Origin of the sequence: Streptomyces sp. NPDC059201, from assembly GCF_042754585.1 — a bacterium.
Taxonomy (GTDB): domain Bacteria; phylum Actinomycetota; class Actinomycetes; order Streptomycetales; family Streptomycetaceae; genus Streptomyces.
Genome location: NZ_JBHZBB010000001.1, coordinates 1 through 114085, shown reverse-complemented (window position 1 = coordinate 114085; position 114085 = coordinate 1). Strand labels below are relative to the sequence as shown.

The following is a 114085-nucleotide window of genomic DNA, read 5'->3' as shown; positions in this document are numbered from 1 at the left end:
GGTGCTGGTCAGCGGTTGTTTGCGGGGTGAGTCGGCTGCTGTCATGAGGTGAGAGGTTGATGGGTGGGATCGCTGTCGTGGGCTCTACGCATGGCAGCTGATGTTGTCGCAGGTCGAGAGAGCTTAGGCGCTGTGGCTGGCCCGACCGGAGTGATCGTGCGGTGGGTGAAGATGAACGGGTCGGCCGTGGGCCTGTGCTGTGATGCCCCGGGATTGGGGGTGCGTCGTCTGCTGGAGCGGCAGCGGGCGGGGGAGCCGGCCACGAGACACGTGCGTGCGGTTGCGGAGACGGTGGGTGTCTTGGAGCGTACGGTGTGGCGCTCGGTGGAGCAGGCCAAGACGACCGGGCAGTTGGAGGCATGGGGTCCGGCAGGGTATGCGGTGCCGGATGAGGTGGGGGCGCTGCTGGGCGAGGTCGGAGGGAACGTCGCTGAGCTGAGAGGCCGGCTGGCCGCCGCTGGCGGCGGGGTCGCGGTGCCGTCGGCGTCGACACTGCATCGGGTGATCCGCAGGGACCGCCGGCCGACACGGGCTTTGCTGGTCGAGCGGGAGCCCGTGGTGGCCGGGCCGAAGCAGACCGGATCCGCTCAGCGAGCTCGTTCTGAACGTCGAGACCGGCCAAGGCCCTGGCGGGCAGGTCCTCCTCCAGGAGCAGAAGCATCTGGCGCAGGTCCCAGTCCTGGTCCCGGGCGCCCAGGTGGTGCATACGGGTCAAACTTACAACGCGGCATGTGCGGCTGATGGCTCAGTCGTTGGAGGCGACGGAGCGCACCGTGTGGCGGTGGCTGGCCGCTGCCGAGCGGGACGAAGCCGTGGCTGAGGAGCCCGGGGCACGTGCCCAGACTCGGGACCGCTTCGCTGTCACGCCGGAAGTACGCTGCCTACTCGCGTTAGGGAAGGGCAACGTCGCGGCGGTGCATCGTGAGCTGGTCCTGCGTGCCGCTCGGCAGTCCCGGCCCGCGGCTCTGCCGCCGTCGCTGCCCACCTTGCACCGGGCGATCGAGCCGGATCTGTCGCCGGGAGAGCGGGCCGGCCGGGCCGGCGGTGAACGCGAGGCACGTCAGCGTGATGTGTTCCTGGCCCGGCCGCGGGTCGCCGTATCCAGGCATGGGAGACCGACCACGTTCAGCGCCGGTAATGGCCGACGCCGACGCCGACGCCGACGCCGACGCCGATGCCGATGCCGATGCCGATGCCGATGCCGATGCCGATGCCGATGCCGATGCCGACGGCAAGGCTCGCAGGCCGTGGATCACCAGGTTCACCGCCTGCGCCACCAACGAGATCACCTGCGTCGCCATTACCCCGGGGCATCCGTCGCAAGAGTCTTTGCATGCGGCGCTGCGCTCCGCCGTCTTACGCGAGCCCCCTACGGCCCCTTCGGCGGCCTGCCGGAGAGAGTACGTGTCGACCCGCGGCAAGGACTTCCTGTCCGGGGAGGACCTGCCCGCCTCCACCCCTCACCTCAAAGGCACCGTGGAGGGCCTGAACCGGCCAGTGGAGAGCGTGCTCCTGGCCGTCCTGCCCGCATGTAGGGCGACGCTGAGAATGCCGACACGCCCGACGCTGAGTGTGCCGATGAGTGAAAGCCTGATCGCCCTGCTGGGGTGGTTCCGGCAGGGCGATCATCGGCGCGGTGTCGCTTGGGTCGGCAAGGTGTCGGACAGTGACGCCGTCAAGGCGTCAAGATCATGCCAGCCTTGACCGGTTGAACGAGGGAGTTGGATTCAGCATGGCCCGGTGGATAGTGCTTGTCAGCCCTGTGGGAGGGGTTGGCGCTGAAGCGTCCAGCGTTCGTACTCTGGCCGAGTTTGAAGGCAGTGCGGAGGAGGCGTTGACGGAGTTCGCAAAGAGGGTGAACACCTATGGCCGTGACGTCACGAAGGTCAAGCGGCGCGAGGTGTTCAGGTGCTCGGACCGGGCCTACTTCGTTCGGGTCACCGGACACCTCTCTGAGTTCGAGTACTTCTTCGAGCTTGCCGAGGTGGTGGCCGACACGATGTCCCCTGACCTTCCTGACACGATCAGCTAGCAGCGGCGTGGACTCCTTCCGTGCTGGTGCTGGCGCCTTGGTGTGCTCCCCAACTGAGGAGCCTGAGACTTGCCTCTAAGCGGCTGGCGAGATCATGAGGGCGTGCCAGGGTTCGCGCGGCAAGCCGTCTTCCCGTTTCGGGGCGGTGGCCTTCGTCGTATCCGCCACGTGTACATGGGGGCGAAGCGGCGCCATCGACAAGATCGTCGCCGTCAATGGGCAGCGAGCCACCGCCGGAGACTGGGCCGTCTAGCAGCAGAGATCAGCCAACGCGCCACCCGCCACCCCAAAGGAGAAGACGTACATGCCCCTGGATGACCAGAGCACTTGGGCTCTGCTCCGACGACTCGATGACCCGCAGCACATGGAACGTCCCCGCGGCTACGACCACGACACCACCCGCGCCCGGTTTGAGCGGCTAGCGGCCCGGTTGGACGCGCGGTTCGAATGCAGCTGCACCGTCGACCGCGAGGTCCAGGACGCCAGCCACCACGGCACAGTTGTGATCCCGGCAACCGCCACTGACAGCGCCGAACACATCACGGTGACCATCAGCAACTTCGGGAATCTGGCTGTCGTGATCGCGGGGGATTTCGGCAGCTACAACGAGGTAGAGGAGCGTGAGCTCTTCCACGCCACCGACCGACTCCGTGTCAGGGAGGAACTCGAAGCCCTCGGCTACACCGTCATCTCAGAGCACCTGCTCTGGACGAGATACGACGGGATCAGCGACCTCGTATCCTACTACCCGCCCGGGCACCACCCGACGTGGTGGATCCGCTTCTTCGACTACTTGTGACCCACCTGGAGTGTCCTCGGCAGAGGCATGCCGAGTGTTCCGCGCCCTGTGTGAGCTTGTCGCGCAGCAGTCGGCTGCGGTCGGGTTCGGCGGCGAGTCCGGCCGTGATGAGCCCTGCGTCGGTGGCCCGCTCGATGAGGACGTGGGGTGGTTCGTTCGTGGCCAGACGGTCGGCGAGGACGTGCTCCAGGGCGAACAGGGGATGCGTGACGGCGATGGTGGCGAGCTCGTACCGGTAGGAGGAGTGCCGTATGAGGTCGCGAGAGGTTTCCATCGCGCCCACGACCTGACCGCGGCCCGCGCCCACGGCATCGTCCAAGCCTGCCTCACCCGGCGGATCCTCGTCCTGGCGGACCGTGCCTACCAGGGCACCGGTGCCACTTTCCGTACCCCGTATTGCCATCACCGCCAACAGCCGCCCCACTAGCAGCAGTTCAACCGCGACCACGCCCGACTGCGAGCGCCCGGCGAACGCGCCATCGCCCAACTCAAGTCCTGGTGGCTACTCCGGCGGGCGGGGGGTCGGCGCGTGGGGGACCGGATGGCGTCCTCGTCGGCGGGGTTTCGCGTCAGGCGGCGGCCGTGGCGGGGGCGGCTTCCAGGGCCACCACGACCATGACCGGGAGGTCGGTGTCGGGCTGGACCACGCCGGCGGTCAGGGTCCGGTCGTCGAGGTTCCACTTCTTCACCGCGATGAACTCGTCCTTGTCCTCCGTCGTCTGCTCGGCCTCCACGAGGTCGCCGGCGAGGGGGGACCGCTCGATCTCGGGGACGAAGTCGGCAAGGGCCCGCTCCCCTTCCTCGTAGACGGAGTCCAGGTCGTCGAAGTAGCCCCGGGCGTCCACTCCTGGGCCGAGAACCGCACCGCCGCACCTTCGGCGGTCAGCGGGGTGAGAGCCCTGAGCTGTTCCAACATCGCGATCACCGCAGCCATGAACTCACTCCACTCATGCCGTTGCCGGGCACGTGATATGCCCTCAGCTGCCCGCTCGCGTAAGCCTCGGGGAAGGCATTGGAGAGCACTTCGTTCACATGCGCGGCGCCTCATTCATTGGACACCATAGAGCGGACGCCCTTGCCTCCGAGGTCCTCGTTGAGGGCGAGGAGCTTGTCGGCCTGGGTGGTGATCCTGCTCTTGTCGTCGTACGTGAAATCGGGGTTCGACCCGTGCCACCGCCGAGTTCGCCGAGCCCGTCGATGACCGCTCCCACGTCCTGCGTGAACTTCGCCACCGACGCCTGGTCGAAGGAGGTCCGCCCCGTCACCACTCACGCCCGCTCCTGCCCTCGGCCGGCCCCGCCGGCCGGGTCGGCCCTGCCGGTCCGGTGGGATCCGTCAGGCCCGCGTCGACCGCGGCGCTGCGCGGGACGATTCCGGTGACCGGCGGGAAGAGCATCGCCCCGTCCGCGTCCGCGATGTCCACCGCGATCCCGGCGGGCTCGTCCAGGGCGGGCACGATCTCGTCCACGATCCGTGCCCGGAGGAGGGCGACGTAGTCCATCGGCCGGTCGCCCGGACCGTGGTGGACGGCGAAGCGGGCCAGCGTCGGCTCGTCCGTGAACGCACAGATCCAGCGGACACCGCCCGAACGCGCCGACCACAGGCCGGCCCGGCCGACGGGACCAGGAGGACCGTGCGCCGCATCTCGCCCGCGAGCGCCCGCAGGTCACCGGTTCCCGCCCGCTGCTCGGAAATCCGCCGAGCGAACGGCGATCTCGGCTGTGCCACGGCAGGAAACGGTTCGTCAGGGCCCGTCCGGGCCCGAAGCGTGCCCGCCCCGGGGCTCAGCTCCAAGCCGGCGGGTGCGGCCGACACAGTGCGGCGGGCTCGGGGGAGCGGTGCCGGTCGGAGCGGTCCGCAGGCGCCTCTGACCAAGGTGTCAGTGGCCTGCGGCATGATGCGGGGCAGGTGACGGCCGGTCCGACAGCGACTTCCGAGGCCGCCCGGACGAAGGGGTGTTGTATGCACAGGTCGGCCGACGCCGAGGAACGGGCCGCCGAGGAACGGCGACTGCACTACGAGACGTGGCAGTGGGGAGGAAGGCTGCCGAGCGCGACTCTCCGCGCCGTCCAAAAAAGCAATGTCCTCGGCCTTCTCGCCTACGACAGCGATCTGGTGCACGCCCTCGATGCCCTGGCGGCCGACGTCCAGCGTTCCGTGGCGCTGCTGGCCGCGCGTCGGGCATGCGAGACGGCCGGCCTGACCACCGTGTCGTGGGTCGCCGGGGCGCTCACCGCGCTGACGGAGGGGCGTCCGCTGCCGCCGCCCTTCGACGACACGGCCCGGATGTGGGAGACCCTGCGCTCCACCGCGCTCCCGCCGGGGCCGCCGGTTCGCGGTGCGATGCCCCCCGAACGACGGCCGTATTTTCCTCCGACACCCGCCGGGTGGACATGGGTCCCGAGCGGAGAGCCGGGAGACGACGGGGCGAGGCACTACCAACTCGGCCGGCTACCGGAAAGCGCCCGACCGGCGGTGTCCGACGCCAAGTCGTCGGCTCCCTCCGCGGCGGTCGTGAACATCCCGGCTTCCGTCACCCCCACGGCACTGACCCACCCCGCCCCCACACGGCACGTCATCGGCCCGATCTCGCAGCCGCACTTCGCGCTGCCGGCCGTACTCGCCGCCGCCGAGACCTCCCCGCTCCACGCGGCCCTGGACGCGGTGTCGCATGCGCTCGCGACGTATGGAGAGCACTACCCGGACTTGCTGGAGGAGATCCGGTCAGTCTGCGCCGAACGGTCGTTCCGCCCCGAACGGTCGTTCCGCCCCGAACGGTCGGTCTGCGCCGAACGGTCGGACAAGCAGGCGGACTCCTCTCCGCAGCGGCATGAGTGAGAATGCGCCGGTGAAGATCACCAAGAGCAAGCTCGGAACGGTCCTGTCCACACTGTCGGTCGGGGCCGCCCTGACCGTCGCCCCCTCGGCGTCGGCGTCGGCGTCGGCGTCGGCATCGGCCTCGGCGTCGGCCTCGGCGGCGGTGGAGCCGACCGTGACCACCGGCGCGATGTTCAACAACCCGAGCGGGGTCGCCGCGGGCACCGCCGAGAGCGCGCCCGACGACGCCGTCCGCCTCGCCGAGACGCGCATCAAGCGCCATCTGCTGGAGCTGATCAGCGGGGCGGCGGAGGGCTCGTACATACGGATCTCCGTCTACCTCCACTGGGACGCGGAGGTGACCAGGGCGCTGGTCGCAGCCCACGAGAGGGGAGTCAACGTCCAGGTGATCGTCGGCGACGATCGCTACTCGGCGGTCGCCAACCTCAAGGCCGGTCTCGCGAAGACCGCGGCCCCGTACTCCTGGATCCGCGCCTGCAAGACCGTCACGCGGCCCGATGCCACCGTCGTCCACGACGCCTGCCTCGCCAAGGACGCCGCCGTCCCCCGCGACAACGTCAACCACCAGAAGTTCTTCCTCTTCTCCCGTACCAAGGGGACGGGAGACGTGTACGTCGACGACGTCGTGGTGCAGTCGTCCGGCAACCTCACCAGCGCCGACTACACGAAGTGGTGGAACGACGCACTGACCGTCGTCGGCAACACCGCGCTGCACCAGGCGTACCAGACGTACTTCGACACCCAGGCGGCCGCCGCCGCGGGCGGGCCGCAGACCAGCAACGCCACTGACGCCTCGGCGGGCGCCGCGAAGGTCTACTTCTTCCCGAAGTCGGGCGACGACACGGTCGTCAACATCCTCAAGACGGTGATCCCGGCCGGCACGGCGACCCCGTGCGGCGGCAACACCGCGGTCGGCATCGGCACGAAGGACGGCCGGACGAAGATCCGTATCGCGCAGGGGCACATCACCCGGACCGAGGTGGCCAAGCAGCTGTGGGAGCTGGCCGAGGCAGGCTGCCACATCGAGATCGTCCACCGTTCGCTGGACAACTGGGACAAGGAGGGGAACCCGTACTCGCAGGTGTCCCCCTGGCTGACCAGACCGACCACGGGGAAGGGCCGCATCATCCTGCACGACCTCGCGAACGACGAGCGGGACGGCACCGACACCCATACCAAGTACCTGCTGATCGAGGGCACTTACTACAACGGGCCCAACAAGAGGATCGTCTTCACCGGCAGCCACACCTACACGGAGAACGCGCTCCGCTACAACGACGAGGCGCTCCTCAAGTACGAGGACCCGGCGGTCTTCGCGGCGTACCTCCAGAACTTCGAGGACCAGCGCGCGGCCTCCCTCGCGGAACGCGAGCTGTAAGGACTCCCACCCACACGGGGCCCGCGCCCTGGCCCCCGCGTACCGTCCTCGTGCAGAGAGACCCCACCCGGCCCCGATCGGGACTCCCGTTCGACGGGTGCGGCCGGCGGGGCCCGGGGAGGAGCTCCGCCGACGCAGGAGCCGGCGTGCGTCGACTGGTCGGTGGCCACGCTCGTGCATCGGCGAGATACGTGGGTTGCCGGCTGACCGCGGATGCACTGCACCGCGAGTACAGCCGGTGCGCCATCGCCCGACCGTCCTGCCCCGCGGCTCAGGATCGGTGCGGAGGTGCGCGCCTGTGCCCAGGCCGATGGGGTCGAGCTGCGACTGGGCGCCGCCGAGATCCAGGTCTCGGCTTGGGAGAGCAGGTCGGAGGCGGGGTGTGGTCTCCGTCAAGTACGGGGCGGCTCGGCCGGGTTGTGGCGCCGGTAGTGGCGGGCGACGCGGGTCCGGTTGCCGCAGCGGGTGGGGGAGCACCAGCGGCGGCGGGGGTGCGACGGCAGGAACATCATGATGCAGCCATTGGCCTCGCACTCCTTGAGCCTCTCGATCGCGGGGTCGCTGAGCAGCTCGGCGGCTGCCTCGGCCAGCAGCGCGGCGAGGCGGGTGCCGAAGGGGCCGCTGCGGCGGAGGACGGCCGTGACTGCGGCGCCGTCCCAGTGCAGTTCGCGTACGGGTGGTGCCGCACGCTGGGCCTCGGTGAGTCCGCGCAGGGCACCCACGGGTGGTTCCGTCTGGTCGAGCAACGCCCGGATGGCGGCTTCGGCGTGCGCTCGGACGGCGTGGACGGGGACGAGGTCGGCCAGGGTCGGTGCGATGTCCTGGACCTCTCCGTGGAGACGGCCTCGCTCCAGGATCAGCCAGTCGGACAACTGCTGCGGGGTGGCGAGCAGGTCCACGCGCCCGTGACCGCTCTCGGGGCGGGTGTTGATCAAATCCAGGGCCAGGGCCTCACCGGTCAGCGGTGCGCTGTCAGTCATGGCCTAATGCTACCCCGCACTCTTGACCCGTTAGCCATGGAAGGGTAAGACTAATGCCACTTCACGCCAAGGAGGCATGTGATCTGATGTCCGAGACGCCACCCCGCATCGCTGTTCCGGCCCGCACCGTCCACCGGCTCGTCGAGGTCGATGAGATGAAGGTCTTCTACCGGGAGTCCCTGCCCGAGCGCCCCGACGCCCCGGTGCTGCTGCTCCTGCACGGCTTCCCCTCCGCCTCGCACCAGTTCCGTCGCCTCATCGACACTCTTGGCCGCCACTACCGGCTCGTCGCCCCCGACTACCCGGGCTTCGGGCACACGCGCACCCCGGACGGGTTCGTCTACTCCTTCGAGCGGCTCGCAGATGTCGTGGAACGCTTCACCGAACGCCTGGGCCTGACCCGTTTCGTGATGTACCTGTTCGACTTCGGAGCCCCCGTCGGCTTCCGTCTGGCGTTGCGACACCCGCAGCGCGTCGCGGGCCTGATCGTCCAGAACGGCAACGCATACGCCGAGGGGATGTCGGAGGCCGCCCGTGAGTTCACCGCCCTCACCCCCGATACCCCGGGCGCCGAGCAGGCCGTTCTGGACCTGTTCACCCTGGACGCCACCCGATCCCAGTACGAGGGAGGCACCGCCGACCCCGAGATGATCGCCCCCGAAGGTTGGCTGCTCGACCAGCACTTTCTCGACCTGCCCGGCCGTAAGAACGCGCAGCGCGCGCTTGCCTACGACTACAAGAGCAACATCGCCGCCTACCCCGACTGGCAGGCATGGCTGCGCAGACACAGACCGCCGACTCTGATCACCTGGGGCAGCCGAGACCCGTTCTTCCCCGAACCCGGGGCCCACGCCTACCTTTCCGATCTGCCGGACGCCGAACTTCACCTCTTCGACACCGGTCACTTCGCTCTGGAAGACCACCTGCCCGAAATCGCCCCGCTGATCGCCGACTTCCTCACCCGCACCTGGGCAGAACCGACCCGATCGCACTCCTCTTCCGCGAGTACCTCCCGAACGAACCCGTGAACATCGGCCGGGCCGGGCCGGGCCGGCAGCCTGGCGCCATCTGAACTCATTGACGTACGACTCCCCGTTCTCACGGAGGGAGTTCCCCGGGTCCCGCGACCGCGGGGGTGTGATCGGTGGCGTCCTCGGCATGCGGCAGTAGGGGTTCGGACATCGCAAGTCCCGGTAGGGAAGAAGGGAAGTAAGGAAGGAGGGAAGTAGGGGAAGTGAGGTCAGGCTGCCTGGGGGGCACAGGGGCGGCAACGCGAAGGCGCCGGAAGGGCGGGGTGGTCGGGGCACAGCCCTCCATGTGCGCGCCGGGTCGGACCCTCGCGCCCTGTCGACAATGATCACGCCGACGTCATCGGGAGAGCGCACTGGGGGATCTGTTCGTGGCGTGCGCAGTTACTCGCAGCGGCCGTTGTCGACTGTCGCGTGGGAGACGTAGAAGGCGAGCATGTCCGGGCTGGTAGGCGGGAGTTCCGTGGCCTCGGGGAAGACGACGGGTGGTTCCTTGTCGAGGGTAAGGGTGAGGTGGGCGCAGTACTCGGTCGCGGTGTCCTCGGTGCTGACCGTGTACCTCCCGGCTCCTTCGTCACGGGTGTCGACGCCGTACCTCGGCCCGATGCCACTCTCGCGGATCGCCTCCGTGATCAGGAGACCGTGGTCGCTCTCCAGGCTCGTGTAATGGCGTCCCCCGTCCAGGCGTTGGATGCCCGCGTGGACGGCGTCGCGCAGCTCGCCCTCACTCCACGACGACTCGGCGCTCATACCGATCAGCACGCCGAGCGCGATGAGCGGCGTGAGGACGATGAGCGCGAGGCCGACGGGGTTGCGGTGGTTGTACACGTACCGGCTGGTTCCCCACCTGCTCCGGATGAGGACGGGCTCGTCATGCAACGTACTGTCTCCGTGTCGTCGTGTGCGTCGGCCGGCCACGTGGGCGCAGCTCTGGCCGGGGGAAGCGCGACGCTGGATTCGCGGCATCCCGGCCCCTGGCCGCCGATGCGAGCCGGCACCCCCATCGGCCGGCCACCCGCCCCGGATACGCCCTGCCCCCGTTCGCCCCAAGCCATGCTGCCGTCGTCCCCTTGCTGCGCTGCTGTGCGACGACCCAAGATCACCATACCTATGGCGATCCAGAACGGTCAGGCTGAGTACACGCGAAGGAGGCGTCCGTGGCCCAGCGCGGGGCATCGCGCCAGGCAGGGAACGAGCGCATGCTGGAAGCCCCTCAGTCACAGCGGAGCCGCCGAGGCACAACGAGCCGACAGCTCCGACCCGAGCCACGCCCCCGCCGCCTCCACCCGGGCCCGCGCCTCGCGCGCCTCAGGGTCGGACAGTACGAACGAGATGACGTCCTCCGCCTCCGCGAACGTGCTGGTACGGGCGTGTCACCGCGCGCTCTTCCGCCGGCAGCCCCTGACTTTGAGGCTGCGGCGTGCGCGACCGCGGTCGAACTCGCTGGCCTGAGCACGTAAGACGCACAGCGGGCCCCCGCCTGCCTGGACGCTCTCCAGGTCCTCGACAGGAAAGACCCCCGCCTGCGCCCGGAGCCGGTCCTGCACCGTGCCCAGGGCGTCCTCAGCGCCCAGGGCTGACGTGATGTGAGGGCCGAGATCACGGGGATCCGGCGCTCACTGTCGCGCCCACACCCCCGTCTGCGAGCTGTCCGCAGCAGCTGTCCCGCTCTGGGCGGCCCGTGTAGCGCGTGCCCTCCGAGTCGCCGATGGGGACGGCGGAGCCTCGACCACGCTGCGGCGGTCCGCGTCGGGCATCCCTCCCGCCGCACTCGTACTGCCGGGTCACTCGTGGAGCGGCACAGCTACGAGCGCCCTCGCGGGCGTCCCTCAGCACGGGATCCACCAAGGAACGCACGCCGCTTGTTGCTGGGATGACTCCGTTGTGGGGACCCGACGGCGGCGTGGATTACGGGGCGCTCTTGTCCGGTGCCGCCCTGTAGCCGGGGATGGACGGCCGACGCACAGCCATGACGACCGATTCCGATTTCGGCGTGCCAGGAGTGGTCGACCCCCGCGGTCCCAGACCACGTAGTCGCCCTGGTTCTGAAACAGGACGTCGCCGTCGCGGAACCGCATCCGGAACTTCCCGCAGATGAGGAAGAGAACGCTGACACGCTCCCCGCACGCGTGGGGATGATGCCCCTTGCCGGCCTGCTGGGTTCCGTGCCGTTAGGTGTTGCTGAAGCATGCCTGCTCATGCGCCTCGGCCGTCTCGGCTTTGGCCGCGCGCGGACCAGGGGCGGGTCTCACCCTGGTCTGGCTCACCCACGCTGGGATGCGGTGAGTGCAGCGGCGTGGTGCGGGTATGGCTCCCCCGAGAGTGGGGACGGCAGCACATTGTCCAACCTGGCGCACGGGAAGACAGGGCCCCAAGGGGGGTGCGCAATCAGGGTCTGCGTACGGTGACCGGCGATTTCACCGGATTCGGAGCCGTCGCCACGGGCGGGTACGCCGCGGCTGCGGGCGGCGAGCCGGTGCGACACGTGTATGGGAACTCTCGGCCGCTGAGGGCCGGCGGGGCGTTCTGTGCTGCGTCGCGAGGCAGCGGCAGGAGGGCTGACGGCTTGTCGTCGCGCGTGTCGCCTTTCTTAGCCTCGATGTTGGCAAGGAACAGAAGGACATTCAGTCGCGCAGGTCCGCAGATCTGGAAGGTGAGTGTGGACCGCACTGCGTGCCCGGGCGTCTCACCAGTGCGTGAAATCGTAGACGCCGGCGGGGGCGTAAACGTCCTGGGCGGGGGAGCGGTTGTCGTCGAGTTCGTCGGGGATGAGCGAGGGCAGTGCGGCCATGAGGGCGGCGTTGCCGACACGCACGCGACCGTTTTCGTCACGGAGGGATGTGTCCAGTCCGAGAGCGCCGACGATGCCGGGCGTGGTGACGTACAGGCGCGCGATGGCAGGGTCCTGCAGCAGGAAGCCGTCCAATCGCACATGGCCGTAGCCCTCCGGCTCGTCGGGGGGCTGGAGCATGGAGGTGGCGGCGTGGAGGGCGTCTCCGATATCGAACGTCGTGGCGTTGAGGGCTTCGAGGATTCGCTGCCGGGCGTCGGCGAGCGGGATGCCTGTGGGGTCGGTGCTGTTGGGTGCGGGGGGATGGATGAGGATCTGCCGGAAGGCTCCGATGAGGTGGGACCAGGGGATACTGTCGCCCTGGGGACGGGTCAGGGGGATGTCGTACGCCACGGAGTCGGAGTTCTCCAGCCCGTGACCGTCCCACAAGACGACCCGAGTGACACCTGGTCGTTCCGGTGGAGACACGCAGCCCCGAACGAGACGTGCGTCGGCCTCACCGGCGAGAGGTGGTGCGGTGAAGCGGATCAGCCGGCGTACCAGGACGCGGTGGAGGTCGGTCAGCCCTTCGTCGCCCCACTTTGCAGGCAGTTCGACGTTCACGCCTGGTTGACCCTGTCGGGGCAGCGGTTGCGGGCGACATCGCGGCAGTAGGCCGTGATGACCCCGATCTTCGCCTTCCTGTCGCTGAGCGAGTACTGCCCGTCCGCCGTCTGCCAGTGGAACTGGACGACGATGCGGATGCTGGCGATCTTGCGGGGGAGGACGAATGGATTGGTGCTGGTCTTGACGAGGGCGCCATCGTGGACGAGCCGGTGTGGCTGCTCCTTGTTCTCCGTGGGGCTGCCGGTGCCGCTGATGATCGTCTTGATGACATCAGGGTTGGTGATGTTGTGCCGACCGGAGAAGTGCTTCCAGCCCAGCGCGCCGCTTCCCACGCGAGTCGGCACGACCCTCCCGCTCTTGTCCTTGCTGCTGAACTTCAGCGTGGCCCAGCTCGGACCCAGAGCCGCGAGGGTGCTGTCGGCGGATCGAGGCGGCCGGTGCGGGCTGCAACCGACCCTTGTCGAGCATGTCCTGGTACTGCTCGTTCGACATGATGGTCAGTTTTTCTGGCCCGTCCGCAGCGTGTGCGGGAGTTCCGCAGAGCAGGAGGGCTGTGGTGACGGCGAGTGTGCTGAGACGAAGCAAGGGGAGCCTCTCGGCGGCGGCGACCTGTCGCCGCAGGCTAACTGTATGTAGTCGACCGGGCATGGATTGGTTTGGTATCGGCGCATCCGATTCCCCGAATGGATCCTTCTGCTCACTGCACCCCGGTAGACGCGCACCGAGGACGGCGGTTTGGACAGCCCCCGCGACCGCACCAGCCGCACCACCGGCCGTCCCGCAGTACACCTGCAACGGCACCACCGCCCAGCAGTTCCGCCCCATGCCCACCGACAGCGGCCACGTTTGCCTGGCCAACCGCAACATCCCCGACCAGGTCCTGGATGTCCGCGGCCGCTCGACGACCGACAACGCCCCCGTCCAACTCTGGGCCTACACAGGCGGCACCAGCCAGCAGCGGAAGGCCGTGCCCGAACCCGCCGGCACCCACCACTTCGCGAAACGGCCAAGGCCCGCGTACTCCGCCCCCTTACGTCAGCGAAGGATGCTGGCCGCCCCGCTACCCATAGGGGGAGCGAAAGGCAGCGGACCGCTACTCCCCCCCCCGCCGGATCGCCTGCGCGCCGTCGCCGAGGCCAGGTTCCGCGCCACGAAGGCGCTCGCGCGGAACGGGGCACGGTGGGCAGCCCTCCACCGCGCCCCCCGGCACATCGGCGGATCAGCAAGCCCACCTGTGGGAGCGCAGAAACACCCCGGCGCCGCCGTTCTCGGAGAAGTTGCCCTTGGCACCCCAGGCCGTTCACACCACACGCCCGCCGGTGTAGATCGCGCCGGGGAACGTGGCGACCGGGGCGCCGGTGATGTCGTTGTGGCAAATCGGTTCTGGCTCAAGTTCTGTGGTCCGTGACTGTGGGGCACCGATCAGATCTCGAAGAGGGCTTCCTCTTGTGGCGGGATCGGAGGGTCAAGGACATCGCGGAGGCGGGTGATGCCCTGGCGCCACTTCGACCAGTTCGCAGCTTCGGCCCACAGCTCGGCGAGTTCAGACTGGTTGGAGACCACTTGGTCCAGGGCGTCGACGGCGAGCATTCGAAGGTCTGCAGGCAACTCCGGCAGCGGCTCTGATGGGCCATAGTTCGAACATGCCGGATCGCCGTCAGGATGCTGGGCGACGACCAGGGCCGCTGCGGCCACTGCACGCTCACCGTCGTAGATACCCAGGAAGTCCGCAGGCCCGGCGGCACGCTTGAGCACGCCCCGGATCATGGCTTCGCGTTCTTCCAGTGCTGCCTCGTCCAGGTCACCGGCGAAGTCGGCGGCGGTGTCGTTGTCGAAGGGGCCGATGTCCCAGGTGCCCATATCTCTCCTCGCGTGGCCGTCTGGGGATCCTCGCACTGGCCACCGACAGCGAGGTCAGGAGGCAAGCAGTACCCGCTTGCGCAGAAGTTTGAAGCCAGATCGCCCATACATCTGCCGCTTGATCATTTTCATGCGGTTGACGTGGCCTTCGACGATGCACGAGCTCCAGGGCAGAGTCAGGCCAGCAGTGACGGACCGCAAGGTCCCGTTCGAGGCCGTTGATGCGGTAGGTCATCCGCAGTTGGCGGGCGACCGCCCGCCGTCTGTGCCCTTCGCCGAGCATTCCGTGCACGATGGCGTGTTTCTCGCGGGTTCGATCGGTGAAGCGGTGTCCCGTCAGCCACGGTTCCGAGCCCGAGCACATCGGCGATGAAGAGCTCTACTGTTCCCTGCGCCTGCGGGGATGGCCCCCACTCCAGGTCTACGTCGTAGGTGTCGGCCGTCTGTTCCCCGCGCGTGCGGGGAATGCCACTACTGGTATGTGGTGCTGCTCTGCACTTCACTCTCATGGGTGAAGGCGGGTATGTGATTCGTCAAAGGGCCTCCGAGATGGGTGGGATGGGGTCAGAGGGGTGGTGGCGGCGTCGGCGACCGCAGGGCAGATCCCCACGGGTCGGTAAGATCAGCGCCTTCCATGGGGGTGCGATGCGAACATCAGGGCGGGGCGGCGAGGGGCAGAAGTACGCGCTGACCTCGGACGAGGACGACAGCGACTTCTGGGGCTTCGCTCAGGAAGCGGAGGGGTTGTTCACACCGCTGCCGGATGACGAAGGAGCGCGCCGAGTGCACCTTGCGGGTTGCCTCCCGCAGGGTGGCCTACTGAGGTGCGTTGACAATGTCGGCAGTCTTCGTGCAGTGGCGGGGAACGCCTGCTTCGAGCTCCTAGACCGTGACGGTGCCACGATGGGGTCCTATTTCGTCAACGAGGTCACCGTCATCGACGTCAAGCCCTCCGCCAGTGGTGCCGGCCTCGTCGACCTCACGGTGACGCTCTGGTGCGAGAACGCCCTGCCCGGAGCGGAACGATCGTGGGAGCTGGTCCGCACCGGTCACCTGAACCACACCGGAATGTGGCACGAACTCGTACCCGAGGACCGACACGCGTGGTTGTCGGTGGCCCTGTGGTCCCGGGAGTACCAACGCCATGGGAAGCCCGATGCGCCCGCCGGCCAGGTGTTCACCTTGGATGGCCGACACATCGTTGACCGGGACACCTTCTACTGCGCGATCGGTGAGGCCATCAACGGACCCGGCGGATACTTCGGCTGGAACCTGGACGCTCTGGACGACTGCCTGAGAGGCGGCTGGGGCGCGACCGCTCCGTTCACCTTGTACTGGGACTTCTCTGCCGAGACTCGGACGCGGTTGGCGGAGCGAGTGCCCGCCGGTGATCGCGAGCTTGTGCTGTTCGACCTCCTCCTGGAGATCTTCGAGGAACGGGGTGTGAGCGTCATCCTTCGGTGACAGCTCGTTGCTTCGAGGCATCGGTCTAGGGAAGGTCATCCGGACTCTTGCGGACGGCGGCGTGTGCGGATGCCGAGGGGACAGCTGGTCGCTGGGCTCGGCGTTGGGTCTCGTCGCGCTTCGCGCGGAGGAGGGTGAGGGCGAGGTCGATGCCCTCGATCTCACCGATTCAGCCATCGGTCCCGGCTTGGGTCCTGCGTTGCAGAAGGTCGGCTTCGAGCTCGGAGAGCCGGGCGGGCATCTTGGGATTGGCGTGGAGCATCGGGCAGCGGATGCAAACGTGTGCGTGCTGGCAGGGGGGGTGCCGTGGGGGCGTCCGCAGGAGCCGAGCTCGACCTTGCGACGGTCGAAGTGCTCCTCGAGCTCGGTCCACTCCTGCTCGGTGGCGCCCCGGTACTCCTCCGAGTGCCGGAGCTGGCGCCTCTGGTGGAGGTGGGCCTGGTAGTGGCGGATCACGTCCTCGTCGAAGACGGCGAGTGGCCGCGGGTGGTCTGGATGCTGGGGTGACCCAGCAGCGCGGCGCCGATATGGATGGGCAGGCCACTGTTGACCAGCTCGGTGGCGAAGATCCTCCGGAAGTCGTGCGGAGTGAATTTCAGCCCGTGGAACCCGGGGTGGGTCTCGGCCAGATCCTCACAGCGTCGGCTGATTATCTTCTGGATGGTGCCGGGGTTGAAGATCTTCGATCCGATTGCTCCGTTCTGGCGCTGGAAGAGGAACGGCATCGGGGCACTTCAGACCTTGTCGTGCGGGTCGTAGCGGCTGACGAGCGGAATCGGGCTTTCTCGCCGGCCGTGGCGCCGAATGATCGAGGCGATGACATGGAACAGCTCGGCCGACATCGGGATGACGCGCTCGCGGTCCGTCTTGGACGCTTCGATGACGAGCAGGGCGATGACCTCGCCGTTCGCGCGCTGATACTGGCGGATGCTGAGGTGGGTCAGCTCGCACGGCTCCTCATCGCCTGCAGCCTCGACCTCAGCGGCAAGGACGCCATGCTCGTCCTGGCCGACGCCGACCTGGAACGCGCGGCCAACGCGGCCGTATGGGGCAGCATGTTCAATGCCGGCCAGGCTTGCATCTCGGTGGAGCGCCTCTACGTCGAGGCCTGCGTCTACGAGCACTTCCTCGCCCTCCTAGTCAGCAGAGCATCAGCCCTCACGCCAGCCGTCCCCGGCACCGACCCGGTTCAGGCCGCCCACGGTCTCGGTCCCCTTGCCACCGAGGCACAACTCACCATCGTCGAAGCGCACGTCCGTGACGCGGTCGCCCGGGGCGCCAAAATCGAAACCGGCGGCGCAAGGTGCGCTGGCACGGGCACGTTCTACGCCCCGACCGTCCTGACCGGAGTCGACCACTCGATGCTCTGCATGCGAGAGGAGACGTTCGGCCCCTCTTGCCGGTGATGAAAGTGGCTGACGCGGACGAAGCCATACGTCTCGCCAACGACAGCGACCTGGGCCTGTCCGCCTCCGTGTGGACCCGCGACCGTACCCGGGCAGACGCCATCGCCCGCCGCTTGCAAACCGGCGCCGTCAACATCAACGACGTCTTCACCAACCTGTTCACACTGCCCCTGCCCCACACCGGCTGGAAGAACTCCGGCCCCGGTAGCCGGTTCGGCGGCGCCACAGCCCTGCACAAGTACTGCCGGCCCCAAGCGATCACCAGCTCCCGCCTCATCCACCCCCGCCGTGAACTGTTCTGGTACCCGTACCGCCCCCGCACCCACCGCTCCCTCATGCGCGCCCTGCGCCTGATCACCGCCCGCGGTGCCCGTCGTATCAGCACAGGCGAAGGCGACAGGCACCAAGACGCTCTTTGACAGGGGCTTTCGTTCATGGCGTTGCAGCGCCGGGCCGCCTTCCGCGGCTGCGGCGTCCCAACCCTCGCCGCCCGGTGGCCGGCCGGTCGTGGGACACAGCGTCCACGGGGAAGCCGTGTCACCTACGGTCCCGATCCGCAGACCGTTCCGCCACGCCCGTGTCGTCACCCGCTGGATCCTCACCCACCCCGACGCCCTGGCCGAGAGGGACCGGCTCCAGCTCAACTGTCAAACTGCCCTGAACTGGACGCACTCGCCGGGCACGTGCGCTCCTTCGCCCGCATGCTGACCCAGCTGCAAGGCCACCAACTGCCGGCATGGATCGACGCGGCAACCGCCGCGGATCTGCCCAGCCTCCAGCGATTCGCCCGGCACCTGGAGCGCGACCTCGAGGCCATCGCCGCAGGGCTCTCGCAGCCGTGGAACTCCGAAGTCGTCGAAGGCCATGTCAACCGGATCAAGATGCTGAAGCGCCAGATGTTCGGCCGAGCCGGCTTCGAACTCCTCCGCAAGCGCGTGCTGCTCTACTCCTGAGCTTGCCGTTCAGCCTTCGGCGTCCGGCGAAGGTGGTTCGTTCTCGGCGGCGAGGGTGACTTGGGCGGTCCATGACCAAGGTTCCCGGGGCGGATCCCAGCTCACCTCCACGTCGTGTCGTGGAAGTCGCGCGCGAGTTCCGTCACCATCACCGCCGCCGCGGCCCGCGCGTCTTGAGGGTCGGTATTGATCGGCACGACCAGCCGCCCGCAGAGATTTCCGCTTTCGGTGAGGACGCTGGTGCGCCACCCCTCCGGCGTCGCAAACAGGAAAATCCCCTTCGGAACGCCCCAGACGGGCCGCTTCCTCTTCTCCTTCTTGCGTCTCACCATGCCGCCTATCCAACATTGTCCAGTGCGTGGCGATGAGTCTGGGGGGAGGATCAACCGCCGCAGCACGGTTTGGTGCCGGCCTTGCGCGGCAAACTGAAGTCCTAGGACAGAGATCGTCGATGAGCCCAAAGCCCACCGGGAACTCCTCCAGAAACTCACGGCGAGCGGGGTTGGTCTCGGCAGCTGCCATCTCCCCGAGCAGAGTGATCAGCTCCTGCTGCTGATCACTCGACAGCGTGCTGACCACATGCGCGACACCCTCCATCACCTTGACCGCGTCGTCCTGATCCGTCTGCTCGTCTTCGCTGCTGTCGATGAACCACAGGACATCGACCAAAGCTTCGGCCAAGGCACGAGTCAGGGACGGGTACGAGGACGTCACGACGGTCTCCCAGCAGATCAACGGCAGAGTCCGGCCATACCACCACACACCACTGACATCACGATCCGTGAGCCTCCACAGAAAGTGGACCAGAGCCGCCTCTCACCTACGCAGCCAGGGTGGTTCTGCCTGGCTTGCGAACTCGATTTCTCTCGCTGTGCGGAAGAGCTCAGCGGAGTTCATCCCTGGTGGGAAGCGATCGACGACGCGGTGGTGTACGTGCTGCCGGTAGACGACTTCGGCGAGCTTGCGGAAGACGTCCATGTCGAGTTGGTGCTGCGAGGCGAAGCACTTCAGAGCCTTTGCTTTGACGTTCAGGAGTTCTTCGGTGCCCACGAATATCTTGGTGGGCTCGAACCCGATGCTGTAGGGGGAGCGGAAGTAGGTCAGGTTGTTGGCCGCGCGCAGGGCGACCGTCGTGACCTCCTGCGCGGTGACGCGGTGATCGAGGTGCTGGTCGTCGGGGAAGTGCGTGTAGACGACGTCCGGGCGGGTCTCGTCGAAGAGTTTGAAGAGGTCGCTGTTGATCTCGCCGCGATTCTCGACGAACCGGGTGTCGAGGATGTTGGAGAAGCTGTAGTTCTCCACCCCCAGGATGGCGCCGGCGGCCAGGCACTCGTCCCTGCGCTCTGGGGTGCCGTCCGGTCCGGGGGCTCCGGTGGTGAGGCAGTGCACGTGGACTCGGGCGCCTTGGCGCGCGTACTCGTGGATGCGCATCCCCATGGCTATCTCGGCGTCGTCGGGATGTGCCACGACGATGAGGACGGTCGTCATCGGGCCGCTGCTATGCGTGTGTCAGGCGGCTGAGGACGAGGTGGCCGCGCTCGATGAGCACCGGGTTCTGCTTGGAGAGGCCGGTGGCGAGGTAGGAGACGCCGAGCCTCGCGGTGAGGAGGAGCAGTGTTCTCTCCTCGCCGTCCGACAGCGTGCGGCCGTAGCCGGTGAAGTATGCGGCCTTGAGGTCGGGGCGGGGTGCCCATACCGCTCCGCACAGCCATACGAACTCTTCGACGGCGATGCCGTGGGCGGACATCTCGAAGTCGATGACGCCGTAGCCGTGGTGGGGGTCCCACAGCCAGTTGCGGGTGGCGTAGTCGCCGTGCCGGTACACGACGGGCAGGTTCTCGGCGAGCTGCGGCAGCTCGTGGGCAACGTACTGGATCAGAGCACGCTGCTTGTCGTCGAGATGTCCGGCGGTGGTTTCCAGGCAGGCGGCGGCTTCGCGTGCCTGGTCGGCCATGGACGCGCGGATGAGGTCGCGGTCCTGCTGCGGGGCGGGAGTGGAGGCGTCGTGCCAGCGCCTGAGCAGGTTTCCCGCCCGTTCGTGCACCCGCAGCTCCTCCTTCCTGCCGAGGAGCAGCCCGCGTACGACGCGGCCCGGCTGGAGCGAGGTCATGATCGCCTGCAAGCCTGGGTCCGAGGCGAGGAGGCGGGGTGCCTCGTGCGGGGCGAGGGCGCGCGCCGCGTACGCGTAGCCGGCGACCTCCCGCTCGTACTCCTTCTGGCTCGGGCTGAGCTTCACGAAGACCTCGGTCTCGGCCGTGGGTACCCGCCAGACCCGTGAGTCGCCACGGTCCCAGGAGACGTCCTCGGCCGTGCCGCTGTCCCCGTCCGGCAGGTTCTCGGTGATCCATCGGCGCAGGTCGGGCGGGATGGGGGTGTTCCGCGTCATGTGGTGGTTTCTCCGAATCGCGTGCAAGCAGCGGGAGCCCGTAGGCGTGAAGGGTACTGCGGCGCCTGCCTCGGGGGCGTATGGGTCAGAAGTGGTCGGCGAGCCATGGTTCACGGTCGGTGGTGGCGGCCAGGAGCTGGGCGACGGTGCGCGGAGGGGCGGTCACTCCGGCCAGGGTGGCGGCGGCTGTGCTGCGGTACCCGCCGGCGTACCAGACGGCGAACTGCCCCCTGGTCAGGGTGATCTGTCCCGCGCGAGTGCTGGGTTCCAGAACGCCCTTCCCGGCGGTGACCCGGAGCGTGTAACGCTCGGTGGCCTCTCCGCTCTCGGTGACGATTTCGATCGGGAGGGCGAGGTCGACCTCATCGGGCCAGCCGCGCAGCCGTACCGCTTGGCGCAGATCCAGGATGCGGAGCATCCACGGGTGCCAGGACCGCGCGGTCGAAGAACGGCGAGTCGATGGCCGGGATGCCCGCTGCGGCGGCGCTGGTGACGAGCGCGGACCGGGCGTGCAGCATCGCGTCCCACCCCATGGCGCTTCCGGTGGCCGTCGCGTAGTCGGCCGTCCCGAACAGGACCCCGGCGATGCGACCGGCCCGCACGATCGACGCCAGCGCCTCCACGGCGCGCGGGGTCTCGATCAGTGCGTACAGCAGGGGCGTGTAGTCGGGGGTGTCGAGGACACCGGCGACGATCTCGACGTCGCGCGGCGATTCCACCTTGGGGATCAAGACGATCTGCGGCTTCACAGGGAGGGCCGCGAGGGCGGCGAGGTCGTGCACGCCGTCGAGGGTGGTGGGAGAGCTGATCCTGACACCGAGCGTGCTGTCGGTCATGGCGGAGGCGGCGAGGAAGCTGCGGGCGGCGGCCCGGGCGGACGGCTTGGCCGCAGAGGGCACGGAGTCCTCCAGATCCACCAGCGCGACGTCCGCGCCGCACCGGTACGCGGTCGGGAAGCGCTCGGACGCGTGGCCCGGGGTGATGAACCAGACCCCGGCCGGGGCCGTCGCGGCGGTCACCGGTCGGCTCCCCGCGACGCGAGGCTGCGAGCGGCCTCCGGGATCACGTCCTCCTGCCCGGCGATCACCTGACGGCGGCCGAGCTCCTGGAACAGGTCCCAGGGATGGACGCCCTCGCGCGCGGCGGCCTCCAGGACGGGCTTCTTGAACCCGGAGAACACGCCGGCGAGACCGGACGCAAGGCTGGTGGAGTCGATCGACGGCGGCGCGGGCATGAGGGTCTGCCCGGCGAGGTCGGCGGCATCGGCCAGGCGCCGGACGTCGATCCCGGTGGCGTGGCCGTAGCGCTCCAGCACGGGCACGAGGACTTCCAGTTGGGTGTTGCCCGCGCCCGCGCCGAACCCCCGGGCGCATGCGTCGAGGACGCGGGCACCGGCCTGGGCGGCGGCGAGGGAGTTGGCCACGGCCATGCCGAGGTTGTTGTGCCCGTGGAAGATCACGGGCACCTCCACGGCGGAGGCGATGGAGCCGATGCGGGCGGTGACGTCCTCGGGCAGGTAGAAACCGGCGCTGTCCATGATGCCGACGGCCTGGGCCCCGTATCCGACCAGGAGCGCGCTCTGCTCGGCGAGCTGCCCGGGGTCGGCCATGTGGCTCATCATCAGCACGGCCTGTGCTTCGGCGCCGAGCTCCCGGATCACTCCGAGATGGCGCTCGGCGGCGGTGGCCTCGGTGCAGTGCACCGCGATACGGGCCACGTCCGCGCCATGGCGTACGACGGCGTTGCGGAGGTCGGCGGAGGTGCCCCAGGCGGGCGCCATGAGGACGGCCATCTTGCTGTGCGTGAGGGCCTCGCGGGCGGTGGACAGCATCTCGTCATCGCTGATCCTGCTGTGCCCGACCTGGAAGGAGGACGCGCCCAGTCCGTTGCCGTGGCCGATCTCGACGACGGGGACGCGGGCCGCGTCGGCGGCGGTGGCGTAGGCGCGGATCTGATGGCGGTCGAGCTGGTGGCGCACGGCGTGCTGGCCGTCGCGCAGGGTCGGGTCGTGGACGATGAGGCGACCTTGATTGCTGGAGGTCATCGTGCGTTCTCCTTCACTGCCGAGATCCGGGCGAGGGCGTGCTGTTCGGCGGCGTGGATGGCGGCGGCGCTGATCACTTCGAGGTTCCCCGCGTGCACCGGCATGTCGGTGCGGGTGGCGGTGACCTCCACGGCCACGCGGATTGTGTCGTCGGCGACGGTGCACGAGGCCACGTGGAAGCCGGGGACGAAGGACCGCATGGTCTCGGCCGCGGAATCCACGATCGTGCGCACCGCCCCCGGTTCGGCGCCGGGGGCCAGGAGTGTCATCGCGCTGCGAAACCGTGGCGGCGGCGAGGCGGGGCTGATGTTCAGCATGGTCTTGACGGTGTCCGCCTCGGTGAACTGCTGGATCGCGGACTGGGTCGTCTCGATGTACTCGTCGAGGTTGAGGCGGCTGGCCCGGCCGACGCTCTTGGTGGCGGCCGTGGCCACCATCTCCAGGTGGAGGGTCGCGTAGTGCTGGGCGAGGGCGTGAAGGACGGGGATCGAGGTCTGGCCGCCGCACGAGGCGAGGCTGATGTGCTGGTGCGCGGCGGCCTGGTCGCCGTTGACGGCGGGAACGATCAGCGTCCCGGTGTGGGCGGGGGTCAGGTTGATGACGGCCGCTCCGGTGTCGGCGAGCCGGGCCGCGTGCTCGGGGTGGGCGAAGGCGTTGGTGACGTCGAAGACGATGTCGAACGTCTCGTCCGAGTCGGTCAGGGCGGCGATGCTGCCCGCCGCGGTGGCGCAGCCCATGTCGGCGGCCTTGCTCAGGCCGGTGCTGTCGGGGGTGCGGCCGACGACGAGGCCGCAGTGCAGGTGCGGGGAGTTCTGGATGCGCTCGACCAGGTCGAGGGCGAGAAGACCGGTACCGAGGACGGCCGTGTTCAGCACGTGTACTCCACTCATCGGAAGAAGCGGGTAGGACTCAGACGGCGTGCGTACGGATGGCGGGGAGCCGGGTCGACGTGGCCCGGATGTCCATGCCGGCGGTGAGCGGGATGCCGGCGTGCACGGAACCGGCCAGGACGATGTCGCCCGCGCGCAGCGTGGTCTTGAGGACGGGGAGGCGGTACGTCAGCCACATCAGTGCCTTGAACGGGTCGCCGAGGATGTCGCGTCCCTCCCCGGTCGCCACGGCCTTCTCGTTGACGCTCACCGTGATCCGCTCTGCGGAGACATCCCCGACATCGTCGATGGCGACCGGGGTGCCGGTGATGACACGGGCGCACGCGGCGTTGTCGGCGATACTGTCGACCAGCGTGATGTTCCAGTCGGTGAAGCAGGTGTCGAGGACCTCGAACGCGAGGAACACGTCCGCCACGGCGGCGCGGACTGTGCCCAGGTCCGCGGGGGCGTCCAGGTCGCGGCCGATACGGAAGGCGATCTCCGTCTCGATCCGGGGCGCCATGAAGTCCGCGATGCTCAAGCGGCTGCCACTGGGCGAGATCATGTCGTCGAGGACGCATCCGGAGTCGGGCTCGTGGATACCCATCTGCTGCTGCATGGCGAGCGAGGTCAGACCGATCTTGTGGCCGGCGACCCGGCTACCCGCCGAAATCCGACGCACCACGTTGAGCCGCTGAATGCGTTACGCGTCATCGAGGGTCAGGCCCGGGAACCGGCTGGCCAGCGGCGACACGGGGGTACGGGAGCGGCTTGCGTCCGCCAGCTCCTCGGCCAGGGCGGCGAGGGGCGCTCGCTTCTCGCCGTGGGGCACGTGGGAGTTCAGCAGCTTAGCCATCTGTGCTTCTCCTTAGCTGACTGTGGCGGAAGACTGCGGCTGGGGCGTTTCAGAAACTGGGCGTGCCGGCGATGGCCAGCCCGACTACGGCGAACGTGGTGACGACGACGAACGCGAGGACGGCGAGGTGCTGGCGCCAGCCGGGCCAGGGTCGTAACCGGGTCACAGGAGCTGGATGTTGTCCGCGGCCGTCGTCCACTCGATCCCACCCTTGGGACGGATGTGCGCGAGCCGCACGGTGCCGTGGCTGTGGAGTTCGTGCGTCACGGCGACGAGGACGCCCTCACCGCGCGAGGCGATGTCTCGGACGTTCTTGTTCAGGAGCGGGTGCTGTTCGTACCCGTCCGGATCGACCGGGTTCACGTCCCTACCTCCGGCCGGCTCTCGGTGCGGCGCATGAACTTCTCCCAGCCGTCGGCCGCTCGCAGACGCAGGGCCCGGCTCGGGGCACCCGGCTGGGGCTCCGGCGGCGTGTACCTCCGGCCGCTCGCACCGGGGGTTCTCCAGGGCAGTTCGGCGGTCGTCATGCGGTCGCTCCTCTCGTACGGGGCAGCAGCGGGCCGCAGGCCGACGGGGGCACCGCGACCCGCTGCTGCTTTCGGGGGAGCCGCCCGGAGGGTTCTTCAACCTCCGGGGGCGTGTGAACAGTGAACTCTCCTGCACGGAAAGTGAGTACCGTTGGCATGTCGCGAACTCGTTCAAGCCGTTCAAGATCGCCTTCGAGGAGCTGGAAGTGGCGGGGAGCCGGACACCGAACAGCCGGTTGGCGGACGTCATCGACGAGGCCGGGGTGACGTACTACGCGCTGGCCAGGGAGATTCGCATCGTGGCGGCCGAGGCCGGGGCGAAGTTGAGCACCGGGCCGTCCGCGGTCGCGTACTGGGTCGCCGGCGGTACACCATCCGGACAGACGCCGCTCTTCATCGCCGAGGCTCTCACTCGAAGGATGAAGCGGAAGGTGACGGTTGCCGAGATCGGTCTAGGCTGCCCAGCCAGCGGGGAGGCCCTGGGCGCTGATCTGCTGGCCACCGCTGCCGATCTCGGGAGATTCGTGATGCTCCGACGCAGGGATTTCCTGAACTCCGCCTTCGCCGCCGCTGCCGTCGCCCTTCCCCTCGGCTACGACCACGAAGCCGTCGCCGCCACGCTCAAGGCCGCGGAGACCGGCGGCAGCGTCGGCACAGAAGAGGTCGCGACGGTCCGGATGCTCACCGAGACGTTCCGAAGCTCGGACGAGAAGCTGGGCGGCGGCCACGGCCTGACCGCCGTCACCGCGTACCTGACCGACACCGTCACCCCCATGCTCGCGGCACGCTTTCCCTCTGACGCCGTACGCAGGCAGGCGTTCGGGGCGGCGGCCCAGTTGGCGACCCTCGTGGGCTGGAAGCACCACGATCTCGGCCGCGAAGGTGTCGCGCAGCGGTACTACCTGCTGGGGTATCAGCTCGCCTGCGAGGCCGACCCGTACGGGCACGCGGCGTGGATGATGCGGGCCATGACCCATCAGGCGCTCGACCTCGGCCATCCCGACGCCTGCGTGGAGTTGGCCGAGGAGGCCCTGCGCCGGGCGTCGGGGAAAGTCGACCGTCGGACCGAGGCGCTGCTGCTGGTCACCTGCGCCAGGGCGTACGGCACCAGCCGGGAGAGCGAGAAGGCGGCGCGGGCGCTGCTAGCTGCCGAGGACGCGGTATCGGACCTGCGGGAGCCGGTGTTGTCGTTCGCCGCCGCCTCCGGGCCCGTGACGGCCACGGTCGCCTCGCACACGGGCAAGACGCTGACCGCGATGAAGGACTACGCGGCGGCCGAGCGGCACTACCGCGCCGCGTTGACGGACCGCACGCCGGACACCTACCAGCGCGTTCACGGCCTGACCATGGTCAACCTGGGGAGATCGGTGGCCGCCCAGCACCGCCACGAGGAGGCCGTGGGCCTGTGGAGCCGGTCCCTGGACTTCATGGACGGCGTGGTCTCCGACCGCAACAGGCAGGAGATCAAGACGATCTATTCAACGGCGGCCGGATACCGCAAGCGCGGCGTGGCCGGCGCGAGAAGCCTGGAGCAGAAGGCGGCCGAGCTACTGCGGCCCGAGCACGAACGAACAGGAAGTGGACGCCATGAACGTGGGCGTGGTGGTGCTGACGATGGGCGACCGACCCCAGGAACTCCTGGCGCTCCTTGAGTCGGTGGCGCAGCAGGAAGGCGATCGTGCGACAGTCGTCGTACTGGGCCAGGGGGTGAAGCTCCCGCGGCTCCCGGAAGGCGTCTTGGGCGTCGAGCTGCCGGAGAACCTCGGCATCCCCGGCGGCCGGAACGAGGGCGTGCAGGCGCTGCGCGAGCACGGTGGTGTGGACGCCGTCGTGGTCCTGGACGACGACGGGATGCTGCCCCGCACCGACACCCTCCGCCTGGTACGGGAAGCGTTCGCCGAGAACCCGCGCCTGGGCATCGTGAGCTTCCGGATCGTGGACGAGGAAGGCGTCAGCCAGCGCAGGCACGTCCCGCGCCTCGGCGGCGCCGACCCGCACCTGTCCGGCCCGGTCACCACGTTCCCGGGCGGCGCCCACGCCATCCGCATGAGCGTGATCGACCAGGTCGGCGACTTTTCCGCGCAGTTCTTCTACGCCCACGAGGAAACCGACTTCGCCTGGCGCGCGCTCGACGCCGGATGGGAGATCGACTACCGGGCCGACATCCTCCTGCAACATCCGCGCACCGCAGCGTCCCGCCACGCCGTCTACTACCGCAACACCGGCCGCAACCGCGTCTGGCTGGCCAAGCGCCACCTGCCCGCCGTCCTCGTGCCCGTGTACCTCGCGACGTGGGCGGCGTACACGGTGGTGCAGCGGCCCCCGCTGGCCGGGCTCAAAGAGTGGTGGGCCGGATTCTTCGAAGGGGTACGCGTACCGTGCCCGCCGCGGCGTCCCATCCGGTGGCGGACCGTGTGGCGGATGACCCGGCTGGGTCGGCCGCCGGTGATCTGAGACGACGAAACCCCGCTGGTCCGGATCGCTCCGGGGCGGGGCCACGCGAGTCAGGAGTTCATTCTTTGTGCCGACCTTGATATCCATCGGCGTCGTTCCGCTGCTCAGCCGTTCGAACTGCTCGGCTGTGCCCTGCCTGTCCGGCGGCCACGTGAACTCGTCTTCCAGTGGCCATAGCGGGAGCAGCAACGCGTTCCCCGTGAACGGGAACACGTTGTGCTCGGCCGGCACCCGGGAGGAGTAGATCACCGCTGCCGGACCAAGCTCGACGACTTCAAGCCCTACCTGCATGAGCGATGGGACGAAGGGTGCACGAACGCCCGGATCCTCTGGGAAGCTCCATGCACCGCTGCGGCTGTCGACGTCTCTGGCGAGAGATGCAGCAAGATCGAGCCGTTGTGTCATGCCAGGGCGATATCCGTCCGGCTTAACCTGTCCTCGGATTGCCCCGACATGCCGACCAGGCGCTCTCGGAAGTCAGTAACATTCCTGGTCTGCTTGATCACCATCTGCTGCCCAGACTCGGCATCAAACGCTCTTGCCTTACACCGACGAAGCCAACCGTGCTCCCATCCTCATCTGGGCCCGGCGCTGAGTATGGAGTCCGCAGGGTTTGTCAGGCCGGCCTGTGGGCGACGAGCCGGTTCTGCTCGCCGTCGAAGATGCCGACCAGGGACTTGGCCTCCGGTCGGTGTCCGTCGAAGAGGCCCTGCTGGTCGACGTGAACGATCAGGATGTCGTGGCTGTCGATGACCTCAGAGATGCCCCGGGTCTCGATCGTGTCCGACCACGCGTCCAGGTTCCGACCGAACCACTCCGGCAGCCCGCACGCCTCGCTCACCGCGTCCCAGAAGTCGTTGAGTGTCTCGATCAGTCGGCCGCGCAGGTCGACGATCAGCTCGCTGTCCGTCATCGCAGCAGCCTAACCAGCCTCACCACGAGCCAATCACCGGCCCAAGAGCCAGGCTCTGGTCGGTCGTTCACCCAGGCGCTTGCTAACGTACATGCATGCATGTACGAAACCGATGGGACCGGTCAGCCGGGCGGGGCTCGGCCAGTCGTACCCGTTCCGGCCCGACCGAACGCAGCGCGCAGACCCGCGGCGCCCTGCTGGAGTCCGCCGCCCGGGGTTTGTCCCGGTACGGCTATGGCAACCTCGTGCTGGAGCAGGTGGCCAGGGACGCCGGGTACACCCGGGGTGCCCTCTACCACCAGTTCAAGGACAAGCAGGACCTGACCCTGGCCGCGCTCCAGTGGATCCTTGACAGCTGGGAGCAGGAGGTGGGCCGCCTCGTCGGCCAGGAATCGGAGCCCGTCGCGGCGCTGCTGGCCATGGCGCGCGGACACGCCGTCTTCTGCCGACGCGACTTCGCCCGCATGGCGATCGCGCTGCGGCTGGAGTTCACCGGGCAAGACCACCCCGTCGGGCGTGAGGTGGAGCGGAGCTACGACCAGCTGGTCACCCACTGCGTCCAGCTCATCGACGCCGGCCGCGAGGCAGGAACGATTCTTCCCGGCCCTCCGGCCCGAACTCTCGCGCTCGCCTTCGTCGGCGCCCTTGAAGGAACCGTCGTTGCCCTGGAGGGCCAGGCCCCGCATGACGAGCTGCTCGCCGACCGCGCTGTCGCCGGCGTGCTCGGGCTCGCCCCTGCTGCCCCCGACCGGACGCAGGACCACTGATGAGAATCCCGAAGAGCGCGCACACGTCCCGTCACTGGCGCATCCACGAGATCGCCCCGGACTTTCGCGTCGAGGACGTCTGGGTCCTTCCGACGCCCGGCGGCCCCGACGACTCTCCACTGCTGGTGGATTGGTTCGCGAAGGACGACGGCCCGAACCCGTTCTCCGGTGCCGCCCGTGTCCTGTTCGCGATCCGCTGGCACCTCGGGAAGCTGTTCGGCTGGGACAAGGCCGGTTCCGGCATCGGCTCCCGGGTGCCGACGCTGCGTACTCGGTTGCCGGAAGATCTGCGCAAGGGTCCGTACGGGCCGGATCTCCAGTCGGTGCCGTTCACCTCGGTCTACCTGACGGGCACCGAGTGGACTGCCGAGAGCGCCAACAAGACCGTGCATACCGTGATGCACATTGGCTGGGTCCCGGATGACGCCGGCGTCTACCGGGGTCAGATGGCTGTGCTCGTGAAACCGAACGGCCTGCTCGGCAGGATCTACATGGCCGCAATCGTGCCGTTCCGGTACCTGATCGTGTACCCGGCGCTGATGCGCATGATCGGACGGGGGTGGCGGGTCGGCACGCCGACCTGACTGCGGGCACCTCGGCAAGACCAAGACCGTCCCCGCCGGTCGATGAAGACGCCGCTACTCGGACTCGCCCGAGGCAAGTTCCCGAGAAGTTGAGGAGATGAAGGTGGAAGCAGGAAACAACCGTCCCGTCCACGACCGAGAGGGAGTGAACGGGGGTGATCGCGTGCTGACCGTCCGTCAACAGCACAACATTCCCTCGGCGATCCGCGCTCTCAGCCCGACCGACCCCGACTACATCGACGTCTTCACACTCATCACGAATGAAGCCTCACACAGGTCACCGGAGCAGTGGGCGCGCGCGGCGTTCGAAGACGTCGCGGGCATCCAAGGCCAATTCATCTGGCGGGTGCTTCTTGGCCTGCGTCTGAAGCGGCGGGCATCACCGGACCACGTGGCCGGATGGATGATCGCTGACCGCTGCGACGGAGGGATCCGGCTCGAAGCCCACTCCTGGATGCTGACCGGCCACCTCGTCGTCCACGTCGATGACGAGCAGGTGTCGCTGGCCACGATCCTCCGCTACGACCGGCCGATAGCGGCACGCATATGGTCGCCGCTGTCCGCAGTACACCGCCGAGTGGCACCCGACCTGCTGCGCGACGCGCACAAAGTACAGCAGCCGAGGCAACGCCGATGACGCCGTCCGCGAAGTACGACGAGATCGCGCGGACGGCACAGGTCCTCCTCGCTGGGGTGCCTGGACGGCGACGAGAGTGTTGTCCCGGTTCACCTCCCAGCCGATCCGTCCCGAACGGCGCGCCATACCGACGTATTCGCACATCCGCTTGCAGTCCCATTCGGTCTTCGCCAGTACGCCGTCGCTGAAGAGCACGTAGAACAGCTGGCGAAGGGAGACCGCCAGACGGGCCCGGTAGCGGTCGAGAACGACGTCGACCGCGGCCGGCACCTGCAGGGTCTCCCGCTCGGGCCGCCAGGCCGCCGGCTATCGGGCGCAGGGTCGGCGGGGCCTTGTGACGGCTACGTATACGGGATTGTCCGGATTCTGCGCAAGGCGGTGCGGAACCGGCGTCCATCTTCGGTGTCCGGGATTCCCCGCATGCGGTCCGGGTTCATGGAGGCGAAGGCGGCGATCGCGTGGGTGACTTGTCTCGGCCCGTTGCTTCGGTGTGCCGCCTCCAGCCGGTACAGCGCCTTGTAGAGCCTTGCGGACAGGGCCAGACCGCCGCTGAAGACGCGAGCCGCCTCCAGCAGCTAGGCGACCGGGTCCGGCGCTGCGGCGGCGGACCGGAGCCGATAGGCAGCCTGACGGCAGGCCGGTCGGCAATACCGGGAAGCCGCAACGGGCAGCCGTCACCGGCGTGCCGCAGTGCCCACAAGAAACCCCCGAGCCCCGGCCGCCGTGACGGCTACGTGTGAGGGAGGTCCGGCACGCCGCGGAGCACGTGACCCTCCGCAGCAGCGGCTCCGCACGCCGGACGACCGTCAGCCCGCAGGCCGCGCACAGGGTGGGAGGCAGAAGCTCGCCTCGGCCCGCCAGGCTCCACCAGAGCGACTTCGGCGTCCTTCGCTCGGAAACGGGACGGGAGAGGCCGGTGACCGGGTCGGCGCGGCCCTTCTCGTAGCACTGGGTACAGATCAGGAAGACCGAGGCGGTCGCTCGGCGGTCGTGGCGGAGCGCGCCGTTCACGAGGTATGTGGGGCCGGGGGCGAGAGCGGCGGAGCAGAGGGTGCATCTGCGGCGGGGGAGAGTCACGCCGGACTCAACGACCGCACGTGTAGCTGTCACTGGCCTGAACGCTCTTGGTGGCGGACGTGGCGGACGTGGCGGACGTGGCGGTGACAGGTCCGGGAACCCGCACGCAGAGCCGTCGTAGCCGCAGGTGCTTCCCGGCGAGGTGGCAGTGCGAGCGCTGGCTCGCTTCAGTGGCTGCCTCCGTGCTTGGGAAGTGGTCGATCGCGCTTACCACCACGCTGACCACCGGGAGTTATGGCCTTGTGACGGCGGGAGATTGCTGGCGGTCAGCACGGCGGTGAGGATGCGGACGAAGCGTGCGGTGACCTCGTACGACGCCCCTTCCTCGGGCGCTGCAACGCACCCCCGCCCCTGGTGGGGTGGAAGGAAGGCCGGCTGCGCCCAGCCACGACCACGACACCCCCTCGCCGACGTCCCGCCGCGTGAGCAGAGGCGGCCTCAGATCGTCGAGCTGTACCCGCCGGTCGACGACGACGGCTGGTACGCCTCGCAGGTGCGGGACTGGGTCGTGGTCTGCCCGGAGCTGGGCGATCCTGCGGTCCGCCTTTACCTGATCCTGCGGTCACTGGTGATCGACAAGCACGGGCCGGTGCGCAAGCTGACGCTCGCGGAGCTGTGCCACCTGCTGCCACGCAAGGCGGTGCCGGCGGGGGAGCGTGCCGAGCCGTCGAGTATCTCGCGGATCCAGGGCCTGCTCGACCAGCTCACCCGGGTCGGGCTGGTCACCACGCCGGAGGGGCGCAGGCTCACCACGTCCTCGCGGGCGCTGGCGGCCGGGCGGGGTGCGCATGCGTATCAACCTGATGCCGCGCCGGTCGTATGTCGGTCCGCGCCCGGGAGCTGGCCCAGGCCCGCCGCGAGGCCCGGAAGGAAGGGACGGGAGAGGTGCCGGAGGCGGGGTCGGCGGGGACGGGTCAGACCTCCGGCTCGGGGTCGGCGGGTCAGAATTCTGACCCGGATTCGGGGGCTGACCTGCAAGATCGCGAGTCCCCGCTCAGTCATACCGCTCAGACACCGACTCGTCCGTCCGTCCCCTCACGTAGTAGAGGCGACCGGCGGTGGAGAGGAAGGGACGGAGGGACGGACCGACGAGGAGCTGCGGTGAGTGGGGGAGGAGAGCCGACCTCGGGCCGCGGGCGCGGCCATGGAGCCGACGGCGGGCGGCGCGGGTGGGTACGGGCAGGTGCCGGGTGTGCGGGCGGAGATGACGCCCGGCCTCGACATCCTCTACCAAATCGGCACCCAGGTCCCGGTCCTTGCGCTCGGCCGCCGTCCCCTCGCCGACCAGGCTGCCTGCCTCGACGCCCTCATGTCACACACGCCCTGGACTGCCGATACCCTCCTGGCCGCGCTCGCCGCCCCGTTCGAAGGCCCCGTCCGCACCAGCGCCGGCGCGGTCGTCTCAGCCCGCATCAACGCCCTGCCCTCCACCCCATAGCCCGGGGAGATCCGGCACACGCTCGTCGAGGAGGCGGCCCGCCGAGTCATGGCTGAGTGCACCCGGTGCGGCCGCCCGCCCGAGGCCGGCACGGACCTGTGCACCGAGTGCGCAGGCTGCCCGACCTGCCCGACCTGCCCGCGCCGGACCCCCACCGGCGAGTCATGCCGCCACTGCGCCGCAGCCGGCCTCACCGCGGCCACGCTGGCCGCACGGTGCGAAGGCCACGACGGCACCGGCTGCGGAGCGCCGCTGCTCGAGAACGGCCCGCTCGGGCCCCTGTGCGGACCGTGCGAGACCATGGCCCGGACGGAGCGCGACCGGCAGTGGGAGGAAACCGTCCTCGCCGCGAGCGCGGCCGCGGTCGCCGACCACGCCTGTAGAGCAGGCTCTGCGCACAGCCGAAAGCCTGTCCTGGTGGAAAACCGGGGCAGGCCTCGTCATTTGATGGGTCAGCTCCGGCCAGGGCCAGCCGTCAGGCCCCACCCGATGTCACCCTGCGCACCCCATTCAGGGTCGAGCAGCCCCCATCCGGCGTCGCATAGCATCCCCTTCCTGTGCAGTGGCCCCATGATCAGAGGCTGGGCCGACGCTAACCCTGACCGGCCGCGACACGGAACATGTGCACGGGGGTGTTTCAGGATGCGCGGCGGTGAATGCGGTCGGCTCGACGAGCGGTGCTCCAGCGACATGCGTAGGACGTCCCCGCCCGGCCAGACAGACGACGAGAAGGGCCGGACCGAGCCGGAGGGACTGCGCTGGTGGAGGTGGGCAAGGGCAGTGCGCGGGCCCCACGGGCGTCATCAGCGCTGGTGCTCAGATTCGGTCGAGGTCGGCGGCCTTCGCGATCCGACTCCAGCAGCGTGAGCGCCCGCTCGATCTCCTCCTCCGCGAGGTCCACCGCCGGGGCGCAAGCTCGGCGGGGGAGCGGATCTCGTCGCCCCAGTGCAGCCCCTGGATCAGCAGGGCGTCGCCGTGCGGGCGCAGGATGCCGAGACGCTCGCGCTCTGTTGACTGAACTAGTGCCGTCGTTTTCGCAGGTCAGAGGCTCTTCCTGCTAGCTTTCGCGCATGGTTGATCCAAGGGGTCCCGGTCGGGATCTTGCGCTTCTTGTATTGCCCGAGGTCGGACGGTTGGACGAGACCGGCGACTTCTGGGAGCCCTACAGGCTGCTTGACCCTGCGGGTGAGGTCGTGGCGCCGGTCTCGGCGTATTTCGCCGAGCTTCAGGCAGCGAACAGTTCTGGGGCGACGGTCCGTTCGTACGGTATGGATCTGCTGCGGTGGTTTCGCTTCTTATGGGTGCGGGACGTGGCGTGGGATCGGGCGGAGCGGTCGGATGCCCGGGACTTCGCCCGGTGGATGCGGTTGGCCGACAAGCCTGTGCGGGTTCACTGGCGCCGCCGTGGTGAGGCTGCGGCAGCAGCGCTGGCCGCTGGTCGGCCGGAGACAGGGGTGCCGAATCTTGTGACGGGGAAGTCTGCGCCGGGGGCGAAGTATGCGGCGTCGACGCGTGCTCACTGCGAGACGGTGCTGCGCTCGTTCTACGACTTCCACCTCGACACGGGCACGGGGCCGGTCGTCAATCCGTTCCCGTTGGACCGTTCGCGGAGGGTGCAGCGCGCGCACGCGCACCACAATCCGATGGAGGTGTACCAGCGCGAGAAGAGCGGACGGTACCGTCCGGTGGTGCCCCGGCGCATTCCACGGCGGATCCCGGACGGGAAGTTCGACGAGCTGTTCGCCGGTCTGCGGTACCACCGCGACCGTGCGCTGCTGGCGTTCTGGGTGTCGACGGGGGCGCGGGCGGAGGAGCTGCTGACCGGCTGTCAGGCCGGGGCCGACCCCGGGCGTCAGGTGATTGAGGTGCGGCGTAAGGGGACCGGGGAGGTCCAGTTGCTGCCGGCATCGCCGGACGCGTTCGTGTGGCTGCGGCTGTATCAGGAGGAGTTGCGGCGTATGGGGGCGCCGCGCGGTGGTGGGCTGCCGCTGTGGTGGACATTGCGGCGGCCGTGGCGGCCGTTGAACTACCCGGCGGCGCGGGCGATGTGTTTCAGCGCGCCAATGCGGTGCTCGGATCGAACTGGTCGCTGCACGATCTGCGGCACACCGCGGCGTACCGGATGGCCCGCGATCCGCAGCTGCCGCTGACCGATGTCCAGTGGGTGCTGGGGCACCGGCGGATCACCACGACGCAGATCTACCTGGCCCCCGACACGGCCGAGGTCACCGAGCATGTCCTGGCCCATCATGCCCGGCGGGGCCAGGCGCGGCCCGCGGGGCCGGTGCCGCGGGAGGGCTACCACCCGGCCAGTCTCGCGGTGATGTTCGGCGGATCGCGGTGAGCCGCGAGACCCACCCTGTTCCGGCCGCGCGGCGTGCGGTGGTCGTTCCCGTCGCGCCTAAGGCCGTCGGGCGCAGCGAGGCCGTGGTGCAGTTGCGGGAACGCTTTCCGCCACGGCCTGCGCCGGTCGACTGGCCTGCGACGCGCTGGGCCCGCGAGGAGATCTGTCGCGGCATCCCTGGCATGGTGCAGGGCCGCGTGAGCGTGCGAGAGGTGGTCCGCGGCGCCGACCGCCTGCTGGCGTGGCTGGAGCAGTGGCCGGGCGAGACCTGGCAGGCCCGGTGGCTGGCCAGCGGTGCCCAGGACTGCCCCGCCGATCGGTGGCGAGCCGGTCGGCTGCCGCCGTTCTTCGCGGGGCTCACGCCACGTCAGACGGCCGACCTCTCCTACGGGCTGAGGGCGTTGATCTGCGCCGATGTCCTGCGTCCAGATGTCCGCTGGATGGTGACGCGCAAGTGGCCGAACCTGCTCGACGGGCTGCACGGGCGCGACCCGGAGGGCATCACTGAGCTGCGGGCGCGGGCTGCCGCGGCGGGCAGCGAGGTGCGGCCCCAGGGCGTGAACGAGGCGTTGGGAAAGATCGCGGTGATCCTCGCGTGCAAGGGCGGCCTGGTTGCGGACATCACCGTCGGGGACTGCGTCGAGTACAACGAGGCCAAGGATCAGGCGAGCGGGCCGAGCGGCGGCAGCGACAAGAGCCTTTTCTACGTCCTGCTGCACTCCATGGGGGTCTTCCCGCCGGACGCACCCACAACGATCAGGGTGTTCGGACGCGCCCGCGGGCAGCTGAGCGTCGAACAGCTCGTCGACCGCTACGGGCTGGTCTGCCGTCCGGTGCGGGACGTGATCGTCGACTACCTGCGCGAGCGGCAGCCGCGTCTGGACTACACCACCCTCAATCAGCTCTCCTCGATCCTGGCCAAACTCTTCTGGGCCGATCTGGAGGCCCATCATCCTGGCATCGACTCGCTGCGCCTGGACCCGTCCGTGGCTGTGGCGTGGAAGTCGCGGATGCAGACGAAGACCCGCCGGATCCGCCTGCCTGACGGCACTGTCGGCGAGGTGCGCAGCCCGCGACTGGCCGCACCGGAGGACCTGGGCCGGGTGCGTGCCTTCTACCTGGACATCGCCCAGTGGGCGGTCGACGACCCCGCCCGCTGGGCGGCGTGGGCGGTGCCGTGCCCGATCAGCGCGGGCGAGGCGAACTTCGCCAAACAGGTGCGGCGCCGCAAGGCGCGTATGGACCAGCGCACCCGTGAGCGCCTGCCAGTCCTGCCGCAGCTGGCCGCTGCCGTCGCCGCAGAACACCGGCGCGCCGCCGAACTCCTGGAAACCGCGCGGGCCACCGTGCCGGGCACGTCCTTCACCGCCGCCGGCCAGGTGTGGCAGTGCTCCGTGCGCCCCTACGCGCACGGAGTGTGGGCCGACGACCCGCAGCAGGCGCGACGGAATCTGGAGACCGAGGAGAAGGATGCGTTCTGGGCCTGGGCGGCGGTGGAGGTCCTACGGCATACCGGCATCCGGATCGAGGAACTTCTGGAGCTGAGCCACCACGCCATCGTCCAATACCACCTGCCCTCGACCGGGGAAGTGGTACCGCTGCTGCAGATCGTCCCGTCCAAGACGGACGAGGAGCGGCTGCTGCTGGTCACCCCGGAACTCGCCGACGTACTGAGCCACGTGGTGCGCCGGGTCCGCGACGCGACCGGGGCGGTGCCCGTAGTACCGGCCTACGACACCCACGAGAAGGTGTGGCTGCCGCCGATGCCCTGGCTGTTCCAGTACCCGCGCGGCGGGGAACGGCGACGGATGACCCCCGGAAGCATCCGGAGGATCCTCACACGCGCGCTCAGCACCCTCGGCCTGGCCGGCGCCGACGGCACACCTTTGCAGTGGACGCCGCACGACTTCCGCCGGATGTTCGTGACCGACGCCGTAGTGAACGGCCTGCCCCCGCACATTGCGCAGATCATCTGCGGACACAAGGACATCACCACGACGATGGGCTACAAGGCCGTCTACCCCGGCGAAGCGATCGAGGCGCACCGCGCGTTCGTCGCCTGCCGCCGAGCGCTGCGCCCGGGCGAGGAGTACCGCACCCCGTCGGAGGAGGAATGGGAGGAATTCCTTGGCCACTTCGAACGGCGCAAACTCTCCGTGGGCACCTGCGGACGCGCGTTCGGCACCGCGTGCGTCCACGAGCACGCCTGCGTGCGGTGCGCGACCCTGCGCCCCGATCCCGCGCAACGGACGAGGCTGCAGGAGACCCGGGACAACCTCGTGGTGCGCATTGCGGAGGCTGAACGCGAGGGCTGGCTCGGCGAGATCGAGGGCCTGCGCGTCAGCCTGGCCGGCGCCGAGCACAAGCTGAGCCAACTCGACGACCACGAACACCGTCCCGGCCGCACGGTCGATCTGGGCATGCCCGGATTCGGGGACGTCATCGGCCGGTCCGTCAGGGCCGGCACCGGCACCTGACAGCGCGCTCGGCCTTGCACGCACGGGTGGCATGTCGTAGCGGTGGCCGCCGGCTCGGGCAGGCAGGCCAACACCAACGGCTTGGGCACGCCGGCTGTCACGTGGCCGACGTGGCACCTTCGTGTCGGCCAACCTCTGGCCTGGAAAGGAAGATCCGGCGGGCTGGCAGCTCGATTTCCGTGACGACGACGGCGATCTCCTCTCCGGCCTCGAATTCTTCCACTGGGCTCACCGCCGGCGGAACCTTCTAAATCGCGCTGCCAGCTTGGTGTGGCGGGTGCTGAACCGGTCCATCAGCCTGATCGCCGTGTCGTGGCGGAGGTTGCGGGCCCAGTCGTAGGCAGTTTCGCCGTTGACCGCGAGATGTGGATCAGCACCGTATGCCAGGAGGATCGCGGTTAGTGCGCTGTCGCTCGGTTCCCCCGACTGGTTCGCGACATCGACCTCTGTGTCGATGGCGTGCATCAGCAGGGTCATCTGGCAGCAGACTTCATCAGCGTCGGCTCCCTCATCGAGAATGCGCGTGAGCGTGGCGTGGTCGCTGGACTCCACCGCTTGATGAGCGGGCGTCCAGGGGCTCTCCATCTTGAGGGCATCCTCAATCGTCAGGGCATCCACGCAGGGCATTCTGCCCGATGGAACGCGACCTTGATCGGCCGGACAGGTCCTAGTTCAGAGAAGGCCGCGCAGGGCGTACTTCGCGACGGCGACCATGTCGGTGCGGTCGAGGGCGCGACGCAGGAGGACGTACGGCTTGGCTGCGACTGTGGGCTGCTTCGGCACGACAGCCTGGCGCCGGCTGCGGGAGTGGACCGAGGCCGGTGTCTGGCCGCGTCTGCACGCCGTCCTGCCGACCGAACTACACCGCGCTGACCTGCTCGGCCTGGACGACTGCGCCGTGGACGGTTCTCACGTCCGGGCCCTCAAAGGGGGATCACGTCGGCCCCTCGCCCGTTGACCGTGCCCAGCTCCTGCCGCTGCTGGACGCAGTCCCAGCGATTCGGGGTCTACGAGGCCGTCCCCGCCGCAAGCCCCGGCGCCTGGGCCGGTATCCTCGGCTGCCGGGGCAGCGGGGAGATCGGACGCGGAGGTACGGGTGGAGTTCCGGCTGCTCGGGTCCGTCGCGGTCGCGACGTACGGCGGCGACGTCGCCCCGGGGCCGGCGAAGCGGGCCAGCCTGCTGGCCGCGCTGCTGCTGCGCCCCAACACGTCCGTGCACGTGACGGCGCTGATGGACGCGCTGTGGGAGGACGAGCCCCCGACGCACGCCAAAGCGGTGCTCCAGGGGCACGTTCTGGCACCCACAGCCCGCGCCACCACCACGGCGATGTTCCTCGGCGGCCACCGAGGATCCGGCCCCGCAGCGGGTCGTTCCGGCTGGGCCGGTGAAGACGCGGGAGAGCGCGTCGCCCGGCTATCGCCGTGCTCTCGCCGTTCACCGCGCGGTCGCCCCGCCCCGCCAGGAGGACCCGGCCCTGACCGCCGCCGTCGTACGGCAGGAGCAGATCCGCCGCGAGTTCGCCGCCACCGCTTTCCCAGACGTCGAGCAGCACCAGGAGAGCGAGGTGCCGATGTCGCTCGAAGGCGTCCGTGCCCAGCAGCGTCGGACCGCCGAAGCCGGCCGCACCAAACGGATCCGCAACACCGCCAGGAGCAGCCTCAACCACCGTGGCGAGAGCTGAAGTCAGCTCACCCGCAACTCTTGACCATTACTCCTCGTCCTCTGCCGCTGTGTGTTCGATGCCTGCACTGGAGCCGACCGGTTCAACACCGCTGATGAGACTGCAGCCTGCGGGACCGTCCTGTCGCTGCTCTTCTCCGCCGGTAACTGCGAAGTGGGCGCCTAACTCTTCGGTGACGACCAGGGCTGCTCGACGCGGCCCAAAAGTGGACCCAGCCCGGTCGACCGAGCGCGGCCGGGCAGCAAGCACCACGTCCTCGTCGACGGGCAGGGCAACCGCTCGCCGTGTCTTTGACCGGCGGAAACCGCAACGACGTCACCCAGTTGCTGCCCCTGCTCGCCAAGGTCCCGTCCGTCGCCGGCCTGGTCGGCCGGCCCAGGCGACGACCGGACACACTGCTGGCCGACCGCGGCTACGACCACGACAAATACCGCCGTCTCCTCTGGGCCCAGGGCATCAGACCGGTCATCGCCCGCCGCGGCGTCCCCCACGGCTCCGGACTCGGCGTCCACCGCTGGGTCGTCGAACGCACCATCGCCTGGCTCCACGGCTTCCGCCGCCTATGCGTCCGCCGGGAACGACGCGACGACATCCACGAAGCCTTCCTCGGCCTGCCACCTGCCCCATCACCCACCGACACGTCCGACGCCCTTGTTAGGACCTGTTAACGAGTTCGTGCACGGTAGGCGGTGAGACGTCGAGCCTTGGATGATCGATCATGGTCGGGTGGTGGGGAACACGTCTCGTGCAGTGATCATCAGCAACCGTCGGGTCACGGGCATGTCGGCCGAGGTGATTGCTGAGCTCATCGCCGAGGTGGATCCGTTGTGGCATGAGTGTCATCAGCGACAGGCTTGCCGCTCGGCCGCGGAAGCGGGCCGTGGGCGCCGGTGCCCGGCATCGGCTGGTGTTCGTCGACCGGCTCTTGGCAACCCTCGTTCATCTCCGTCACGGCGCCACGCGCGATGCGTTGGCCTGCTGGTTCGGTGTGGACCGTTCCACCATCACCCGCGCCATCGGCGAGGTGCGGCCCCTGTTCGCCGAGCGGGGATGCACCGTCAGTTCCGGCGTGCGGCTGCGTTCCCTGGCCGTGGTTGTCGAGCACCTCGGTGCGGTGGGAAGACCGGCATCATCGACGGCACCGAAATCCGGGTCCGGCGGCCCGCCGCCGGCCGAAAGGACCGAGACCGGTTCATCTCCGGGAAGAACAAGCAGAACGCCGTCAAGTCCATGGTGGTCACGGACGGCGAAGGCCGCGTGTTGTGGTGCAGCCCGGCCGAGCCCGGAAGCTGTGCGGACATCACTCATGCCCGCCAGTTGGGCCTGGTCAAGCTCTTGGCCGACGGACCCGCGGCGGAGATCCTTGCTGATGCCGGCTACCAGGGCCTCGGCGCCGAGACTGGCGGACGCGTGGTGACACCACCGCACCGCAAGTTCAAGAAGGACGCTCCTGACTGGTACGAGGAGATGTACGAGCGACAGCGGTAAGCGCACTCCTCACGCCGCATCCGGGTCGAGCACGGCATCGCCCACCTCAAGAACTGGCGGGCCCTGACCCGCCACCTCGGCCGCCGCGAGCACATGTGCGACACCGTCCAGGCTGTCGCCGGCCTGCTCTCTCATCAGCAGACCGCGGACCTGATCCCGGCATGGCAGATGTGAACACCGAGCCCCGCAGGAATCCTTGACGTCGCGTCGCCTACCGTGCACGAACTCGTATGGGCTGTCCCGTAAACGATCTTCAGAAGGCAAGGCTCGGTTCAGGCACGCAGCTTCCTCGGAGGCTCTGCTCGTGTGCTGCTTCAGCCGCGGGCGGGGAAGTCGGGGTGGTCGGCGTAGGGTGAAGCAAGGTCGCGCAAGTTGTGGCACGGCCAGGGGTCGCGGGCGTGGCGGGCCAGGATGCGCCGCTTGGCCTCGATCTCGCGCAGGACGCGGGCCGGGTCGTGGAGGGCCACGTGCAAGGCAATCGTGGGGTGGAAGCCGGAGAGGTCGACCTGGCAGAAGTCGACCGTGTGCCCGTGGGCAGACCACTCACCACATCCGTCACCGTCGCAGCGTCGGGCCAAGTCGGCCTCCTCATCCAGTCGCGCCTCAAGGAACCTCACCAGCTCTTCAGTCATAGGGGCATTCTCGCGTTGTGCGGGGCGCCATGAAACGATCTTGTGGTGGTAGGTGTGATCACGGCGTCGGAGCCGTCCTGGATAGTTCCGTTCACGGGGCTGAGCCCGCGACAGTTCGGGAAGCTGGTGACGGTGCTGCGACGCGAGGGTGCGGACGCGGTCCGCAAGGGCCGGCCGTGGAGTCTTCCGTTGGCGGACCGGCCCTGCTGGTCGCGGCGTACTGGCGCACGAACCTGACCATGCGGCAGCTCGCTCCGCTGTTCGGGGTCAGGTCGTCATCGACGCTGACACCCGCCTGGTGGTCGTGGTGGGCCGGCCGCTCGCCGGGAACCGCAGCGACGTAAGGCGTGGGAGGAATCCGGTGCCAAGGCCGCCGTTGGAAGAACACTGACGATTGCCGACGGCGGCTATCCCGGCACCGGGTTCGTCGTGCCGCACCGCCGGCGCAAGGGCGAAGAGCTTTCGGACTGGAAGCAGGCGCACAACGCGTCCCACAAGCAGGTCCGTGCTGTGTCGAGCAGGTCTTCGTCCGGATGAAGACCTGGAAGATACTCCGCGATTGCCGCTTCAAGGGCGACGGGGTCCACCACGCCATGCTCGGCATCGCCCGGCATGCACAATCTCACCCTCGCCGGATAGGCGAGCGGAGCGCACCATGGCCGCCCCTGCCCCGGCGACTCAAAGGTCATTCACGGGACAGCCCTTAGAGGTCCTAACAAGGGCGTCGGACGTGTCGGTGGGTGATGGGGCAGGTGGCAGGCCGAGGAAGGCTTCGTGGATGTCGTCGCGTCGTTCCCGGCGGACGCATAGGCGGCGAAGCCGTGGAGCCAGGCGATGGTGCGTTCGACGACCCAGCGGTGGACGCCGAGTCCGGAGCCGTGGGGGACGCCGCGTCGGGCGATGACCGGTCTGATGCCCTGGGCCCAGAGGAGACGGCGGTATTTGTCGTGGTCGTAGCCGCGGTCGGCCAGCAGTGTGTCCGGTCGTCGCCTGGGCCGGCCGACCAGGCCGGCGACGGACGGGACCTTGGCGAGCAGGGGCAGCAACTGGGTGACGTCGTTGCGGTTTCCGCCGGTCAAAGACACGGCGAGCGGTTGCCCTGCCCGTCGACGAGGACGTGGTGCTTGCTGCCCGGCCGCGCTCGGTCGACCGGGCTGGGTCCACTTTTGGGCCCCTGCGGGCGGCCCGGACATGGCTGGAGTCGATCACCGCCCGCGACGCTGAGCAGATTCCCGGCTGCTACCGGCGACGTGATCGACTTCGAGTCCATTCCGTTCGAAGACCGCCTGTGGTGGGACGATGAGGAGCACTGGACGAGGATGGCGGCGGAGTTGCTCTCCTCGTACGTACAGCGGGGTGAGCGGATCGCCGTCATCTGGGGCAACTATCTGATGCCGACCGTGACCATGCCTGCGGATGTTGCGGTCCGACATGCGCGGGACATCCTGGACGCAGGGCCGCACTTCTGGATCCACCCGCTTGGCGGTTCGGTGCTCATCGAATGCCTAATGGATGGACAAGTGACGGTCGTGACGATTCCGTCAAGCTAAGTACAGACCATCGAGAATGCCCCGCCGAGGAATCGGCGGGGCATTCTCGATGGTCTCCAATCGATGTTCGCGGACAAGCGGCAAGATTCTGAATTGTCTGAGCAGGTAAGGCGGAGGCGAATGCGGTCCGAGAATCACGATCGGGAACCTATCTGAGAGATCTCGTGACACTGAGCCTCTTTGATCCTGAATAGCTGCAGGTCAGCAATGTGGGTACGGCTTGGACGATGGTGCCGATGCGGCGGGTGGAGCATCTGGCTCGTCGGAGGATCCGCCAGGACTTCAACTGCGGGAAAGCCCGCTCTCCCGGTGCCCGGAGCCTGGCATGGTCGCGGTTGAACTGCTGGTAGTGCTCGGGCTGTTCGCGGTGGTGGTAGTACGGGGTGCAGACCGTGGCGCCGGCGCCCTGATAGGCACGGCCCGCGAGCACGAGGACCTGCCTGGTCAGGCATGCCTGGACGATGCCGTGGGCCCGGGCCGCGGTCAGATCGTGGGTCCGGCCCGGCGTTGTGCGGGAGAACCACAGCGGTGTGCCGTCAGCGCGGGCGATGACCTGCACGTTCATCCCATGCTTGTGGTGCTTCATCGAGTAGTACGGCGCGTCCGCACGGATCCGGTCGGATGGGATCAGAGTGCCGTCAACGATGACGAAGTCGCCTTCACCGAGACCGGTGAGCGCTTCGTGGAGGTTGGGTGCCCAGCAGGCCAGGACATCCAGCGTCTCGTCCACGTACCGCCAAGCCGTGGCCTGGGATATCCAGAAGCCCGCTCCGAGCTGCGAGAACGTCTCGTTCTTCCGCAGATGGGTGAGAAGCGCCTGCTTGAAGCAGCCGAGCCTGCGCCAACGTGTGTTGCGGGCTCGGCGGTGTTCATGCAGCAGCCAGGAAAAATACTCGACCAGCTCGTACGGGACGTCGAGCATGGCAGGTTACGGAACCACCAGGGCCCCTTCGTCACCGGCGTGTTGAGTGAGATCACCACGCCAACGATCAGGGGCCCTGCCTCGTCACCACACCAGCTGACCAGCCCATTTCGCCCTCCGGCACAGGATGAAAGAGGCTCACTGATCACCCCATAGCCCACTGCGATAACAACAGTCCTGACCCGTGATCGCTCTCGTCGGCGCGGATGGATAGGCACCACAGCGCAGCGGATCGCGGTTCCTCAACTCGGCTCTTCTGGCGCGGCCACAGTGCCGTCGAGCCGTAAGCCGTACTCCGTGAGGGCGCGCAGCCCCGGCGCGGCCTCCGGTTCCCGGTCGGCCAGGTACGGCAGGACGTGCGTGGCGCTGCCGCTGCCCGCGACGGCTCGGCGGCACAACTCGTCGACGTGGCCGTTTTCCGCGAGACGGTTGACCACTTGTGTATCCGAGTAGTCGTCACCCGCCGCCGCTCGGTCCGCCAATTCGGCGAGACGGCCGGTCTTGGCCAGTAGATTGGCGAGCCGCCGGGCGTCGTACTTGTTCAGGCCCGGGGATCCTCCCGGAGCAGCGCTAGCAACCCCACGTCCCTGCTATGTCGTTCCAGTACGATGACCAGCCGCCCCCTGCCGTCGTATTCCCCTGTATCCATGGCATGGTGCCAGAGGGCGATCGCCTCGTCTACGCGGCCGCTCTGCTCCAGGTAATCGGGGACAGGTACGAGCGGGGAGGCAGATCGCCGCAGGCCGCGCGCTCTTCGATCTCGGCGATCCGTCCCTGCTCGGCAAGGGTACGCGCCACCTGATCTTGGGCACGCCAGTTCCCCGCTCCCGCGCGGGCGATCAGTTCGTCCCACCGGCCGGAATCCACGAGCATCGACGCAACGACAGCGTCGAGGTCGTCGTTGTCGCCGTGGTCGCGCTCAAAGGCGAGCGCGACCTCAAGCACCGCCTCTATCATGCCCAGTTCCTTGTACAGGTTCATCTCTGGCCACGGTCCGTATGGCGACGGCTGCCAGGCCGCACACACGGTCTTCGCGTGGGCGACGACCCCCGAGTCCTCAGCGGCGCGTTCCCGCCAGTGACTGGTCAGGGAGCGCTTGGCTGCCTCCGAGCCGTCGACCGCCATGACATCCAACTCGTCGAGGCGGCTCGCCGCGACGAGCAGTCCACCAGCAGTTGCTCGCAGGTGAAGTCGTCGGGGTTCTCGGCCGACCAGGCCCGCAGAACTCGGCTGTAGACAGGTCTTTGTTCTTGCCGGCCGTGTTTGCCCGGGGGTTGGCGCCGCGTGGTCCCCGTTCGGTCACGACCGTGAACGGTCTTCCTGTTACCGGTAGTTCAACCGAGAGTGCATTTACGTCGAAGTGTCCGGTGATGGCGCTTTTGCTGGGTTGAGGTTTTGGCGATTCCTGTGTCGAGGCAGGTGCTCTACTCGCCGTAAATGTGCACCGTCATCCAGGCCGTTTGCCACGCTGTCGGCCTGCGGCTATCCAGGATGGAAGGGGTTATTGGGTTCTTGGTGTGATGTGGTGGTGTGGGTGACGGCGGCGATGGCGTTGTGGCTGTGGATGCTTTCGAGGTTTTTTGCGGTGATGTGGTGGGTGAGGTTTCGGTCGCGGCAGGCGAGGCTGATGTTTCGGATGACGTCTTCTACGAAGAGGGGGCGGTCGTAGGCGTCCATGGTGACGATGCGTTCGTCGGGGCGTTTGATGAGGGGGATGACGGGGGCTGAGCCGGCGTTTCGCAGGAGTTGGATGATGGTGTGGACGGGGAGGGGGTAGGGGGTGTCTGGGGTTCCGGTGATGCGGAGAGCGACGTGGCTGCGTTGGTTGTGGGCGCCGTAGTCGGAGATGGTTTTCGAGCACGGGCACAGGGTGGTGACGTGTGTGGTTACCGATGTGGAGACGGTGCAGTGGTCGCGTGTGATGCGGCCGGCGATGGTGATGTCGTGGGTTTGCCAGGACGTCATCTTGCTGGCGGGGGCGGTGACGGCGGTAGCCAGGGGCAGGGTGAGGGTAAGGGTGAGGCTCGGTGCGTCCAGGAGGGTGAGTCCGCGTTTGAGGGTACGGGGCAGTTCCTGGGGGGTGAGGGTGTTGATCTCGTCGTGGACGAGGGCGACCATGCGGCTCATGTGGGTGCCGCGCCTGTCGGCCTGAAGGCCGACAGTGACGGTGATGTCGGCGATGGCCTGCTGGCGGATGTAACCGTCGTCGAAGAGGAGAGGGTAGCGAAGGTCGCTGATTCCGACTTCATCGATGGGGATTCCGCGGTCGTCGCGTTCGTTCTGGACGTCGTGCACGGGTTCTATTCGCCTCGGTAGGTGCATCCGGAGGTGCATGTTTCACGGACAGTGATGGCGGAGAGGCCGGGCAGGGTGAGGGCGAGGCGGTCCCAGATCCAGCGGGCGAGGTTCTCGCTGGTCGGGTTTTCGAGCCCGTCGATGTCGTTGAGGTAGTAGTGGTCGAGTTGTGTGTCGATGGGCTTGAATGCGCGCTTGATGTCGCCGAAGTCCATGACCCAGCCGGTGTCAGGGTCGATGGGGGCCTCGACGTGGACGGTGATTTTGTAGGAGTGGCCGTGCAGGCGGGCGCACTTGTGGCCTTCGGGTACGCGGGGGAGTCGGTGCGCAGCCTCGAAGGTGAATTCTCGGTAGATTTCCATTACTGAATCCCCAGGTATTTATGTGTTTGAAGGGAAAGTGTCCAGCGGGGGTTTTTCATGCAGTACTCGACTGCTGCCCGTGTGTGGGCTTCCCGGTGGGGGTCGTCGAGGGGCTGCAGTCTGAAGGTGCGAAATTCGAGGTCTTCGAACTGGTCGGGGTCACCGCCGGGCTGGGGGTAGACGAGTTTGAGTTCGTCACCCTGCATGAGGACGAGTTCGGAGCCGATTTTGGGGCTGACGCAGAGCCAGTCGATACCACGGGGGGCAGGGCGGGTTCCGTTGGTCTCGACCGCGATCTCGAAGCCGCGGTCGTGGAGGGCGTCGACGGCGTCCTCGTCGAGCTGCAGGAGGGGTTCTCCTCCTGTGCACACCACGAACCTGTGACCGCGGTCGGTGGAGGGCCAGGCGGCCTCGACGGCGTCGGCGAGGGCACTGGCGGTGGCGAACCGGCCGCCTCCCTCACCGTCGGTGCCGACGAAGTCGGTGTCGCAGAACTGGCAGACAGCCCGGGAACGGTCGCTTTCACGGCCGGTCCACAGATTGCACAGGGAGAAGCGGCAAAAGACAGCAGGGCGGCCGGCATGGGTTCCCTCGCCCTGGAGGGTGTAGAAGATCTCCTTGATCAGATAGGTCATGCTCAGGCGCTCTGGTACTGGATCGGGTCGGTCGCACCGGCCTCGGCGAAACCCTTCAGCCGCAGCAGGCAGGTGTCGCAGCGACCGCAGGCACGGCCCTGCTCGTCGGGGTCGTAGCAGGAGGAAGTCAGCGAGTAATCGACACCCAGACGCAGCCCTTCACGGACGATGCCTGCCTTGGACAGCGCGATCAGAGGGGAGTGGAGTGTGATCCGGGAGGTCCCTTCCACTCCGGCACGCGTGGCGAGGTTGGCCATGGTGGCAAAAGCGTCCATGTACTCGGGACGGCAGTCGGGGTAACCGCTGTAGTCGACAGCGGTGACACCGGTGAAGATGTCACTCGCACCCACCGTCTCAGCGAAGGCGAGCGCAAAGGACAGGAAGATCGTGTTCCGGGCCGGGACGTAGGTGATCGGCACACCACTGTCCTGGTTGTCCGCAAGCGTCTCGTACTTGGGCACCTCGATGTCCGCAGTCAGCGCGGAGCCGCCGAAGACCCGCAGATCGATGTCGGCAATCACATGCCGGGCCACCCCCTGCGCCTCGGCCACGCGCCGAGCTGCTTCCAACTCGACGCTGTGACGCTGACCGTAGCGGAAGCTGAGCGCATAAGGGGTGAACCCCTGCTCCCTGGCGATGGCCAGCACCGTCGTCGAGTCCAGGCCGCCGCTCAGCAGAACGATCGCGGGACGGTCCATAACGTCACTCCCTTGTCAAAGGTCCGGTTGCCTGCCCTGAGGCATGCGAAGCCTACCCCCCTAACCAGCCGCTACAGTAATCACAACTAGAGGCGAGTTACTGAAGGCGGGGTTCGAACCGGAGTGAACGAGTTGCCCATCGTGGTCACGTGCACGGACCGGAAGACCCATCCGCCCGACCCACTCCTGCAAGCACGCAACCTGCCCGACAGCGACACCGCCGCCCGTGTAAAACACTGGACCGACTGCCTGTCCGCAGCCCAAGGGCCCCGCCGGCCACTGGCAGATCTCTACCAGGGAGACCAGTGGCACCGGGCACAAGCCCTCGCCGGCGCAGCCGCCCGGGCAGGATTCATCCCACGGCTCCACGTAGCCTCCGCCGGCCTGGGACTGTCTCCAGTCTCCCGCCCCGCCCCCTCCTATTCGGCGACCTTCTCGCCGCGGCACTGCGATTCCGTGGCTTCCTCCAGCACAGGAACCGCCGACTGGTGGGATCATCTGCAGCACCGGCAAGGAACCACGGACCTCTCCCGCATCGCCGCACAGCACGGCGGCAGGATCCTGCTGGTCCTGTCGGAAACCTACGCCCAGGCTATGCACCGCGAACTCGCCGCTCTGACAACAGGCGGATACGACAGCGTCCTCATCGGCGGCGCCCGCGACATCGACGGGATCACCCGCATCCCGGCCAACAGCGGCCTGCGCCGCGCCCTAGGCGGCACGCTGACCAGCCTCAACACCCGAACCGCCGCCGCCTGGCTCGAAAACTGCACGCCCGGAACCCTTTTCACCCCCTCAGCCATGAACCGGTGGAACACCTGGGTGGAACAGACAGCGGTTCCGGAGACCTACGCCCGGACACCGATGACCGACGGCGAAGTGGTCGCCTTCATCAGAGAACAGTGCGCATCTGTCCACCCAGCCCCCTCCCGCACCCGCCTACTGCGCATGCTCCGGGCGGACGGCAAAGCATGCGAGCAGAAGCGTTTCGCAGACCTCTACACCAAGACAATGGAATGCAGATGACCTCCATCGTGCTCAAACGCCGGGCTCTGCGGATCGAGCAGCACCCCACGATCCCGCTGTATGTGTTCACCCTCGCGGCAGAAGAGGTGCACCAGGTCGCCGACGTCGCGCGGATCTCCCGGGACGAGGCAGGCAAGCTCATCGGCTACCAGCGTCCGGAGAAGAAGCAGCACGTCAAACAAATCCTCGAATACCTGGACGGTGACGAGGTCCTCTTTCCCAACGGGCTGATCCTGGCACTGCCCGCCAGCGTCCGGTTCAAGTCAAGCCCCGGCCCCGGCAGCAGCGACGGCCTGTGCACCTCCGGCACACTCGAGATCCCCCTGCCCGACTCTCCCGATGCCCCCCGGCCTGCCTGGATCGTCGACGGGCAGCAGCGCAGCCTGGCCCTGGCCAGGACCCGTAACACCCGGTTGGCCGTCACCATCGCCGGATTCGTCACCGAAGACCTCGAAACCCAGCGGGACCAGTTCCTGAGGGTCAACACCGTCTCCCCCCTGCCGACCAACCTGGTTACCGAACTCCTGCCGGAGGTCGGCACTCAACTGCCGACCAAACTGTCCGCCCGTAAACTCCCCTCCGTCCTGGTCGAGGCCCTCAACCACGACAAGGACTCGCCTTTCCGGGGACTGGTACGACGCCCCTCCACCACGGCGGAACAAAAAGCCGACACGGTCGTCACCGACAACAGCCTGACCACTGCCATCCAGGAATCTCTCAACTCTCCCTCAGGCGTCTTCTTCCCCTACAAGAACCTTTCCAGCGGAACCGTCGACACCGCAAGCATCCGACAGATTCTCATCATCTACTGGACAGCTGTGCGTGACACCTTCCCCGACGCCTGGGGCCTGCCGGCCACCCGCAGCAGACTCATGCACGGCGTCGGGATCCGCTCCATGGGGCGCCTCATGGACCGCGTGATGATGGCGATAGACCCCGCCTCCCCCCACGCACTCGACCAGGCGAAAGCCGAACTGGCCTTCATCGCCCCGCACTGCCACTGGACACACGGCCGCTGGCCCGACCTGAACACCCCCTGGAACGAACTGCAGAACAACCCCCGTCACATCAGCACCCTGTCGAACTACCTTCTTCGCACCTATGTCCAGGAAAAGGCAAAGCCGCGTGAAATTCTACTTCCCTGACAGCCAGGATCAGGTGAGCCCCACCTACGACTTCATCAACGATGAATACCTGCCTCACCGGGTGCGCCAGCGGGACGACGTATACGCCCACCAGATCGTCACCCCCGTCCCTTATGATGGAATACTCGTCAGCAAGGCAGTGGTCGATGGTTCAATGAAAGGCGCCGGGAAATACTCGGCACCTCAGCGGGAACGCCTCTACCGCCTCGGTGTGAGGAAATTCCTCCGCCTTCCGCGAGAATGCTCCACCATCGGAGACTGCGGTGCCTTCAACTATATTGAAGAAGAACGACCCCCTTACAAAGTCCCCGAGGTCATCGATTTTTACGAGCAGTGTGGATTCGATGCCGGAATCAGCATAGACCATATCATCTTCGGATACATTCCCGAAGAATCCGACGAGCATCCGGAACCCGCATGGAAGAAGCGCCAGGAAATCTCCCTGGAACTCGCCGAAGAATTCATTAAATCCGTCAAAAGCTCAGGAACGCCGTTCGAACCCGTCGGCGCTGCGCAAGGATGGGGACCGGCCAGTTATGCCCACAGCGTCCAGGAACTGCAGAAAATGGGCTACCAGCGCATCGCTCTAGGCGGCATGGTCCCCCTCAAGTCACACGAGATCCTCGCCTGCCTCCGCGCCATCGACCCCATCCGCAACCTCCACACCCAGTTCCACCTCCTCGGCATCAACCGCGTCGATAGCATGGAACAGTTCGCCCGCCACGGCGTGACCAGCTTCGACAGCACCTCGGTTTTCCGCCAGGCATTCATGGACGACCGCCACAACTACCACACAGCAACCGACACCTACACCGCCATCCGCGTACCCCAGGTCGACGGAAACCCCGCCCTCAAACGCCTCATCCTCTCAGGAACCGTATCCCAGGCCGAAGCCATCACGGCAGAACGCAACTGCCTGCGCGCCCTCCGCGAATACGACCGCGAAGAAATCCCCATCGAAGAAGTCGTAGCAGCCCTCGAAGAATACGAAGCCCTCGTACTCGGGCCAAAAAAGAAGAGCTACATCCCCCACTACCGGCGCACACTCGCTGACGCACCATGGAAGAAATGTCCATGCGTGCTGTGCGAAAAGCATAAAATTGAGATCGCCGTATTCAGGGGAACCGAGCGAAATAAGCGTCGAGGATTCCATAATCTCACCGTCCTCGAAACGAAAATGCGCTCCCTCGCCTTCGGCTAAAATAGACCGCCACTCTTATAAAACATGTCAGGAAACCTCATGGCCGACCGATACGAACTCAGGCTGCCGGCACTCGAAGTCCACCAGGGCGACAAGAAGATCTACTGCTTCGCCGTAGACGGCAAGAAGATCCACAGCTTCGCCGCCGTCTCCCGCGTCCGACGCGACGACACCAGCAACCTCCAGGGCTACCAGCGCCCCGAAGTCCTCAGCCACATCCGAGGCATCCGCCGCTACCTCGAGTCCGAGGGCGCCATGCTCCCCAACGCCCTGGTACTGGCCTTCGACGAAAACGTCCGCTTCGAGAGCGCCACCCGCTCAAGCGTCGGCTACTCCGTCCCGGGCGAACTGATCATCCCGGTCGACGAATCCCTCCCCGACACCGAAAAGCCCGCCCTCATCGTCGACGGACAGCAGCGCAGCGCCGCCATCCGCGACGCAGACCTGGCCGAGTTCCCCGTCGCCGCCGTCGGCTTCATCGCCGACAATCAGGAAGACCAGCGCTCCCAGTTCATCCTGGTCAACTCCACCAAGCCGCTGCCCAAGGGCCTCATCCACGAACTCCTCCCGGAAACCAGCGGCCACCTCCCGCCCGCCTACGTCCGCAAGCGCCTCCCCGCCCAGTTGATGACCCGCCTCAACACCGACGGCGACGGCCCGTTCTTCGGCCGCATTGACAGCCCCACCTCACCCGACGGCAACATCAAGGACACCAGCATCCTGCGCATGCTGGAACACAGCCTCTTCGAAGGCGCCCTCTACCAGTACCGCAACCCCGAAGACGGCACCGGCGACGTCGACCGCATGCTCAAGCACCTGCGGTCCTTCTGGACCATCGTCAAGGAAACCTACAGCGACGCCTGGAAACTCGCGCCCCGCCAGTCCCGTCTCACCCACGGCGTCGGCATCCAGGCACTCGGCTTCGTCATGGACACCCTCACCGACGACATGCCCGCCGAAGAGGTCGACTGCGAAGAAGTCCGCAACGCCATCCTCGGCCTCATGCCCATCACCGCCTGGACCTCCGGCATGTGGCGCTTCCCCGACGGAGAACAGCGCCGCTGGAACGGCCTGCAGAACACCCCCAACGACGTCCGCCTCCTCACCAACCTCCTCGTCCGCGCCGTCCGGGGCTGACCTCTACGTACCACGCTCCTTCCCGGGGGAAGGCCCCCGGGCCTCAGGGGGCCTTCCGTACCGGACAGCCCCCGCTAAGGAAGCTCCGGCAGGGTGCCGAACGGCGCCCTGCGTACCCTGAGTCTCCTGCCGGCAGCACCTACCCTGCGACGGGCGAAGGGCCGCTGGCGGTCCTTCGGTCGGGCTTCATACGCAGCAGGCACGGCAACGCGGGCGCAGGGACCCGCCGGTGGGCGGCAGACCTGATGGCAGGTGCGGGAGCAATGCACTGTGCTCAAAACCTGCCTGCCCCCGCGGCAACATCCGAGGTGAGGATCCCCTGCCGTTGGCAGTTCAGCCGTACTACAGACAAGGACCGTCACCCGCCTCGGGCAGGAAGCCGCCTCCAGCCAGAACCCTGGTGAACCCGAAAGCCCGGACGGTGCACCCGCCGACAGCCAAACCAGGGCCCTGCGCCACGTCCACGAGATGCCGCCGCACCCTCCTTCCAGAATTGACGCGCTCATGTCATAGATGCGTCGAGCTGTCGCGCACCCGTTCGGCAATGACTGCTTACGTGTGGCGCGACGAGTTGACCGCGCTGACTGCATACAGTATGAACACACACAGTCATGATCCCTGGTGGCTCGCCCCAAGCGGTGTGCGCTCCAACTGTGCGATGTGACGAACTGGCGAAACGTCATCGAGGGGAATGGGGACGCGGAAGGGGAGCGATTCCCTGGCGGCGCAGCGGGGTTCGTACGCGATTGCTGCCGCGGGACTGCGCTGCAGCGGGCGTTGTCACAGGTGCCGTCTACGCTGCCGGTAGCTAGATGTGAACGCCTTGCGAAGGAAGAGCAATGTCAGGGCTGAGGGTGGGGGATTTTGTTCGTTTTTCTGGCTCCCCGGGGGTGGGGCGCGTCTCGACGGTCGAGGACACGACCGTCCAGGTCGACTTCTTTGAGTCGGTAGCAGAACCTGTCGCGCACACACAGCGCATCGCCGCACACCGGTGCACGCCGGTGGTCCTCGCGGAAGAGACCCGCGTCTACCGGCGTGACCCCAGCACGGGCGTGTGGCTCGTAGGGCGAGTTCGTGGCAACGGGCCGGGCGTGTACTACGTCCAGTTCCCCAACCACCCCGATGTGCACCTGCCGGTACGCGCATCGGAACTGTACGTCCGCCAGGACGGTCCAGTGAAAAACCCTGTGGCCACCCTGGGAGCCGGCGGGAACGAGTCCGGCTACTACCACGATGCTCGCCTGCCGATGCTGCACAGCCTCATCGCCCAGCGGGGCGCAAGCGCGAGCATCTCCAGCCTGCTGTCCTCGGCGGTAGAGATCTACCCACACCAGGTACAGGCGTCCCTGACTATCCTGTCTGACCCTGTCCAGCGCTATCTGCTCGCCGACGAGGTAGGACTCGGCAAGACCGTCCAAGCCGGCTACGTCATCCGCCAGACCCTCATCGACAACCCGCAGGCACGCGTCGTCGTCCTCGCGCCGCCGCCCCTGGTGAGGCAATGGCGCAGCGAAATGCTCGAGAAGTTCTTCATCGACGACTTCCCCGAAGCCCACATCACCTTCACTTCCCACGACGCTCCCCATAAATGGTCCGCTTACACCCACGCCGACCTGCTCGTCGTGGACGAAGCGCACCTCCTCGTCCACGACATCGACGACCCCATGCAGGCCCCCTACCGCGAACTGTCCACGGTCGCCCACACCGCCACTCGCCTGCTGCTGCTGTCCGCTACCCCGGTCACCTCCCACTACACCACCCACCTCGGACTGCTCCACCTCCTGGACAAGAACCTCTACCGGTGGGAGGACCGCGCCAGCTTCGAGGAGCGCTACCGAAAGCGGGCAGAACTCGCAGACGGCGTCTTCCAGCTTGACGCCTACTTTCCCAATCTGTTGCCCGGCAGCATGAACACCCTGCGCGGACTGCTGCCGCGCGATGAGCACTTCGAGAACCTGGCCGCCGGCGTCCTGGCACTGCTTACCGACGAAGACGAACTCGCAGACGAAGACCAGGCGGGCGAACTCGAACTACGCGTCGAAACACTCAGGGCTCACCTCAGCGAGACCTACCGCCTGCACCGCCGGGTCATCCGGCACCGCCGTGCCTCAGTGCTCCGCGACGACGAAGAGACCGAACTCGTCCCCTACGAGGTAAGAGGACGTGTTAGGCCCCGCCTGCTCGCAGTGGACAGCGAAGAACACCACCTGGGCCAGGACCTGCTCTTGCAGTGGCGCACGCTCATTGCCGACCACCTGCTGGACACCGAAGCAGACCCGGCCCAGTACACCGCCTACGCCATGGCTCTGGCCGTTCTTGTCTCCCGCGCCGGAGGCCTGGCGCAAGACCTGCTGTCCGCACTGCGCTGGCGCACTCACCACGACCAGGAGGCTGCCGACAAAGCCGGGCTCACTCAGCGCGAGCAAAATCTCCTCAGCGCCCCCCCGGTCCTTTCCCACGAGCACGCCCTGGGGGAGACCTACAGCAACCGCTGTGCCGAGCAGCCCCCCGACCAAGCCCCCCAGGCTCTGGCCCAGGCACTGCTGCCGCAGTTGCGCCCGGCAACCAGGGCAGTGATTTTCTGCGGCCCGGGAACTGCAGCTGCTGAGGTAGCCAAAGCGCTGAACCTTCAGGCACCCGCCGCTGTGGTGGGTCTACACACCACAGCAGTGGGACCGGATGCCTGCGAGCAGGCCGTGCGCAGTTGGCGTACCGCACCGGACGCTGCGCGCTGTCAGGTGCTCGTCACCGACGTTTCGGCTGAGGATGGGCTGAACCTGCAGATCGCCGACACCGTGGTGCACGTCCGGCTGCCCTGGTCGCCCAACCGTCTGGAGCAGCGCATCGGGCGAGTCGACCGCTACCGCGGAGTGGAATCGCTGCGCCAAAACCAGCCCGCCCGTCAGTTCCGTATCGGGGATAGGGAAGGAAACGAGGCGTACTGCGGAGCCTGGGCCGCCCTCCTTCATGACGGATACAGCCTGTTCACCGACTCGGTCTCCACGCTGCAGGACACGATCGACGAAGGCGTGAGCAGAGTGTGGCAGGCGGCATTGGTCGACGGCCCCGCTGGACTGACCTCCCTTGCCCCCATCGTGCAGGAGGAACTGCGCCGGGCCAAACGGGACATCGACACCATGGACATGCTGGAGTCCATCCACGCGACCTCCGAACATGCCCGCCAGACCACCGCCGCCCTCGACCGCCTGGAACAAGACTGGCGTTCCCTCCAATCAAGCCTGGTGCGCTACGCCGACGACAGCAACGGCGGCCTGCGCTTCCGCCACGCCTTGCACACCACGGCCGGCCACCAGCGTGACCAGTTCGATGTCGGTTCATCCAAACCGCTGATCGACCCGCGCCGCTATAAGGCAGCAGCCGAGCGCATCCACCCCCACATGTCCCAGGGCGTTTTCAACCGGTCTACTGCCCTGCGTGCGCAGGGAACTCGGCTTTTCCGCCAGGGAAATCCCTTCGTCGACATGCTTGCCGACATCGTCTTTGCTGACGAACGTGGCCAGGCAACTGCCTTTCGCCGGTTCGATCGGGCTTGCCAGGGAGACGACGAGGCATACTTCGGGTTCGAGTTCCTCGTAGAAGCCGACATCGCTGCCGCCCTGCGGCGCTTCGAAGACGCCCCCCAGACGAGGAACGCCCTGCGGCGCCAGGCCGACCGCCTGCTCGCACCGTTTACCCGTAAAGTCTGGGTTCCGGCCGGACGTCGTGAAGTCATCGTCGATCCCACGACCTGTTCTTGGCTGGACGCTCCCTATGGCAGGTCAGGGGACCAGAACTACAACTTCAAGAACCACAGCGAACTCATCGCTGTCTTCGGCGGTTGGTCCGACTACCGCCAGGCGGCAACGGACGCGGAGAAGACGGCCCGCTCCCACCTGGTGCAGGCCACTGACCTCACGGCCCGATGCAGCCAGGCCCAGCAGCAGGCACTACAGGAACTCGCCGTCGCCACAGCGCAAGCCCAGGCCCGGCGTGCCGCAGGCCACCTCCTGGGCGACGTGGAAAGTTACCTGACGGACGTGGCCGTGACACAGGACCTCACCCAGGCGCTGAGCCATCCGGCCGTGAGGGTCGTCGCTGCTACCTGCCTTGTCCGCGGCGGATTCAGGCAGGTGACCTCGTGATCGATCTATGGACCCGAACCCAAGCACTGTTCACGGCATGGCCACAGGTACCGGCAACCGGTGCGACAGCAACCCTGCGGCGCCTGGAAGATGCCCTGGCTGCGCAGGCGGCGGGCCACGCACAGGCAGCCGGCTGGCGCGACATCGCTGCCCTGACCCGCCAGGTGCTGCTGGAAGCAGCTGCCCGGGGCAACAACACCGGCCTTGAAGTTCCCCTGGACCCATTGCTGCCCAGCAGGCAGCAGTGGGAGTCGATGGCCTGCAGGACTCTGCCGACCTCACGCGGGCTGCGGATCTTTGCCCTGCCCTGGCATCCGAGGGCCCGCACGCCCCAGGCCATGGAAGCCGCCAGCAAAGACCTGGAACAGATCTTCCTCGGAGCAGACTCACCCCAGCGCCGCCACCTCGAACCACAGCCGGCCGACCCCTACTGGATCGAAGCCCTCGGATACCAGCAGTACGTCTCCGTCGGCCAGCAGCAGGCCGCCCGCACCGTTGCACTTGCCCCGCCCGGCAGCACAACGATCGTGTGTCTGCCCACCGGCCACGGCAAAACAGCCGTGGTCCAGGCATCAGCCCTGCTCGCCGGAGCCCGCGGGGGAGTGTCAGTAGTCGTCGTCCCCACCGTCATCCTCGCCCTGGACATGGAGGCCCGGACACAGCGCCTCCTCGCCAGCCAGGGACGCCACAGCCCCACCGGCCGCTACGCCTACACCGGAGGCATGGAGGAGGACACCAAAAAGAAGATCTGCGACGATATTCGCACCGGCCGCCAGCGCCTGTTGTTCACCTCCCCCGAAGCAGTGGTGACAGCTCTCAAAAAGCCCCTGGAAGATGCCGCAGAGGCAGGGCTGCTGCAGTACTTCGTCATCGACGAAGCCCACCTGGTCGAACATTGGGGCACCGGTTTTCGACCTGAGTTCCAGACCATGGCAAGCCACCGCCGCACCTGGCTGCGCAAGGCCCCTGCCGGGCAGGCCCCCGTGACAGTGGCAATGAGTGCCACCCTCACACAGCAGCAGGTCACCCTCCTGGAACAGCTCTTTTCCGAAGCAGGCCAGGCAGAGGTGGTGTGGGCGTCACAACTGCGTCACGAGCCGAGCTACTACGTCGATTTCTGCCCCGACGCCTCAAGTCGGCACGACGCCGTCATCGACGCCATCGCGATGCTGCCGCGGCCGATGGTGCTATACACCACACAGGTAAAAGACGCTCTCGCCTGGGCCGACCGTCTGCTCAGCGCCGGCTTCCAGCGCGTCATCCACGTCACCGGAAAGTCGAGCGACGACCAGCGCCGCACCGCCCTGGAAGGCTGGTCGGGCACCACACCCGACGGCCCGGTCCGCACCCAGTTCGATGTGGTCGTCGGCACCTCAGCCTTCGGCCTGGGCGTTGACCTCACAGAGGTACGCACGGTGATCCACGCCTGCCTCCCCGAGACAACCGACCGTTACTACCAGGAGGTCGGCCGTGCGGGGCGTGACGGAAACCCCTGCATCGCCTACATGGCCACCGCACCAGAAGACCAAAGAATCGCTGAGACCCTCAACCGTAGCCCGCAACTGACCGCAGAACGCGCCTGGGACCGGTGGCGCGCCATGTGGCTCAGCCGTGCAGCCACCCCCAGCGGAGCCCACAGGATCAGCCTCGAGGCACTCCCCGCCGACATGTCCGAGGGGTACGGCCAGCACCGCACGTGGAACGAGCGCATCCTCAACCTCATGGTCAGAGCCGGTCTCATCACGGTGACGGTCCCTGAACCCCCGCAGCGTGAAGACGACGAAACCGAAAAAGCATGGCAGGACCGTTCAAGTGCCTTCTATGAGGTGCTGGGCAAACAATTCGACATCTCCCTTCTTGACGGCCAGACCAACGACCGCCCCTACTTCCTGGAACACTTCAACCAGATCCGCCAGCAGATCATCGCCGATCAGCACACCGCAGCCGGACGCCTGCAGGCCATCTTGCGCAGCGACCGCTGCTGGGCCCAGGCACTGGCCGAGCACTACCGCATAAGCCACCGCGGCGGAACCCTCCCCACCGCAGTCACCTGCCGAGGGTGCCCGCCCTGCCGTAAAGACGGACCCCCCGCTGACCCGGCCGAGGGCTACTACCACCTCGCCGTCGAGCCAGCCCCCCTCGTACGGGCCTGGCCAGCTCTCCAAAACGACCCGTTGCGGCGTTTCCGGGGCGACGCGTCATCCCTGTCCATCTACTGGGAGACCGAACGCGAGTTCAACGACCTCGTCCCCGACCTCCTTGAACGCCTGGCAGCAAGAGGGATGCCCGTCATAGGAGGCCCAGGACTCAGCCGGATCAACTCCCGGCGGCTGCAACGCGATGTCCGCCCCCGTCCCGTCATCCTTGACACCGATGAAGAACTCCTCGGCTACTACAGCAATCCCATGATCTGGGTTCTCAGTCCGTCCGCCTCCTGCATGGACGATGACCTGGCCATGAGGTTCGAATCCCAGGATGTAACGTACGTGCTGCATCCACGGTCCCTGGCGCACCCGGATCGCCCCGACACCCCCCTTGTTGCAATCCATCGCGCCCACTTGTGGGTGCGCACTGCCCTGGAGTCGTTGTAATGCCCCTGTTGCTTGCGGAGTCCACGATCCCTCCCTTCATGTGGGCAGTCGTTCGCCTCCTGGCCGCAGAGGGAAAACCGCTGCCCGCAGAACGCGCCCAAGCACTGCTATCCCCTGCCTCCTTGGGCGAGGGAGAAAACAAGGCCTTCAGGTATGCCATGCGTGACCTTCTCGACCTGAGGATGGTCACAGAAGACAATGGGGTGATCACGCTGGATGGTCACGCTCGCAACGTCAACCACGAGGACTTTGCCTCCTTCAGTGCCGCCTTGCGCCAGTCAGTGCTGGACCGCGACCTGAACGCCGGACTCACCGACGAATCAGCCCAGCCCGGGCCTGTCGACCTCACCCGCACCCTTGCGGTGTTCCTGTCCATGGATCCGCTGGGCCCCCCCGTCACCTGGGACGTCATCCAAGTCGGGCAGTCCACGGGCCTCAGCCCCGAAGCCAGCGCCGCCTCACGCAACGACACCCGGTGGAACCGCTTTGCCCACTGGGCTCCCGCACTGGGACTGGCCGCACAACCACTGATCCCCAGCAGCGGACAAGGACCACTGACCCCCGACTGCACCATGGCCGTGAAACAGACAGTGAACCAACTGTGGTCCATCGGACAGCGGATCAATGCGGTCGAAGCCGTCCACGCCCTGCGCACCGCTTTGCCCGTACTCCCCGGCGGACAGTACGCCAACGCGCTGGGCATTGCCGACCCAGGAAGCCAGTCCGCCGGACCTGCCCTGTCCTTCGCCCTCCTGCGGGGCGAAGACGAAGGCTGGCTGACCATGCAGCAAGACGCCGACGCCCAGCGCATCTTGACCCTCCACGACCCTGACCGGCCTTCCCACTACGTGTCCGACATCGTCATCTCGAAGGACCCCCATGGCTGACCTCCGCGGCTTTCTGTGCTGGACACCCCACACGGCAGCGACCACCATCAACACCGAGGCAGTCAGCCCCTCCCGCGCAGTGTTCCTGGCAACGCACGCACCCTTGCGTATCCGCCGTGCCAGCCTGGACGGCCGTGCTCTCCTGTCCGACGGGCCCCTCATCGATGAAGAAACGGTGCTGAAGGACTTCCTGCAGCTCAAGTCCGACACCGGCGCCTTGCTGCTGCCGATCGTGGGCGACTCCGGCACCGGAAAGTCCCACCTCGTGCGCTGGGTCCGCGAAAAACTGCCGGCTTCCGACAAGCGGAAAGTCATCTACCTCGAAAAGGCCAAGACAAGCCTACGCGCGGTGATCGACGCCCTGCTTGCCGACGCCGCAGACGGCACCCTGGCCAAGCTGCGCGCCGACATCCATCAGTTCACCGACAGCGTGGACGCCCCCACCCTCAGCCGACGGCTGGTCAACGCCCTCAGCGAAAGCCTGGCCGCCACCACGGTACGAGACGTCCCCCCGCATGCACGCCCCTTGGCCGGCCCCCGCGGGCTGACCGTCGTGCTGCAAGACCCCCACGTGAGCGCCTTCATGCTCGCCCCGGGCAAGTTCATTCCCGACCTGGCCGGACAACTGCTGCACGACCGCGCCGACGGCGAGCCGGAACGCGCCATGGCGTTCACCGAAGAAGACCTGCCCACCGATATCCTGGATCTCAACAAAGCCGCTCAGGTCACCTTCAAGCTGATCCGCGCCATTGCGGGAAGCCCGCAACTGCAACAGGCTGCCGTCGAACTGCTGAACCAGCACCTTGAGGCCGCCGTCAAGAGCGTGGCCAACCTGGGAGCAGGACGGCTCCAGGACGCGATGCTCCAGGTCCGCGAAGAGTACGCCCGCAAGGGGCAAGAGATCATCTTGCTCATCGAGGACTTCGCGCTCATCCAGGGCGTCCAAAAAGATCTCCTTGACGCCGTCATCGAAGCCGCCAACCGCAACGGAACCTCCAAACTGGCCCCGATCCGCACGCTCATGGCGGTCACGACGGGCTACTTCACCGAACTTCCGGAAACCGCGCTCACCCGCGTCCGTGCCACCGCCGGCTACGTCTACAGCCTCAACGTCCCCTTCACCCACGACGACCAGGGCGAAACCGAAATTACCTCCTTCGCCGGCCGGTACCTCAACGCCGCACGCATCGGACGCGAAGCACTCGAGGAAGTCGGCGACAAGGACCTGCCCAACGCCTGTGACACCTGCCCCGTCACCGCCCGTTGCCACGAACAGTTCGGCGTCAGCACCGAGGGCTACGGCCTCTACCCCTTCAACCCCGCTGCGCTAATCAGGACCATCCACTCCACCGCACCCCGCAAGGACCCCTACGCTTTCGTCCCGCGGACCGTGCTCGGCAGCGTGATCCGTCCCGTCCTCGTCGACCAGGCAACAGCACTTCAGGAGGGGACCTTCCCCGACGCTCGCTTCCGCGCACAGTTCCCCACCGCAGAAGTCGACGTCCCGCTGTCCGCCGCAGTACAGGAAATCGTCGAGACAGAAGACCCCCTCGACGCCGAGCGCCGCAAGACCGTTCTGGAATTTTGGGGAGACGCCCCCGAACACGCCGGCGCGCTACCTGCCGGCGTCATCGAAGCCCTCGCGCTCGAGTCCCGCACCTTCTCCGGCGATACGACTACCACCTCCACTCAGTCGCAGACCAGGGTCAGGAAGACCACCACCGCACCCGCCTCCAGCCCTAGAGCCACTGCCCCCCGCGCCCCGCAGGCAGAGCCCGCAGATGAGGGTCTGCCGCCATCCCTGAAAGCCAAACTCGACACCGTCGAAGGCTGGCTCACCCGCGACCAGGTCCTCCTGCAGGCCATCGCGAGCGAGTTGCGTACGGTGATGGCCACCGCCGTCGTCCAGCGCTACCGCTGGAATGACCCTTTGATGCTGGAACAGAACCAGGTAACCATCCGCGCAGCCTGGCCGTTCAAGGCCCGTACCGTCTCCATCGAAAACGCTATGGGCGAAAACGACCAGGGCGCAGCCACCGCACCGATCCGCATCAAGAAAACAGCACGAAACAGCCGCTACCTGCGCAGCATGCTGCTGCTGAAGAACGGCCTGCCCGCCCAGCGCGCCGAACACGTACGCCGCCTGAGCACCGAAGCAGACCGTCATGCCGTCTCTCTCACGGCTGCGCTGCAAAAAAACCTGCAGATCACGGACGATGACCTGGTGATGGGCTTGCGCGCCTCGGTCATCGGCGCCGCCCTGGCAGGACAGGCATGGCCCGGCATGGAAGAAACGGAACTGCTGGCGGCGGCCTTCGCCGACGGACGGTCCTGGTCACGCCAGGACCCTGCAGTGCGCCACCCTTCCTGGACCCGGGCACTGGAATCCCACCTGGAAAACCGACAGCCGCTCATCGGTCAACTCCGCATGAGTCTGGGCATCGCCCAGGGGGCCGGACAGCCCCGCATGATCGATGCCGCTCGTGCGCTGCCCCTGCTGCGCCAGGCGACCCAGCAGTGGGACTGGCAGGTCACGGTGGCTGAAGTACCTGAATGGGTCAAGCCCGCTGTGAAGCTGTTCGCCGTCTGGACAGACCTGGTCGAAACCCAGAACACCCTCCTGCGCGACAGGATGCAGGAACTGCGCCAGGTCCACCCCCGCGGCACCACAGCAGCCCAGGTTCAGGCGGCCGTACGCGACGCACTGACAGCAGCCGAACAAGCCAGCATTCCGATCTCCATGGACACCCGCACCCAGATCACCACCCTCCTGCACCGCTCTCAGGACGTCGACTGGAAGGTCCTCAACCACATTGAGGACGACCTCCACAAGATCGAGGCCTCTGACACGTCTCCAGCAGCGCGCCACGCAGCCAGCATCACGGCAGCCGTCCGCGACCGGGGAGCCGCCCTGCCTGTAGTCCGTGCACTGCTGCTGGCCAGCGACACCTGGCTAACTGCTGCCCTGAGACATGCAGCATCCCGTACGAACACCCACGGCGATGAAGCCGCACGAGGCGTCCAAGAACTTCTGACCGAGTGGCAGGCACTGAGCGCGCCGGCACAGGCCAAGGAGGAGGAAAAGTGAGCGAGCAACTGTCTGTCCTGCACAAGGCAGAGCGTCTTCAGGCAGAAGCACGCCGCCTCAACGAAGGTGAAAAAGGCGCGGAGGAAGCCCGGCGCATCAGCGAACGAATCAGCACGCTGCGCCTCCAACTCGGCCTACTGCAGCAGCACATTCGCACGGCCCGCGCCCTGATGGCACAGTCTGAAGGGCCTGACATCGATCTGTCCGGCATCGACGCAGGACAGGCAGCCTTCGCCCGCCAGTGCCAGGCAGGTCTGCCCCCCAACCAATCGTTTACCCGCGCTACCCAGGCAGTCCAGAAGGTCGCCGACCGCATCGCCCAAGACAGCCTCGAGGCCTGGCGCACCTGGACACAAGAGCGGCTCCAAGCCCTCGAACTTGCCCGGCAGGTCATGCTCTCCCTGAACGACCAAGCCCGCGCCAAGGCGCTTCACCAAGAACTCACCAAGACAGCCCGCAGTACCACCGTCGCCCTCCCCGCGATCACCTTGTTCGGCAACGCCTACGCAGAACTGGCCGAACTGCTCCGCACCGCACCCCCACCGCCCGAAGGACTGAAGAACCTACTGGACCGCCTGGCCTCAGTCACAGCACTGCCGCTGAGCGACATCACCGACGCAGAGATCGCACTGCTGCGCCAGGCCTCGCTCGACACCGACCTGGAACTCCGCAGGAGGCGGGCATGATCACACCTGTCCTCGCGCGCTTCTACAACCAGGTCCTCAACGACCTCGAAGACAGAGAACTGCCTCTTTTGTCCTGGGGCATCAGCGACGGAGCCCTCAGCGAAGAAGAAGCCCTCGACATCATCGAGCATGCCCTGCTCAGCGCCCCGGAGGAAGCAGCAGGCAAACGCAGCGAAGACCTGCTGTATGAGTTCCGCGATCGCGCCTGGCTATTCAAAGTCCCCGACACCTCCCCGCCGCAGTACCGCACCCGCCTGGCAGAGTCCGTACGGCTTGCTGCGCAACTGCGGCAGCTTTTCCCCTGGCATGGCCGCAACGATGCTCCTCAGTGGTGGCACAACAGCAAGCGGCTCGTGGCTGACTACCGCCTGCACACCGCGCCGCGCCGCTACCCCCAGCGCAACATTCCTGCTGCCACCGCCCTGAAGGAGTTCGCCGAACTCGACGGCTGGGGCCCTTTGCAGCACCAGATAGCCCACGCCCACATCGGCCCCCATGCCCTTGCCCGCTTCCAGTCCGATGCCACCGCAGCAGTAACCAGCGCACTTCACCGACGCCACTCCAGTGGCATCATCGTCGGAGCAGGAACCGGCAGCGGCAAAACACTCTCGTTCTACCTGCCGGCCTTCGCCGCCATGGCAGAAAACGCCCGCCCCCGCAGCTTCCGCCTGCACACGCTGGCCCTGTACCCGCGCAAAGAACTGCTCCGCGACCAACTGCGCGACGCACTGGCAACCGCCCACACGCTGGCGCCCGCCCTGACGAGCACCGGCCGCAGGCCGTTCCGACTCGGCGCCCTGTACGGGGACACTCCCTGGGACCACAACGACAAGCGGCTCAAACCAGATTCCACCAGCCGCACAGCCTGGAGGCGGACCCGTAACGGTGCGATCTGCCCCTACCTGACCTGCCCGGCATGCGAGCGCGGTGAACTGCTCTGGCGCGACACTGACCGCGACAACAAACGAGAGCTGCTGACCTGCCTTAACGATAAGTGCCGGGCAACGATCCCTGAGGGCTACCTGGCCCTGACCCGACAGTCTCAGCAGGACACCCCGCCCGACCTGCTGTTCACCACCACGGAGATGCTCAACCGCTATAGCACCGGAGGTGGACTGAGCCGCCTGCTGGGCTGGCAGGGTGGCGCGGTTCCCCGTCTCGTCCTGCTCGACGAGGTCCACACCTACTCCGGCATCCATGGAGCGCAGACAGCATTGCTGCTGCGCCGCTGGCAGCATGCCGTCAGCAAACCGGTTACCTTCGTCGGTCTGAGCGCCACCCTGCGCGACGCCGGCTCGTTCTTCGCCCGTCTGGTGGGCCTGCGCGACAACCATGTCGAGTACATCCACCCCGCCGACACCAGCATGGAAGAAGAAGGGCGCGAATACGCCCTCGCCCTGCGCGGTGACCCCATCGCCGGCAGCAGCCTGCTGTCAGCCTCCATCCAAACCGCCATGCTCTTCGGACGCGTACTGGACCTTGAACAAGACGCAGCCCTGTACGGGTCGACCGGCTTCCTGTTCACCGACGACCTAGACGTCACCAACCGCTTCTACGACGACCTGCGCGACGCCGAAGGCGGCCAGAACCGCTTCGGACGGCCCGGAAAAAAGATGCCCCTGGCAGCATTGCGCGCCCCGGCCCGCTCCCAGTACCAGGCCCGCTACCGCGACGGCCAATCGTGGGACCTGACGGAGAAGATCGGACACGTCCTTGCACCAGGAACAGGCAGCCATGCGCTGCGGATCGCCCGCACCTCATCCCAAGACGTGGGCGTCGACCTGCAGGCCAACCTGACCGTGGCGACCGCATCGCTCGAAGTCGGCTTCAACGACCCCCGCGTCGGCCTGGTCCTGCAGCACAAGGCCCCGCACGACGCAGCGGCCTTCATCCAGCGACGTGGCCGCGCCGGCCGTCAGCGCGCCATGCGCCCCCTGACCGTCATCACCCTGTCCGACTACGGCCGCGACCGGCTGGCCTACCAGGCCTACGAAACCCTCTTCCAGCCCGAAGTCCCCGCACGCCACCTCCCCGTGTACAACCGCTTCATCATCAAGATCCAAGGAGCCCAGGCGCTGCTGGACTGGGCAGGACGTAAAACGCGTTCCCGCCGCCTCTGGGCAGACCCCCGAAGCCTGCTGACCGCGCCCTACGCCAAAGACGACAACACCGCCAAGGCCTCCCGCCTGGCTCTGGCAGAGATCCTGCAGGGCTTGCTGACCGATTCAAGCCTCCAAGACGACTTGGCACGTCATCTCAAAGCAGCACTGCAGTTGAACGCCGATGAAGTCCAAGCTCTGCTCTGGGAGGAGCCGCGCTCCCTGTTGCTGAGCGTGGTGCCTACCGCCGTACGCCGACTGCAGAGCAACTGGCAAACCCTGCAGGAGAAAGACCCGGGTGCCGAGCCCCAGTCCATGCTTCCCGAGTTCGTCACCCGCGCACTGTTCGACGCCTTGAACGTGCCCGAAGTCGGACTGATCCTCCCCTTTACACCCCCCACGTCCGCTGCTGGTAAAACCGACCAGGACAACACCGACGAACTGCTGCCCATCGCCAGAGCCCTACGCGAAGCCGTACCCGGCAGAATCAGCCGCCGTTACGGGCACCAGCACGACGACCACCGCACCTGGCTCCCCATCCCCCCGGTGGGGCAAAACACCCTCGAACTCGACACCAGTCTGGTGCCCGCCTCGACCTCCGAAGGCCAGTGGCACCCCCGTGGCCAGCACCCCGCAGGCTTCACCGTCCTACGCCCCCACCGCCTGCAACTGGCAAAACCCCCGCAGGACGTTGCCGACCGGTCGCAAGGCTTTCCCCAGTGGGCCTCCCAACTGGTCGTCGAAGCCGGAAACCAGCCCCTGTCCGCCGACGTGCCCAGCCCCTCGCCGTGGCAACGCCACATCACGGCAGTGGGCTTCGCCACCCACGCCCAGGGCAATCCCATCGAAATGCGCCGCATGACTACAGGCTCGCGTTTCGAGGTGAGCTACGACGCCGGCACCACCGACGCCCGCACCATCCACTACACCCTCAACGGGCAGCCGGCCGCCCTCGGCTTCCGGCTCAACGTCGACGCAGCCCGCTTCACCCTCAGCCCCCTCGACACCACCCAGTCCGAGATCACCCGCTATCTCACCTCACCCCAGTGGCGCACCCTGGCCTTCTTCCAGGCCGTAGCAGACGACCCCGCGCTGGGCGAAGTAACCAACCAGTTCCAGCGCGGATGGCTGGCCCTGGTCTACCTGACGTCGTTCTCCCTCAAAGGCCTTACCGACACCCACCCCACTCCCGCCGGTATCCGGGCCACCCTCGCCAGCGGCACATGGCGCGATGACCTCTCAGAGATCCTCTCCGTGCTCTACCGCGACGACCCCACCAGCCCCTCCGCACAGAGTAACGACCGCCTCATCGGCACATTGACGGAACTGAGCCAGCAGCCCACCGTCATCGACGCCCTGGACCGAGCAGGCCAACTCCTGGTCGCCGACGACATCGCCGACCGCAGCACCGCCCTGGCACAACGCGCCTACACCGACACCATGGCAGCCGCTATCCTCGCCGCTGCCCTGCGGGCCTGCCCCGACGCCCAAGACGGCGACCTCATCGTTGACGTCGTCCCCCCCACCACCAACGGCCAGCCCTCCACGATCTGGCTCAGCGAAACATCCATCGGCGGACTCGGCGTCATCGAGCAACTCACCCGCTACTACTGCGAAGACCCCCGCCGCTTCTGGCGCCTGGTCGAGACCGCCCTCACCCCCAACGACTACGAGTACGTCGACACGACTGTCACCCGACTCCTGCACCACGTCACAGCCGAACCCACCGGTGATGCAGCACGCGCTATGGCAGCCCTGCGAACCCGCACCTCAGCCGCTGACACCAGCCAGGCACTCACAGACCTCCGTGACGCCTGGAACCGTCTCGACGGCCCCCCACGGCACAGCGCCGTAGCGGCACTCGCCACCCGCCTGCTGCGCCCCGGCAGCACTCCTGCCACCGACGCCAGCGCCCGGGCGCTGATCGAAGGATGGCAGGCTCTGGAAGATCGCCTGGGTGTAGAAGTCGATGCCCGGGTCATCGCCTACGCCGTCGGATCCGGCCGCCTGTCCACTGGCCCCGGCCCGCGACTGACAGCAGACCAGGCCTTCAGCCTGCTGTGGCCGCGCGGACGCGACGCACGCAACCACCACCTTCAGCACTACCAGCCCTACCTTGAGAGCCCCCCTGTCATCGACCGTCTTCTCGCAGCCGTGGCACACGACGAACAACTGCCGCGCATCGACGTCACCCAAGAAGGCTGGGAACAGCAGTACCAGGCAGCAATCGCCCAGCACGCCGCCGTGGAACTGACCGCCGACACCCAGGCCACCGCTGCGCTGTCCGACGCCATCGCCCGCGTACCGGCCCTCACCGTGGACCGCGATGTACTGCGCCTGTTCGGCGAAATGCAAGGCGTACGACGAGACGGCCAGCACTGGCACGTACGCGTCGACATCCGGGAGGCGACCCAGTGACCTACCTCGAACGCTCCTTGCGCACCGGAGGGCACACCGGCATACACGCCGATACGATCCTTGCAACAGCCCTCCTCGGCGAACTCCTCTACCCCGGACCCGTGATGTGGCTCGTATCGCCCTGGATCAGCGATGTGAAGATCCTGGACAACAGCCACGGAACATACGACGACCTCTTCCCCGACAACCCGCCCACCACCTGCTCGCTGTCGGACCTACTCGCCAGAATCGTCAGCTCGGGCACCTACCTCACCGTGGTGACCAGACCCGACACCCACAACGCCCCGTTCCTCGGACGCCTGAGCCGCCTGACCAGGAACGGAAACCTCCGCATCGTGCAAGATCCCGCGATCCATGAAAAAACCATGTGCGGCCGGGACTGGCTGCTCACAGGATCCATGAACTTCACGCTACGCGGACTGCTGGAGAACGACGAAGCAGTGACCTACAAGGTCGGCGGCAGCGACGCATCACAAGCCCGCCTCGAACTTGCCCACCGATGGAAGGAACACCAGTGACCAGTGGCCAGGGAGCTCCTGCCGAGGCATCTCAGGACCTCAGGGACTTCCTGCAGCGTTTTTTCGGCCCCGGCAACGACGCATGGCCCGGCATGGACCCCGAGCCTCGCAAAGGGGACCGCGTCCGCCCCTTCGTGGAACTGCTCAGCCCCGGCAGCGACATCCCTGTTGTTCTTCCGCGCTACCAGCAAAGCCAGGACCGCTACGCCATCTACGTCATCACCCGTGACGAGGCACACGCAGCGCTCACCGGCAACATCATTACCGCCTTCGCCGGACCGACCTACCTCACCAACGCCGCCGTACGCCCAAGCACGCTGGACGCCAACGACCCCATCGAAGCAGCCGTCCTGGACTTCGCCGGATCCGCAACCACCTTCCGCCTCGAAACGCACCCGCACCGCCGCTACCGCCAGCGGCTCACCGACGTCGCCCTCCTCATGCAGCGCACCCTGGCAAGCCGACCTGCCCGGCTATGGAAAACAGCCAAACCCACGGGAAGACTGCTAGCCGAGTTCGATGCCGCCCTGGCAGCCGGCGGACAGGGCGCATCCCACGCCGTTTTGGAGCAACTGGCAGGCCAAGGACGCATCACTGCCACCAACCTCGCCCACCTGCACATCAAACGGCTCTCCCGGCTGGGGCTTCACCGCGAACTACTCGGCTACCCCGGCCTTAACGACGTCCTGCGCCAAGACCCGCCAGCCCCCGTGAAGGAAGCCGTGCTCAACGCTGCCTTCACCTGCGATCTGGAAGAACCGCTGAGCAACGGCGACCTGCCGACCGCGCAAGAGGCTCTGCATGACCGAGGGCTCCTCGCCCTCACCCCGTTCGAGCACGCCATGGAGTCCTACTCCACACAAGCCCTCAGCGTCCTGCTCCTGGCAGCCGTAACACGCGAAAACCACAAGAGCATCCAACGCATCTTCGCTGCCCTCCCCAGCACCCCATCCCCCCACACCCTCCCACGAGCCCTCACAGAAGCCGCAAAGGCTTTCACAACACCACAAAACCCTCCTCGGTCGGCAGACCTGCCTCCCCAGGAAAGCAGCAGCCACCAGCCGGAGACCCAAGCCCCCACCACCACTGACCCGGAAGACCAGCGCCCGGCTTCATGGCCGGAACTGATACAAGCAATCGCCAACGGCTACGACGACCTGACGGACATCCTGGAACAGGAAGCCTGGACCACCTGGCCCTCACCAGCCGCAGACGACCGGCAGATCACTGCTCTGCTCGAAGCCCTCCACGACCACGGCCAGAGCCAGATCTGGCGCTGCGTGGGAGCCTTCATCGAAAGCATCGGCTACGACCAACCCGCACCACTGAGCGCCCGAGCCCTGATCACCTGCGCCCTGGCATACGACATGCTCGGCCCCGGTGACCTGATCGCTTTGCAGGCATTGACCGAGATCGTGCTGCGCTCCAGCCCCTCCGCCAACCTCTACAGCCAACTGCTCGGCGAACTTGCCGACACCTGCGATCGCTGGGTCGCCCCCGAACGAGCATCCATTGCGCTGGACTTCGCCGACCGCCTGGTCATGGAAGCGTCCCCCAACCCCAGCGCACGTGAAAGCCTCGCCCTCGCACTGCTCCTTCCCCTGTCCATACACCAAGGGCGCCTGGACCCCGCCGATCTTGCCATGGCGCGCCGTTTGTCCGCGGAGCTCGGCCTCGAACTGGACTGGCCCGACCAGCCCACCGATACACAACAGCAAGACACCGCAGTCGCACTACACAACACGAACGGACTCAACCTGCTGCTGTACTCACTCGACCAACGAGTGCTGGACCGCGTCGGCGACGCACTGCAGCAACTCGCCCCTGGCATCAAAGTCGTTCTCGCGCACGACAGTGTCGCAAGTCCGCAACTACGGCAAAAAGCCCGCCAGGCCGATGTGGCCGTACTGGCCACGCGCTGTGCCAAACACGCTGCCACTGGCTTCATCACTCAGCACGCAAAAACGGCAGTCATCGACTACGCCGACGGCAGTGGATCAGCCTCCTTGCTGCGCGCTGCGGTACATGGCCTGCTCAAGAAAGCGCAGGGTGACTGAAACCCAGGCTCCCCTTCAGCTCTCCTGGCACATCGCAATGTGGCGGTATGCAGAAATCGTGTATGCCGTCATATTGCAACCATTACATGGATACACGCCCTCATCTCGTCTCTGTTCCGAAGGTATTGTCGGTGTGCAGGAACTGGGGCATGAGGTAACGGCCGAGGTGGGGCTCGCGTCTCCCTGCGCGACCGATACGTAAGCCAGGATGGGCAATCCGTTGGCTCCCGGCAGAGCATTCCTCTTGGAACCCCGCCTTTCCCGGCCCACACGAATCGGACCTGTGAGTCCCCCCTTCTTTCCTGACGCGGCGGAGTCTAGGGCGGCGCGGGAGATGTCTGAGAGGTCGGCTCTGTCGAGACGGTGGAGGAACCCCTCGTACAGCAGGCTTCAGATGCCCGTAAGCGCTGATGGCGCTCTGTGAAACCGGCTCTGACCGGAGTTCCGTGAATCCCCAGGTCAGTCCGTGCGCAGGAACGTTCTGGCAGGGGATCTCTCGGTTGTGGGGGTCTGCTCACTGGAAGATGTGCTGTTCCCAGAAATCGATGTGCGGCTGGAGCGAGTGGACTCCAGCGTGGATGCCCTGCTCGTGGTGGCAGCGGCATGCGGACCGCCTCCGCGGTGTCCGGGCTGCCGCGCTCTTGCTCGACGCGTGCACTCGTCATAAGAACGCGGCTTGGCCGAGCGGCCCCTGGCAGGAAAGAAGTTGGAGGTCATGCTGCGGGTGCGACGGTTCTTCTGCGAGCGTGCCTCTTGCCGCAAGAAGACCTTCGTTGAGCAGGTCAGCGGGCTGAGTGAACGCTATCGCCGCTCCAGTCTCGGCCTGAAGGAGTGGCTCCACGCGGTTGCGGTCGAGTTCGGAGGCCGGGCCGGTGAACGGCTGTGTCGCCGACTGCACCTCGCCGCAGGCCGCAGCCGACTCCTTGGATTGCTGGAATCACCACCCGTTCCGGATCGAGCCCCGCGCGTGCTCGGTGTGGACGAGTTCGCCTTCCGCAAGGGCCACACCTACGGAACCCTCCTCGTCGACGTGGAGGCCGGCCGGGTCGTCGATGTTCTGCCCGACCGGACCTCGGAGACGTTCGCCCACTGGCTGCGCGAACACCCCGGCGCCGAGATCGTCTGTCGTGACCGCGCATCCGCCTGCTCCCGCGCGGTCAAAGAGGCTGCGCCGCACGCCCTCGAAGTAGCGGACCGCTGGCACCTGCTGCAGAACCTGGCTTCCGCGGTCGAGAGGACATGTCACCAGCACCGCGCCTGCCTGCGAAAACGTGCCGACGAAGAGACCGGCGGTCTTCCCGAGGCGCCACCGCTGATGGAACTCCCGATGCACGAGTTTCCCCGGACACAGATCATCGAGCGGACCCGGCACCGGCACGCGGACATTCAGCGGCTCGTCGCTGCGGGCTGGACGATCAGCGCCATCGCCCGCCGCCTGAATCTCGACGGCAAGACCGTACGACGCTTCCGAGATACCGACCTCAACGAGCTGCTCGCCTCCGCCCACGAATGCCGACCGGCGGGAGTGCTGGAACCGTTCAAGCCTTACCTCAACACCCGATTCACCGAGTCGCTCGGACAAGGTCAGCGGTAGCCGTCTCTTCCTGGAGATTCAAGAACGCGGCTACCAGGGCAGCCGCCAAGTCGTCCGCAAGCACCTCGCCGCCCTCCGTGCCGGCAACGCCGAACCCGTACGGGCCGACATCCCCAGCCTCCGAAAGATCACCGGCTGGATTATGCGCCCTCGGGAGACCCTCACCGACCAGCAGCAGGAGAGACTGCTCGAAGTCCGGCTCGCCTGCCCGGACATCACCCGGGCCTGCGATCTCGCCCGAGCCTTCACCAACCTGGTCCGCAACCGACGTGGAACCTTCCTACTCGAATGGATCCGGCAAGCCGAGCAAGACGCCCCGAAACCGATGAGCGGCTTCGCCGGCTTCCTCCGCCAGGACCTCGACGCCGTCACCGCCGGGCTCACCCACACATGGAGTTCCGGCGTTGTCGAAAGTCATGTCAACCGGGTCAAAACCCTCAAACGAGCAATGTACGGACGTGCATCGTCCACGCTTTACGGACCCGGATCCTCACCCAGCCGTGAAACTGTCCGGGATCAGGCTGTAGCGAGAACCGCCTGGATGAAGGCGGTTGGTGGCACATAGCCGTGTGCCTCGACGTAGTGAGCGATCAGTTCCGGGGCAGCGTAAGCGACATCCCCACCCATCACCCATATCTCGGCAGTCCCCTGCGGGTGACTGGCGCGACTGCCGAATATCCGCGAAGCGCAGAACGGGCAGGAGTGAAAGCCGCGAGTTTGCTGAACTCGGTGCGTGCGGCTCATGCGGCTCAGCACTGCGGCCAGCCCGGAGGGAGCATCGCCCTGCTCGTACGGCTGGCCACGCTCAAGCCAGCCCACGTTGATCAAAGGGACACCATGCCAGAGGCCCGTCGCATCTCTTGCCCAGTTGTCCCTGTCATACGTGTATGGCGTCAAGTCCGCATAGTACGTCACTCGCAGTGTCTACCAGGTGGACGCAGACGCAGACAGATCGGGCTGTGCTGCCGAAGGAATCACGAAACTCCGGGCAGAGCCGTTTTAGAGATCCTCATCACCGCTCGCGAACCGGTGGTAACCGGTGGACCTCAACGGTGTCCCGCAGTGCGACGAAGATCCGCCACCTGCAACTGGACGCCAGCACGTCCACGCGCTCCGCCCCGCGACGTGCTCAACGGCCGCATCGCCGCATAGGGAATGGCGGTAGACACCGCCGTGCAACCTCTGTGTCGGCAACCTATCCCCGTGGTTGTCAGTGCCATGGGCTGTAATGTTCGTACGTTCGTCCCGCTGCCCGTCCGCCGCTGGAGCAGAGCACAAAACCCTCAGACCAAGACAGAAAGAACATAGTGAACGTCCCCGCTCCTGCCGGTATCGCGACACTCGTCGCCTACATCGCCACCATCCCCGCCGCCAACCTCGCCGTCACCCACATCGGCGCCGTCCCTACAGGCTTCGGCTACGCTGCACCCGCCGGCGTCTACATAGCGGGCCTGGCACTCGTCCTGCGCGACCTCGCGCGTGAAGCAGTCGGCCGCCGTGCCATCCTCATCGCCATAGCTGCTGGCACGGTCCTCTCCTATTTCTTGGCCGACCCTGGCCTCGCCATCGCTTCTGCAGCAGCCTTCGCTGTCGCTGAAAGCCTCGATTTCGTCGTGTACGAACCCCTGCGCCGGCGCGGGCTACTCATCGCCATGCTTGCCTCGAACGCTATAGGACTCCTGGCCGACAGTCTGCTGTTCCTCAAGCTCGCTTTCGATTCCTACACCTACCTGCCCGGGCAGATTCTCGGCAAGACATGGATGACCCTCGCCGCAGTCGCAGTTCTCGCGCTGCTGCGGCGACGCAAGGATGGCACAGCACTGTTCGGTACCAGCACCCGGGCATAAGATTTCTCGATCCCTATTTAGCTACGGGATTCGCAACGTACCTACTCCTGTGAAGCGCGCTAAGGAAGTCCGGTAACCCGTACCAAAACAATCCGAAGCCTGGAATTTGAATGGTAAATCCGTAGCGAACTAAAGGAGAACCTGTGGCCTGGTGCTGATGGCAGCACCAGGCCACAGGTCTAACTGATCGTTTCAGGATGAGCGGAGGCGCCGGGTCCTGCGCTCTGCGAGCCGGGGAGTACCTCATCGTGAACGAGCGCCGCTTCCTGCACGGCCGAGAGGTGCGGCACAGCGGCCAGGACGCCGTGCCGGTCGCCGACCGCCGACTGCTCCTCCAACTGTCCCTGCGTGCGCCGAGCAGCACCGGCCCGGCGTAGCCGATGGCCTGCCGAGTCCTGCCTTCGTGTGCGAGGCACGGCCACGGGGCGGGGTCGGCCGGGTGCACGAGCCCGCGCGCGGATCTAGGGCCTGTTGTGAAAGTGATCAGAGAGCTACGGGAAGCTCACAGCCCGCGGATGGCTTCGGCCAGGTCAGAGCCATAGGAAGCCCAGCAGATGAGTGAGCCGTCGGCTTCGAACTCTCCCATGAGCCATTCATCAGCTCGGGCAAGGCATAGGCCATGAAAGGACAGGATGACGTCAGGCTGGAGGACGTCGTAGTCGGCAAGGGGTCGCAGCCAGGGGGTCTCACAGCCACTCGTTTACTGCGGCCACCAGCACCGTCGCGTGATAGCGGACGGCAAGCTTGTCGTACCTGGTGGCAACCGCACGGTGGCGCTTGAGACGATTAATTCAGCACTCAACCGCGTGCCACTGCTTGTAGTCGTCCTTGTAGAAGTGGGGCGGGCGGCCGCCGTGGGAGCCGAGCTTTCGGCGGTTGCGGATCGGGTCTGTCTTCTCCGATGGTGCACTTCACGCCGCGCTGTCGCAGGTAGGAGCGGTTCGCGCGGGAGCCGTACGCCTTGTCTGCCCGGACCCTGTCCGGTTTCGTGCGAGGTCGGCCGGGTCCGGTCCTGGGCAGCCGGATTGCGTTCAGATCCGGCTGGATCTGAGGACTGTCGTGCCGTTGGCCGGCGGTGACGAGCAGGGACAGCGGTTTCTGTCCCTGCTCGACCGCCAGGTGCAGCTTCGTGGTCCGCCCGCCGCGAGAGCGGCCGAGGCCGTGGTCGTCGGGCTCGGTGTCGATGCCGCCGGGAGGCTCCTTCTGGAGATCCCCCTTTTACGCGCTCCAGCGGCATGCTGGTGGGCGCGGGCGATGGTGGAGTCGACGCTCACGTCCCACGTGATCAGGCCTTTCGCCTCGACCTCGGCCTGCAACTGCTCGAAGATCTGTTTCCAGGTGCCGTCGCGCTGCCAGCGCCGGAACAGGTCGTAGGCCCGGTCCCACGGTCCGTACCGCTCAGGCAGGTCTCGCCAGGGCGCCCCGGTCCGAGTCCGCCACCGTATGCCATCGATCAACTGCCGGCGGGTCCAGGTCCGCGGGCGGCCTGGCTTCTTTCCCGCCGGCAGTAACAACTCCAGTCGCTCCCACTGGCCGTCCGTCAGATCACCACGTCCCACGGACCGTGATCATCCAGGACCTTGATCCACTTTCGCAACAGGCCCTAGATCCGTGAGTTGCGCAGCGACTGCTACACCACGCAGGCCAGAGCCTTCGCCGCCCGCGGGACCGCCAGATGTTCCTGCTCTCCGTACAGGGCCCAGTTGTACTGGACGAGCCAGGAAAGAGGCCCCGCCTGATGGGCCCTGCAGACCGCGAGCGGCTCGGCCAGATTCCGGGCGTCGGCACCGTCCCGCACGATCGACAGCCACAGGGCATAGCCCTGGAGCTTGAGCATCTCCGGCATCAGCCGCGTGCCCGGGAACCTGCGGTCGCACATGGCGGTGAGGGCACCGATGTGGCCTCGGACCAGAATCGCGTGGGAGTCCACGTGCTCGCGGATTATCCGCCCGTTCGGGATCCATTCGGTGCTCTCGCCGGCGTGGTCGGCGTCCATCTTGAAGTGCGAGGTGAACGTCAACGGCGCGGTGTCCTGGGCGGTGAAGGTGAGTTGCTTCTTGGTCTTCTCCGGGAGCCGCATGGCGTCGCTGCCGAGGAAGGCGATGTAGTCCCTGCGGGTCCGGCCCGCACCTTGCTAGGGTTCCGTCTTCGGCAGGACGCGCTCGTCTTGCTCGGCGAGCTCGCGCAGCAGGTCCATGGAGCCGTCGGAGGACTGGTCGTCGGTGACCAGCAACTCTAGTTCGCCGTGAGTCTGCGTGAGCACCGACCGGACAGCCGGGCCGAGGGTGGCTGCCGAGTTGTACACGGGCATCACAACCGACACCAGGGGTACAGCACGTCTCCTTGCAAGACCAAGAACGACAGTCCATCCAAGCACCGCAACCGAGAAGGAGCTGCCATGAAGATCGTTGTCGCGTGCTTCCGGTTCGTGGAGTTCGCCGCCGACGTGAACCGGCGCATGCCCGACTACGTCGTCCAGTGGCTCGGGGGAGCTCTCGCTAAGCGCGGCATGTCCGCCAGCGGGCCCGGCTGCCCCTCGGCCTGACCTACAAGATCAACACCAACGACCCTGCGAGTCGCCCTCGGTACGTGCCGCCGGACTCGTGGCCAGCCTCCGGCGCCGAGGTCCGCGGCGCCGACCCCAACATCCCGGACGACGACCGCGCCATGCTGTAGCTGTCCATGTTGGACGCGACCGCAGTGGAGATCGCCGCCGATGCCGTGGTGCCCCTCGTGGAGCACGCACGGTTCGCCCTCGCCATGATTGAGAAGCACGCGCCCTACGCTCTCGACCGCCGAAACCACCTCTCAGGCCCGACCGTCGAGGCGCTCTAGCTCCTCGGAATCACGCTGCCGGTCGGCGGACAGCCGATGTATCTGCTGCACATCACCAGAGCCGTCGACGCCATCCGCACCCGCCGGCTCTCCACCTAACCACCGGCTGTCTGGTCGGGGCGCTGTACTGCTACTGACACCTCCTCCGCCCCGAACAGCCGCAAGCCGGCCGAGCGTTTACTGCTTGGGCCCGACGCCGTTGCGCCGGGTCCAAGCAACCAGAGGACGATCGTCACAAACGGCGTGCTCTACCGCTGCCGGAAAGAGGCGAGCACGGAGAGAGGTGGTAGAAGAAGGCAGGGAACCGCCGTGCGGCGGTCCCTGCCGTCCCGTCAGGTCAGGCCTGAGTGTCTGCACCATGTGTACGGTTCCAGGCGTCCCTTCCTCCACAGCCCCCGTGATTCACCAGGAGTCTCTCCAGACACTGGAAGGACTGACTCGGCTCGTCACCATCGTCCGGAAGCGTCGATGCGTAAAGCCGGTGACGCCACGACTTCTCGCACTCGCGGAAAACCCAGGCCCACGGTCAACTATCCGTAGCATGTCCCGTCAGCCTTTGGCCTCCAGACCCCGAGGGCGTTTTGGAGCGCGGAGGTCAGAGCAAGAACCAGTAGTTCCCGCCCACCACACCAACGGCTGCAGCCATGACCGTAAGGAAGGCAGGCGAGAACGACAGGGACACGGACAGGTTGAAGTGCTTGCCCACGGAGATACGCAGCTGCCGAGGCTTGTTCACCTCGCCGGTCGGGACGTCAGCCGGGACGTGCTGACCTCCGTTGACAGACATGTCATGCTGGTGGTTCATGAGGCAACCCCTTTCGTGGTGGGGCGTCGCCGCTCTCGCGGCCTAGGAACCTGATGACGGCGACGCCCCCCGCCCGCCCCTACCGCTTCTGCGGAAGAGGACAAAAAGGGGCCCCACCCTGGTAAGCCAGAGTGGGGCCCCTTCACGCTACTGAAACGCTAGCGAGTCACTGACCGGTAGGTCAACTCGCCAGACCAGCAAGGAAGCCTGAGGCATGTGACATCAGCAACGCACCCCGCGGGATGCACGTGGGAACGGCATCGGACTGCATGGCCACTGAGCCAGACCCCCACGCCGCACCCCACTCACTTACTGATCTTTTCGTAAGTTCGGTTGGCCTGCTGGGTGGATGGTCAGGTCGGTGTGGGTGAGGAAAGACCATGGCAGTTGTGGGTTGCCGTTGATCCGATGGATGCCTTGTTCGGCAGCATCGGCGACGTCGGCGAGGTTGGCGAGTTCACGCTTTCTGAGCGAGGACCACAGCAACTCCACCGGGTTCAGCGCGGGAGCGTACGCGGGTAATCGTTCCAAAATTAGCCAGTCCTGCTCGGCGACCCAGGCCCGCATCGCCCGGCTCCAGTGAGCAGACAAGCCGTCCCAGACCAGCACCACTCGCTTGCCGCGGTAGAACACCTTCATCTGCTCCAGGACCTCGATGAAGGCAGTGGTGTCGTAGCTGCCGGGCTTGAGGTGGAAGCACAGACGGGCCCCGCGGTCGGGGTCGGTGGAGTGGTAGCCCAGGGACCCGGCCCATCGAGGCCCGCTTCCAGTTCAAGCGGTGCCGCAGCAGCGGGGTCCGGCCGCGGGGTGCGTAGGTGCGGCGGACCTGAGGGAGCAGAGAGACGCCTGATTCGTCGAGGAAGACGATCCAGGCACGTGTGTTCACGGCCCCGTTTTGATACGCGGCCACTCATGCGCGATCCACCGGGCGATCTCGGAATCGTCCCGCTCGACCGCCCGCCGCTCGGGACGTTGCAGACTCCAACCGAGCCGGCCGGTCAGCAGTCGCCACACCGACGCCCTCGACAACGACACCCCAGTCGCCCGCTCGACGACGACGCCGACGCGCTCCAGGGTCCACAGGTCGGCCTCGAAACCATGAGCTTGGGCTCCTTGCCCCAACGCGGCTCGAACAGTCTCGACCTGGGCGTCGTCGAGCTTGGGCGGGCGACCGGTGGCCGCACGCCGCCTCAGGGCCGAAACACCACCTTCCTCCCACACCCGACGCCAGCGCTGCACGCTCTCCGTACACACACCCACCGCCCGCGCGATCTCCGCATTCGAGGCACCTTTCTCGAACAACTCCACCGCCCGAACACGCCGCGCCTCCGCCAACTGAGGCCGCGACAAAGGAGGAAGGGGCGATCCGGTAGCCGAAGACGGGGGTTGATAAGCCACCCCGAAAGCCTCCCACTCGCAAGGCCAGCAAACCCACCGAACTTACGAAAAGATCAGTAAGGGGGAACGAAGATCATGAGCAAGACGACGAAGAAGGCGCTGCCGCTGTCCGCCGACCGCGTCTGCGCGGGGGCTGGCACGGCCCGGCTGGCACCCGCATCCGCCTGGCCCGCGGCCAAGACATCGAAGCGGCGAACGCCTTGATGGCCACCACCGGCGACGGCGTCAGAATTATCCCCGTCCTGGCCACCGCCATCGAGGACGGCTCGGCGGCCTCCGCCATGCTCGCTGGGCTCGGCGGTGGCTCGAAGGCGTACCACGACGCAGCCGCCCACACCTTCACCGACCGCCCCATGAACGAGGCCATGGCCACCGTCTCCCTGATGCTGGGCGCCGCCGACGGGCAGGACCGCACCGTCGGCGTGCTCTCCGCCACCGCTCCCGGCACCCTCATTGAGATCGCCATGAACAACGGCTACCCGCCCGACAGGGCCATGGCCCTGAGCCTGTTCGTCGCCAAGATCCACGGCCTGGCCGTCGCCGAACACGCTCGCGGTCAGGGCATCGCCGCCACCCTCCTCAAGCGGACCTGGCAGATCCACCAGCAGCTCGGCTACTTCCTGCTCTACGGCTCGTACGAGGCAGACCGCGACCTCGCCGCCTTCTACACCCGCTGCGGCTACACTGCGCACGCCCCCGGTGAGACCTTCCCACTGGACCGCATCGCCCTCCCGTTCCGACTCGGTGCAGGCGATGACCAGTGCGTCTTCACCCGCTGGCGCCTCCGCCGCTGACCGACAGCCGGAACGCGGAGGATCCCGACGACGTGGCGGCCGAGCTGCTTGCGCAGGTCCGTGACGGAGACACCTGACCGGCCCTGGCCCGCACCGTCGGAGGGGAGGACCTGGAGGTATCGCCAGGAGGAACACCCGGCGGTGCGGCCAGTGCGGCATAGAGCTGCCCGAGGGCAGCAGGCGGTCCCGCCGGTGATGCGAGGCGGCCTGCCGTAAGAGGGCCTGGCGGGTGACACGGGCCCGCTGGGCGGCGATCGACGCCGAGGGCGGAGGAGGCGTACCGGGCCTTGGTCGAGAGGGCCGACCGCACCGTGGCCCCGGTTTTGCCGCCCGGAGCGCGGGGGACACCTGGTACGCCAGCGACAGCCCGCTCGGCACCCGGAAGCGCTCGGGCAGCAGTTACTGCTCGCGACGGTGCCGCACGAGGGCGTGGCGGAAGCGTTCACGTTCAGCAGGCGTCACGGCGTGACGTCTATTTGTGACGCTACCGCCAGGTCAGATCCATGATCGTTCTCGCTGGGATTTCCTGTACCCCAACTACTCACACTCGGATGGGCCGCGGCTGCGCAGCGGTCACGCCGCACGCTGGCCATCACGCCCCCGCAGCCGGCCCGGGCAGAGCGCCCCGCGCCCTCGGCCGAGGCGTAGCCCACCGTTTGGTGAGGGCGTGTCGTCGGGGTTGCGGCCTGCGTTGGACAGGGCGTGACTCGCTCCGATGCTGCCCGCCTGTCCCCAGTCCCGGACCCGGTCCCGTGCCACCTGCGACGCCCCGCCGTTGCCTCCGCCGACACGGCTGTCGTCTGGCGTCCGGCGCTGGGCGAGTCCCGGTCTGTCGTCCTGTGCGAGCTGTGCCTCACCGGCCGGCCCGCACGCGACTTGCCCGATCTGGCCCCGAAGATGTCGCGTGGTGGGTCCTCACCTGGGACACCAAGACCCTGCACCAGCAGTACGCGAGTGGCCAGTGGGCCCCCAACGCCGCCGACCTGAGCCTGGCCGGGACCCTGGTCCGCCTCCAGTGGAGTGAGGCGTCGATTCAGGCCGTACAGCGCACGGCGCCGACGTGCCGGCTCTCCCTGCTGCTCTGCAACCTCGCTTTCGTCCTGCGGCACACCCCCGCCCACGACCGCGCCCTCCTGCCGGTCCACCACCTTGTCGACGCCCTCGCCGACCACCAGCACACCCCGGCCACCGCTCCGGTCACACCGGCAGGTCCGGACGACGTCCCCGGCCACGGAACGGCGCCGGGCCAGGACATTTCGGCGCGGGAGCGCGGGGGGCACCGCAAGCCGCAGCAGGCGAGCGCCGAGGCCGCCGGTCCCGGCAGCACCCGCGGGGGAGACGGCTCACTCGACCTCGGTGGCCTCCTGACGTCGCCGCTGGCCCGGCACTGCAAGCCGCGCGCGGACGACCCCGCCCCGGAAGGCGTCAACTCCCTGGGGCAGCAGCGCTGGAACGGCACGACCGACCCACGTACGTGACCCGTTGCACGGCCTGCCCCAGCGCCCATCGCCAGGCCGTGCCCGTCACCCGGCCGCGCGCGGACGATACGGCAGGATGAGGGCCATGACCGCCATCGCCGTCCCGAAGCCGGGTGTACTGCTCACCTCATTGCGCTCGGACAGCCGCGCGGTCGTCCGCGTGACGGGCCGCGGTGAGGGCGGGGGCCTGGCGGTGGTCGACGCCGTCACCCTTGGGCCGGCCCCGGACGATCCGCCTCTCGGCTCTGCGCCCGTACGAGGTGCTGTACCGGGGGCGTCCTCCGCGCTCGGGATACGTCCCCCCGGGGGGCGACTTCGTCCGCCGCCTCCTGGACGGCGGGATCTGCAAGGCGTTCGGCACGGACGACCCGGACGCGGTCAACTTCGTCCGTGCCCACCTGGACTGAGCTTCGGGCGGTATCGCCCGCCTCGCCCACGAGGACGAACAGACCGTCGGAGTCGGTGTGAAGGCGCTGTCCCGGGCCGGATACGACGCGCGACCGGCGCCCGAGCATGGGGCCGGCTTCGGCTCTGCACTCCGCTTCCGCCGACTGGCCTCCGGGCATCTGTGCCCCGCGCTGGAGCAGGCACCGAGGAGCCTGGACGGCTGGGAACCATGATCGTGCGACCTGGAACCCGGCCACACCTGGTCCCACCAGCACCTCGCGACGGGCTACCGCTGGGCCGACGACACCAGCGCCGTTCTCTGTGGCGCCTGGGCCGACGCGGGCCCCGGCCGCACACTGGGCGCCTGCGCCCTCCCGGCCACCCGCCCACCCAGCGCCACCGCGTCACCCGCGGAGGGTAACCCGCCCGTTTGCCCGGGTGAGGTCGAGGAAGTCGGCGACTGGGCGGCGCTGCCGCTCTGCCAGGTGATTCCGTGAGGTTCCCGGGAACCCCGCACACCCCTGCTGGCCAGAAACCTGAGCACCACGGTTGGCCAGTGAGTTCGCGATGTGGCCAGCGTGCGCGTTCGCGGTTCCACTGCGCTCGGACAGCCCTGGTGGACCTGGCCCTGGCGCACTCAGCTGCGAACAGGCAGATGCCGGGCGAAGCGGCGGACGGCTTCGGTGAAGGCATCTGGATCGTCAAAGTTCGCGAGATGTCCTGCCCGCGGGATCAACTCGACGCGTGCGTGCGGATGCGCGCGGACGAAGTCGATCTCGCCGGACCGGAAGACGGTGTCCTTCTCGCCGTTCAGGATGAGCACGGGAGCCGCCACGTGACGCATCGCACCCGCGTCGAAGCGGCCCAGCACCTCGCCCCAGGCGGCCGGCAGAGTGTGGAAGGCGTAGCCAGAGCGGATGGTCGCCTCCACCACCTCGGGAGGATAGAGCCGGAGCAGCAACCGGTCGTTCCACCGGGCCAACAGGTCCGCCGGTATGTGAGGGACGAGCCCGGCGACCCACCGATACGGCGTTGCCCACGGGCCACGAGTTGAGGCGCTGGCTCCCGCAAGGACCAGCCCGCGCAGCTGCTCCGGGCAGCGCCGCGCGAACTCCAGGGAGGCGTATCCGCCGAGCGAGTGCCCGACGACCAGAGCCGGCCCGCGGTCGAGCGAGTCCACCGCGGAAGCGATGATCTCCGTCGCCGCGTTCAGGCTCCAGGGTTGAGCAGAGCGGGCGCCGTGACCTGGCAGGTCAACGGCGGCTACCGGGAATTCCTCTTGAAGTGCGGTGAGCTGCGGGCTCCACTGCCCCGCGCTGAACCGCGTCCCGTGTACCAAGACGATGGGCGGTGTATCCGCTGCCGTCATGTGTCCCCCAGATCAGCGCTCTCCTCGGAGCGACTCTACCCGCGGGCCATTCCCGGCGCTGAGACGCGGAAGTGCTGTCCAGCGGAGACGCTCAGACCGGCCAACTACAGACCTGAACGAACTACCTGCGAAGTACGGAACTAGCCGCATGGGCGGTCCGATCCGTCGCCGATCTGGAGTTCGGTCACCCAGGCCCGGGCTGCCGCGAGGTCCGGGGCGGTGCCGGTCACCTCGTACGCGAACCCGGTCCACTCTTCCAGGACGCGCGGCTCGTCGGGTCGCAGGTGTCCGGCCCCGCCGTAGACGGGCCGGTGACGGCGGTGGACGTCCATCGGGGGGCGCCGCCGTTTGTTGTAGGCGGCGAGCGGGTCGTCGGCGTCCTGGCGGGGGACGGCACGTGACGGCTGGTTCGGGGGGCCGGGTCGGCGGTGCTTGCCCATGGCTCGATGGTCTCAGGCCGCGACCGTGGTCGGGCGGGCGGCGGCGTTTTCCTTCGCCCGGGTCCGTACGTCTTCGGCCGAGGCGGTCCGGTAGGGGCGTGCGGCGTTCAGCAGCGTGTTGAGCCGGGAGACGACGAGCGTGGAGTCGATGCGGGCTGCGGCGTCGAGCGCTTGGTGGGCCGTGGCGGCGCCCTGCTCCGGCTCGCGTTCGTCGAACAGCGCGGCGGCCGGCCCGCCCCGGTCCATCACTTTCACCCGGTCGACGCTCACCCCCGTCGACAGCTGGCGGGAGGTGCGCGAGAGCGGCCCCGTACGGCTGTGGGAGCAGGTCGAGGACGTGCTGTCCGCGTACGACGAAGCGGGTCGGCCCGGACCGGAGACGTTCACCCTGCACGTTTACGACGGCGGGCAGCACCTGCGACACCCTCAGATGCCCAGCCTGCCTCTGCCCAGGCCCTGAGGCGGTCCCGGCTTCTGGGCTCACTTTGGGGGACGGCGAGGCCCCGGAACCTGCTGATCAGGTTCCGGGGCCTCGCCGTGCGGAGTGTCTAGAGCGCGCCGGTGCCGAGGGCCGAGACGAAGTCGGCGAACGCGGGGGCGGCCACGGCGACGGTGCCGACGGTCACGTCCTTGGAGTCGCGGAGCCCGATGACCGCCCCGCTACCGGCGTTGACTTCGACGCACTCGTTCTGCGCTGCGCTCGCCGTCGACTTGATCCAGGCGCTTTCGTCGAACCGGGTGGGGGACTGGAGGGCGGCGCTCATGCGCCGTACTCCGATCGTGCGTGGGTGAGCAGGTCCTGCGTCTGGCCTCTGTCGGCCGCTTGGGTCCGCAGGGAGTGGAACATCTCGTGGTACTCGGCGACCCCGTCCGGGTCGTCGAGGTACATGCCGCGTCGGTGGAGCTCCAGGTAGACCACCGACATGGCCTGCATCGGGTCGGGGTCCTCGCGGCCGAGGATGAGGAAGTGCCCGCCCGAGCCCGCGGCCGGGGCTCCCCGGTCGCTGGGCAGGACCTGGACGGTGACGCGTGGCCTGCGGGAGAGGTCGAGCAGGTGGTCTATCTGGTCGGCCATGGTCCTGGCCGATCCGACCTGGCGGCGGAGCACGGCCTGGTCGAGGATGACCCACAGCCGCATGTCGGAGCGTTCGAGGATCTCCTGACGCATGATCCGGGCTTCGACGCAGGCGTCGATCACTGCCGGATCGGCGTGCGGGTCTTCCTGTTCGTGCAGGTGACGGGCGTAGGTGGGTGTCTACGCGAGGCCGGGGACGAGGGTGGTGGCCCAGACGTACTCGTACTCGGCGACCTCCTCGAAGGCGTGCAGCGGTGAAAGCCACGGAACCGCTTCGGAGTTCTCCCGCCACCATCCCTGACCCTGCGTCTGGGCGAGGGCGACGAGGATGTCCGTCTGTCCGGGCGTCGCGCCGGCGGCCGCGGCGATGGCGCGCAGCGTGGGGATCTTAAGCAGACCCCGGTCTTCCCACGCGAGGTACCGGTTCACGGTGTCGACGGAGACGCCGGCCTCGCGGGCGATGCTCGTCTGGGTGAGGCTCTGGGCCTCCATCAACTGGCGCAGCCCACGGGCGATCTGCATCCGCGCGGCAGGGCCCTGCGCCGTGCCCTGTGCCCCCATTCCCCATCCTTCGCCGAGCCCGGTGTCCGGGCCGGTGGCCTGATGATCTGTCGCGATAGCGGCAGCGTACGCGGCACTCGACACCGAGCGCTCCTCCCTTGCGCGCCCCCAAGTCGGAGGAAGTTCAGCCATTCGACTCTGTCATTGAAATTCAATAAGGATCTTCAGCGTCGCCTCTCGAGGGTGAGGACGGCCTTGGTGATTGACGTGAGTCGGTTGGGGCTGACCTGGTCTTTGCGGAAGATCCGCCATGCCTTGAGCCGGGCGAAGGCGCGCTCGACGGGGAAGCGGAGGCGTGCGTGTGCTCGGTTGACGGCTGCTTGTCTGGCAGTGAGGGGCCGCCCGAGGTGGCGTTTGAACGGTACTTGGAACGTGCCGCCGGCTCCGGCGTAGGCCTTGTCGGCGAGGACGGGGATCCGCAGTCGTTCACAGGTGGTGACGATGTGGTGGGTGCGGGCCGCGGTGATGTCGACGGTGCGGCCGGGCAGTGCGGGTGAGTACCAGATCAGCTCGCCGACGGGATCGGTGACGGCCTGGATGTTCACGCCGTGCCGTCAGGTGTCGGAGTAGTCCCGTTCGTGGTCGCCGACCCGGTCGCACTCGGCGTTGGTGCCGTCCACCAGGACGTACTCGGGACGTGCCCGGCGCAGGGCCTGTGTCAGGGACGGTGCCTTCGAGGCGAGAAGTCCGAGCACGTCTGTACGTAGGCGTGGGCGGTGCCCTCGCTGATCCGGAAGCCCGCGGCGAGCTTCGCATAGGTGGTGTGCTCGCGCAGGTAGACCAGGGCGATGATCGCGCGTTGCGAGGGTCGCAGCTTGCACCGGCGGTCACCCTCGCGGGTGACGATCAGCATCGTGACCCACTCCACGAGCGCGTGCGGCAGATCGAGTGCGGCAGGATAGATGACCAACGAGGCCTCCGGTCGCGGAGGTTGAGACGTCAGACATCTCGAACCACTGCCCGAAGGCCTCGTCTGCTATCCGCGGCCGGCCGTCACCCGATCGGTGGCCACTCTGAAGATCCTTAATGAAGAGCTTCAGGTAGCACCTCGGCGTGTGTGTCCCATCACGCAAGGTGACTGAAACTGCTGTCGTCCTCCAAAGCTCGCGGACCGCGGGCACTGAGGCGTCGATGCCTGCACGAAGTACACCGCCACACAAGGACATCCGGGACACGGTGCTCGATCCCGCCCGTCTCACCACCACGCAACGCGAACAGCTCCTCGCCAGCACCTGCGCGACCGGCTGCGGCGCGCGCGACCTCGCCCAGGACGCAGGCCACGCCTACGTCGCATCCGGCGACGAAGGCGGCCGCCTCGGCTACCTGGTGCGGATCTGCTCGGCCTGCGCTGCCCGGAGGGCCTGATGCGCGGACGCGACGCCTCCGACGTCGGAGCCCACTGGCTCGCCGCAGCACACGGCCAGACGCCCTTCCTCGCATGGCGGGACTGGGAGGAGCACTCCCACGCCATCCTGCCGACCGGGACGCTCGGGGACGTCATCGCCATACCCCGGCACCACTGCATCGCCGCTGCCCGAATCCAGCCCGCCGCATGGACCGACGTCCCCGTACTCGAAGACCTCGCGGCCGGCTTCGCCTACGTGTGGGTCCCCGCCGGCACCGAGGCCGAGTGGGACATGCCCGGCACCACTGCCCTGGGCAGCCCATGGTTCGTGGCCGTCCCCCGGCCCGGCGGCCCGCAGGTACCCGAGCGCCGATGGGCGCAGCCCCCCGGCCACTTCACCCGACTGATCGCCCCCACCGACTTGCGTTCCGCGCTGGAGGCCGTTCCGGCCCGCGCCGAGGGATGGGAGGACACCCCATGAGCCAGCCGGTTTCCCGCCTGCCGCTGATCGCACCCGAGCCAGTAGACCTGCCGCCACTCGAACTCGACCCCGAGCACCGGACCACGCTCGTGCCCCTTCCCGCCGGAACCGAGGAAACGGCGCAGAGGGTGGCATTCACCGACGCTCTCTCCTACGGGGTGTGGGGCCTGGTCGAGGCCACCGCCACACGGCTCGGCCTCCTGGCAGCCACCCTCGCCAGGCGCGTCGCCGACCGGGTCCAGAGCTCCGAACTCGCCGTCGACGTCACCCTCGACGCCCGGACAGCCACCGTCAGGGTGAAAGCCCTCGGAGGCGCCATGCGTGAGCTGCTGAACCCCGGTGTCCTTCCGCAGGTCGCCGCTGGGGACCAGGCCGGGGTCACCCGCCACGCCCTGGGCCCCAGCGTCTACGTGAAGGCGGAGGTGGACCGGCCGTGATCCACTGCGAGGTCTACTCCGGCAACACCCCCGGCCGCCCCTACGCATGGCTCCTGCGACCGGAGACGGCACCGACACCCGGCGCCGCCGTCCACCGCATGCGGCAGGTCGCGAACTGGCTCGCCGACCACCTCGACGACGACCCCCGCGAGCACGGAAGGGCGCCCGTTCTCCTGCGCAGCTGGATCGAAGACGAGGTCGCCCAGGACGAGCTCCAAGACCTCCTTGCCAGGGCCGAATTCGCGGCACAGGCATTCCGGGTCGTCGGCAGCGACCGCGTTCGCTACGTCCTGACCGCGATGCCGGCGACCGGGTGCCCCTGCCGTCCACCCGCTCGTTCCGGCCCCCTGAATCTGCGGGGCGCCCGACTGGTGAAAGCGGCCCGGCCATCGTGAGCGGCTCCCACCCGTAGTCGCCGTGCCCGAAGGGAACGAACGCGGGCGGATGGCCGGGATCGACCTGCGATACGAGCACACCAGCGTCACCAGATGGGTGAACTTGGGGATGGTCCCGCGCGGGCGGACGCCCGAGCTCGTGGCCGCAGTCTTGGCAGAACGCCTCGGGCGCCCCGTCAGCACCGACGACATCGGCATGTCCACGACGTCAACACCAGTGCCGGCCATGGGGTTGGACTTCTATCGCGACCCCGCCGACGCCGTACGCGTCGGGTCAACGTACTGGAGGACCCCCGTGGACAGCCGCTGACGATTCCTCACCACAGGGTTCGCCCTCGGCGCTTACACCATGCCCGTCAATCGCTGGCTCGCCAAGCCCGCCACCGCCGCCACCCCGCCCAGTGCTCCCGTCGGCCCCGGCGCGCGCCGGGTAGGACGGACCGACCTGGACGGCCTGTGGGCCGCATCGGAAGAGGCCCGCGTCTGGGACTCCCGCTTCGGCGGCGGCCACTGGCGAAACAGCCCGGGCACCCGCTGCCTCCAGACCCAGGCCGCCCCGATGCTCCGCGGCACCTACACCGATGCCGTCGGCCGCGAGCTGTTCGCCGCCACCGCCGAGCTCTCCCGTGTCGTGGGCTGGGCGGCCTTCGATGCCGGCCACCACGACGTTGATGGCCCGGCCGAAGAACAGCCGCGGAAGCGGGACTGGCTGCACCTGTGGGTCTCGCGCCCGGTCGCGGTGATGCTCGACTGGTTCATCCGCCACCACCCCGAGTCCGCCCATCACTACATCGGCGAGATCACCCGCGAGGACCACACCCGCTGGGGAGTCCCGGCGGAGGACACCCTCTACACGCTGCGCCAGGCGGTCGCCCTGGACGGCAGGCTGAACCGAGAGGACGCGGAGTCGTTCTTCGCTCTGCCCACCCCTCCGGCGAAGAACGACTGACCAGAGGTCCGACAGAGCGGCGGGGCCCGGAGCCAGGATCAGTGGCTCCGGGCCCCGCTCGCGACTGTAGCCAGGAGGCGGCCCGGTTCCGGGCAGCCCCGGCTCAACACCGTCCGGACAGCCGTCTCCCGGGGGGATGCGGGGCTGTGAGTGTTACAGGTCCGACTCTACGGGCGGGAGCTCGGTCTCGCTGCGGCGGTTGTCCAGCCAGTTCAGGAACCGGAAGCCGCGCTCACTCTGTTCGGCGTTTCCGAACAGGGCGGCCGAAGCCGCTGCGGTGAAGATCGCCAGAACGGTGCCGACCACAACGATCTGCGGGCCGGTGAGCTGGGGCTGGCTCGGGGTGTCCATCGGTGTCCTTCGTATCGGGTGATCGGGTGATCGGGTGGACCGGCGTAGGCGCCGCTCGGGGCGCCGCCCCGGCCTTCCGGAGAAATCTCCTCCCTCCTTCCCGTCTTTCACCGTCCCTCTCCGCAGAGGGGGTGAAGGGCAGCTCGTCCCGGCCGACCTCGCTCGCCTCGCTCACCACGACGTCGGCGAAGACCCTGGCCGAGGCGGCGCTGTCCGGCTCGTCGCTGGACTGGCAGAAGAACGTCCGGCCCTGACCTCGAAACTGGGATGCCCCCATTAGGTCTAATGGGGGCATCCCAGTTCTTTTACAGCCTCAGGCCGGGGCCTGATTGCTGCGGGCCGGTGATCCGCGGGCCGTCTCTTCGTACGGCCGACGGAGCCGGTGGAGCAGCGGCCAGGGCCTGCAGGTTCATCCGGCCGAGCATCTCGGCTTGCCGCTGTTTTGGGTCGAGCCCGCTTCGGTGCTGCTGCTCGGTGGAGATGGCCTCGATCAGTCTCTGCGCGTTCTCGACGCGCTGCTGCGGGGCGCCCACGGTCGCCGCGCCGGCCAGAAGCCGCGCGTTGTGCATCGAGTCCCGCGTACGGCGAAGCTCGTCCAGCGGCGCTCCGGCTTCCCGGAGGGCGTCGAGACGGGCTTCGTTCGCTCCTGTCCTGTGTGCGGGCCCGCAGGGCGTCGGCGCGCGCCTCGGCGGCCTTCAGGTCTTCCTGGGCACGGTGGAGCAGCTGGACGACCTCGGTCTTGCGGGCGGCGAACTGGCCGTCGTCGTGTACCGCGAGGGGGTTGATGACGGGGATGGCGCGCTGCTCGATGCTGTTCAGCAGCGGTGTCCGCTCGGTCGTCATCTCGGTACGGAGCCGTCCTTGGGTCTGAAGGAAGCGGGCGCTCTCCTCCAGGGTCCAGGGCCGGTTCCGCTCGGCCGTGACGGCTTGCGATGTGGCTGCCCCCAGGTTCCATCCCTGGGGGCCGGACTCGTTGATGTGCAGGACTTCGCCGGTCCGGCGCGCCACGTAGACGATGTCCACGGCCTGCTGGCGATCGATCGCGGCCATGGTGTCCAGCACCCGTGAATACGCCTGGTCGTGGATTTCCGGGGCGACCCATCGGCCGTAGCCGACCTGGTCGGGCTGGCGGGCGCGGTGGTAGCGGTTCACGATGCCCTGGAGGCTCATGGCTTCGTGGGTGGCAACGAAGGCCGCGCCGACTCGGTAGCCGGCCCTACGGAACTCGGCGAAACGGGCCAGTGGCCAGTCCGGTCCGCCGAGCGGGGCGCTGACGACGATGTCCAGGCGTTGCGCGCGCAGCAGGCGTGCCGAGCGGTTCCACCAGCGGCTTTTGAGGTCTTCGCCGGCCAGGAAGGCGCTGGTGATGTCGTTGCCCCTACCGAGGTCCGCGTAGCGCGGATGCAGGGCCACGATGTCATCGCCGTCCAGGGGAAACGCGTCCTGGCGGCCGAGGCGCTGAAGGATCGCGGATTGGACGGTGCTCTTGCCTGCGCCGGGCTGACCTCCGACGAACAGCACGACGGGGTTCTCGCGCCTCTCGCCGGTCAGGGAGGGGCGAACCAGCTGGTTGAAGAGGCGGGCGTTGTCCCAATCAGACAGCATCGGCGTGGGTTAGAGCCTTTCGGAGCTCATACGTTGTCCGCTCGGACCGCGCGCAGCAGGGCCGGGTAGTCGCGCAGAACCCGCTGGACCTCTTCGGTGTCGCGGACGCTGAGGGAGCGGCGCTCTGCCAGGTAGGTCTGCTGTTCGGACCGGAGCCGGGCGGCCTCATCGGCCTCGGCTGAGGCGATGCGGGCGCTGTAGGCACTGACCAGGGCGGTGATCAGGTCCCGGGCGGTTTCGAACGCTTCGGCGTCGTCGAGAGACCACACCCCCATGTGCGTCGGTGCGGCTAGCCCCGACTGCTGTTCCATGTCGCTCATAAGTTCCCCCTGTCTGCGGCCCGCGTGGGGCGACGGTGGCGATTCTCCGGACGGAGCTGCTGAGGTCGGGCAGACTCGGTGATGTCCTCGCCTGCCTGATGAAGGGACTGGTCATGACCGTCGGCTGGTACAAGAGCTCCTACAGCACGAACGAGGACTCCTACTGAGTGGAGGTCGCTCATCCTGGTGGCGAGCTTACCCATGTACGCGACTCCAAGGTGTCCGACAGCCCCGTGCTGGCGCTGTCGAACACGGCGTGGGGACGGTTCGTTGCGATGGAACCCGAGGCCCGTCCCACTGCCTGATCTGTTACGCCGATACACGCGGCCCCCGGTGCTGTGCAGGGGTCGGGGTGGCGACGTTGGGCGCTGTCTGGGCGGCCGGCGACTGGGCGGCGGCGCGTCGCTGACCAGCCGTGTGTCTCCGACTCGGCCTACCAGAGCGTCGCCGTATCCGCAGCGAGATGCGGAGGCGATCTCGGTGCCGTCCGGGGCCGACACGGTGACCGAACTGTCCTTGATGAGGGCGTGGTAGCCCGCTGTGCGCTGCACCGGCTGTGCCCCGGAAGGGAGTGTCAGTGGGACATGCGAGGTGCCTGGTTCCTTTTCAGGTGCGGTTTCCATGCAGGTCTCCTCACAGAGGCGGCTCGGGCTCGTCGGCCATCCGCTCGGCCTCGGCGGCCGCCGGGTGAAGGACGGGGGCGGTGGCCATGGCGGAGGTCATCAAGAAGGTCTCGAAGTCCTGGCCGGTGTCCGGGGCGTAGTGCGGCGCGAGCGACTGGTGGCTCGTGGCGCAGGCCGGCAGGCTCAGGCGAGGAGTCAGGGTGTGCAGGGTGTTGATCCAGTCCGCTTCCCCGAGTTCGCGGCCGGGTGCTTCGGGGGCCGGCGTAGGTGCGGACCCAGCCCATGTACAGGGCGGTCAGGTACTCGATGATCGGCGGGTGTTGGTACCAGCACGGCGGGATGTTGTTGTGGAGCTCGAAGGTGTCGCGCAGCCAGTCGATCCATTCGGCGAGCTTGCGCAGCCGCTGGCGGCGGTCGTCCGGTTCCATGGCAGACCAGCGCCGGGGCGGGGGGCCAGAGGCTGGCCGGGTTGAGAAGGGGGTCAGACACGGGTTTTCGCTTTCCTCTGCTCCTTCACGACGGTTGTGTGCGTGAGGTAGCGCTTGAGGTCCTTGTCGCGGAACACCAGCCGCATCTTGATCTTGATGGGGGGCTGGTTGGAGTACTGGGCGTTCGCGGTGAAGTCCTCCATCTGCTGCAGGGAGTGGACCGGGGCGAGGTCGGTCTCGGTGGGCGCGGTGTTGGTGGAGGCGTTGCCGGATCCGCGACTGTGGGAGGTGCGCATCACCTCGGTCCGGCCGTACAGGCCGGAGAAGTAGCGCAGGGTCTCCAGATCTCCGCAGCCTGGCAGCAGCAGCAGCAGGCGCAGGCCGGAGGCGGACAGTACGGTGTTGGCCTTCCGGGTGCTCCCCCACGGCTCCGGACTCGGCGTCCACCGCTGGGTCGTCGAGCGGACCATCGCCTGGATTCACGGCTTCCGCCGCCTACGCGTCCGCTGGGAACGACGCGACGACATCCACGAAGCCTTCCTCGGCCTCGCCACCTGCCTCATCACCCACCGACACGTCCAACGCCCTTGTTGGGACCTCTAAGGTGCGGACATGGCTGTCATGGATGTCCGCAACGATGCAAAAGGATGGCTCGTCATGTGGCTGGAGCCACTTGGTGAGGATCGATGGCTCAGGCCGGACGAGACGTTCCGGGTCCGATCCAACTACAACGGCGATGAGCTGGCCTTCTCCATAACCTTCTGGGTGGATGACGACGACCGGTCGGCGGGGATCGAGAACGTCGCCGTCTGGATCGAGAACGGTGACTGCTACGCGGAAGTCACCGACAGGGCGGGCAACCTTATCGAGTGCGGGCACCAAAGGCCTAAAGAGGTCAACAGGCGATGGCAGGCCGCGCTCGAAGAGGGGCACCGGCGTGCGGCGGAGCGCAAGGCCGGAGGGGAGGCAGTCGGATGATCGCGGCACCGCGCCGCACCTCGACCGCGTCGTCCCCATCCGGGGGACGCTGTCGGCCGGGCTGGTATCGGCGACGGTGATGGCATCGGTCGTGGAGAGGGCCTGTGTGGTCTGGGGGAACAACGGCGTGCTCGAGGCAAACCGTGCCGGAGGGGTTGGCGTCGTCGTAGGCTCACCTGTCCACGTCAGCCCGCTTTGGCGTCCGGGCACCAGGCCCGGTATCCGACCGGTTATCTACGGCAGCCGGCGGAGGAGCCGACCACATTGCCGCAGTTTCCCGACTCCTTTCGGCTGTCGGCATTCGCTTCTTGGGCACCTTGTTCCCGCCCGGGCGTTCAGCTCCCCTTGCGGTCGGCCTATCGCCGCCAACCTTCAGCGACGGACCCGGACAGGGTTTCCACGTTTCGCACACATGAGATGCGACCGGGGTCCGGTGCCCTCTGCTGCTCCCCGCTCGCGCGGGGATGGCCCCGCCTACCTCGACAACCTGCCCGAGGACCACGTCTGCTCCCCGTACGCGCGGGGATGGTTCCGACCACCAGGACCCGGGCAGATGGCCCGCGTTCTGTTCCCCGCACGCGCGGGGTGTTCGAGTCTCGGTCGCTTGGGCCGCTGTTCTGTGCCGGTTAGGGAGGGGCGGTGGGTGTTCTGTCTGTTTCGGTGGAAGGTGCTTGGGGGCGTGCCGGCGTGGGGTAGAACTGCTGGTCAGGAAGTCTGCTCCCCGCACCCGCGGGGATGGTCCTGCCCTTCCCCCCCCACACCCCCCGGAGGAGGTCTGCTCCCCGCGCCCGCGGGGATGGCGCTCACACGGTCGTGACCGCAGCGTCTCCCCGTGTTCGTGGGGGTGTTCGGGTCTCGGTCGCTTGGGTCGTTGTTCTGTGCCGACGGGGGAGGGGTGGTGGGTGTTTTGTCTGTTTCGGTGAAAGTTGCTTGGGAGTGCGTCGGGTAGAACCACTGGTCAGGAAGTCTGCTCCCCGTACGCGCGGGAATGGTCCCCACGGCCGCTGGGTCGCCGACTGCGAATGCCTCTGCTCCCTGTACGCGCGGGGATGGTCCCCGGCCCCGGAGACCACGACGCCGGCCATGATGCTGCTCCCCGCTCGCGCGGGGATGGCCCCCACCGGCCGGGGCCGCTTGCGTGGAACACTCCCTGCTCCCTGCTCGCGCGAGGACGGCCCTGTCGAGGTGCTGGACCACATGTGTGGTCACGACTGCTCCCTGCACGCGCGGGGACCCGGGTGACCAGGAACAAGACGGCGTCCTGCTCCCCGCTCGTGCGGGGATGGACCCGTGACCCGCTCCCAGCCCGGCAACTTCGGGTACTGGGCTCCCCGCCCCGCGGGGATGGCCCCGAGATTGAGGAGGGCTCGAAGTCGATTCGCTGCTGCTCCCTGCGTGTGCGGGGATGGCCCCTTGATCGCGTTCCTTCGCGCTCGCCTCGACGACTGCTTCCAGCTCGCGCGGGGATGGTCCCTTGACCCGGCCCGTCTCCGGGGCCCTGAGAATCCGCTCCCCGCACGTGCGGGGATGGTGTTAGACGACTCTCTGCGTGGTCATGAAGGGGGGTGACGGCGACATCCCCGTCAGGATGCCGATTCATCCGACTCAGAAGGCCTACGGTCGCGGGCACGTCGCAGAAGGTGCCTCGCCAGCAACACGACCCAGGCCACCAGCATCAGCGTCGCGGCGACCCTCACCCAGGGCGCGGTGCCGCTACTGGCCGCCGTCCACCCGAAGAACAGGATGCTCAAACACATCCAAGCCGGGCCGTCAAGGAAATCGCCCTTCGCGTCTCGTGACACCCCAACCCCCTCCTGCCCAATTCCGCGGCCTGTTCGCCACGGCAGAAGGATATGGCAGCGGATGGAGCAGTCTCCGATCGCGGCCGGGCAACTCTGTCGGCCACCACGCGCTCCGGCAGTGACGTCAATTTCTCGTGAACATCCACGAGCCTCAAGATCGCCAACTGCTGCTCAAACCGGCAGACAAACGCTGCTGCTTGAAGTGAACGAAGCCAGATGCCCCCTGCGGGCGTTGTGGTCGGTGGGTGTGGGAGAGGTTCGTTGTGGTCGCTCGCCACCGAGCTCACTATGTTCGGGGGTACTCACCACCATGCTCACCACCGTGCTCACCATGGCCGGGGTTGCTCACCACGGTGCTCACCCACGGGTGGCCCCTGGGGGTGGTTTGTCTTTTCGGTGAAAGTTGCTTGGGGGCGGGCTGGTGGCGTGTAGAACTGCTGGTCAGGAAGGTGCTCCCCGGACCCTGATGGGGATTCTTGAAAATCACCAGGTCCGCTCTTGGTCCCCCAGACAGTTGCGCGATCAACGACGGGCCGGGGCCGCCCGATCGTGGAGTGTGCGGGACGTGCCGAGCCGTCAAGGGCGCCTCCGGCGGCGCTGCGCGCTGGGCTTCGCCCACCCTGGACTGCTCGACTCGTCCCTGGACCTGGCTGGCTATCGGCCGGCCCCTCCGCTGTGGCGCCCAGCCGCAGGTCAGTGGCCTGTGGGTGGGGAGCCAAGGTGAGCAAGTCTGCGGAGACCCTGAGCGCGGGGTGGGGAATTTCAGATATCGCCATCAACCCGCGGGGATGGACCCCTCCAGCACGTCAGCTCGGCGCACTTCGCCTCCTGCTCCCCGCCCGCGTGGGGATGCCCCCGGCTGTGGACCAACTTCGGCCCGACCAACGTCTGCTCCCCGTAAGAGGGGGGATGGCCCCCTCGTGCGCGCTGTGGATGATGAGCCGCTCGCACTGCTCCCCGTGTGCGTGAGGATGGTCCAAGGACCGGCACGATGCCGTGGGTGCCAGCTGTCTGCTTCCCGTGCCCGCGGGGATGGACCCGCCCGCTACGACCTCACCCTGTTGGACCGGGACTGCTCCCCGCGTTCGCGGGGATGGCCCCAACGCCCGCCAGAGCAACTACGACCGGCTCGTCTGTTCCCCGCACGCGCGGGGATGGACCCTGCCCCTCGACGAAGCCGCCAAGGTGCTTCGCCTGCTCCCCGCGTCTGCGGGGATGGTCCCATCCAGGACCGTTCGGTTCTCGAACTGGAGAACTATTCCCCGCTCGCGCGGGGATGGTCCCCCTCAAGGTCGATGTGGGCGAAGGCGTCGAGTGCTGCTCCCCGTGTTCATGGGGATGCTCGTGAGGTGCCGGCCGACCGCGCGGAGACTCTGCGGGGATGGCCTCTCCTGGAAGATCTTGCGGTGGCCCCGGCTGGCTCTGCTGTTCCCCACGCCTGCGGGGATGGACCTGGTGTCGACCTTTCCGAGTGCGCACGCAAGGGCTGCTCCCTGCGTCTGCGGGGATGGTCCCTCAATGTCCTCGCCCTCGGGCGCGCCGCCGGGGAAGCTGCCAGCACCGGCGGCACACTCGGCTCGCGCTGAAGCGAAACGAGCACGTAGCCCGCCGATCCTGTGAACGGCCCTCGACCAGCCGATCCAGGAGCTCATGGGGTCGCCACCAGGACCTCGGGAGGGCGAAATTGCGGGTGCGGGCCTGCACAGCGGGCTGGTAGCGGGGACGAGCCAGCCGCCCAGAACCAACAGGTACAGGTGCCGGCGCAGGTCGGCGGCCTCGCCCGCGACGGTGTTGCGGCAGAGGAACTCGAAGTCGACCCAGCGCAGCGGGTCGGCGATGGCCGGTCGCGCAGCAACGCGTTGGCCTGCTCACAGGATCGGCCCCACGTCGCAGTCTGCCTGGGAAGCACGAAAAAGGGCCGCGGCCATTGATGCCGCCGGACCCGGGACGGACGGTGGTGCCGGTTCCGGCGGCTTTCGAAAGGTCGCACTTGCGCCGTGGGGCTCAGGCCGCCGCATGGCGCGGGGCCGTCAAATCGACACACCGCAGCCCACCGATCCTGATGAACTTCGGTACCCCAATTGCGTCACTGTGTGGCCGTTCACACAGGTCAGAGCCCTCGAGGAGGGTTTCTCGCCGCGGAGGGCTGCGCCCTGAACAATGCCACCATCGTCACAGATTGCTCTGTCGTGGTCACTTAATGATGTGAGATGGAGAGCCGGATGACGCTGTCGTCTGACGATTTGCAGTACCACCGCCGTGTGCTGATCAGCGCCGCTGTTCGTGCAGGGTATGCGCACACCTGCCGCTACGAGGAGCCGGCCGCCCGACGAGAGATCGCCCGGATGACCGGGGTCGTCATGTCGGTATGTGGCCCAGGCCGGGGCCCGAACACGCCGGCGGCGCTCATCGCAGCCCTGCATCATCCCCTCGCACAGATCGCTCCCGGCCTGTTCGCCGACAGCCAGACGGGCTCACTGACGGTACTCGACGGCGGTGATCTCAGCGACGACGTGTACGCCGAGGGATGTGAGGACATCGTCGAGCTGCTCAGCGGCGGCGTCGACCCCGCGCGCCGCTGGCTGCCCACCTGGGCGTGGATGCACGGCGAGATGGTGGAACGTGAGGCGTTCCAGCTGATCAACGAGGGTGCCACCGAGGACGAGTACACCGCGCACCGGTACTTCGTGGTCAAGCAGCCCGCAGGCGGGGAGCGGCAGCTGGCAGAGCTGTTCAGTTCGGCGGTCGGCATGCGCAAGTCCGTGCGCTACGTGCCGATCCCGGCGGACCAGGTGTTCCGGGGGAAGTGGTGGTGGCCGTGCCCGATGTGCAAGTGGCCGATGCACGTCGACGGCGACGAGGTGCGCTGCCGCTTCCCGCTGCACAACGCGGTGTACTTCGTGCGTGCCGATTCCGCGAAGGGGCGCCCGCTGCTGCAGCGGCGGGACGGCGGCGTGCCGCGGCAGCCGGCGGCGCGGCCCTGTCACCGGGAGGGGCCGAACCGCAGCATGTGCGTGGAGACCGCGGTGTGGCGGCACATCGTCATCTCCGGGGTCTCCGAGATCTACCTCTTCGAGCGGATGGAGGCACTCCAGGCGAGGGGCGTCGAGGTCGAGCTGTGGCCGGGCAAGGACCGCTACGACCTGCTGATCCGGGTTCCCGCGACCGGCTGGGAGCTGCGGATCGACGTGAAGGACTACGCGAGCGCGGTGTCGCTGGCCGACCGGCTGCGCAGGAAACCACCGGCGGCGCGAACCATCGTCATCCCCGACTACCGGGGCGAGGCACAGCGCGACGAGCTGGCCGAACTGCTGCCCAACCTGAAGGTGTTGCTGGTGAGCGAGGTCATCAAGGCGGTCAAGGCCGAACTGCGCAAGGCGGGCCGACGATGACCACACCGGTCGTGGAGAAGGACAGCGAGCTGGACCGGCGGATTCTGCCGAAGGTCATCGCCTGCGCGTGCGCGCTCGCGCAGGCGCACTTTCCGCTGCGGGCCAAGGACGGCAGCGCCGGCACCGACTTCAAGCGGGTGTCCTACCTGCTCACGGGCCAGTACGACGCATGGAGCGGATACCCGCAGCTGTTCGGCGAAGAACAACGGCGCATCAGCCGGATGCTGCGCCAGCGCCCCAACCGGCTGAGCAACGAGGAGTCGCTGCGTACGGACGCGGAGCGCTTCCTGGCCACGGGGGCGCTGTGCGAGTACGTCCTGCAGGACGACGATGTGCTCGCCGCCCGCCACGGCATGCTGCCGCGGGAGCTGGCCGACGTGCTGCTGGAGGAGATCGACCGGCTGCGTGCCGAGAACTCCGCCGCCCTGCCCCATGCCGAACCCGGCGACTACGTGACCACCTTGCGGGTACCGGTCGCCGGCCACGACTCCACGTGGGCCCTCCAGGCCCACTACACGCTGCAGGAACGTCATGAGGCACCGGAATCCGAGCCGATCCGGGTGCACACCGCACCGGCCGGGCAGATTACCATCAAGGTCAAGGAGTTCCTCGCCCTCAACCGGGAACTTGACCAGCAGGCCGGTGAGACCTTCCGCACCGGATCCCTCGAACCGTTGTTCGCCCAGCTGCGAACCGGCGACGATGCCAAGGTCGGCGATCTGCTGCAGGTCGAGGCGGGGAACCTGCAGGTGCTCCAGGCCCCGACCGGATTCGGCAAGAGCGTCCTCATGCGGAGCCTGGGCTCCTGGGCACAGGCCGAGGGCGCCACACTGGGACTGGCCGTGCCCACCACCATCGCCGCGCTGAAGATGGCCTACGGCATCGAGAAGGACCTGCGCTCACGCGGCGTCGAGCATCCCGAGCGCCTGGTCGTGCCACTGATGTCCCCGAACAGCATGATGGCCGCCCTCGATCAGGTGGCCGCGGAGTCCAGGGACAGACCCTTCGTCAAATGGGCCGAAGACCGGCTCGGCTACGGCTGCGCCCTGCCGTCGCTGGCGACCGTCGACGACGAGGTCGACGCGTGGGTGCCCGGCCACGAAGCGTGCATGTCCCTGGTCCCGTACCGGCCGGCAGGAGTCCCGGAATCCGGGCGCGGCTCGAAGACGCGGCGGCAGGGAATCTGTGCCTGCCCGTATCGGCAGGTGTGCGGCAAGTTCCGGCTCGCCCGGCAGGCATGCACCGCGCAGATCATCGTCACCACGCACGCGAACCTCTACCAGGGCCATCTGCACATCCCCGTCCAGGTCGACTCCGGGGCCGTCGTCGAGCGGATGACGGTGGAGGAGCTGATGCTGCGGCGCTGCCAGTTCACCGCCGTGGACGAAGTCGACGCCTTCCAGTCCTTCGTCCTGGGACGGGCAGGCAGAGGACTCACCCTGGCCTGGGGCAACCGCCAGGACCAGCGTCCGCTGCTGCGGCTCGACGGCGAGTTCATCCAGGCCTTCGGACGGGTACGCCCAGCCCTCGACGAATCCATGCGCAACACCTTGATGCGCACCCGCTGGCTCGCCGAGACCTACACCAGCCACCTCGCTCACGGCACCCTCGGCCCCAGCGACCGCAAGGACACCAAGAAGAAGAGCCGCTCCGCAAAGAAGTCGGGGCGTCCGCAGCAGGAGCGGCGATGGATCATTCCGCAGCGCTGGGACGGCTGGATCAGCACCCAGCTGCGGGCCCTGTTCGCCAACGACGAGACCCAGGTCAGCGAGCAGGAACGCGAGTTCTCCCCGGACGTCGCCGAGCGCTACCACTTCGCCGCCCTGTACGAGCGCAAGATCAAGATGACGGCGCTGCCAGAACACCTGCACCCGTTCGCCGAGCTCCTGCGCGATGTCATCGACCCCGACGGGGATGCCGGATCCCTGTCCCACGTACGCAAGCAACTGGAGAAACTACTGGCCCGGTGGGTGCCCAACCAGCAAGTGCGCGCCGACGTGCTGGACCGGATGCTGCGCCGGGCCTTCCTGGAGCCGCTGCGCCTGCTGCTGTACCGATTCGTCCATAACGCCCAGCAGCTCAAGCTGGCCGGGGTCGAGGCGGCACGCGACATCGCCGACGTTCTGGGGCCCTTCAGCGCGTGGCGGGCCATCCCGCACGGCCCGCAGGGCCGGCTGATGTTCGCCTTCACCGAGGACGTGCGGACAGGAATGCCGGAGGACACACGCCTGAGCGTGGCGGCCTTCGGCGGCGACCCCCACACCTACGTCACCACCCTCGGACAGATCACGGCGCTCGCCCACAGCGGCCACAAACGCGCAGTACTGGGCCTGTCAGCCACCGCCTACGCGCCCGGGGCGCACCGGCACCACGTGCACACCGTCCCCACCTGGTGGGTGCCCGACGACGTCGATCACGGGGTGAGCATCGAAGCCGAACTCTTCCCCGGACTCGGCGAAGAGATGCTGCGGATCTCCGGCGTCACGGGCAAGGACCGCATTGAGGCCACCCGGCTTCTCGGCCGTCGCATGTGGCCCCGGCTGCGCGGCGAGCTCCACGACCTCGGCCGGCAGAGCAAGCACCGGGTGCAGGACTCCATCCTGCTCGTCACCACCTCCTACGACAGCTGCCAGCACCTGCGCGACGGCCTGCTGGCCGCGGGCGCCGAACCCGGACTCGTCGCGGTCACCGTCCGGCCCCGCCCGGAAGACGAACCGGCATCCCGCCACGACGAGACGGGCGAACCGCTGTGGCACGAGATCCCCGGCGATCAGCTCGAATCGTTCACCCGGCTGCCCAAAGCCCGGATCCTGATCGCACCGCTGGGCCGGGCCGAGCGCGGACTGAACATCCTGGCACCCCAGTCCAACAAGTCCGCGATCGGATCCATCTGGCTCGCCATCCGACCCGTCCCACTGGTCGACGAGCCCGACGAACTCCTCGCCCACGTCGGCGCCCGAGCCCTGGACGAGAAGCAGACCAGCCCCGAGCCCTGGACGGAGCTCGAGCGACGCCGCGAAGTGGCCGGCCACTACTTCGAAAAGCTGGTCACCAGCGAGCGCTACTTCCGCTCCCTGCCCGCCCGGGCCAAACGAGCCATCGCCGCCGAACTCATCATCAGCCTCGTCCAGCTCGTCGGACGCGCCAGACGCGGAGGCACACCCGGGCGGATCAAACTCGTCGATGCCGCCTTCCTCGACACCCGCGGCAACTCCGACCTGCCCCACCTCATCCGCGACCTGCGCGAGCAGTGGACCAAGAACCACGAGCTGCCCCTGATGCGCCGCTACTACGGCACCACCCTGAACGCCTTCTTCCGCTTCGCCGACCGTCACGTGGGGGAGACCACCCGATGATCAGCACCCTGGCCTTCCTCTTCCCCTACTCCGCACTCGGCAAGATCACGCTCTACCCCCTGAACAACGAGTTCGGCCAGGCATGGAGCAGCTTGCCCACCTACGGGGACGCCAAGAACGGCAAGCCGCGCCGCCCCCCGTACGCCGGACTGGCCTCCGCGCTCAGCGCCGTCTCCGGCCAGCCCGTCGTCCTCATGCCACACACCTACGAGCCCGCGGACGACGACTTCGCGCAACCCGCCGTCGCCGTCACCACCAAGCCGTTCGACGCCTGGACCCTGTCCACCGCGGTACGCGAATGGGAACGGCGCGTACGCAAGGGCGACGACACCAACACACTCGCCCCCCTGCTCGCAGCCGCCGAAGTCGAACACCCCCAACTCGCATCCTTCGTCCGCGGCGCAGAAGACGGAACCCCACACGCCCCAGGCTGGTTCTACCGCGTCGCAGCCTGGAACTTCGCACAGCGCCTGGCCCGCACCCCCCTGCTCATCCCCAACGGCCCCCGCATGCGCCGCATCCACTGGCGCATGGACACCCAAGGCAGCCTCATCAGCTGGGACAACGTCACCCAACGAACCACCCTGAAGCCCAAGCGCACCGGATACGCCCTGCACAAGCTGGACTTCCGGGTCATCACCCAGCCCGGCGAACCACTCTTCGCACTTCACGTGCTGCCCAAGTTCAGCAGACTCGCCACCCACTGGGCCAGCACCCGTACCGCCTTCATCGAGCACGGCGGACACAAGAACACACTGCTGCGGCTGCCGATCGGCCACACCAAGAACAGCGACGGCCAGTGGGTCCCCTACGCCCGCAACTACGCCGCCGAAGTCCTCGAAGCCTGCGACATGGACTTCACCACCTGGCCCACCAACGACGACCTCGCCGCGCTGCGCGGCCAGATGCGCGCCCTCGTACCCGCCCCCACGCCCCACGTCCTCGGCAAAGGCGTCGGCACACGCTTTAACAAGATCCTCGCCGACCACATCACCGACACTTTCAAGCGCCCCACGATCTTCCAAGTAGGCTTCGAGGCCACCGACGTCGAACTCACCCGCCCCACCAAAGGCGCCGTCACCCGAGCAGACCTCGACCACGCTCTAGCCGCCACAGGCAGCGACACCGTCCGCATCATCGCCCTCTACAACGACGGCACCACCCGCAAGAGAATGAGCGAGGCCCTCGCCGCATACACGACCACCCCCGACCAGCCACTCGACTGCGGCGACCAGCAAGACCACCGCCTCAGCCAACGCCTCGTCGTCCGCTTCCACCGCCTGCGAGCCCTCGACCACGCCGAGCAGGTCGACTGGGACACCGAACTCGAATTCCTCGACCAATTCCACGACGACGCCGTCAACGGCGCCTGGGTCGAGACCATCTGGAACCCCAAACCCACCAAACGCGAACGCGAAGCCGGCCAACACCGCCACGACCACAAAAGAGACCTTCGCCGCGCCCTGTACGAACGCGACATCGTCTCCCAGTTCCTGGCCCGCCAGAGCCCACCCGAACCCGACGACGCGACCGAAGCAGACACCGACACCGACACCGACGCCGAGGCACCCAAGGACTACAAGGCGATCAACGCCCTACGTGACCTGCTTTTCCGGCTCGGCTGCGTGGACGACCGCCTGCGCCACGTCACCGAGCTGAAAGACGAGCCCATCCTGGTCGGCATCCACCTGCGCCAGCAACGCGTCAGCAACCGCCGCCCCGGCGCCGCCGACCGCACACAGATGGTCGAAGTCCTCACCGCACTCCACACCAGCAACGACCCCGACCGACCCTGGCACCTGCACTCCTACGACCACCACACCCACGACTGGCGCCCCCAGGCAGCAGCCGAAGCGGCCTTCGGCCGACGCGCCATCGGTCGCGAAGGACACGCCCGGCACGAAGAAGGCGCCCTGCTCGCCCGCCAGCACATCGAATCCGCCCTGAAGATCCTCCCGTCCGACCGCCCCCTGATCATCTTCGTGGACACGGAAGCCTGCAGGACCATCTGGCCAGGCCTGCAGAACGTCCGCTTCGGCAAGGGACCGCTCCCGGGCGATCACCTACGCACCGAGACCCGGTCCGTCGCCGTAGTCGCCATCAACACCTCCTACGGCGAAGTACCCACCCCCGTGGAGAACACCACCAGCCCCCGCAAGAACCCCAAGCGCCCCCCCAAGCCCCAGGAGCGCCTCTACCGTCGTACCACCAGCACCGATCACACCAGTTGGTACATCGCCCAGGCCTCCCGCACCTACGACGGCTTCGGCGGCGCAGGGAGCATCGGCGGCCTCCACACCCGCTTCACCCTCCCGAAGGAAGACTGGGCCCTGCAACGCAAGGACTGGCACAGCTTCACCGCCACCCAGATCACCGTCCCTCACGCCGCACAACACGACCCGGAACAACTTGCAGCACTCGCAGCACAGTTGTGCCACCAGTCCCTGTCCTGGGACGCACGCACCCGCCACCCCGTCCCCCTTCACGTCGCCGGAGCCATGGACCGCGCCCATCCCGAATACCGTGGCCCCAGCATGGAGACCGCCCACATGCCTGAGAGCGACGAGGTGCAGGGCGGCGAGTAGCAGGCACGAGCCGGCCTCGACCCGACTGCCGTGCTGGCGAAGGCGGAAGAGGCAGGCGCGCAGCAGACGGCGGGCGTGACCGATTCGGTACACCGTGCCGGTGAGCTCGACCTCGTCGACCTCACCGGCGACCAGCTGGTCCCAGGCCGCGACGTACGTCGAGAGTTCCTCCGCCTTGGGACTGGTGTTCTCGTCGAAGACGGTACGGGCGTCGACCTCTGGGGCGGCCTCGCAGGGGATCAACCCGCGTGTCCGCGGCTCCACCTCACAGCAGAGCGAAGTCCGAAGGTCGGACGGGCGCCGTGGGCGGTGGAGTGCACAGTCCCTCTTCCCGGCAGGCTGCGAACTCTCTCTTCGGCGATCGGGACAGCAGCAGCACCGGTCTGGCTCTGTACGCGGGAACCGGTTCTGGCCCACCTTCTGTGAAGGTTCACGGACAGTGATGGCAGTGGTGTGGTGGGATGGCCGGACTCTGCTGTTGATCCGCTGGGGGACCGCTGTGACGTCCTCGTACCCGTCCCTGACCCGTGCCTTGGCCGAGGCTCTGGTCCATGTCCTGTGGTTCATCCACGGCAGCGAAGGAGGACGTCGCCCACGTGGTCAGCACGCTGCCGAGTGATTAGCAGCAGGAGCTGATCACCCTGCTCGGCGAAATGGCAGCTACCGAGACCGACCCCGCTCGCCGTGAGTTCCTGGAGGAGTTTCCGGAAGGCTTCGGGCTTATCGACGATCTGCCCTGAAGACTCTCACACCCAGACTCCTGCGGACTCGCAGGCAGAGGACGACCCGTCTGCCGCCGCCGGGAACATCAGGCGGAAACCGCAGATAGGAGCTGTGAATCCGCCGCGACCAGCTCCCGCAGCCAGGGCAATCGGACCCGGCCACCGTCCTCTGGGCCTCGATGCGTACCGCTCGTCAGTCACGTCGACCGACAGCACAGCCACGTCCGAGATCGACGGGAACAGTAACTCCTCCTCAGGCAGCTTCCCGAGGCTCCACTCACGAAAAAACGTCACCCTGTGTGATGCTTTACGGAAAGTGAGCCAGAACCCGAGAACGGACAGCGCTGGGGAGCGTCGACATCGGTCAGCCGAAGTCGGCCGAGGCCAGGGCGACCGCAAGCGTGATGTGAGGGAGGGCGCCCAGGCAAAGCTCGGCCGCAGCGCTCGGGTCAGTGGCAGCGCGAGCCTCCAGCAGTACCAGCAGACCGGCTACCACCGCAGCGTCGACTGCCTCGTCGAGGATCTCGTCCACGGCGAGCTCGCCACCGGCAGCCAGCTCGTGCACCAAGGTGGCCGCTTCCTGCGGATCGGCCCGCCAGCGGGCGGCAACTTCGAAGCCGGCGCTCACCAGGTCCATCGCGGCGGTCTGCTCCACCGTCGGCAACGGTACGCAGTTCTCGCCGAGCTCGGCCTGCTCCGCGAATTCCTGGGCCTGGGCCACGGCGCATCGTGCCGCATACGTCCGCTGGGCCTTAGGGCCTGTGTGATGTCGTGATCAGTTGCCGGGTTCTGTGCACTTCGTGGGGAGGGACCCGGTAGGAATGTGGTCGTGACGCGTAGGCAACTCACCCATGCTCAGTGGAAGTTCATCGAGCCGTATCTGCCGATCGGTAGGTACGGCCCGTATCCGGAGCGTTTGCGGGAACAGTTCGAGGGGGTGATCTGGCGGTTCCGCTCCAGCGGTCAGTGGCGGGAGATGCCTGCCGAGTTCGGCCCCTGGGCCACCGTCTACGGACGTTTCCGCGTCTGGCGGGACGCCGGTGTGTTCACCGCCCTGTTGGAAGGTCTGATCGCTCAGGCAGCCCGCGCGGAGCAAACAGACTTGTCGCTGGTCAGCGTGGACTCCACTACGGTCCGCGCCCACCACGACGCCGCGGGGCTCCGCGTCAGCAAGCACCTCATGTCGGCCCTGGAGGAAGCCGCGCAGGAGCAGGAGGCAGCCCGGCAAAAAGGGGCGGCGCGGAGGAACAGAACGGACAGGCCGAGCGCCGGCGCATCCGGCGCCGACGCAAGCTCCGCCTGAAGCAAGCCCTGCTCGGCCGGTCCCGGGGCGGCCTCACCAGCAAGGTCCGTTTCATGCCCCACCACGACCACCGCATCGAAGTCTACGACGCCGCTACCGGCCGCTGTCTCGGCCCTGCGGACCTGGCCGACCAGGCCACCGAGGAACAGGTCAGCGCCGTACGGCGGGCCCGAGCCGCCCGCGCCCGCCGACTGAAGAAGGACCTCGAAGCTTCCCAGCGGGAACGCTACGCCGCCACAACCCAGGCCGGGCCCCCGCAGCGGCTCGGTGTGCTGATCGGTGCGCAGGCCGATGCCGAACTCGCCCAGGCCACCGGCACACGCTTGTCGGATCTGGCGCTGCCGGATGTCGTCCCGCCCGCCGCGCCGCCGGCCGACTGGCGCACCCCGGCCTCCCTCGCCGCGCGCACCCGTCCTACCCGGACCGGCGCAACGCCGCCCGTTCGCCACGCCCCGCCTGCTGAGGGCCCGCCCGCCCCGCCGGCCGCCGGCATCGGCTCCTTGCCTGCGCGGGGATGACCCGGCTGTACCTACAGCAAGGGCGTCAAGTACCGCTGTTCCCTGTGTCCGCGGGGATGGCCCCTCGTTTGAGTGCTGGTGCCGCTGCTTCATGACCTGCTCCTCGCGCCCGCGCGTGGATGGCCCTCACGACGGGTGGGTCGATCGTGAGAAGGGCAACTGCTTCCCGCGGGTGTGGGGATGGTCCCGCAGCCAGCAGAGCCGGCCTCGGTCGGTTTCTCGTTCCCTGTGTATGCGGGGGAGGGCCGTCGTCGATCACGGGGACCTCGAGGTCGTCCTGGTGCTGCCCACGTCGGCGGGGACGGACCCCCGCCGCCCACCGCTCCGCAGACTCAGCAGCGCGGGCCCCCGCTCGCGAGGGGATGGTCCCGTGACCGGGTTGCCCAGGCGGCTCCTCGTGGAATGCTCCCCGTGCCTGCGGGGATGGACCCCAGCCCGTACACGTCAAGAGCCACCTGACCTGCTGCTCCCCGCGCCTGTGGAGATGGACCCTGGGCGTATGCGAGCTGCTGTGTCTCGTTCAGCCTCCTGTTCCTCATGTGTGTGGGCTCCAGGTCTGCGTCGTAGGTGCCAGCCCTCTGCTCTCGTACACGCGGGGAGGGCCCCAGCGCGGATGGCTGGCCGGTCTAGGCGTAGGTCTGCTCCCCGTTCGCGCGGGGAGGGCCCCTACGTGAAGGGCGACGGGTACTCCTCTCGGCTGCGGGGGTGGTGCCGGTACTGGAGCCGGGTTTTGGTGGTGGGGTTGTGTCGGATTTTCGGTCGCTTGGGTCGCTGTAGTTGGCGGCTGTGGTGAGTGGGGGCGGTCAACGTGGTTGTTCACCACTGTGCTCACCATGGCCGGGGTTGCTCACCACGGGGCTTGCCATCGTGCTCACCGTGGTTGTTCTCCAGCTCCTGAGGGGTGTTTTATCTGTTTCGGTGAATGTTGCTTGGGACCGTGCCGGTGTCGGGTAGAACTCCAGGTCAGGAAGACTGCTCCCCGCGCCCGCGGGGATGTCTCACGGCCTCCGCGATCGTGCCCACGCCCTGGGCGCTGCTCCCCGCGCCCGCGGGGATGTCTCTATCCTCGCGGGCGGCTACGACCAGGGGAACGCCTGTTCTTTGCTCGTGCGGGGATGGCCCCGACTCTGAACCCGCTCTCTGGGGCCGGGCGTTCTGCTCCCCGCACCGGCGGAATGGTCCTGACCCTCATCAAGATCACCGGGGCGAGGGAGACCTGCTCCCCGCGTCCGCAGGGATGGACCCAGCAGCAGCTTCACCTCGATCGCGTTCACGTGCTGCTCCCCGCACCTGCGGGGATGACCCCTGGTCGATGCGGGATGCCAGGGCGATCTTGGTCTGCTCCCCGCCCGCGCGGGGATGTCCCCACGTCCTACTTGGTCGGCATCAGCCCCATCACCTGCTCCCCGCGTACGCGGGGATGGCCCCCCTCGACATCCACCTCATGGGCCCCCTCGGCTTCTGCTCCCCGCACGACCCTCACCGCACGTTCCTGCTCCTCGCGCACGCGGGGATGGTTCCCGCTGGGACTGGACGAACTTGAGCCCCTCGTCCTGCTCCCCGCTCGCGCAGGGATGGCCCCAGCCACACCCCGAGGCCGGCCAGCGCTGCGCCCTGCTCCCTGCCCGCGTGGGGATGGCCCCTCTCCCCGGTGCTCAAGGGTTTCGACATCGGTCTGCTCCCCGCGCACGCGGGGATGGCCCCCACCTCGGCATCGGCAAGGAGCACGCCAAGAGCCGCTTCTCGCCCGCGCGGGGATGGTCCTGCCGCGGCCCCGACGGAAAGCTGATCGGCCAGCTGCTCCCCGCGTCCGCGGGGATGGTCCCGAGGCGCTGATCCGCGCCGAGTCGACCTCCACCTATTCCCTGCACCTGCGGGGACGGCCCCGTCACCCGGCAGGCCATGCGCGCTGCCATGGCCTGTTCCCCGCGCCTGCGGGGATGGTCCCTACGGTCGCATGGCCGGTCTTCGGGTCAGTCGTGCTTCCCGCCCGGGCGGGGGTGGACCCGCCGCGTCTGCGTGCACACGATGCCCTGTCCCCGCGGGGGATGGCCCCCGGTGGCCGAGTCCAACATCGAGGACTCGTTCTGCTTCCAGCGCCCGTAGGGATGGCCGCACATCGACGTCAGTGTCGGCGTACGCAGCTTTCTGCTCCCTGCTTGCGCGGGGATGGCCCCTTGGCTCTGTTGATGACGAAGAGCAGCGCTTCTCGGGCGGTTCGGGAGGCGCTGCCCGCGTCGGATATCGATGGCTTCGGACAGCAGCTCGGTGCCGACTGGCAAGACGCCGCGTGCCGCTCGTCCGGGGCCCGGGACAAAAGCGCTGGCTACGGGTGTAGGTGGCGGCCCTCGTCCCGCCGTTGCCGAGTGCCGGCGGGTGCCTCCCGTTCTTGTCGACATCGAGATCCGGGCGCGGGTGAGTGCCTCCCGAGGTCGTCGACAACCGCTGTCGTGTGACGTCGACAAAGCCAGCCCCTCGCCCTCGCAGGTGAACCCGCCGTTCTGGACCTGCTCCCCGTGTACGCGGGGATGGTCCCGTCGGCACGAAGCCGGGCGAGTTCGCCAGCTACTGCTTCCCGCGCGTGGGGATGGTCCCGCCCTGGACAACGCGGCACGCCAGCTGCTCCTCGTACGCGCGGGGATGGTCCCGGGGTGAGCACGTGCTGATCCTTCACTTCCTGCTGCTCCCCGCGCCTGCGGGACTCGTCTTCGGGTGTGGGTGCTGAAGCCGGGTTTTGGCGGTGCTGCTGTGTCGGTTCTTCGGTCTCTCGGGTCGGTGGTCGTGGTGAGTGGGGGAGCGGTCATTGTGGTCGCTCACCATGGAACTCACCATGCCCGGGATTGCCCACCACGGGCTCACCACAGTGCTCACCATGGGTGGCGCCTGGGGGTGTTTTGTCTGTTTCGGTGAAAGTTGCTCAGGGGCGTGTGGTCGTCGGGTAGAACTGCAGGTCAGGAACACTGCTCCCCGCGCCTGCGGGGATGGACCTTCGGACCGGCAACTCAGGTCGTCGACCCGAAACTGCTCCCCGCGCCTGCGGGGATGGACCCCGTCCTCCGGCCCTTCCGGGCAACGGATCTCGCTGCTCCCCGCGCCTGCGGGGATGGACCCGCGAACATGGTCTCCAGCAGGTCCTGGTCGACGCTGCTCCCCGCGCCTGCGGGGATGGCCCCTGGGCGTATGCGAGCTGCTGCGTCTCGTTCAGCTGCTCCCCGCGCCCGTGGGATGGTCCCGAGACCGACGGCATCGACCGCATCCTCGCGCTCTGCTCCCGCACCTGCGGGGATGGCCCCTGCGTGAAGGGCAACGGGTAATACCGGCACCACCCCCGCAGGCGAGAGGATCGGCTGTGTCGGTTTTTCGGTCGCTTGGGTCGCTGTTGTCGGTGGTCGTGGTGAGTGTGGGGGCGGTCATCGTGGTCGCTCACCACTGAGCTCACCATGGGCTCTGGGTTGCTCACCGCCGAACTCACCATGCCCGGGGCTGCTCGCCATCGTGCTCACCTTGGGTGGTTCTCCGGACCCCGAAGGGTGGTTTGTCTGTTTCGGCGAATGTTGCTTCGGGGCGGCTTGCCGTTGGGTAGAACTGCTGGTCAGGAAGTCTGCTCCCCGCGCCCGCTGGGATGGTCCGACGGTCACCGAACGCCTCGTCCTCGCCCAGTGCTGCTCCCCGCACCCGCTGGGATGGTCCTCACCGATCGGTGTCGGGCTCTCGGTCCAGGCCCTGCTCCCCGCGCCTGCGGGGGATGGTCCCCTCATGCAGCAGGACAGCGTGGCCAAACGCGTCTGCTCCCCGCGCGTGGGCGGGGATGTCCGGGCGGAGGCCAGCGTCGGGTGGGCGGAGGCACTGCTCCCCGCGCCCGCGCGGGGGATGTTCCCACGGCGGCCGCTACTGCGGAGCTGGCCGCGCTCTGCTCCCCGCGCCTGCGGGGATGTTCCGCCGATCGCGGCGACCACGGCGGCGCACACCGCCTGCTCCCTGCGCGTGCGGGGTTGAACGCGTCGTTCGCGCTGCCGAAGCCATGGCCCAACTCTGCTCCCCGCTCGCGGGGCCCCGCGGAGATGCACGAGCGGCTGTTCGCCGGGTCGGTGGGGTCGGTCTGGTGTGTGGGTTGTTGGGTCGCTTGGGTCGCTGTCGGCCCGGCCCCGGCCCGCCTGTCTCCTATCCCTGCCCCTGGCTGTGGCTGTGGCTGTGGTGAGTGGGTGGGCTTATCAGCACGCTCACCATGGTTGTTGTCGGTCACCACGGGGCTCACCAAGGGGTGTTGTTGAGCCGTCGCCGACGGGCTCGGGTGTTTTGTCTGTTTCGGTGAAAGTTGCTCGGGAACGGTCCGGTGGCATGTAGAACTGCAGGTCAGGAAGTCCGCTCCCCGCCCGCGCGGGGATGGTCCCCGGTGGCAGCCGCTCCGAGGCGGACGCCGGGGGCAGCCGCGGAAAGTGTGAGGGGTGGGGCGATGGAGACCTGCCCATCACGCAGACCCGGACCGGACAAGAAAACCCCCCGGCCCGGGCCCGGCCGGTGCCTCACAACTCTCAACACACCCCACCACCAGGAAAAACCAGCCTGAGAGACACCCAGGAAGCCCCCACAGACACCACAGAACCGACGGGCAGCGGGCGGCTGGCACAAGCCCGGCAAGAGGACACCCGGAACGGGCACAGCGACCACCCGGCGACCACCCGGCGAGGGAGTCCTGCCCCACCACACGCCCCGGGACACAAGGCAGCAACAACACGCCACGCCGGCAGGAACACCACCCGACAACCCCCGCACCCCGCATACGACTTCCGCATACGACAAACAGAGGCACAACCCCCTACGGAAACACGCCACCCCCACACAGGGCGCACGGGAAGCAGGGCGCAGCGCTGGCCGGCCTCGAAGAGTGGCTGGGGCCCATCCCCCGAACGGAGAGCAGATCGCCATGAGCTTGGTGGCGGTGGCGACGTCGGGGCCATCCCCGCGCGTGCGGGGAACAGGAGGCCGTGCGGGTCGGTCCCGGACCGCTGGAGGGGCCATCCCCGCGCGTGCGGGGAGCAGCTTCCTGACCTGCAGTTCTACCCGACGACCACACGCCCCTGAGCAACTTCGACCGAAACAGATAAATCACCCGATCTACGGGTGCTGGCTCAAGAACAACCCTTGGTAAGCACCGTGGTAACCGACAACAACCATGGTGAGCGTGACGGTAAGCCCACCCATGCCCCACGACCACGAGCAGAGAGGCCAGGAGGCCGGCCGGCAGCGACCCAAGCAACTCAACAACCCACCCGACATAACACCCCCACGGGCGCGGGGAGCAGCCACCGCCATCAGCGCCGGAATCGCCTCACTGGGACCATCCCTGCGTACGCGGGGAGCAGCCACCGCCCATGATTCGCAGGAGCATCGGGCCGGGACCCTCCCTGCGTACGCGTGGGGATGTGTGGGGACGGCCCCGGAACCGGCCGGCCCGGTCCTGACCATCTGTTCCCCGCGCTTGCGGGGAACAGCCCCTTGCGGTACGCGATGGAGCCGGCCTCCTGGCCTCTCTGCTCGTGGTCGTGGGGCATGGGTGGGCTTGCCGGCCCCGGGAGGACTGAAACAGAAGGCTGCTGCCCGCGCCTGCGGGCCCTCAGGGTGGCCCTCAGGGGTGTTGTGGTGGTCGTCGGCCGAGGTGCTGCTCCCTGCTCTGTGCACCAGCGTGGTGGTCTCGGTGGTGGGGGAGCGGGAGGCGGTTTCCCGGCGGTGCGGGTGATGCGTTTTCCGCATGAGGCCGGGTCCTGTATGTCGTATGCGGAAGTCGCATACGGGGTGTGTGTTGTCGGGTGGTGTTCCTGTCGGCGCGACGTGCTGTTCCTGTTGCTGCCTGTCTCTGACCGTGTGGTGGGGCGGAGCCCGCGTCCGGCGAAGGGCCTGACCCCGCCGCTGCGCCCTCTCGGGTGCCCCTCCTTGTCGCCTGTGGCCTGTGCCGGCTCTGCTTGGGTGCGTGCCGGTCTGTCGTCTGTAAGGGCCTGGGCGTGTTCTGTCCTGGGTGGTGGCGTTGTGGTGAGTGTGGGGGGTTCCTGGGTGTCTCTCAGGCTGTCCTGCCTGGTGGCGGGGTGGGTTGAGAGCTGTGTGGGTGTTCCGGTCGTGGCTTTTTCAGAGCACTGGCCGGGCTGGGGGAGGGGTTCTTCCTCCGGCTTGGCACGGTGGGATGGGTAGGTCGTTGTCGGGCCGGCGCTGTCTTCCGTGGCGTCGACGGCCCTCCTTCCACCCCAGCCGTTCGTGGGTGGCCTGCCTGCCCCTGTTCAGCGTGCGGCGCTGGGACGAGCCCGGGGCTGCTTCCCGCGGGGTGTGGGGCAGGGGGATGTGGTTTCCGCATGAGGGATGACCGCCCCTGTCGGGTATGCGCTTTCCGCATGCACGCGAAGGGCTGCTCCCCAGCCTCTCCTTCCCTGTCGCCGACGCATGCCCTCTGCCGGCTTGCCCGCTCGAGCTCACGAGTGGCGTGCTCCGCAGCCCGCCCCGCCCCGCCCCGCCCCGCCCCGCCCCGCCCGGGCCACGCCCCGGCACACAACACCCTGCTGGTGCGCCCCTGTGGCTGCTTCTGTCTTTGGAGGGGCGGTGGGTGACGGTTCGTCTTGATGTGCTTTCCGCATGGGGTGTTGATGGTCCGCCAGGAGGTGTCTGCTGACAGCTTTTTGAGCATCGCTCACCCGAAGCAAGATTTCTAACAGTTGTCAGCATATGAGGGGTTAGGGTAATTTTGATACAGGTCTAGACAACTGCTTTCGAGCTCCCCTCGCATCTATCACTCACAGTGACATTCCATGCGGCGTCCTACGCCCGTGAATCCCCACCCCGGCACCACTCGAAGCCGCATCCCACGAGCCCGACAAACGGCCGGCACGCACCGCCGGCCCCGCAGGGGCCGCGCACCACCCACCCCACCCAACACACCCTCAACCACTCACCACAAAACCCCCACTTACCACCACCACACCCCGCCGCAGGCGGGCGCCCACCACAAACAACCCCCCACCCCACACCCGCACTCGTCACACCACCAACACCACCCCGCAGTCACCGGAGGTGCCTGCCTCCCACGCAGCCAGCCCAGCGCCGCGCAGCGGCGCAGCACCTTTGGCGTGACGCAGTCACGCCGCGTCGTGTCTCCGCAGGAG

98 protein-coding genes and 17 pseudogenes are annotated in these 114085 nt (G+C 67.8%); 64 read left to right on the top strand and 51 right to left on the bottom strand.

All coding sequences use genetic code 11. The features are described 5' to 3' along the window. The first annotated feature begins 1137 nt into the window (after window positions 1-1137). The 4 genes and pseudogenes from ACFXMG_RS00575 to ACFXMG_RS00560 all read left to right on the top strand — a co-directional run. Window positions 1138-1704 (top strand): hypothetical protein, encoded by a 567-nt coding sequence (locus ACFXMG_RS00575; RefSeq protein WP_383813380.1) that lies wholly within the window; start codon window positions 1138-1140, stop codon window positions 1702-1704. A 28-nt stretch (window positions 1705-1732) separates the two neighbouring features. Further along, window positions 1733-2032, top strand: a complete 300-nt coding sequence (locus ACFXMG_RS00570) for a hypothetical protein (RefSeq protein ID WP_383813378.1) — start codon at window positions 1733-1735, stop codon at window positions 2030-2032. A gap of 304 nt (window positions 2033-2336) precedes the next feature. Continuing rightward, window positions 2337-2831: a hypothetical protein gene (locus ACFXMG_RS00565; protein ID WP_383813376.1), complete on the top strand. Its 495-nt coding sequence runs from the start codon at window positions 2337-2339 to the stop codon at window positions 2829-2831. Between the two features lie 274 nt (window positions 2832-3105). Further along, a pseudogene (locus ACFXMG_RS00560) lies at window positions 3106-3450 on the top strand (transposase family protein); the annotation flags it as partial. Here ACFXMG_RS00560 and ACFXMG_RS00555 read toward each other — a convergent pair. Then, a complete protein-coding gene (locus ACFXMG_RS00555) occupies window positions 3401-3676 on the bottom strand; it encodes a hypothetical protein (protein ID WP_383813374.1) in 276 nt (91 codons plus the stop codon). The pseudogene ACFXMG_RS00560 and the gene ACFXMG_RS00555 sit on opposite strands and share 50 nt — an antisense overlap. 416 nt (window positions 3677-4092) lie before the next feature. Further along, window positions 4093-4475 (bottom strand): annotated as a pseudogene (locus ACFXMG_RS00550) (SseB family protein). A gap of 318 nt (window positions 4476-4793) precedes the next feature. On the opposite strand from ACFXMG_RS00550, the gene ACFXMG_RS00545 reads away from it, so the two are divergent. After that, window positions 4794-5669 carry a hypothetical protein gene (locus ACFXMG_RS00545; RefSeq protein WP_383813372.1) on the top strand — a complete coding sequence of 292 codons (876 nt, stop codon included), beginning with the start codon at window positions 4794-4796 and terminating at the stop codon, window positions 5667-5669. Window positions 5670-5679: 10 nt separating this feature from the next. Further along, window positions 5680-7047 (top strand): phospholipase D-like domain-containing protein, encoded by a 1368-nt coding sequence (locus ACFXMG_RS00540; protein ID WP_383813370.1) that lies wholly within the window; start codon window positions 5680-5682, stop codon window positions 7045-7047. A 392-nt stretch (window positions 7048-7439) separates the two neighbouring features. On the opposite strand, the gene ACFXMG_RS00535 is transcribed toward ACFXMG_RS00540, so the two are convergent. Then, window positions 7440-8027, bottom strand: a complete 588-nt coding sequence (locus tag ACFXMG_RS00535) for a CGNR zinc finger domain-containing protein (RefSeq protein WP_383813368.1) — start codon at window positions 8025-8027, stop codon at window positions 7440-7442. Window positions 8028-8113: 86 nt separating this feature from the next. Between ACFXMG_RS00535 and ACFXMG_RS00530 the strand changes: the two genes are divergently transcribed. Beyond that, the gene (locus ACFXMG_RS00530) at window positions 8114-9055 is read left to right on the top strand and encodes an alpha/beta fold hydrolase (protein ID WP_383813366.1); all 942 of its coding nucleotides are present in this window, start codon (window positions 8114-8116) and stop codon (window positions 9053-9055) included. Window positions 9056-9439: 384 nt separating this feature from the next. Here the strand turns inward: ACFXMG_RS00530 and ACFXMG_RS00525 are convergent, their stop codons facing one another. The 3 genes from ACFXMG_RS00525 to ACFXMG_RS00515 all read right to left on the bottom strand — a co-directional run bounded on the left by ACFXMG_RS00525 (window position 9440) and on the right by ACFXMG_RS00515 (window position 12796). After that, entirely contained in the window at window positions 9440-9934 is a 495-nt protein-coding gene (locus tag ACFXMG_RS00525) for a hypothetical protein (protein WP_383813364.1), read from the bottom strand. 1807 nt (window positions 9935-11741) lie between these two features. Next, window positions 11742-12449 (bottom strand): hypothetical protein, encoded by a 708-nt coding sequence (locus ACFXMG_RS00520; RefSeq protein ID WP_383813362.1) that lies wholly within the window; start codon window positions 12447-12449, stop codon window positions 11742-11744. Continuing rightward, complete coding sequence (locus ACFXMG_RS00515; RefSeq protein WP_383813360.1) at window positions 12446-12796, bottom strand: hypothetical protein; 351 nt, start codon at window positions 12794-12796, stop codon at window positions 12446-12448. The genes ACFXMG_RS00520 and ACFXMG_RS00515 overlap by 4 nt, the downstream gene beginning before the upstream one ends. Before the next feature lie 122 nt (window positions 12797-12918). On the opposite strand from ACFXMG_RS00515, the gene ACFXMG_RS00510 reads away from it, so the two are divergent. Continuing rightward, window positions 12919-13860 carry an RICIN domain-containing protein gene (locus ACFXMG_RS00510; RefSeq protein ID WP_383813358.1) on the top strand — a complete coding sequence of 314 codons (942 nt, stop codon included), beginning with the start codon at window positions 12919-12921 and terminating at the stop codon, window positions 13858-13860. Between the two features lie 14 nt (window positions 13861-13874). Here ACFXMG_RS00510 and ACFXMG_RS00505 read toward each other — a convergent pair whose 3' ends face one another. Then, entirely contained in the window at window positions 13875-14312 is a 438-nt protein-coding gene (locus tag ACFXMG_RS00505) for a DUF4259 domain-containing protein (RefSeq protein ID WP_383813356.1), read from the bottom strand. Window positions 14313-14957: 645 nt separating this feature from the next. On the opposite strand from ACFXMG_RS00505, the gene ACFXMG_RS00500 reads away from it, so the two are divergent. After that, complete coding sequence (locus tag ACFXMG_RS00500) at window positions 14958-15776, top strand: barstar family protein (RefSeq protein ID WP_383813354.1); 819 nt, start codon at window positions 14958-14960, stop codon at window positions 15774-15776. A 452-nt stretch (window positions 15777-16228) separates the two neighbouring features. Here the strand turns inward: ACFXMG_RS00500 and ACFXMG_RS00495 are convergent, their stop codons facing one another. Then, window positions 16229-16501, bottom strand: coding sequence for a tyrosine-type recombinase/integrase (locus ACFXMG_RS00495; protein ID WP_383813352.1), 273 nt, complete (start codon window positions 16499-16501; stop codon window positions 16229-16231). A 96-nt stretch (window positions 16502-16597) separates the two neighbouring features. Here ACFXMG_RS00495 and ACFXMG_RS00490 point away from each other — a divergent pair. Both ACFXMG_RS00490 and ACFXMG_RS00485 read left to right on the top strand, forming a co-directional pair. Then, a pseudogene (locus tag ACFXMG_RS00490) lies at window positions 16598-17601 on the top strand (aldehyde dehydrogenase family protein). 282 nt (window positions 17602-17883) lie between these two features. After that, on the top strand, window positions 17884-18135 hold the full coding sequence (locus ACFXMG_RS00485; RefSeq protein ID WP_383813350.1) for a transposase: 252 nt from the start codon (window positions 17884-17886) through the stop codon (window positions 18133-18135). A 101-nt stretch (window positions 18136-18236) separates the two neighbouring features. On the opposite strand, the gene ACFXMG_RS00480 is transcribed toward ACFXMG_RS00485, so the two are convergent. The 11 genes from ACFXMG_RS00480 to ACFXMG_RS00430 form a co-directional block, all read right to left on the bottom strand. Further along, entirely contained in the window at window positions 18237-18467 is a 231-nt protein-coding gene (locus ACFXMG_RS00480) for a hypothetical protein (RefSeq protein WP_383813348.1), read from the bottom strand. Window positions 18468-18951: 484 nt separating this feature from the next. Then, the gene (locus ACFXMG_RS00475; protein WP_383813346.1) at window positions 18952-19623 is read right to left on the bottom strand and encodes a PIG-L deacetylase family protein; all 672 of its coding nucleotides are present in this window, start codon (window positions 19621-19623) and stop codon (window positions 18952-18954) included. A 10-nt stretch (window positions 19624-19633) separates the two neighbouring features. After that, the gene (locus ACFXMG_RS00470) at window positions 19634-20521 is read right to left on the bottom strand and encodes an aminoglycoside phosphotransferase family protein (protein ID WP_383813344.1); all 888 of its coding nucleotides are present in this window, start codon (window positions 20519-20521) and stop codon (window positions 19634-19636) included. Between the two features lie 85 nt (window positions 20522-20606). Next, on the bottom strand, window positions 20607-20939 hold the full coding sequence (locus ACFXMG_RS00465; protein ID WP_383813342.1) for a sterol carrier protein domain-containing protein: 333 nt from the start codon (window positions 20937-20939) through the stop codon (window positions 20607-20609). After that, entirely contained in the window at window positions 20884-21540 is a 657-nt protein-coding gene (locus ACFXMG_RS00460; RefSeq protein WP_383813340.1) for an aldolase/citrate lyase family protein, read from the bottom strand. The genes ACFXMG_RS00465 and ACFXMG_RS00460 overlap by 56 nt, the downstream gene beginning before the upstream one ends. Continuing rightward, window positions 21537-22565: a 4-hydroxy-2-oxovalerate aldolase gene (gene dmpG / locus ACFXMG_RS00455; protein ID WP_383813338.1), complete on the bottom strand. Its 1029-nt coding sequence runs from the start codon at window positions 22563-22565 to the stop codon at window positions 21537-21539. Before dmpG ends, ACFXMG_RS00460 begins: the two co-directional genes overlap by 4 nt. Beyond that, window positions 22562-23440 (bottom strand): acetylating acetaldehyde dehydrogenase, encoded by an 879-nt coding sequence (locus ACFXMG_RS00450; protein WP_384338786.1) that lies wholly within the window; start codon window positions 23438-23440, stop codon window positions 22562-22564. The genes dmpG and ACFXMG_RS00450 overlap by 4 nt, the downstream gene beginning before the upstream one ends. Window positions 23441-23474: 34 nt before the next feature. After that, the gene (locus ACFXMG_RS00445) at window positions 23475-24119 is read right to left on the bottom strand and encodes a 2-keto-4-pentenoate hydratase (protein WP_383813335.1); all 645 of its coding nucleotides are present in this window, start codon (window positions 24117-24119) and stop codon (window positions 23475-23477) included. Between the two features lie 18 nt (window positions 24120-24137). Then, on the bottom strand, window positions 24138-24290 hold the full coding sequence (locus ACFXMG_RS00440) for a hypothetical protein (protein WP_383813333.1): 153 nt from the start codon (window positions 24288-24290) through the stop codon (window positions 24138-24140). A 162-nt stretch (window positions 24291-24452) separates the two neighbouring features. After that, on the bottom strand, window positions 24453-24653 hold the full coding sequence (locus ACFXMG_RS00435) for a hypothetical protein (protein ID WP_383813331.1): 201 nt from the start codon (window positions 24651-24653) through the stop codon (window positions 24453-24455). Further along, window positions 24650-24817 carry a hypothetical protein gene (locus tag ACFXMG_RS00430; RefSeq protein ID WP_383813329.1) on the bottom strand — a complete coding sequence of 56 codons (168 nt, stop codon included), beginning with the start codon at window positions 24815-24817 and terminating at the stop codon, window positions 24650-24652. The genes ACFXMG_RS00435 and ACFXMG_RS00430 overlap by 4 nt, the downstream gene beginning before the upstream one ends. 206 nt (window positions 24818-25023) lie before the next feature. On the opposite strand from ACFXMG_RS00430, the gene ACFXMG_RS00425 reads away from it, so the two are divergent. Both ACFXMG_RS00425 and ACFXMG_RS00420 read left to right on the top strand, forming a co-directional pair. Continuing rightward, entirely contained in the window at window positions 25024-26469 is a 1446-nt protein-coding gene (locus tag ACFXMG_RS00425) for a tetratricopeptide repeat protein (RefSeq protein WP_383813940.1), read from the top strand. Continuing rightward, complete coding sequence (locus ACFXMG_RS00420) at window positions 26405-27271, top strand: glycosyltransferase family 2 protein (RefSeq protein WP_383813327.1); 867 nt, start codon at window positions 26405-26407, stop codon at window positions 27269-27271. The genes ACFXMG_RS00425 and ACFXMG_RS00420 overlap by 65 nt, the downstream gene beginning before the upstream one ends. 616 nt (window positions 27272-27887) lie before the next feature. Here the strand turns inward: ACFXMG_RS00420 and ACFXMG_RS00415 are convergent. Next, the gene (locus ACFXMG_RS00415; protein WP_383813326.1) at window positions 27888-28184 is read right to left on the bottom strand and encodes a barstar family protein; all 297 of its coding nucleotides are present in this window, start codon (window positions 28182-28184) and stop codon (window positions 27888-27890) included. 95 nt (window positions 28185-28279) lie between these two features. Here ACFXMG_RS00415 and ACFXMG_RS00410 point away from each other — a divergent pair, with 95 nt between their 5' ends. The 7 genes from ACFXMG_RS00410 to ACFXMG_RS00380 all read left to right on the top strand — a co-directional run bounded on the left by ACFXMG_RS00410 (window position 28280) and on the right by ACFXMG_RS00380 (window position 37508). Then, complete coding sequence (locus ACFXMG_RS00410) at window positions 28280-28951, top strand: TetR/AcrR family transcriptional regulator (protein ID WP_383813325.1); 672 nt, start codon at window positions 28280-28282, stop codon at window positions 28949-28951. Next, window positions 28951-29535 carry a DUF2867 domain-containing protein gene (locus tag ACFXMG_RS00405; protein WP_383813323.1) on the top strand — a complete coding sequence of 195 codons (585 nt, stop codon included), beginning with the start codon at window positions 28951-28953 and terminating at the stop codon, window positions 29533-29535. Before ACFXMG_RS00410 ends, ACFXMG_RS00405 begins: the two co-directional genes overlap by 1 nt. Before the next feature lie 97 nt (window positions 29536-29632). Next, the gene (locus ACFXMG_RS00400) at window positions 29633-30172 is read left to right on the top strand and encodes a hypothetical protein (RefSeq protein WP_383813321.1); all 540 of its coding nucleotides are present in this window, start codon (window positions 29633-29635) and stop codon (window positions 30170-30172) included. 2182 nt (window positions 30173-32354) lie between these two features. Continuing rightward, window positions 32355-32687, top strand: a complete 333-nt coding sequence (locus tag ACFXMG_RS00395; protein ID WP_383813320.1) for a hypothetical protein — start codon at window positions 32355-32357, stop codon at window positions 32685-32687. Window positions 32688-33820: 1133 nt separating this feature from the next. Further along, window positions 33821-34837: a site-specific integrase gene (locus ACFXMG_RS00390; RefSeq protein WP_383813318.1), complete on the top strand. Its 1017-nt coding sequence runs from the start codon at window positions 33821-33823 to the stop codon at window positions 34835-34837. Beyond that, the gene (locus ACFXMG_RS00385) at window positions 34735-35031 is read left to right on the top strand and encodes a site-specific integrase (protein WP_383813316.1); all 297 of its coding nucleotides are present in this window, start codon (window positions 34735-34737) and stop codon (window positions 35029-35031) included. Before ACFXMG_RS00390 ends, ACFXMG_RS00385 begins: the two co-directional genes overlap by 103 nt. Then, entirely contained in the window at window positions 35028-37508 is a 2481-nt protein-coding gene (locus ACFXMG_RS00380; RefSeq protein ID WP_383813314.1) for a tyrosine-type recombinase/integrase, read from the top strand. Before ACFXMG_RS00385 ends, ACFXMG_RS00380 begins: the two co-directional genes overlap by 4 nt. A gap of 228 nt (window positions 37509-37736) precedes the next feature. Here the strand turns inward: ACFXMG_RS00380 and ACFXMG_RS00375 are convergent, their stop codons facing one another. Beyond that, on the bottom strand, window positions 37737-38126 hold the full coding sequence (locus ACFXMG_RS00375; protein WP_383813312.1) for an ankyrin repeat domain-containing protein: 390 nt from the start codon (window positions 38124-38126) through the stop codon (window positions 37737-37739). A 63-nt stretch (window positions 38127-38189) separates the two neighbouring features. Further along, window positions 38190-38270: pseudogene (locus tag ACFXMG_RS00370) on the bottom strand (hypothetical protein); the annotation flags it as partial. Window positions 38271-38274: 4 nt separating this feature from the next. Here ACFXMG_RS00370 and ACFXMG_RS00365 point away from each other — a divergent pair. The 5 genes and pseudogenes from ACFXMG_RS00365 to ACFXMG_RS00345 all read left to right on the top strand — a co-directional run. Further along, a pseudogene (locus ACFXMG_RS00365) lies at window positions 38275-38551 on the top strand (IS5/IS1182 family transposase); the annotation flags it as partial. Window positions 38552-38893: 342 nt separating this feature from the next. Then, window positions 38894-39190: a hypothetical protein gene (locus tag ACFXMG_RS00360; protein WP_383813310.1), complete on the top strand. Its 297-nt coding sequence runs from the start codon at window positions 38894-38896 to the stop codon at window positions 39188-39190. Between the two features lie 201 nt (window positions 39191-39391). Next, window positions 39392-39858, top strand: a pseudogene (locus ACFXMG_RS00355) (IS5 family transposase); the annotation flags it as partial. Between the two features lie 164 nt (window positions 39859-40022). Next, window positions 40023-40184 (top strand): annotated as a pseudogene (locus ACFXMG_RS00350) (transposase family protein); the annotation flags it as partial. A gap of 56 nt (window positions 40185-40240) precedes the next feature. After that, window positions 40241-40678, top strand: a complete 438-nt coding sequence (locus tag ACFXMG_RS00345; RefSeq protein ID WP_383813308.1) for a transposase family protein — start codon at window positions 40241-40243, stop codon at window positions 40676-40678. A gap of 9 nt (window positions 40679-40687) precedes the next feature. Here the strand turns inward: ACFXMG_RS00345 and ACFXMG_RS00340 are convergent, their stop codons facing one another. After that, a complete protein-coding gene (locus ACFXMG_RS00340; RefSeq protein ID WP_383813306.1) occupies window positions 40688-40813 on the bottom strand; it encodes a hypothetical protein in 126 nt (41 codons plus the stop codon). Window positions 40814-40992: 179 nt separating this feature from the next. Further along, window positions 40993-41310 carry a DUF6221 family protein gene (locus ACFXMG_RS00335; protein WP_359103754.1) on the bottom strand — a complete coding sequence of 106 codons (318 nt, stop codon included), beginning with the start codon at window positions 41308-41310 and terminating at the stop codon, window positions 40993-40995. Between the two features lie 45 nt (window positions 41311-41355). Here ACFXMG_RS00335 and ACFXMG_RS00330 point away from each other — a divergent pair. Continuing rightward, a pseudogene (locus ACFXMG_RS00330) lies at window positions 41356-41949 on the top strand (transposase family protein). A gap of 39 nt (window positions 41950-41988) precedes the next feature. Here the strand turns inward: ACFXMG_RS00330 and ACFXMG_RS00325 are convergent. After that, a pseudogene (locus ACFXMG_RS00325) lies at window positions 41989-42528 on the bottom strand (IS5 family transposase); the annotation flags it as partial. Between the two features lie 32 nt (window positions 42529-42560). Between ACFXMG_RS00325 and ACFXMG_RS00320 the strand changes: the two are divergent. Beyond that, window positions 42561-42860 carry a hypothetical protein gene (locus ACFXMG_RS00320; RefSeq protein WP_383813304.1) on the top strand — a complete coding sequence of 100 codons (300 nt, stop codon included), beginning with the start codon at window positions 42561-42563 and terminating at the stop codon, window positions 42858-42860. A gap of 148 nt (window positions 42861-43008) precedes the next feature. On the opposite strand, the pseudogene ACFXMG_RS00315 reads toward ACFXMG_RS00320, so the two are convergent. The 7 genes and pseudogenes from ACFXMG_RS00315 to queC all read right to left on the bottom strand — a co-directional run bounded on the left by ACFXMG_RS00315 (window position 43009) and on the right by queC (window position 47772). After that, window positions 43009-43841, bottom strand: a pseudogene (locus ACFXMG_RS00315) (transposase family protein). A 183-nt stretch (window positions 43842-44024) separates the two neighbouring features. Then, window positions 44025-44219 (bottom strand): hypothetical protein, encoded by a 195-nt coding sequence (locus ACFXMG_RS00310; RefSeq protein ID WP_383813302.1) that lies wholly within the window; start codon window positions 44217-44219, stop codon window positions 44025-44027. A 241-nt stretch (window positions 44220-44460) separates the two neighbouring features. Next, a complete protein-coding gene (locus ACFXMG_RS00305) occupies window positions 44461-44763 on the bottom strand; it encodes a hypothetical protein (protein WP_384119445.1) in 303 nt (100 codons plus the stop codon). Between the two features lie 501 nt (window positions 44764-45264). Next, window positions 45265-46077: a GTP cyclohydrolase I FolE2 gene (locus tag ACFXMG_RS00300; RefSeq protein WP_384119442.1), complete on the bottom strand. Its 813-nt coding sequence runs from the start codon at window positions 46075-46077 to the stop codon at window positions 45265-45267. A 5-nt stretch (window positions 46078-46082) separates the two neighbouring features. Beyond that, window positions 46083-46439, bottom strand: coding sequence for a 6-carboxytetrahydropterin synthase QueD (gene queD / locus ACFXMG_RS00295; protein WP_383822499.1), 357 nt, complete (start codon window positions 46437-46439; stop codon window positions 46083-46085). Next, complete coding sequence (gene queE / locus ACFXMG_RS00290) at window positions 46439-47074, bottom strand: 7-carboxy-7-deazaguanine synthase (protein ID WP_383822502.1); 636 nt, start codon at window positions 47072-47074, stop codon at window positions 46439-46441. The genes queD and queE overlap by 1 nt, the downstream gene beginning before the upstream one ends. A 2-nt stretch (window positions 47075-47076) precedes the next feature. Then, window positions 47077-47772, bottom strand: coding sequence for a 7-cyano-7-deazaguanine synthase QueC (queC, locus tag ACFXMG_RS00285; RefSeq protein WP_383822504.1), 696 nt, complete (start codon window positions 47770-47772; stop codon window positions 47077-47079). A gap of 456 nt (window positions 47773-48228) precedes the next feature. Here queC and ACFXMG_RS00280 point away from each other — a divergent pair, with 456 nt between their 5' ends. The 14 genes from ACFXMG_RS00280 (at window position 48229) to ACFXMG_RS00215 (ending at window position 72926) form a co-directional block, all read left to right on the top strand. Continuing rightward, entirely contained in the window at window positions 48229-48798 is a 570-nt protein-coding gene (locus tag ACFXMG_RS00280) for a hypothetical protein (RefSeq protein ID WP_383822507.1), read from the top strand. Next, complete coding sequence (gene dbpB, locus ACFXMG_RS00275; RefSeq protein WP_383822510.1) at window positions 48795-49943, top strand: DGQHR domain-containing protein DpdB; 1149 nt, start codon at window positions 48795-48797, stop codon at window positions 49941-49943. Before ACFXMG_RS00280 ends, dbpB (ACFXMG_RS00275) begins: the two co-directional genes overlap by 4 nt. Continuing rightward, window positions 49924-51144 (top strand): tRNA-guanine transglycosylase DpdA, encoded by a 1221-nt coding sequence (gene dpdA / locus ACFXMG_RS00270; protein WP_383822513.1) that lies wholly within the window; start codon window positions 49924-49926, stop codon window positions 51142-51144. Before dbpB (ACFXMG_RS00275) ends, dpdA begins: the two co-directional genes overlap by 20 nt. A 39-nt stretch (window positions 51145-51183) precedes the next feature. Then, window positions 51184-52281, top strand: coding sequence for a DGQHR domain-containing protein DpdB (gene dbpB, locus ACFXMG_RS00265; protein ID WP_383822516.1), 1098 nt, complete (start codon window positions 51184-51186; stop codon window positions 52279-52281). A gap of 839 nt (window positions 52282-53120) precedes the next feature. Beyond that, on the top strand, window positions 53121-56423 hold the full coding sequence (gene dpdE / locus ACFXMG_RS00260) for a protein DpdE (protein ID WP_383822519.1): 3303 nt from the start codon (window positions 53121-53123) through the stop codon (window positions 56421-56423). Then, the gene (gene dpdF, locus ACFXMG_RS00255; protein ID WP_383822521.1) at window positions 56420-59014 is read left to right on the top strand and encodes a protein DpdF; all 2595 of its coding nucleotides are present in this window, start codon (window positions 56420-56422) and stop codon (window positions 59012-59014) included. Before dpdE ends, dpdF begins: the two co-directional genes overlap by 4 nt. Continuing rightward, entirely contained in the window at window positions 59014-59901 is an 888-nt protein-coding gene (gene dpdG, locus ACFXMG_RS00250; protein WP_384119439.1) for a protein DpdG, read from the top strand. The genes dpdF and dpdG overlap by 1 nt, the downstream gene beginning before the upstream one ends. Beyond that, on the top strand, window positions 59894-62989 hold the full coding sequence (gene dpdH, locus ACFXMG_RS00245) for a protein DpdH (RefSeq protein WP_383822524.1): 3096 nt from the start codon (window positions 59894-59896) through the stop codon (window positions 62987-62989). Before dpdG ends, dpdH begins: the two co-directional genes overlap by 8 nt. Next, window positions 62986-63675 carry a hypothetical protein gene (locus tag ACFXMG_RS00240; RefSeq protein ID WP_383822527.1) on the top strand — a complete coding sequence of 230 codons (690 nt, stop codon included), beginning with the start codon at window positions 62986-62988 and terminating at the stop codon, window positions 63673-63675. Before dpdH ends, ACFXMG_RS00240 begins: the two co-directional genes overlap by 4 nt. Beyond that, window positions 63672-68192 carry a protein DpdJ gene (gene dpdJ / locus ACFXMG_RS00235; RefSeq protein WP_383822529.1) on the top strand — a complete coding sequence of 1507 codons (4521 nt, stop codon included), beginning with the start codon at window positions 63672-63674 and terminating at the stop codon, window positions 68190-68192. Before ACFXMG_RS00240 ends, dpdJ begins: the two co-directional genes overlap by 4 nt. Next, window positions 68189-68710 carry a phospholipase D-like domain-containing protein DpdK gene (dpdK, locus tag ACFXMG_RS00230; RefSeq protein ID WP_383822532.1) on the top strand — a complete coding sequence of 174 codons (522 nt, stop codon included), beginning with the start codon at window positions 68189-68191 and terminating at the stop codon, window positions 68708-68710. The genes dpdJ and dpdK overlap by 4 nt, the downstream gene beginning before the upstream one ends. After that, window positions 68707-70767 (top strand): protein DpdD, encoded by a 2061-nt coding sequence (dpdD, locus tag ACFXMG_RS00225; RefSeq protein ID WP_383822534.1) that lies wholly within the window; start codon window positions 68707-68709, stop codon window positions 70765-70767. The genes dpdK and dpdD overlap by 4 nt, the downstream gene beginning before the upstream one ends. A 676-nt stretch (window positions 70768-71443) precedes the next feature. Beyond that, window positions 71444-72361 (top strand): transposase, encoded by a 918-nt coding sequence (locus ACFXMG_RS00220; RefSeq protein WP_383822537.1) that lies wholly within the window; start codon window positions 71444-71446, stop codon window positions 72359-72361. A gap of 10 nt (window positions 72362-72371) precedes the next feature. Beyond that, a complete protein-coding gene (locus ACFXMG_RS00215; RefSeq protein ID WP_384119465.1) occupies window positions 72372-72926 on the top strand; it encodes a transposase in 555 nt (184 codons plus the stop codon). On the opposite strand, the gene ACFXMG_RS00210 is transcribed toward ACFXMG_RS00215, so the two are convergent. Next, window positions 72878-73258 carry a hypothetical protein gene (locus ACFXMG_RS00210; protein WP_383822540.1) on the bottom strand — a complete coding sequence of 127 codons (381 nt, stop codon included), beginning with the start codon at window positions 73256-73258 and terminating at the stop codon, window positions 72878-72880. The two genes, ACFXMG_RS00215 and ACFXMG_RS00210, sit on opposite strands and share 49 nt — an antisense overlap. 410 nt (window positions 73259-73668) lie before the next feature. Here ACFXMG_RS00210 and ACFXMG_RS00205 point away from each other — a divergent pair, with 410 nt between their 5' ends. Beyond that, window positions 73669-74208 carry a VUT family protein gene (locus ACFXMG_RS00205; protein ID WP_383822542.1) on the top strand — a complete coding sequence of 180 codons (540 nt, stop codon included), beginning with the start codon at window positions 73669-73671 and terminating at the stop codon, window positions 74206-74208. A 197-nt stretch (window positions 74209-74405) separates the two neighbouring features. Continuing rightward, window positions 74406-74585: a hypothetical protein gene (locus ACFXMG_RS00200; RefSeq protein WP_383822545.1), complete on the top strand. Its 180-nt coding sequence runs from the start codon at window positions 74406-74408 to the stop codon at window positions 74583-74585. A gap of 274 nt (window positions 74586-74859) precedes the next feature. Here the strand turns inward: ACFXMG_RS00200 and ACFXMG_RS00195 are convergent. After that, window positions 74860-75767, bottom strand: a pseudogene (locus tag ACFXMG_RS00195) (IS5 family transposase); the annotation flags it as partial. Between the two features lie 71 nt (window positions 75768-75838). Then, window positions 75839-76519 (bottom strand): annotated as a pseudogene (locus ACFXMG_RS00190) (glycosyltransferase family 2 protein). Between the two features lie 87 nt (window positions 76520-76606). Here ACFXMG_RS00190 and ACFXMG_RS00185 point away from each other — a divergent pair. Beyond that, a complete protein-coding gene (locus tag ACFXMG_RS00185) occupies window positions 76607-76753 on the top strand; it encodes a hypothetical protein (RefSeq protein ID WP_383822547.1) in 147 nt (48 codons plus the stop codon). A 137-nt stretch (window positions 76754-76890) separates the two neighbouring features. After that, on the top strand, window positions 76891-77043 hold the full coding sequence (locus ACFXMG_RS00180) for a hypothetical protein (RefSeq protein ID WP_383822549.1): 153 nt from the start codon (window positions 76891-76893) through the stop codon (window positions 77041-77043). A 595-nt stretch (window positions 77044-77638) separates the two neighbouring features. Here ACFXMG_RS00180 and ACFXMG_RS00175 read toward each other — a convergent pair. The 3 genes from ACFXMG_RS00175 to ACFXMG_RS00165 form a co-directional block, all read right to left on the bottom strand. Beyond that, window positions 77639-77848, bottom strand: coding sequence for a hypothetical protein (locus tag ACFXMG_RS00175; RefSeq protein WP_383822552.1), 210 nt, complete (start codon window positions 77846-77848; stop codon window positions 77639-77641). Window positions 77849-78157: 309 nt separating this feature from the next. After that, the gene (locus ACFXMG_RS00170) at window positions 78158-78505 is read right to left on the bottom strand and encodes a transposase (RefSeq protein ID WP_384119462.1); all 348 of its coding nucleotides are present in this window, start codon (window positions 78503-78505) and stop codon (window positions 78158-78160) included. A gap of 225 nt (window positions 78506-78730) precedes the next feature. Continuing rightward, the gene (locus ACFXMG_RS00165) at window positions 78731-79246 is read right to left on the bottom strand and encodes a winged helix-turn-helix domain-containing protein (RefSeq protein WP_383822553.1); all 516 of its coding nucleotides are present in this window, start codon (window positions 79244-79246) and stop codon (window positions 78731-78733) included. 75 nt (window positions 79247-79321) lie between these two features. On the opposite strand from ACFXMG_RS00165, the gene ACFXMG_RS00160 reads away from it, so the two are divergent. From ACFXMG_RS00160 to ACFXMG_RS00145, 4 genes are all read left to right on the top strand, one after another. Beyond that, window positions 79322-79450 carry a hypothetical protein gene (locus ACFXMG_RS00160; protein ID WP_383822556.1) on the top strand — a complete coding sequence of 43 codons (129 nt, stop codon included), beginning with the start codon at window positions 79322-79324 and terminating at the stop codon, window positions 79448-79450. After that, window positions 79450-80040 carry a GNAT family N-acetyltransferase gene (locus tag ACFXMG_RS00155; RefSeq protein ID WP_383822559.1) on the top strand — a complete coding sequence of 197 codons (591 nt, stop codon included), beginning with the start codon at window positions 79450-79452 and terminating at the stop codon, window positions 80038-80040. Before ACFXMG_RS00160 ends, ACFXMG_RS00155 begins: the two co-directional genes overlap by 1 nt. 848 nt (window positions 80041-80888) lie before the next feature. Further along, window positions 80889-81518: a hypothetical protein gene (locus ACFXMG_RS00150; RefSeq protein ID WP_383822561.1), complete on the top strand. Its 630-nt coding sequence runs from the start codon at window positions 80889-80891 to the stop codon at window positions 81516-81518. Between the two features lie 212 nt (window positions 81519-81730). Continuing rightward, window positions 81731-81925: a hypothetical protein gene (locus ACFXMG_RS00145; protein WP_383822563.1), complete on the top strand. Its 195-nt coding sequence runs from the start codon at window positions 81731-81733 to the stop codon at window positions 81923-81925. 617 nt (window positions 81926-82542) lie between these two features. On the opposite strand, the gene ACFXMG_RS00140 is transcribed toward ACFXMG_RS00145, so the two are convergent. The 7 genes and pseudogenes from ACFXMG_RS00140 to ACFXMG_RS00110 all read right to left on the bottom strand — a co-directional run bounded on the left by ACFXMG_RS00140 (window position 82543) and on the right by ACFXMG_RS00110 (window position 86260). Beyond that, entirely contained in the window at window positions 82543-83274 is a 732-nt protein-coding gene (locus tag ACFXMG_RS00140) for an alpha/beta fold hydrolase (RefSeq protein WP_383822566.1), read from the bottom strand. A 140-nt stretch (window positions 83275-83414) separates the two neighbouring features. Then, window positions 83415-83714: a DUF6087 family protein gene (locus tag ACFXMG_RS00135; protein WP_383822569.1), complete on the bottom strand. Its 300-nt coding sequence runs from the start codon at window positions 83712-83714 to the stop codon at window positions 83415-83417. A gap of 12 nt (window positions 83715-83726) precedes the next feature. Beyond that, window positions 83727-84101: a hypothetical protein gene (locus ACFXMG_RS00130; protein WP_383822572.1), complete on the bottom strand. Its 375-nt coding sequence runs from the start codon at window positions 84099-84101 to the stop codon at window positions 83727-83729. A 161-nt stretch (window positions 84102-84262) separates the two neighbouring features. Continuing rightward, window positions 84263-84478, bottom strand: coding sequence for a DUF397 domain-containing protein (locus tag ACFXMG_RS00125; protein ID WP_383822575.1), 216 nt, complete (start codon window positions 84476-84478; stop codon window positions 84263-84265). Further along, window positions 84475-84957, bottom strand: a pseudogene (locus ACFXMG_RS00120) (DUF5753 domain-containing protein); the annotation flags it as partial. The pseudogene ACFXMG_RS00120 and the gene ACFXMG_RS00125, both read right to left, overlap by 4 nt. 12 nt (window positions 84958-84969) lie before the next feature. Continuing rightward, complete coding sequence (locus tag ACFXMG_RS00115; RefSeq protein WP_383822578.1) at window positions 84970-85350, bottom strand: helix-turn-helix domain-containing protein; 381 nt, start codon at window positions 85348-85350, stop codon at window positions 84970-84972. A 164-nt stretch (window positions 85351-85514) separates the two neighbouring features. Next, a pseudogene (locus tag ACFXMG_RS00110) lies at window positions 85515-86260 on the bottom strand (transposase family protein). Between the two features lie 221 nt (window positions 86261-86481). Between ACFXMG_RS00110 and ACFXMG_RS00105 the strand changes: the two are divergent. The 5 genes from ACFXMG_RS00105 (at window position 86482) to ACFXMG_RS00085 (ending at window position 88957) form a co-directional block, all read left to right on the top strand. Further along, on the top strand, window positions 86482-86715 hold the full coding sequence (locus ACFXMG_RS00105) for a hypothetical protein (RefSeq protein WP_383822580.1): 234 nt from the start codon (window positions 86482-86484) through the stop codon (window positions 86713-86715). After that, complete coding sequence (locus tag ACFXMG_RS00100) at window positions 86715-87176, top strand: hypothetical protein (protein ID WP_383822583.1); 462 nt, start codon at window positions 86715-86717, stop codon at window positions 87174-87176. The genes ACFXMG_RS00105 and ACFXMG_RS00100 overlap by 1 nt, the downstream gene beginning before the upstream one ends. After that, a complete protein-coding gene (locus ACFXMG_RS00095; RefSeq protein ID WP_383822585.1) occupies window positions 87173-87613 on the top strand; it encodes a hypothetical protein in 441 nt (146 codons plus the stop codon). Before ACFXMG_RS00100 ends, ACFXMG_RS00095 begins: the two co-directional genes overlap by 4 nt. Further along, window positions 87610-88008, top strand: coding sequence for a hypothetical protein (locus tag ACFXMG_RS00090; protein ID WP_383822588.1), 399 nt, complete (start codon window positions 87610-87612; stop codon window positions 88006-88008). Before ACFXMG_RS00095 ends, ACFXMG_RS00090 begins: the two co-directional genes overlap by 4 nt. A 349-nt stretch (window positions 88009-88357) precedes the next feature. Further along, the gene (locus ACFXMG_RS00085) at window positions 88358-88957 is read left to right on the top strand and encodes a hypothetical protein (RefSeq protein WP_383822591.1); all 600 of its coding nucleotides are present in this window, start codon (window positions 88358-88360) and stop codon (window positions 88955-88957) included. Between the two features lie 153 nt (window positions 88958-89110). On the opposite strand, the gene ACFXMG_RS00080 is transcribed toward ACFXMG_RS00085, so the two are convergent. Continuing rightward, on the bottom strand, window positions 89111-89308 hold the full coding sequence (locus ACFXMG_RS00080) for a hypothetical protein (protein WP_383822594.1): 198 nt from the start codon (window positions 89306-89308) through the stop codon (window positions 89111-89113). A gap of 131 nt (window positions 89309-89439) precedes the next feature. Between ACFXMG_RS00080 and ACFXMG_RS00075 the strand changes: the two genes are divergently transcribed. Continuing rightward, a complete protein-coding gene (locus ACFXMG_RS00075; protein WP_383822597.1) occupies window positions 89440-89562 on the top strand; it encodes a hypothetical protein in 123 nt (40 codons plus the stop codon). A 28-nt stretch (window positions 89563-89590) separates the two neighbouring features. Here ACFXMG_RS00075 and ACFXMG_RS00070 read toward each other — a convergent pair whose 3' ends face one another. Further along, window positions 89591-90913 carry a zeta toxin family protein gene (locus tag ACFXMG_RS00070; RefSeq protein ID WP_383822599.1) on the bottom strand — a complete coding sequence of 441 codons (1323 nt, stop codon included), beginning with the start codon at window positions 90911-90913 and terminating at the stop codon, window positions 89591-89593. 26 nt (window positions 90914-90939) lie between these two features. Next, complete coding sequence (locus tag ACFXMG_RS00065; protein WP_383822602.1) at window positions 90940-91233, bottom strand: hypothetical protein; 294 nt, start codon at window positions 91231-91233, stop codon at window positions 90940-90942. A gap of 35 nt (window positions 91234-91268) precedes the next feature. Here ACFXMG_RS00065 and ACFXMG_RS00060 point away from each other — a divergent pair, with 35 nt between their 5' ends. Together ACFXMG_RS00060 and ACFXMG_RS00055 are read left to right on the top strand one after the other, a co-directional pair. After that, window positions 91269-91400, top strand: coding sequence for a hypothetical protein (locus tag ACFXMG_RS00060; protein ID WP_383822605.1), 132 nt, complete (start codon window positions 91269-91271; stop codon window positions 91398-91400). Further along, window positions 91401-91538, top strand: coding sequence for a DUF397 domain-containing protein (locus ACFXMG_RS00055; RefSeq protein WP_383822608.1), 138 nt, complete (start codon window positions 91401-91403; stop codon window positions 91536-91538). 799 nt (window positions 91539-92337) lie between these two features. Here ACFXMG_RS00055 and ACFXMG_RS00050 read toward each other — a convergent pair. Then, window positions 92338-92697, bottom strand: a pseudogene (locus ACFXMG_RS00050) (hypothetical protein); the annotation flags it as partial. Here ACFXMG_RS00050 and ACFXMG_RS00045 point away from each other — a divergent pair. From ACFXMG_RS00045 to ACFXMG_RS00025, 5 genes and pseudogenes are all read left to right on the top strand, one after another. Further along, window positions 92684-92887: pseudogene (locus ACFXMG_RS00045) on the top strand (transposase); the annotation flags it as partial. The pseudogenes ACFXMG_RS00050 and ACFXMG_RS00045 sit on opposite strands and share 14 nt — an antisense overlap. A gap of 9 nt (window positions 92888-92896) precedes the next feature. Next, complete coding sequence (locus tag ACFXMG_RS00040; RefSeq protein ID WP_383822610.1) at window positions 92897-93262, top strand: hypothetical protein; 366 nt, start codon at window positions 92897-92899, stop codon at window positions 93260-93262. Window positions 93263-97286: 4024 nt separating this feature from the next. Continuing rightward, window positions 97287-98456, top strand: a complete 1170-nt coding sequence (locus tag ACFXMG_RS00035; protein ID WP_383822613.1) for a hypothetical protein — start codon at window positions 97287-97289, stop codon at window positions 98454-98456. After that, the gene (locus tag ACFXMG_RS00030) at window positions 98453-101812 is read left to right on the top strand and encodes a hypothetical protein (RefSeq protein WP_383822616.1); all 3360 of its coding nucleotides are present in this window, start codon (window positions 98453-98455) and stop codon (window positions 101810-101812) included. The genes ACFXMG_RS00035 and ACFXMG_RS00030 overlap by 4 nt, the downstream gene beginning before the upstream one ends. Next, window positions 101809-104397, top strand: a complete 2589-nt coding sequence (locus ACFXMG_RS00025) for an RNaseH domain-containing protein (RefSeq protein WP_383822618.1) — start codon at window positions 101809-101811, stop codon at window positions 104395-104397. Before ACFXMG_RS00030 ends, ACFXMG_RS00025 begins: the two co-directional genes overlap by 4 nt. A 720-nt stretch (window positions 104398-105117) precedes the next feature. On the opposite strand, the gene ACFXMG_RS00020 is transcribed toward ACFXMG_RS00025, so the two are convergent. Continuing rightward, window positions 105118-105282 (bottom strand): transposase family protein, encoded by a 165-nt coding sequence (locus tag ACFXMG_RS00020; protein ID WP_383822621.1) that lies wholly within the window; start codon window positions 105280-105282, stop codon window positions 105118-105120. Window positions 105283-105483: 201 nt separating this feature from the next. Continuing rightward, window positions 105484-105840, bottom strand: coding sequence for a hypothetical protein (locus ACFXMG_RS00015; protein ID WP_383822623.1), 357 nt, complete (start codon window positions 105838-105840; stop codon window positions 105484-105486). 108 nt (window positions 105841-105948) lie between these two features. Between ACFXMG_RS00015 and ACFXMG_RS00010 the strand changes: the two are divergent. Both ACFXMG_RS00010 and ACFXMG_RS00005 read left to right on the top strand, forming a co-directional pair. Beyond that, a pseudogene (locus tag ACFXMG_RS00010) lies at window positions 105949-106469 on the top strand (transposase); the annotation flags it as partial. A gap of 6 nt (window positions 106470-106475) precedes the next feature. Beyond that, entirely contained in the window at window positions 106476-106940 is a 465-nt protein-coding gene (locus ACFXMG_RS00005) for a hypothetical protein (protein ID WP_383822632.1), read from the top strand. The last annotated feature ends 7145 nt before the right edge of the window (window positions 106941-114085 follow it).

Bases quoted from the DNA above. Each gene is read 5' to 3' on its own strand.
- ACFXMG_RS00485 (WP_383813350.1), top strand. From the start codon at position 17,884: ATGCTGACCCAGCTGCAAGGCCACCAACTGCCGGCATGGATCGACGCG.
- ACFXMG_RS00005 (WP_383822632.1), top strand. From the start codon at position 106,476: ATGCCCCACCACGACCACCGCATCGAAGTCTACGACGCCGCTACCGGC.
- dbpB (WP_383822516.1), top strand. From the start codon at position 51,184: ATGGCCGACCGATACGAACTCAGGCTGCCGGCACTCGAAGTCCACCAG.
- ACFXMG_RS00500 (WP_383813354.1), top strand. From the start codon at position 14,958: ATGCGAACATCAGGGCGGGGCGGCGAGGGGCAGAAGTACGCGCTGACC.
- ACFXMG_RS00180 (WP_383822549.1), top strand. From the start codon at position 76,891: ATGTTGGACGCGACCGCAGTGGAGATCGCCGCCGATGCCGTGGTGCCC.
- dpdJ (WP_383822529.1), top strand. From the start codon at position 63,672: ATGATCACACCTGTCCTCGCGCGCTTCTACAACCAGGTCCTCAACGAC.
- ACFXMG_RS00305 (WP_384119445.1), bottom strand. From the start codon at position 44,763: ATGAACCTGTACAAGGAACTGGGCATGATAGAGGCGGTGCTTGAGGTC.
- ACFXMG_RS00340 (WP_383813306.1), bottom strand. From the start codon at position 40,813: ATGAGAGAGCAGGCCGGCGACAGCCTGGACGGTGTCGCACATGTGCTC.
- ACFXMG_RS00465 (WP_383813342.1), bottom strand. From the start codon at position 20,939: ATGCTCCGCATCCTGGATCTGCGCCAAGCGGTACGGCTGCGCGGCTGG.
- ACFXMG_RS00160 (WP_383822556.1), top strand. From the start codon at position 79,322: ATGAGCAAGACGACGAAGAAGGCGCTGCCGCTGTCCGCCGACCGCGTC.
- ACFXMG_RS00405 (WP_383813323.1), top strand. From the start codon at position 28,951: ATGAGAATCCCGAAGAGCGCGCACACGTCCCGTCACTGGCGCATCCAC.
- dpdG (WP_384119439.1), top strand. From the start codon at position 59,014: ATGCCCCTGTTGCTTGCGGAGTCCACGATCCCTCCCTTCATGTGGGCA.
- queC (WP_383822504.1), bottom strand. From the start codon at position 47,772: ATGGACCGTCCCGCGATCGTTCTGCTGAGCGGCGGCCTGGACTCGACG.
- dpdE (WP_383822519.1), top strand. From the start codon at position 53,121: ATGTCAGGGCTGAGGGTGGGGGATTTTGTTCGTTTTTCTGGCTCCCCG.
- ACFXMG_RS00470 (WP_383813344.1), bottom strand. From the start codon at position 20,521: ATGACGCGGAACACCCCCATCCCGCCCGACCTGCGCCGATGGATCACC.
- ACFXMG_RS00495 (WP_383813352.1), bottom strand. From the start codon at position 16,501: ATGCCGTTCCTCTTCCAGCGCCAGAACGGAGCAATCGGATCGAAGATC.
- ACFXMG_RS00505 (WP_383813356.1), bottom strand. From the start codon at position 14,312: ATGGGCACCTGGGACATCGGCCCCTTCGACAACGACACCGCCGCCGAC.
- dpdH (WP_383822524.1), top strand. From the start codon at position 59,894: ATGGCTGACCTCCGCGGCTTTCTGTGCTGGACACCCCACACGGCAGCG.
- ACFXMG_RS00545 (WP_383813372.1), top strand. From the start codon at position 4,794: ATGCACAGGTCGGCCGACGCCGAGGAACGGGCCGCCGAGGAACGGCGA.
- ACFXMG_RS00510 (WP_383813358.1), top strand. From the start codon at position 12,919: ATGTCCTGGTACTGCTCGTTCGACATGATGGTCAGTTTTTCTGGCCCG.
- queE (WP_383822502.1), bottom strand. From the start codon at position 47,074: ATGACCTATCTGATCAAGGAGATCTTCTACACCCTCCAGGGCGAGGGA.
- ACFXMG_RS00080 (WP_383822594.1), bottom strand. From the start codon at position 89,308: ATGGACACCCCGAGCCAGCCCCAGCTCACCGGCCCGCAGATCGTTGTG.
- ACFXMG_RS00085 (WP_383822591.1), top strand. From the start codon at position 88,358: ATGCCCGTCAATCGCTGGCTCGCCAAGCCCGCCACCGCCGCCACCCCG.
- dmpG (WP_383813338.1), bottom strand. From the start codon at position 22,565: ATGACCTCCAGCAATCAAGGTCGCCTCATCGTCCACGACCCGACCCTG.
- ACFXMG_RS00040 (WP_383822610.1), top strand. From the start codon at position 92,897: ATGGCTGTCATGGATGTCCGCAACGATGCAAAAGGATGGCTCGTCATG.
- ACFXMG_RS00430 (WP_383813329.1), bottom strand. From the start codon at position 24,817: ATGACGACCGCCGAACTGCCCTGGAGAACCCCCGGTGCGAGCGGCCGG.
- ACFXMG_RS00035 (WP_383822613.1), top strand. From the start codon at position 97,287: ATGACGCTGTCGTCTGACGATTTGCAGTACCACCGCCGTGTGCTGATC.
- ACFXMG_RS00135 (WP_383822569.1), bottom strand. From the start codon at position 83,714: ATGGGCAAGCACCGCCGACCCGGCCCCCCGAACCAGCCGTCACGTGCC.
- ACFXMG_RS00530 (WP_383813366.1), top strand. From the start codon at position 8,114: ATGTCCGAGACGCCACCCCGCATCGCTGTTCCGGCCCGCACCGTCCAC.
- ACFXMG_RS00575 (WP_383813380.1), top strand. From the start codon at position 1,138: ATGGCCGACGCCGACGCCGACGCCGACGCCGACGCCGATGCCGATGCC.
- ACFXMG_RS00200 (WP_383822545.1), top strand. From the start codon at position 74,406: ATGAGCGGAGGCGCCGGGTCCTGCGCTCTGCGAGCCGGGGAGTACCTC.
- ACFXMG_RS00440 (WP_383813333.1), bottom strand. From the start codon at position 24,290: ATGGCTAAGCTGCTGAACTCCCACGTGCCCCACGGCGAGAAGCGAGCG.
- ACFXMG_RS00105 (WP_383822580.1), top strand. From the start codon at position 86,482: ATGCCTGCACGAAGTACACCGCCACACAAGGACATCCGGGACACGGTG.
- ACFXMG_RS00125 (WP_383822575.1), bottom strand. From the start codon at position 84,478: ATGAGCGCCGCCCTCCAGTCCCCCACCCGGTTCGACGAAAGCGCCTGG.
- ACFXMG_RS00140 (WP_383822566.1), bottom strand. From the start codon at position 83,274: ATGACGGCAGCGGATACACCGCCCATCGTCTTGGTACACGGGACGCGG.
- ACFXMG_RS00115 (WP_383822578.1), bottom strand. From the start codon at position 85,350: ATGGGGGCACAGGGCACGGCGCAGGGCCCTGCCGCGCGGATGCAGATC.
- ACFXMG_RS00070 (WP_383822599.1), bottom strand. From the start codon at position 90,913: ATGCTGTCTGATTGGGACAACGCCCGCCTCTTCAACCAGCTGGTTCGC.
- ACFXMG_RS00065 (WP_383822602.1), bottom strand. From the start codon at position 91,233: ATGAGCGACATGGAACAGCAGTCGGGGCTAGCCGCACCGACGCACATG.
- ACFXMG_RS00475 (WP_383813346.1), bottom strand. From the start codon at position 19,623: ATGACGACCGTCCTCATCGTCGTGGCACATCCCGACGACGCCGAGATA.
- ACFXMG_RS00155 (WP_383822559.1), top strand. From the start codon at position 79,450: ATGGCCACCACCGGCGACGGCGTCAGAATTATCCCCGTCCTGGCCACC.
- ACFXMG_RS00100 (WP_383822583.1), top strand. From the start codon at position 86,715: ATGCGCGGACGCGACGCCTCCGACGTCGGAGCCCACTGGCTCGCCGCA.
- ACFXMG_RS00030 (WP_383822616.1), top strand. From the start codon at position 98,453: ATGACCACACCGGTCGTGGAGAAGGACAGCGAGCTGGACCGGCGGATT.
- ACFXMG_RS00335 (WP_359103754.1), bottom strand. From the start codon at position 41,310: ATGACTGAAGAGCTGGTGAGGTTCCTTGAGGCGCGACTGGATGAGGAG.
- ACFXMG_RS00025 (WP_383822618.1), top strand. From the start codon at position 101,809: ATGATCAGCACCCTGGCCTTCCTCTTCCCCTACTCCGCACTCGGCAAG.
- ACFXMG_RS00345 (WP_383813308.1), top strand. From the start codon at position 40,241: ATGCACCGTCAGTTCCGGCGTGCGGCTGCGTTCCCTGGCCGTGGTTGT.
- dbpB (WP_383822510.1), top strand. From the start codon at position 48,795: ATGACCTCCATCGTGCTCAAACGCCGGGCTCTGCGGATCGAGCAGCAC.
- ACFXMG_RS00185 (WP_383822547.1), top strand. From the start codon at position 76,607: ATGAAGATCGTTGTCGCGTGCTTCCGGTTCGTGGAGTTCGCCGCCGAC.
- ACFXMG_RS00535 (WP_383813368.1), bottom strand. From the start codon at position 8,027: ATGACTGACAGCGCACCGCTGACCGGTGAGGCCCTGGCCCTGGATTTG.
- ACFXMG_RS00420 (WP_383813327.1), top strand. From the start codon at position 26,405: ATGAACGTGGGCGTGGTGGTGCTGACGATGGGCGACCGACCCCAGGAA.
- ACFXMG_RS00480 (WP_383813348.1), bottom strand. From the start codon at position 18,467: ATGGTGAGACGCAAGAAGGAGAAGAGGAAGCGGCCCGTCTGGGGCGTT.
- ACFXMG_RS00410 (WP_383813325.1), top strand. From the start codon at position 28,280: ATGCATGTACGAAACCGATGGGACCGGTCAGCCGGGCGGGGCTCGGCC.
- ACFXMG_RS00415 (WP_383813326.1), bottom strand. From the start codon at position 28,184: ATGACGGACAGCGAGCTGATCGTCGACCTGCGCGGCCGACTGATCGAG.
- ACFXMG_RS00565 (WP_383813376.1), top strand. From the start codon at position 2,337: ATGCCCCTGGATGACCAGAGCACTTGGGCTCTGCTCCGACGACTCGAT.
- ACFXMG_RS00175 (WP_383822552.1), bottom strand. From the start codon at position 77,848: ATGAACCACCAGCATGACATGTCTGTCAACGGAGGTCAGCACGTCCCG.
- ACFXMG_RS00400 (WP_383813321.1), top strand. From the start codon at position 29,633: ATGAAGGTGGAAGCAGGAAACAACCGTCCCGTCCACGACCGAGAGGGA.
- queD (WP_383822499.1), bottom strand. From the start codon at position 46,439: ATGGAAATCTACCGAGAATTCACCTTCGAGGCTGCGCACCGACTCCCC.
- ACFXMG_RS00570 (WP_383813378.1), top strand. From the start codon at position 1,733: ATGGCCCGGTGGATAGTGCTTGTCAGCCCTGTGGGAGGGGTTGGCGCT.
- ACFXMG_RS00095 (WP_383822585.1), top strand. From the start codon at position 87,173: ATGAGCCAGCCGGTTTCCCGCCTGCCGCTGATCGCACCCGAGCCAGTA.